The organism is Pseudomonas sp. TE3910 (assembly GCF_056279025.1).
Genome location: NZ_JBWBQN010000001.1, coordinates 1,145,315 through 1,259,526, shown reverse-complemented (window position 1 = coordinate 1,259,526; position 114,212 = coordinate 1,145,315). Strand labels below are relative to the sequence as shown.

General features: G+C 60.9%; 96 protein-coding genes and 5 pseudogenes (2 of these 101 running past the window's edge). 58 read left to right on the top strand and 43 right to left on the bottom strand.

Annotation, left to right across the window (positions count from 1 at the left end):
- The 4 genes from ACZ9H3_RS05520 to glgB all read left to right on the top strand — a co-directional run.
- On the top strand, positions 1 to 401 hold the 3' portion of the coding sequence (locus tag ACZ9H3_RS05520) for a YeeE/YedE family protein (protein WP_065757673.1). It extends 34 nt beyond the left edge of the window; 401 of the gene's 435 nt are visible here — the last part of the coding sequence; its start codon lies beyond the left edge, outside the window; its stop codon occupies positions 399 to 401.
- 2 nt (positions 402 to 403) lie between these two features.
- The gene (locus ACZ9H3_RS05515; protein WP_065757672.1) at positions 404 to 823 is read left to right on the top strand and encodes a DUF6691 family protein; all 420 of its coding nucleotides are present in this window, start codon (positions 404 to 406) and stop codon (positions 821 to 823) included.
- A 13-nt stretch (positions 824 to 836) separates the two neighbouring features.
- Positions 837 to 1,025, top strand: coding sequence for a YgaP family membrane protein (locus ACZ9H3_RS05510; RefSeq protein WP_065757671.1), 189 nt, complete (start codon positions 837 to 839; stop codon positions 1,023 to 1,025).
- Positions 1,026 to 1,182: 157 nt separating this feature from the next.
- On the top strand, positions 1,183 to 3,393 hold the full coding sequence (gene glgB, locus ACZ9H3_RS05505) for a 1,4-alpha-glucan branching protein GlgB (protein ID WP_102051557.1): 2,211 nt from the start codon (positions 1,183 to 1,185) through the stop codon (positions 3,391 to 3,393).
- Between the two features lie 75 nt (positions 3,394 to 3,468).
- Here the strand turns inward: glgB and ACZ9H3_RS05500 are convergent, their stop codons facing one another.
- From ACZ9H3_RS05500 to glgA, 5 genes are all read right to left on the bottom strand, one after another.
- A complete protein-coding gene (locus ACZ9H3_RS05500) occupies positions 3,469 to 4,536 on the bottom strand; it encodes an autotransporter domain-containing protein (RefSeq protein WP_476220039.1) in 1,068 nt (355 codons plus the stop codon).
- Between the two features lie 502 nt (positions 4,537 to 5,038).
- Entirely contained in the window at positions 5,039 to 7,192 is a 2,154-nt protein-coding gene (gene glgX / locus ACZ9H3_RS05495) for a glycogen debranching protein GlgX (protein WP_476220037.1), read from the bottom strand.
- 148 nt (positions 7,193 to 7,340) lie between these two features.
- Entirely contained in the window at positions 7,341 to 7,595 is a 255-nt protein-coding gene (locus tag ACZ9H3_RS05490; protein ID WP_099775082.1) for a DUF2934 domain-containing protein, read from the bottom strand.
- Between the two features lie 200 nt (positions 7,596 to 7,795).
- Positions 7,796 to 9,865 carry a 4-alpha-glucanotransferase gene (gene malQ / locus ACZ9H3_RS05485; RefSeq protein ID WP_476220035.1) on the bottom strand — a complete coding sequence of 690 codons (2,070 nt, stop codon included), beginning with the start codon at positions 9,863 to 9,865 and terminating at the stop codon, positions 7,796 to 7,798.
- A gap of 110 nt (positions 9,866 to 9,975) precedes the next feature.
- Positions 9,976 to 11,535 carry a glycogen synthase GlgA gene (gene glgA / locus ACZ9H3_RS05480; protein WP_102051561.1) on the bottom strand — a complete coding sequence of 520 codons (1,560 nt, stop codon included), beginning with the start codon at positions 11,533 to 11,535 and terminating at the stop codon, positions 9,976 to 9,978.
- Positions 11,536 to 11,984: 449 nt separating this feature from the next.
- Here glgA and ACZ9H3_RS05475 point away from each other — a divergent pair, with 449 nt between their 5' ends.
- The 5 genes and pseudogenes from ACZ9H3_RS05475 to zwf all read left to right on the top strand — a co-directional run bounded on the left by ACZ9H3_RS05475 (position 11,985) and on the right by zwf (position 19,134).
- Positions 11,985 to 14,546 carry a dermonecrotic toxin domain-containing protein gene (locus ACZ9H3_RS05475; RefSeq protein ID WP_476220033.1) on the top strand — a complete coding sequence of 854 codons (2,562 nt, stop codon included), beginning with the start codon at positions 11,985 to 11,987 and terminating at the stop codon, positions 14,544 to 14,546.
- 10 nt (positions 14,547 to 14,556) lie between these two features.
- The gene (locus ACZ9H3_RS05470) at positions 14,557 to 16,038 is read left to right on the top strand and encodes a hypothetical protein (protein ID WP_476220031.1); all 1,482 of its coding nucleotides are present in this window, start codon (positions 14,557 to 14,559) and stop codon (positions 16,036 to 16,038) included.
- Entirely contained in the window at positions 16,019 to 16,516 is a 498-nt protein-coding gene (locus ACZ9H3_RS05465; protein ID WP_476220029.1) for a hypothetical protein, read from the top strand. Before ACZ9H3_RS05470 ends, ACZ9H3_RS05465 begins: the two co-directional genes overlap by 20 nt.
- Before the next feature lie 140 nt (positions 16,517 to 16,656).
- Positions 16,657 to 17,637 carry a phosphogluconate dehydrogenase (NAD(+)-dependent, decarboxylating) gene (gene gnd / locus ACZ9H3_RS05460; RefSeq protein WP_330523302.1) on the top strand — a complete coding sequence of 327 codons (981 nt, stop codon included), beginning with the start codon at positions 16,657 to 16,659 and terminating at the stop codon, positions 17,635 to 17,637.
- Positions 17,634 to 19,134 (top strand): annotated as a pseudogene (gene zwf, locus ACZ9H3_RS05455) (glucose-6-phosphate dehydrogenase). Before gnd ends, zwf begins: the two are co-directional and overlap by 4 nt.
- A 78-nt stretch (positions 19,135 to 19,212) precedes the next feature.
- On the opposite strand, the gene nhaB reads toward zwf, so the two are convergent.
- Positions 19,213 to 20,715, bottom strand: a complete 1,503-nt coding sequence (gene nhaB, locus ACZ9H3_RS05450) for a sodium/proton antiporter NhaB (protein ID WP_099775076.1) — start codon at positions 20,713 to 20,715, stop codon at positions 19,213 to 19,215.
- Between the two features lie 164 nt (positions 20,716 to 20,879).
- Here nhaB and ACZ9H3_RS05445 point away from each other — a divergent pair, with 164 nt between their 5' ends.
- Together ACZ9H3_RS05445 and nudC are read left to right on the top strand one after the other, a co-directional pair.
- On the top strand, positions 20,880 to 21,692 hold the full coding sequence (locus ACZ9H3_RS05445) for a crotonase/enoyl-CoA hydratase family protein (protein WP_476220026.1): 813 nt from the start codon (positions 20,880 to 20,882) through the stop codon (positions 21,690 to 21,692).
- A gap of 37 nt (positions 21,693 to 21,729) precedes the next feature.
- A complete protein-coding gene (nudC, locus tag ACZ9H3_RS05440) occupies positions 21,730 to 22,560 on the top strand; it encodes an NAD(+) diphosphatase (RefSeq protein WP_330523307.1) in 831 nt (276 codons plus the stop codon).
- On the opposite strand, the gene ACZ9H3_RS05435 is transcribed toward nudC, so the two are convergent.
- The 5 genes from ACZ9H3_RS05435 to ACZ9H3_RS05415 form a co-directional block, all read right to left on the bottom strand.
- On the bottom strand, positions 22,528 to 23,307 hold the full coding sequence (locus tag ACZ9H3_RS05435; RefSeq protein WP_065757657.1) for a TSUP family transporter: 780 nt from the start codon (positions 23,305 to 23,307) through the stop codon (positions 22,528 to 22,530). The genes nudC and ACZ9H3_RS05435 overlap by 33 nt on opposite strands.
- Positions 23,308 to 23,429: 122 nt before the next feature.
- Positions 23,430 to 24,197, bottom strand: coding sequence for an SDR family oxidoreductase (locus ACZ9H3_RS05430; protein WP_065757656.1), 768 nt, complete (start codon positions 24,195 to 24,197; stop codon positions 23,430 to 23,432).
- Positions 24,198 to 24,223: 26 nt separating this feature from the next.
- On the bottom strand, positions 24,224 to 25,291 hold the full coding sequence (locus ACZ9H3_RS05425) for a phosphotransferase family protein (RefSeq protein WP_330523308.1): 1,068 nt from the start codon (positions 25,289 to 25,291) through the stop codon (positions 24,224 to 24,226).
- 192 nt (positions 25,292 to 25,483) lie between these two features.
- Positions 25,484 to 25,801, bottom strand: a complete 318-nt coding sequence (locus ACZ9H3_RS05420) for an SCP2 sterol-binding domain-containing protein (RefSeq protein WP_065757654.1) — start codon at positions 25,799 to 25,801, stop codon at positions 25,484 to 25,486.
- Positions 25,802 to 25,858: 57 nt separating this feature from the next.
- Complete coding sequence (locus ACZ9H3_RS05415; RefSeq protein WP_099775071.1) at positions 25,859 to 26,569, bottom strand: histidine phosphatase family protein; 711 nt, start codon at positions 26,567 to 26,569, stop codon at positions 25,859 to 25,861.
- 203 nt (positions 26,570 to 26,772) lie between these two features.
- On the opposite strand from ACZ9H3_RS05415, the gene sohB reads away from it, so the two are divergent.
- From sohB to ACZ9H3_RS05400, 3 genes are all read left to right on the top strand, one after another.
- Positions 26,773 to 27,789, top strand: a complete 1,017-nt coding sequence (sohB, locus tag ACZ9H3_RS05410; protein ID WP_099775067.1) for a protease SohB — start codon at positions 26,773 to 26,775, stop codon at positions 27,787 to 27,789.
- Between the two features lie 157 nt (positions 27,790 to 27,946).
- Positions 27,947 to 28,141, top strand: a complete 195-nt coding sequence (locus ACZ9H3_RS05405) for a hypothetical protein (RefSeq protein WP_065757651.1) — start codon at positions 27,947 to 27,949, stop codon at positions 28,139 to 28,141.
- Between the two features lie 182 nt (positions 28,142 to 28,323).
- On the top strand, positions 28,324 to 28,626 hold the full coding sequence (locus ACZ9H3_RS05400) for a hypothetical protein (protein WP_065757650.1): 303 nt from the start codon (positions 28,324 to 28,326) through the stop codon (positions 28,624 to 28,626).
- On the opposite strand, the gene ACZ9H3_RS05395 is transcribed toward ACZ9H3_RS05400, so the two are convergent.
- Both ACZ9H3_RS05395 and ACZ9H3_RS05390 read right to left on the bottom strand, forming a co-directional pair.
- Positions 28,623 to 29,045, bottom strand: coding sequence for a group II truncated hemoglobin (locus ACZ9H3_RS05395; protein WP_476220021.1), 423 nt, complete (start codon positions 29,043 to 29,045; stop codon positions 28,623 to 28,625). The genes ACZ9H3_RS05400 and ACZ9H3_RS05395 overlap by 4 nt on opposite strands.
- A gap of 107 nt (positions 29,046 to 29,152) precedes the next feature.
- Complete coding sequence (locus ACZ9H3_RS05390; RefSeq protein ID WP_476222710.1) at positions 29,153 to 29,482, bottom strand: hypothetical protein; 330 nt, start codon at positions 29,480 to 29,482, stop codon at positions 29,153 to 29,155.
- 370 nt (positions 29,483 to 29,852) lie between these two features.
- Here ACZ9H3_RS05390 and ACZ9H3_RS05385 point away from each other — a divergent pair, with 370 nt between their 5' ends.
- Positions 29,853 to 31,343 carry a DASS family sodium-coupled anion symporter gene (locus ACZ9H3_RS05385; RefSeq protein WP_099775063.1) on the top strand — a complete coding sequence of 497 codons (1,491 nt, stop codon included), beginning with the start codon at positions 29,853 to 29,855 and terminating at the stop codon, positions 31,341 to 31,343.
- Between the two features lie 132 nt (positions 31,344 to 31,475).
- Here ACZ9H3_RS05385 and ACZ9H3_RS05380 read toward each other — a convergent pair whose 3' ends face one another.
- The 3 genes from ACZ9H3_RS05380 to ACZ9H3_RS05370 form a co-directional block, all read right to left on the bottom strand.
- Positions 31,476 to 32,024, bottom strand: coding sequence for a cupin domain-containing protein (locus ACZ9H3_RS05380; RefSeq protein WP_065757648.1), 549 nt, complete (start codon positions 32,022 to 32,024; stop codon positions 31,476 to 31,478).
- Positions 32,025 to 32,091: 67 nt separating this feature from the next.
- Positions 32,092 to 32,613, bottom strand: a complete 522-nt coding sequence (locus ACZ9H3_RS05375) for a cytochrome b (protein WP_099775062.1) — start codon at positions 32,611 to 32,613, stop codon at positions 32,092 to 32,094.
- Positions 32,610 to 33,656 carry a catalase family peroxidase gene (locus tag ACZ9H3_RS05370; protein WP_476220019.1) on the bottom strand — a complete coding sequence of 349 codons (1,047 nt, stop codon included), beginning with the start codon at positions 33,654 to 33,656 and terminating at the stop codon, positions 32,610 to 32,612. Before ACZ9H3_RS05370 ends, ACZ9H3_RS05375 begins: the two co-directional genes overlap by 4 nt.
- A gap of 130 nt (positions 33,657 to 33,786) precedes the next feature.
- Between ACZ9H3_RS05370 and ACZ9H3_RS05365 the strand changes: the two genes are divergently transcribed.
- The 5 genes and pseudogenes from ACZ9H3_RS05365 to ACZ9H3_RS05345 all read left to right on the top strand — a co-directional run bounded on the left by ACZ9H3_RS05365 (position 33,787) and on the right by ACZ9H3_RS05345 (position 37,387).
- A complete protein-coding gene (locus ACZ9H3_RS05365; protein WP_102051570.1) occupies positions 33,787 to 34,296 on the top strand; it encodes a sigma-70 family RNA polymerase sigma factor in 510 nt (169 codons plus the stop codon).
- Positions 34,293 to 35,045, top strand: coding sequence for an anti-sigma factor family protein (locus ACZ9H3_RS05360; RefSeq protein WP_065757644.1), 753 nt, complete (start codon positions 34,293 to 34,295; stop codon positions 35,043 to 35,045). The genes ACZ9H3_RS05365 and ACZ9H3_RS05360 overlap by 4 nt, the downstream gene beginning before the upstream one ends.
- 132 nt (positions 35,046 to 35,177) lie before the next feature.
- Complete coding sequence (locus ACZ9H3_RS05355; protein WP_065757643.1) at positions 35,178 to 35,852, top strand: type 1 glutamine amidotransferase domain-containing protein; 675 nt, start codon at positions 35,178 to 35,180, stop codon at positions 35,850 to 35,852.
- Positions 35,853 to 35,931: 79 nt separating this feature from the next.
- Positions 35,932 to 37,033, top strand: a pseudogene (locus tag ACZ9H3_RS05350) (NADH:flavin oxidoreductase/NADH oxidase).
- A 45-nt stretch (positions 37,034 to 37,078) separates the two neighbouring features.
- On the top strand, positions 37,079 to 37,387 hold the full coding sequence (locus ACZ9H3_RS05345) for a putative quinol monooxygenase (protein ID WP_454241718.1): 309 nt from the start codon (positions 37,079 to 37,081) through the stop codon (positions 37,385 to 37,387).
- 66 nt (positions 37,388 to 37,453) lie between these two features.
- Here the strand turns inward: ACZ9H3_RS05345 and dmeF are convergent, their stop codons facing one another.
- Positions 37,454 to 38,401, bottom strand: coding sequence for a CDF family Co(II)/Ni(II) efflux transporter DmeF (gene dmeF / locus ACZ9H3_RS05340; RefSeq protein WP_476220014.1), 948 nt, complete (start codon positions 38,399 to 38,401; stop codon positions 37,454 to 37,456).
- A gap of 68 nt (positions 38,402 to 38,469) precedes the next feature.
- On the opposite strand from dmeF, the gene ACZ9H3_RS05335 reads away from it, so the two are divergent.
- Entirely contained in the window at positions 38,470 to 38,745 is a 276-nt protein-coding gene (locus tag ACZ9H3_RS05335; RefSeq protein WP_065757639.1) for a metal/formaldehyde-sensitive transcriptional repressor, read from the top strand.
- A 20-nt stretch (positions 38,746 to 38,765) separates the two neighbouring features.
- Here the strand turns inward: ACZ9H3_RS05335 and mnmH are convergent, their stop codons facing one another.
- Complete coding sequence (mnmH, locus tag ACZ9H3_RS05330) at positions 38,766 to 39,869, bottom strand: tRNA 2-selenouridine(34) synthase MnmH (RefSeq protein ID WP_476220012.1); 1,104 nt, start codon at positions 39,867 to 39,869, stop codon at positions 38,766 to 38,768.
- Positions 39,869 to 40,903, bottom strand: coding sequence for a selenide, water dikinase SelD (selD, locus tag ACZ9H3_RS05325; protein ID WP_476220010.1), 1,035 nt, complete (start codon positions 40,901 to 40,903; stop codon positions 39,869 to 39,871). Before selD ends, mnmH begins: the two co-directional genes overlap by 1 nt.
- Positions 40,904 to 41,021: 118 nt before the next feature.
- Between selD and ACZ9H3_RS05320 the strand changes: the two genes are divergently transcribed.
- From ACZ9H3_RS05320 to ACZ9H3_RS05300, 5 genes are all read left to right on the top strand, one after another.
- Positions 41,022 to 41,873, top strand: coding sequence for a putative selenate ABC transporter substrate-binding protein (locus ACZ9H3_RS05320; RefSeq protein WP_065757636.1), 852 nt, complete (start codon positions 41,022 to 41,024; stop codon positions 41,871 to 41,873).
- Positions 41,870 to 42,664, top strand: coding sequence for a phosphonate ABC transporter ATP-binding protein (locus ACZ9H3_RS05315; RefSeq protein ID WP_476220008.1), 795 nt, complete (start codon positions 41,870 to 41,872; stop codon positions 42,662 to 42,664). Before ACZ9H3_RS05320 ends, ACZ9H3_RS05315 begins: the two co-directional genes overlap by 4 nt.
- Complete coding sequence (locus ACZ9H3_RS05310; protein ID WP_099775053.1) at positions 42,658 to 43,485, top strand: PhnE/PtxC family ABC transporter permease; 828 nt, start codon at positions 42,658 to 42,660, stop codon at positions 43,483 to 43,485. Before ACZ9H3_RS05315 ends, ACZ9H3_RS05310 begins: the two co-directional genes overlap by 7 nt.
- Positions 43,482 to 44,249 (top strand): phosphonate ABC transporter, permease protein PhnE, encoded by a 768-nt coding sequence (gene phnE, locus ACZ9H3_RS05305; RefSeq protein WP_099775052.1) that lies wholly within the window; start codon positions 43,482 to 43,484, stop codon positions 44,247 to 44,249. Before ACZ9H3_RS05310 ends, phnE begins: the two co-directional genes overlap by 4 nt.
- 140 nt (positions 44,250 to 44,389) lie before the next feature.
- Positions 44,390 to 44,677: a hypothetical protein gene (locus tag ACZ9H3_RS05300; RefSeq protein WP_099775051.1), complete on the top strand. Its 288-nt coding sequence runs from the start codon at positions 44,390 to 44,392 to the stop codon at positions 44,675 to 44,677.
- A gap of 52 nt (positions 44,678 to 44,729) precedes the next feature.
- Here ACZ9H3_RS05300 and ACZ9H3_RS05295 read toward each other — a convergent pair whose 3' ends face one another.
- On the bottom strand, positions 44,730 to 45,908 hold the full coding sequence (locus ACZ9H3_RS05295) for an acetyltransferase domain-containing protein (RefSeq protein ID WP_476220004.1): 1,179 nt from the start codon (positions 45,906 to 45,908) through the stop codon (positions 44,730 to 44,732).
- Between the two features lie 258 nt (positions 45,909 to 46,166).
- Here ACZ9H3_RS05295 and ACZ9H3_RS05290 point away from each other — a divergent pair, with 258 nt between their 5' ends.
- The 3 genes from ACZ9H3_RS05290 (at position 46,167) to ACZ9H3_RS05280 (ending at position 49,170) form a co-directional block, all read left to right on the top strand.
- A complete protein-coding gene (locus ACZ9H3_RS05290; RefSeq protein WP_476220002.1) occupies positions 46,167 to 46,616 on the top strand; it encodes an MASE3 domain-containing protein in 450 nt (149 codons plus the stop codon).
- Positions 46,576 to 48,345 carry a putative bifunctional diguanylate cyclase/phosphodiesterase gene (locus ACZ9H3_RS05285; protein WP_476220001.1) on the top strand — a complete coding sequence of 590 codons (1,770 nt, stop codon included), beginning with the start codon at positions 46,576 to 46,578 and terminating at the stop codon, positions 48,343 to 48,345. The genes ACZ9H3_RS05290 and ACZ9H3_RS05285 overlap by 41 nt, the downstream gene beginning before the upstream one ends.
- A 138-nt stretch (positions 48,346 to 48,483) precedes the next feature.
- Complete coding sequence (locus tag ACZ9H3_RS05280; RefSeq protein WP_476219999.1) at positions 48,484 to 49,170, top strand: GNAT family N-acetyltransferase; 687 nt, start codon at positions 48,484 to 48,486, stop codon at positions 49,168 to 49,170.
- Positions 49,171 to 49,180: 10 nt separating this feature from the next.
- On the opposite strand, the gene ACZ9H3_RS05275 is transcribed toward ACZ9H3_RS05280, so the two are convergent.
- Positions 49,181 to 52,081 carry an HD domain-containing phosphohydrolase gene (locus tag ACZ9H3_RS05275; protein WP_476219997.1) on the bottom strand — a complete coding sequence of 967 codons (2,901 nt, stop codon included), beginning with the start codon at positions 52,079 to 52,081 and terminating at the stop codon, positions 49,181 to 49,183.
- A 188-nt stretch (positions 52,082 to 52,269) separates the two neighbouring features.
- On the opposite strand from ACZ9H3_RS05275, the gene ACZ9H3_RS05270 reads away from it, so the two are divergent.
- Positions 52,270 to 53,457 (top strand): NnrS family protein, encoded by a 1,188-nt coding sequence (locus ACZ9H3_RS05270; RefSeq protein WP_476219995.1) that lies wholly within the window; start codon positions 52,270 to 52,272, stop codon positions 53,455 to 53,457.
- A gap of 10 nt (positions 53,458 to 53,467) precedes the next feature.
- Complete coding sequence (locus ACZ9H3_RS05265) at positions 53,468 to 53,908, top strand: CopD family copper resistance protein (RefSeq protein WP_102051582.1); 441 nt, start codon at positions 53,468 to 53,470, stop codon at positions 53,906 to 53,908.
- A 32-nt stretch (positions 53,909 to 53,940) separates the two neighbouring features.
- Here ACZ9H3_RS05265 and ACZ9H3_RS05260 read toward each other — a convergent pair whose 3' ends face one another.
- From ACZ9H3_RS05260 to ACZ9H3_RS05240, 5 genes are all read right to left on the bottom strand, one after another.
- Entirely contained in the window at positions 53,941 to 55,077 is a 1,137-nt protein-coding gene (locus ACZ9H3_RS05260; protein ID WP_476219992.1) for a cytochrome-c peroxidase, read from the bottom strand.
- Positions 55,078 to 55,106: 29 nt separating this feature from the next.
- Positions 55,107 to 57,866, bottom strand: coding sequence for a TonB-dependent receptor plug domain-containing protein (locus ACZ9H3_RS05255; protein WP_476219990.1), 2,760 nt, complete (start codon positions 57,864 to 57,866; stop codon positions 55,107 to 55,109).
- Positions 57,867 to 58,114: 248 nt separating this feature from the next.
- Positions 58,115 to 59,158 carry a FecR family protein gene (locus ACZ9H3_RS05250; protein WP_256587485.1) on the bottom strand — a complete coding sequence of 348 codons (1,044 nt, stop codon included), beginning with the start codon at positions 59,156 to 59,158 and terminating at the stop codon, positions 58,115 to 58,117.
- Between the two features lie 23 nt (positions 59,159 to 59,181).
- The gene (locus ACZ9H3_RS05245; protein WP_176717381.1) at positions 59,182 to 59,688 is read right to left on the bottom strand and encodes a sigma-70 family RNA polymerase sigma factor; all 507 of its coding nucleotides are present in this window, start codon (positions 59,686 to 59,688) and stop codon (positions 59,182 to 59,184) included.
- Positions 59,689 to 59,938: 250 nt separating this feature from the next.
- Positions 59,939 to 60,223 carry a hypothetical protein gene (locus tag ACZ9H3_RS05240; RefSeq protein ID WP_102051583.1) on the bottom strand — a complete coding sequence of 95 codons (285 nt, stop codon included), beginning with the start codon at positions 60,221 to 60,223 and terminating at the stop codon, positions 59,939 to 59,941.
- A gap of 249 nt (positions 60,224 to 60,472) precedes the next feature.
- Between ACZ9H3_RS05240 and ACZ9H3_RS05235 the strand changes: the two genes are divergently transcribed.
- From ACZ9H3_RS05235 to ACZ9H3_RS05225, 3 genes are all read left to right on the top strand, one after another.
- Positions 60,473 to 60,685 (top strand): glycine zipper 2TM domain-containing protein, encoded by a 213-nt coding sequence (locus ACZ9H3_RS05235; RefSeq protein WP_102051584.1) that lies wholly within the window; start codon positions 60,473 to 60,475, stop codon positions 60,683 to 60,685.
- Positions 60,686 to 60,728: 43 nt separating this feature from the next.
- Entirely contained in the window at positions 60,729 to 61,178 is a 450-nt protein-coding gene (locus tag ACZ9H3_RS05230; protein WP_099775038.1) for a hypothetical protein, read from the top strand.
- Between the two features lie 128 nt (positions 61,179 to 61,306).
- A complete protein-coding gene (locus tag ACZ9H3_RS05225) occupies positions 61,307 to 61,756 on the top strand; it encodes a hypothetical protein (RefSeq protein WP_476219986.1) in 450 nt (149 codons plus the stop codon).
- 72 nt (positions 61,757 to 61,828) lie between these two features.
- On the opposite strand, the gene ACZ9H3_RS05220 is transcribed toward ACZ9H3_RS05225, so the two are convergent.
- From ACZ9H3_RS05220 to ACZ9H3_RS05210, 3 genes are all read right to left on the bottom strand, one after another.
- On the bottom strand, positions 61,829 to 62,806 hold the full coding sequence (locus ACZ9H3_RS05220; RefSeq protein ID WP_476219984.1) for a DMT family transporter: 978 nt from the start codon (positions 62,804 to 62,806) through the stop codon (positions 61,829 to 61,831).
- Complete coding sequence (locus ACZ9H3_RS05215; RefSeq protein ID WP_083199713.1) at positions 62,803 to 63,378, bottom strand: TetR/AcrR family transcriptional regulator; 576 nt, start codon at positions 63,376 to 63,378, stop codon at positions 62,803 to 62,805. The genes ACZ9H3_RS05220 and ACZ9H3_RS05215 overlap by 4 nt, the downstream gene beginning before the upstream one ends.
- A 419-nt stretch (positions 63,379 to 63,797) precedes the next feature.
- The gene (locus ACZ9H3_RS05210; RefSeq protein ID WP_476219982.1) at positions 63,798 to 65,150 is read right to left on the bottom strand and encodes a hypothetical protein; all 1,353 of its coding nucleotides are present in this window, start codon (positions 65,148 to 65,150) and stop codon (positions 63,798 to 63,800) included.
- Positions 65,151 to 65,509: 359 nt separating this feature from the next.
- On the opposite strand from ACZ9H3_RS05210, the gene ACZ9H3_RS05205 reads away from it, so the two are divergent.
- Entirely contained in the window at positions 65,510 to 65,791 is a 282-nt protein-coding gene (locus ACZ9H3_RS05205; protein ID WP_065757618.1) for a DUF3303 domain-containing protein, read from the top strand.
- A gap of 107 nt (positions 65,792 to 65,898) precedes the next feature.
- Here the strand turns inward: ACZ9H3_RS05205 and ACZ9H3_RS05200 are convergent, their stop codons facing one another.
- Genes ACZ9H3_RS05200 through galB form a run of 3 tightly spaced genes read right to left on the bottom strand, consistent with a single transcriptional unit; the run spans position 65,899 to position 68,425 of the window.
- Positions 65,899 to 66,975, bottom strand: coding sequence for a 4-oxalomesaconate tautomerase (locus ACZ9H3_RS05200; RefSeq protein WP_099775031.1), 1,077 nt, complete (start codon positions 66,973 to 66,975; stop codon positions 65,899 to 65,901).
- Positions 66,976 to 66,977: 2 nt separating this feature from the next.
- Positions 66,978 to 67,694, bottom strand: a complete 717-nt coding sequence (locus ACZ9H3_RS05195) for a 4-carboxy-4-hydroxy-2-oxoadipate aldolase/oxaloacetate decarboxylase (RefSeq protein WP_102051587.1) — start codon at positions 67,692 to 67,694, stop codon at positions 66,978 to 66,980.
- On the bottom strand, positions 67,691 to 68,425 hold the full coding sequence (gene galB, locus ACZ9H3_RS05190) for a 4-oxalmesaconate hydratase (protein WP_102051588.1): 735 nt from the start codon (positions 68,423 to 68,425) through the stop codon (positions 67,691 to 67,693). Before galB ends, ACZ9H3_RS05195 begins: the two co-directional genes overlap by 4 nt.
- Positions 68,426 to 68,582: 157 nt before the next feature.
- On the opposite strand from galB, the gene ACZ9H3_RS05185 reads away from it, so the two are divergent.
- Positions 68,583 to 69,791, top strand: a complete 1,209-nt coding sequence (locus ACZ9H3_RS05185) for a LysR family transcriptional regulator (protein ID WP_099775025.1) — start codon at positions 68,583 to 68,585, stop codon at positions 69,789 to 69,791.
- A gap of 39 nt (positions 69,792 to 69,830) precedes the next feature.
- Here the strand turns inward: ACZ9H3_RS05185 and ACZ9H3_RS05180 are convergent.
- The 3 genes and pseudogenes from ACZ9H3_RS05180 to ACZ9H3_RS05170 all read right to left on the bottom strand — a co-directional run bounded on the left by ACZ9H3_RS05180 (position 69,831) and on the right by ACZ9H3_RS05170 (position 73,864).
- A pseudogene (locus ACZ9H3_RS05180) lies at positions 69,831 to 71,079 on the bottom strand (OprD family porin).
- Positions 71,080 to 71,238: 159 nt separating this feature from the next.
- The gene (locus ACZ9H3_RS05175) at positions 71,239 to 72,501 is read right to left on the bottom strand and encodes a gallate dioxygenase (protein WP_099775021.1); all 1,263 of its coding nucleotides are present in this window, start codon (positions 72,499 to 72,501) and stop codon (positions 71,239 to 71,241) included.
- A 25-nt stretch (positions 72,502 to 72,526) separates the two neighbouring features.
- Positions 72,527 to 73,864: an MFS transporter gene (locus ACZ9H3_RS05170; RefSeq protein ID WP_099776685.1), complete on the bottom strand. Its 1,338-nt coding sequence runs from the start codon at positions 73,862 to 73,864 to the stop codon at positions 72,527 to 72,529.
- Positions 73,865 to 74,248: 384 nt separating this feature from the next.
- Here ACZ9H3_RS05170 and ACZ9H3_RS05165 point away from each other — a divergent pair, with 384 nt between their 5' ends.
- The 4 genes and pseudogenes from ACZ9H3_RS05165 (at position 74,249) to ACZ9H3_RS05150 (ending at position 78,200) form a co-directional block, all read left to right on the top strand.
- A complete protein-coding gene (locus ACZ9H3_RS05165) occupies positions 74,249 to 75,472 on the top strand; it encodes an SfnB family sulfur acquisition oxidoreductase (protein ID WP_102051590.1) in 1,224 nt (407 codons plus the stop codon).
- A gap of 26 nt (positions 75,473 to 75,498) precedes the next feature.
- The gene (locus tag ACZ9H3_RS05160; protein WP_163939719.1) at positions 75,499 to 76,164 is read left to right on the top strand and encodes a methionine ABC transporter permease; all 666 of its coding nucleotides are present in this window, start codon (positions 75,499 to 75,501) and stop codon (positions 76,162 to 76,164) included.
- A gap of 98 nt (positions 76,165 to 76,262) precedes the next feature.
- Complete coding sequence (locus ACZ9H3_RS05155) at positions 76,263 to 77,033, top strand: MetQ/NlpA family ABC transporter substrate-binding protein (protein ID WP_330523340.1); 771 nt, start codon at positions 76,263 to 76,265, stop codon at positions 77,031 to 77,033.
- 38 nt (positions 77,034 to 77,071) lie between these two features.
- Positions 77,072 to 78,200, top strand: a pseudogene (locus ACZ9H3_RS05150) (methionine ABC transporter ATP-binding protein).
- A gap of 81 nt (positions 78,201 to 78,281) precedes the next feature.
- On the opposite strand, the gene ACZ9H3_RS05145 reads toward ACZ9H3_RS05150, so the two are convergent.
- Complete coding sequence (locus ACZ9H3_RS05145; protein WP_476219976.1) at positions 78,282 to 79,379, bottom strand: sigma-54 interaction domain-containing protein; 1,098 nt, start codon at positions 79,377 to 79,379, stop codon at positions 78,282 to 78,284.
- A gap of 550 nt (positions 79,380 to 79,929) precedes the next feature.
- Between ACZ9H3_RS05145 and ssuD the strand changes: the two genes are divergently transcribed.
- The 9 genes from ssuD (at position 79,930) to pgm (ending at position 93,772) form a co-directional block, all read left to right on the top strand.
- Positions 79,930 to 81,084 carry an FMNH2-dependent alkanesulfonate monooxygenase gene (gene ssuD, locus ACZ9H3_RS05140; protein WP_102051594.1) on the top strand — a complete coding sequence of 385 codons (1,155 nt, stop codon included), beginning with the start codon at positions 79,930 to 79,932 and terminating at the stop codon, positions 81,082 to 81,084.
- Positions 81,085 to 81,204: 120 nt separating this feature from the next.
- Positions 81,205 to 82,395, top strand: a complete 1,191-nt coding sequence (locus tag ACZ9H3_RS05135) for an MFS transporter (RefSeq protein WP_476219974.1) — start codon at positions 81,205 to 81,207, stop codon at positions 82,393 to 82,395.
- 134 nt (positions 82,396 to 82,529) lie between these two features.
- A complete protein-coding gene (locus ACZ9H3_RS05130; RefSeq protein WP_476219973.1) occupies positions 82,530 to 83,000 on the top strand; it encodes a DUF2271 domain-containing protein in 471 nt (156 codons plus the stop codon).
- A gap of 20 nt (positions 83,001 to 83,020) precedes the next feature.
- Complete coding sequence (locus ACZ9H3_RS05125) at positions 83,021 to 85,240, top strand: PepSY domain-containing protein (protein WP_476219971.1); 2,220 nt, start codon at positions 83,021 to 83,023, stop codon at positions 85,238 to 85,240.
- A complete protein-coding gene (locus tag ACZ9H3_RS05120) occupies positions 85,230 to 86,180 on the top strand; it encodes an FAD:protein FMN transferase (RefSeq protein ID WP_476222708.1) in 951 nt (316 codons plus the stop codon). The genes ACZ9H3_RS05125 and ACZ9H3_RS05120 overlap by 11 nt, the downstream gene beginning before the upstream one ends.
- A 445-nt stretch (positions 86,181 to 86,625) precedes the next feature.
- Positions 86,626 to 88,056: a hypothetical protein gene (locus ACZ9H3_RS05115; protein ID WP_476219969.1), complete on the top strand. Its 1,431-nt coding sequence runs from the start codon at positions 86,626 to 86,628 to the stop codon at positions 88,054 to 88,056.
- A 72-nt stretch (positions 88,057 to 88,128) separates the two neighbouring features.
- Positions 88,129 to 89,781, top strand: a complete 1,653-nt coding sequence (locus tag ACZ9H3_RS05110) for a VRR-NUC domain-containing protein (RefSeq protein WP_476222706.1) — start codon at positions 88,129 to 88,131, stop codon at positions 89,779 to 89,781.
- Positions 89,778 to 92,039, top strand: a complete 2,262-nt coding sequence (locus ACZ9H3_RS05105; protein ID WP_476219967.1) for an ATP-dependent DNA helicase — start codon at positions 89,778 to 89,780, stop codon at positions 92,037 to 92,039. Before ACZ9H3_RS05110 ends, ACZ9H3_RS05105 begins: the two co-directional genes overlap by 4 nt.
- A gap of 95 nt (positions 92,040 to 92,134) precedes the next feature.
- On the top strand, positions 92,135 to 93,772 hold the full coding sequence (gene pgm / locus ACZ9H3_RS05100; RefSeq protein WP_065757608.1) for a phosphoglucomutase (alpha-D-glucose-1,6-bisphosphate-dependent): 1,638 nt from the start codon (positions 92,135 to 92,137) through the stop codon (positions 93,770 to 93,772).
- Between the two features lie 1,360 nt (positions 93,773 to 95,132).
- Here the strand turns inward: pgm and ACZ9H3_RS05095 are convergent.
- Positions 95,133 to 95,831 (bottom strand): pirin family protein, encoded by a 699-nt coding sequence (locus ACZ9H3_RS05095; RefSeq protein ID WP_102051600.1) that lies wholly within the window; start codon positions 95,829 to 95,831, stop codon positions 95,133 to 95,135.
- A gap of 186 nt (positions 95,832 to 96,017) precedes the next feature.
- On the opposite strand from ACZ9H3_RS05095, the gene ACZ9H3_RS05090 reads away from it, so the two are divergent.
- A complete protein-coding gene (locus tag ACZ9H3_RS05090) occupies positions 96,018 to 98,516 on the top strand; it encodes a UvrD-helicase domain-containing protein (protein ID WP_476219964.1) in 2,499 nt (832 codons plus the stop codon).
- 49 nt (positions 98,517 to 98,565) lie between these two features.
- Here the strand turns inward: ACZ9H3_RS05090 and mobA are convergent, their stop codons facing one another.
- The 3 genes and pseudogenes from mobA to ACZ9H3_RS05075 form a co-directional block, all read right to left on the bottom strand.
- Complete coding sequence (gene mobA, locus ACZ9H3_RS05085) at positions 98,566 to 99,141, bottom strand: molybdenum cofactor guanylyltransferase MobA (protein ID WP_099774992.1); 576 nt, start codon at positions 99,139 to 99,141, stop codon at positions 98,566 to 98,568.
- 59 nt (positions 99,142 to 99,200) lie between these two features.
- Positions 99,201 to 102,321 (bottom strand): annotated as a pseudogene (locus ACZ9H3_RS05080) (multidrug efflux RND transporter permease subunit).
- An 11-nt stretch (positions 102,322 to 102,332) separates the two neighbouring features.
- Entirely contained in the window at positions 102,333 to 103,511 is a 1,179-nt protein-coding gene (locus tag ACZ9H3_RS05075) for an efflux RND transporter periplasmic adaptor subunit (RefSeq protein WP_476219961.1), read from the bottom strand.
- 156 nt (positions 103,512 to 103,667) lie between these two features.
- On the opposite strand from ACZ9H3_RS05075, the gene ACZ9H3_RS05070 reads away from it, so the two are divergent.
- The 7 genes from ACZ9H3_RS05070 (at position 103,668) to ACZ9H3_RS05040 (ending at position 109,616) form a co-directional block, all read left to right on the top strand.
- Positions 103,668 to 104,369, top strand: coding sequence for a response regulator (locus ACZ9H3_RS05070; protein WP_065757602.1), 702 nt, complete (start codon positions 103,668 to 103,670; stop codon positions 104,367 to 104,369).
- 16 nt (positions 104,370 to 104,385) lie between these two features.
- Positions 104,386 to 105,684 carry an ATP-binding protein gene (locus ACZ9H3_RS05065; RefSeq protein ID WP_454241686.1) on the top strand — a complete coding sequence of 433 codons (1,299 nt, stop codon included), beginning with the start codon at positions 104,386 to 104,388 and terminating at the stop codon, positions 105,682 to 105,684.
- 128 nt (positions 105,685 to 105,812) lie between these two features.
- A complete protein-coding gene (locus tag ACZ9H3_RS05060) occupies positions 105,813 to 106,433 on the top strand; it encodes a LysE family translocator (protein WP_102051607.1) in 621 nt (206 codons plus the stop codon).
- Between the two features lie 131 nt (positions 106,434 to 106,564).
- Positions 106,565 to 107,458 carry an alpha/beta fold hydrolase gene (locus tag ACZ9H3_RS05055; protein ID WP_476219957.1) on the top strand — a complete coding sequence of 298 codons (894 nt, stop codon included), beginning with the start codon at positions 106,565 to 106,567 and terminating at the stop codon, positions 107,456 to 107,458.
- An 86-nt stretch (positions 107,459 to 107,544) separates the two neighbouring features.
- Positions 107,545 to 108,438 (top strand): pirin family protein, encoded by an 894-nt coding sequence (locus tag ACZ9H3_RS05050; protein ID WP_099774978.1) that lies wholly within the window; start codon positions 107,545 to 107,547, stop codon positions 108,436 to 108,438.
- A 57-nt stretch (positions 108,439 to 108,495) separates the two neighbouring features.
- Positions 108,496 to 109,122, top strand: a complete 627-nt coding sequence (gene ycaC / locus ACZ9H3_RS05045; protein ID WP_476219955.1) for an isochorismate family cysteine hydrolase YcaC — start codon at positions 108,496 to 108,498, stop codon at positions 109,120 to 109,122.
- Positions 109,123 to 109,346: 224 nt separating this feature from the next.
- Positions 109,347 to 109,616, top strand: coding sequence for a DUF1652 domain-containing protein (locus ACZ9H3_RS05040; RefSeq protein ID WP_102051610.1), 270 nt, complete (start codon positions 109,347 to 109,349; stop codon positions 109,614 to 109,616).
- Between the two features lie 173 nt (positions 109,617 to 109,789).
- Here ACZ9H3_RS05040 and ACZ9H3_RS05035 read toward each other — a convergent pair whose 3' ends face one another.
- From ACZ9H3_RS05035 to ACZ9H3_RS05025, 3 genes are all read right to left on the bottom strand, one after another.
- Positions 109,790 to 110,257 carry a chemotaxis protein gene (locus ACZ9H3_RS05035; RefSeq protein WP_476219953.1) on the bottom strand — a complete coding sequence of 156 codons (468 nt, stop codon included), beginning with the start codon at positions 110,255 to 110,257 and terminating at the stop codon, positions 109,790 to 109,792.
- A gap of 247 nt (positions 110,258 to 110,504) precedes the next feature.
- Entirely contained in the window at positions 110,505 to 111,695 is a 1,191-nt protein-coding gene (locus ACZ9H3_RS05030) for a hypothetical protein (protein WP_476219952.1), read from the bottom strand.
- Positions 111,696 to 111,821: 126 nt separating this feature from the next.
- On the bottom strand, positions 111,822 to 113,441 hold the full coding sequence (locus ACZ9H3_RS05025) for an NADP-dependent glyceraldehyde-3-phosphate dehydrogenase (RefSeq protein WP_476219950.1): 1,620 nt from the start codon (positions 113,439 to 113,441) through the stop codon (positions 111,822 to 111,824).
- Between the two features lie 195 nt (positions 113,442 to 113,636).
- Here ACZ9H3_RS05025 and ACZ9H3_RS05020 point away from each other — a divergent pair, with 195 nt between their 5' ends.
- Positions 113,637 to 114,212: the 5' end (the start) of a putative bifunctional diguanylate cyclase/phosphodiesterase gene (locus ACZ9H3_RS05020; RefSeq protein WP_476219948.1), read on the top strand. 1,611 nt of this gene lie beyond the right edge of the window; the window shows 576 of its 2,187 coding nt (coding positions 1-576); its start codon is at positions 113,637 to 113,639; its stop codon lies beyond the right edge, outside the window.

Here is a 114,212-nt window from a genome sequence, read left to right as displayed (position 1 = left end):
CATCCCTGGCCGGTGGCGCGCTGATTGGCCTGGCGGCCAGCCTGTTCGTGCTTGCCAACGGGCGGATTGCCGGTATCAGCGGCCTGCTGGGTAGCGTGTTGCAGCGCGACGGCGAGGGGCGTGGCGAAAAGGCGCTGTTCTTGTTGGGGCTGCTGGTCGCGCCATTGGTCTGGGGGCTTTTTGCTGCGCTGCCAAGCCTTGAGTTCCAGAACGGGGTGCTTGGTCTGGTCAGCGCCGGTTTGCTGGTTGGTATCGGTACACGTTATGGCGCCGGGTGCACCAGTGGCCATGGGGTGTGTGGCATCTCACGGTTGTCTGGGCGCTCGCTGGTGGCAACCTTGTGTTTCATGGCCAGTGGTTTTGCCACGGTGTTTGTCCTGCGTCATCTATGGGGAGGTTGAGCATGAACAAGCTGACAGCGTTTCTTGCAGGGCTGTTGTTCGGTATCGGGCTCCTGCTGGCGGGGATGGCCAACCCAGGCAAAGTACTGGCGTTTCTCGACCTGGGCGGTGCCTGGGACCCCTCGCTGGCACTGGTGATGGTGGGAGCGATAGCTGTGGCCTTTGTGCCTATGAGCGTGGCCCGCAAGCGCTCGACGTCGTTACTGGGCCTGCCCATGCAACTGCCGGTCAAGCGTGAGCTGGATCGTCGCTTGATCGTCGGTGGTCTGGTGTTCGGTATAGGCTGGGGAATTGCCGGTATCTGTCCGGGGCCGGCAGTTGCGGTGTTATTGACCGGGCATTGGCAAAGCATTGTCTTCGTGTTGGCCATGCTGGCCGGCATGTTGCTGTTCGCGGCGCTGGAGCGTCGGCGCACGCATTGATCGGGAGATCACCATGAACGCAAATGTTGGAACCATCGACGGTAGCCTGCGTGTTATCGCTGGCCTGATCCTCATCGGCCTGAGCCTGGCCGGGGTGATCGGCGTTTGGGGCTGGATCGGCGTAGTGCCGGTATTGACCGGTATTTTCCGCTTTTGCCCGGCGTACGCATTGTTGGGTATCAATACCTGCAAGCGCGGTTAACGCCAGTGCGCATATCAAGCGCGCACGCTGCGTTCAGTCGTCTATGCTGCTGCCAGGGTGTTGGCTGGTGCAGGGGCTCATGACGCCGACCGCCCAAGCGGTTGGCCGTGTCCTTGCATGGTCTGCATGGGCTTATCAGTACCTGGGAGAGCAGTAGATGAGCGTGCACAAGCGGGAGCAGGGGCGGCTTGACCAACGGGATATCGAGGCGCTGGTAAAGGCCGAGCATGCCGATCCGTTTGCAGTCCTGGGGCCGCACCTTGATGGTGCCGGCGCTCAGTGGGTCACGGTCTACCTGCCCAAGGCATTGACGGTACAGGTATTGGCCCGTGACCGTGATGAGGTGCTCGCCGACCTGGTGCAGGGTGACGTAGAGGGACTGTTTACCGGGCGTATCGGTACGGCACAGGCTTATCGCTTGAAGATCGGTTGGGAGGGTGACGAGCAAATCACCGAAGACCCCTACAGCTTTGGCCCGCTACTGGGTGATACGGACCTTTACCTGTTCGCCGAAGGCAATCACCGCGACCTGTCCTCGCGTTTCGGTGCGCAGCCGATGCAGGTGGACGGTGTTGATGGCGTGTGTTTCTCGGTGTGGGCGCCCAATGCCCGGCGGGTCTCTGTCGTGGGTGATTTCAACAACTGGGACGGACGTCGGCATCCGATGCGCTTGCGCCATTCCAGCGGGGTCTGGGAAGTGTTCGTGCCTCGGTTGTATCCCGGCGAGGCATACAAGTACGAAATTCTCGGCCATGAAGGGATCCTGCCGCTTAGGGCCGACCCCTTGGCCCGGGCCACGGAGCTGCCACCGAGCACGGCGTCGAAGGTGGCTGGGCACCTGCAGCATGACTGGCAGGATCACTACTGGATGCAGAATCGCAGTGCTCGCCAGGCCACCGATGCGCCATTGTCAATTTATGAACTGCATGCGGGTTCCTGGCAGTGCGAGCTGGACGATGAGGGTGAGGTTGCAAGGTTTTACAACTGGCGAGAGCTGGCCGAGCGCCTGATCCCCTACATCCAGAGCCTGGACTTTACCCATATTGAACTGATGCCGATCATGGAACATCCGTTCGGCGGCTCTTGGGGGTATCAGCCGTTGTCGCTGTTCGCGCCCACGGCACGCTACGGTTCGGCCGAGGATTTCGCTGCCTTTATCGACGCCTGCCATCAGGCCGACATCGGTGTGATTCTCGATTGGGTACCGGCACACTTCCCGACCGACACCCACGGCCTGGCACGTTTTGATGGCACGGCACTGTATGAGTATGACAACCCGCTGGAGGGCTTTCATCAGGACTGGGATACGCTGATCTACAACCTTGGCCGTACCGAAGTTCATGGGTTCATGCTGGCTTCGGCACTGCACTGGCTCAAGCACTTCCACATTGATGGGTTACGGGTCGATGCGGTGGCCTCGATGTTGTATCGCGATTATTCGCGTAACGAAGGTGAGTGGATACCCAACCGTCACGGTGGTCGTGAGAACCTTGAGGCCATCGACTTCCTGAAGCATTTGAACGCGGTGGTTGCCGAGGAAGTGCCGGGTGCGCTGATGATCGCTGAAGAGTCGACGGCCTGGCCCGGTGTCAGCCAGCCGACTCAGCAGGGCGGGCTGGGCTTTTCCTACAAGTGGAACATGGGCTGGATGCACGACACCCTGCACTATATCCAGAACGATCCGGTGCACCGCGTGCACCACCACAACGAGATGAGTTTCGGCCTGATCTATGCCTACTCCGAGCATTTCATCCTGCCGATTTCCCATGACGAAGTGGTGCATGGCAAGCACTCTCTGATTGACAAGATGCCGGGCGACCGTTGGCAGAAATTTGCCAATCTTCGTGCGTACCTGACCTTCATGTGGGCGCATCCTGGCAAGAAGCTGCTGTTCATGGGCTGCGAATTCGGTCAGTGGCGTGAGTGGAACCACGACAGTGAGCTGGACTGGTACCTGCTCAAGTACTCCGAGCATCTGGGCGTTCAGCGTCTGGTGGGGGACCTCAATCGGTTGTACCGCGAGGAGCGCGCGTTACATGAGCAGGACTGCCTGCCAGGCGGCTTTCAATGGCTGATCGGTGACGATGCACACAACAGTGTCTACGCTTGGCTGCGCTGGAGCGCGAAAGGTGAGCCGTTGTTGGTGGTCGCCAATTTCACCCCTGTGCCGCGTGAGGGCTACCGCATCGGTGTACCCTGCGGTGAGCACTGGCGTGAGGTGCTCAACAGCGATGCCGAATGCTATGCCGGGTCCAATTACGGCAATGGTGGCAGCGTGGCCAGTGAGCCGATTGCCAGCCATGGGCAAGCGCGGTCACTGGCACTGAACCTGCCACCGCTGGCGGTGTTGATCCTGCGTCCGGCATAGCCGCCTGCCGCCTGCTGGGGCTGGTATGCCGAGCCCCATGCAGGAACCGGCGTTGCCGACGATGGGGCCACGCCACTACCAGCGCACCCGTATACCCAGATTGCCAATCAAGCCATTCAGGGCGTTATCGTCGACAACGCTGCTGTAGTCGGCACTGACGAACAGGCTCACCTTGGGTGTCATCCGCGCGACCAGGCCCATCCCCAGTTCAATCGTGGCAGAGCTGCGGCTACTGCTGACTTTGTCTACCTTGTCGAGGCTAAGGGTGTCGGCGTTGGAGAAGTCATACCAGACGTTGGTGCGCACGTAGGGCTCGATCGGCATGCCGCGCACTTCATAGCGTCCAGACAAGCGCGCGCCGACGCGTCCGCTCCAGTTCGGCAGGCTGTCGTGGCTTTGCAGCATTTCGGCCTGGTTAGGGTTCCCGGGGTAGTACTGTTGGTTGATCAATTGTGCCTGTGGTTCGATCACCCAGTTGTCACCCAGACCAATGGGGTAGCCACCCTCTACCGAGAGGGTTAGCGCATGGCCTGTACCGTCCAGGCGAGTACCGCTTTCGTTGCGGCCGCTGGCATCGAAGCGGGTGCCCATGGCGACAGCATCCACATGCCAGCCTTGGTCATGGGTCATGCTCCAATAGACGCCCAGGCTTTCACCTTCCAGCTTGACCGCATTCTTCGGTTCGCTGCCGCGTGGGCGCATACCATCAAAGCGGCTTTGCAAGTTGCTGTGACCGACGAAGAAACCAGCGCGGTGAGTATTGCCATCACTGGTTTCACGGACGAACAGGTCGGGGCTGATCTGCAGGTTCTGGTTCGGAGCGTCAAGGTTGTACGGTGCAGTGCCTGCAGGCTTGCCAGGGGATGGAAGGAACTGCGCCCATTGGCTGGCAATGCTGTCCTGCGGAACCTGTATTGCGCGCTCAGCCTGGCGTCCAGAGAAGCCGTTCAGGCTGCTCAGGCTCAACCCCGCAACGCTGACCGGTTGCAGCGACACAACCGGCAGGTCCGCCGATTGTGCGTAGAACGAATCGTTATCCTCTAGGCTCACTGCATGGGTTTCCACAGGGGTTGCGATTAGCAGCGACGTGGAAACCGCGTAGAAAACATACTCAAAGCCCGAAGGACTCGATGTTTTTTTCATGGCGGATCTCCTCTGTTGTAACAGCCAATGGCCTGGCTGAATGTCACGGGCTGTACGACAAAATCAGAGGGCGACACGCGCCAGCAAACCGGCCCCAGGCTTGCGCGAAAAGACGCGAGCTAGAGGCCCGGAATGAGTATTTTTGTATGGTTTCACTCCCTGAAGCTAAGGAGAGGTCAAGGCATGCGTCAAGAAATTGTGAATGTGTCGTGAGCGGTGCGTTGGAGCATCTAATGTGCTGAAAATTATGATTTCTTCATTTTTAATAGCCCCGGAGGGTCTTTCAACGGGGCTGGCTATTTCGAATCATTTCTAAGGAGTGCTTGCGGGCAGTGCACTGCAACGGTGTTGCATCTTTCCTGGCGCGCTCGTTCCTTCTTGCGCACTTTTCGTGTCTTTCGGTATGAAAAATGATCAAGGCGCGCGAAAAAGCTTAACTATCTGATTTGTAAAAACCAAAAAAACGAGCCTACCGCCTCGACGAAGATCAGCACGCCCGAAATCACGCATCCTCGGCAGCGTGCAGTTCCAACAACACCAGAGAGCGGCCGCTGACCTTCAGTTTGCTGCCGAACGCCAGCCGTCTGGTCTTGCCCTCTGCAGGCCGGGCGGTATTGAGTAGGCAGCGCCAGTGGTTGCCATCCGGGACTGCCGGCAAGGTGAAGGTGCGTGGGTCGTGGTAGGCGTTGACGATCAACAGCAGGCTCGCGTCGTTCCCCGGGCGCAGGATGCCGCTGGCCTGTGCCCGCCCGTTCAGCAGCATGCCCAGGCAGCGCCCTTGGCGGTCATGCCAGTGCTCTGTGGTCATTTCGTTGCCGTCGGTTGCCAGCCAGGTGACATCCTTGACACCCAGGGCTTCATTGAATGTGCCCACCAGGAAGCGCGAACGGCGTAGCACCGGGTAGTGCCGGCGCAGTGCGGTCAGGCGTTTGACGAAGTCGAGCAGGGCTGTGCCTTCTTCATCCAGGTTCCAGTTGACCCAGCCGATCTCGCTGTCCTGACAATAGGCGTTGTTGTTGCCGTGCTGGGTACGGCTGAACTCGTCGCCCGCGACGATCATGGGGGTGCCTTGGGCCAGCAGCAGGGTTGCGAAGAAATTGCGCATTTGCTGCATGCGCAGGGCACGGATCTCGGGGTTGTCGGTAGGGCCTTCGACGCCATGGTTCCAGGACAGGTTGTGGTCGCTGCCGTCCTGGTTGTTTTCGTCGTTGTCCAGGTTGTGTTTCTGGTTATAGGACACCAGGTCGCGCAGGGTGAAACCGTCGTGGGCGGTGATGAAGTTCACTGAGGCGAAAGGCCGTCGGCCACGTCGGTTGAACAGCTCGCCGGAGGCGGTCATGCGCGAGGCGAAGTCCGTCAACTGGCCCTCGTCACCCTTCCAGAAGGCGCGCATGGTGTCGCGGAATCGGTCGTTCCACTCGGCCCAGCCGGGAGCGAAGTTGCCCACCTGATAGCCTCCGGGGCCACAGTCCCAGGGCTCGGCGATCAGTTTGAGCTGACGTAACAGTGGGTCCTGGCGACAGGCAACAAGAAAACTGTGACGTTCGTCATAGCCGCTATGGTAGCGACCAAGGATGGTCGCCAGGTCAAAGCGGAACCCGTCCACGTGCATGTCGCCAGCCCAATAGCGCAAGGAGTCGGTCACCAGTTGCAGCACGCACGGGTGGCTCAGGTCGAGGGTGTTGCCGGTGCCTGAGTCGTTGATATAGAGCCGCTTGTTATCGGGCATCAGGCGGTAGTAGGAGGCATTGTCGATACCGCGCATGGACAGGGTCGGGCCTTGCTCATTGCCTTCGGCGGTATGGTTGTAGACCACATCGAGTATGACCTCCAGCCCTGCATCGTGCAGGTGCGCGACCATCTCCTTGAATTCGGCGATTTTGCCGCTGGCCAGATAGCGCTGATGAGGGGCAAAAAACGCGATGCTGTTGTAGCCCCAGAAATTGTTCATGCCTTTTTTCAGCAAGTGCTGGTCGTTGACAAATGCATGAATGGGCAGCAGTTCAACGGAGGTAACCCCCAGCTGTTTGATATGGCTCAACAACGCCTCGCACATCAAACCGGCAAAGGTGCCGCGGTGGGTCTCCGGCACGGCCGGATGGCGCATGCTGATGCCGCGTACATGTGCCTCATACAGCAGGGTTCGATCCCAGGGGACGTTGACGCGCTGATCGCGCCCCCAGGTGTAGGCCGGGTCGATGACCTTGCACTTGGGTACGAAGGGCGCGCTGTCGCGGGTGTCAAAACTGAGGTCGCCGTCGGGGTGGCCGATGGTGTAGCCAAACAGCGCTTCGGACCACCGCACATCGCCGACCAACTGTTTGGCGTAGGGGTCGATCAGCAGTTTGTTGGGGTTGAAACGGTGGCCGTTTTCCGGCGCGTAGGGACCATGCACACGGTAGCCATAGAGCAACCCTGGATGCGCGTCGGGCAGGTAGCCGTGGTAGATCTCGTCGGTGTACTCAGGCAGTTCGATTCGCTCAAGTTCCACCTGACCGTCAGCGTCGAACAGGCACAGTTCAACTTTGGTTGCGTTGGCTGAGAACAGTGCAAAATTGACACCCAGGCCATCCCAGGTGGCACCCAGCGGATAGGGCAGGCCCTCACGCAATCGCGAAGGTTCATGGAGTGGCGCAGCGGGCTTGCGTGTCGTCATGGAGGTCCTTGCTTCATGGGGGCCGGTGGGTGGTGGCGGTCGCAGTTCCGGGCCATGTTGTGCCTGCAACGGACGCACTCACCGTTCATCTGTCGCTTGCTCGAACATACGTCGGCCTGTGCAGCGGCAGGCCGACGTTGCAGTGCGCTTACTGTGCAGCAGGCTTTCTGGTGGTGCGTGGTTTTTTCACCGACGCTGGCTTGTCAGCGTTTGGGGGGCTGGCACGCGAGGGGGCGCTGGCGGCAGCTTTGGGTTTGCGCGGTTTTGCCTTGGGTGCCAGTGCTTCGGCTTCAGCCAGTTTGCGTGCCATTTCCCAATGGCGATGCTCCTGGCCGTCGGGTTTACCTTCCGATTCCCAGATCAGGTAGGCGAATTCTTTAATGCGTTTTTCCTCGACACTCATCTTGATGCTCCTGTTTCAGGCGATAGGCTGGATAACGAGATTGACGGGAAATGTGTCAGCACGTCCCGAACAGCTGGCAGAGGACAAGACAAAGGGTAGAAGCACGGGTGTGTTGTCCCGGTTCTGTGCCGGGATCAAGCGGGGTGTTGCAGTGGCAGGCAAACCGCTGGGCAGCAGCGCCGAGATCGCCGGGGTTGAATTCATCTGTCACGCTCGAAGGCTTGTTCACGGGCTTGCGCCAGCAGCTCAAGGCGGCGAGCGGCGTCCGGGTCATCGAGCAAGGCATCGGCGTTCAGGGCGAAGCGTCGACGCCAGTTGGGATGGCCGCTGACCGTACCCGGAAGGTTGGGCTGTTCATCAATACCCAAGGCATCCTCCAGTGGCAGCAGCACCAGCGGCGCGCGGGTATGGCCGATAAAGCGTACGCAGGCATCGATGAGCGAATCACTGTCCGGGAGCGACTGGTGGTAGTTCTGTTCCAGAATGCTGCGCAGGCCTTTGCATTCCGCTACGCGGGTTTCGCGCCAGTGCCGCTCGGTGATGGCGTCGATCAACCCCAGGCGCTGGTTCCAATCTATGTCGCGGGCCTGCAGCCAGCCGGCCAGCGGTGGCAGGTCGTGGGTGCTGCTGGTGGCCAGCGCATCGTCTGGCCAATCAAGGATCGGCTTGAACTGGCCATGTCCATGCTGCTCAAACAACAGCACACGAAGGCCGAGTATGGCCCGTGCGGAGAGCTTGTCGCGCAAGCCTTCCGGTATGGTGCCGAGGTCTTCACCCAGCACAATGCCCTTGTGTCGCACTGATTCCAGGCTCAGCAGGCGCAACAGGTCGTCGAGCGGGTAGTGCAGGTAGGCGCCGTCACCTGCTTCGGCGTCCAAGGGGATCAGCCAGAGCCGCTGCAGGCCCAGTACATGGTCGATGCGCAAGCCCCCGGCATGCTGAAAGCTGGCCCTGAGCATCTCGATAAAGGCGCGAAAGCCATTGCGCCGCAGTCCTTCAGGCGAAAACGCACACAGCCCCCACTTCTGCCCGGCACGGTTGAGCAGGTCGGGCGGCGCGCCGATGCTGAAGTCGGCCAACAGTTCGTCCTGGCGACTCCAGGCCTGGCTGCCAACACCGTCAGCACCGATGGCCAGGTCGCTGATCAGGCCAACGCTCATGCCGTTGCTGCGGGCAGCGTCCTGTGCACGTTCAAGGCTGCGGGTAATCAGCCATTGGCAGAACGCGTGATAAGTAACCCGTTCGGCGTGCTGCTCGGCGAAGGCTGCGACCTCCGCGCTGTAGGGGTTGTGCCAGGTTTTCGGCCAATGTCGCCAGTCAGCGTCCATGCCGCGTTCAGCGGCGGCCTCCAGCATGGCTTCAAAGCGGCAGTGATGCTCCAGGGCTTGACCACCGGTGTCGCGAAAGCTCTGGAAGTCGTTGTACAGCGGGTGTTCCTGCTGGATGAAGTCTCGGTACAACGCCTCTAGCAGGCGCTGCTTGGCCTTCGCGGCACTGGGCCATTCGATCAGTGGAAGGTCTTCGAGGCGTTGCAGTTCCTCTTGCCCGATCTGTTCATTTGCCTGGCGTACGGCACGCTCGCCAAAAATGATCGCTGGGCTAGCGTACAGGCTGTTCAGAAACAGTCGGCTGGACGGTGAGTAGGGGCTGTAGCGTTCAGTGTCGCTGGCAAACATCGCATGCACCGGGCTGATAGCCAGGGCATCCGCACCGCGCTCGGCGGCACTGCGTGCCAGCGCCTCCAGTGCCAGGCAGTCACCGAAACCGCCATCACCCGGGCGACGCAGGCTATAGAGTTGAGCGCTCAGCCCCCAGCAGCGTGGATGATCGGTGCCCAAGGCATCCGCCAGGCTGTAGCAACGCAAAGGTGCAACGGCGAGGGTGAAGGTACGTCCGTCGATCGCCACCTGGTGGTAGCCGATTGGCAGCGTGCCGGGCAGCATGGCATTGGCGTCCAGTTGCAGCGACTGTTCATGCGTGTCTTCCAGCGTCACCTGGCAGGTGCTGCCTGCGGCAAAGTAGTGCGACAGGTCCAGAGGATGCCCCAGATTCACCGTCAACAGGGGAGGGAGATGCTTGGCGTCATGGGCCTTGAGCAGTGCGCTCAGGCTCTTCTCGATGGCTGCTGGGGTGTCGGCCGGGTGGCCCAACCCGGCCAGCATTTTACGCAGTACGGTGTCGGTGACCCGTTGTTGACGGCCGTTGGCGTCGGTCCAGTCCACTTGCAGGCCGGCACGGTGTGCCAGCAAGAGCAAGGCGTGGTCAGTCATGGGAAGGCTCCGGTGCCCGGAGCGCGAAACGGCTAGTTTCGTGCTCCAGCAGGTGATTACCGAGGGTTGGCAACTGGGCCGGGCTTTTGGGCATGCCCGTTACCTCGTGCTCATGAGTGACCTTGAGTGGCGCGTTCTACCAACGCTTCATACAAACGGGCGTAGGGCTCTACCGCCTGGCACCAGTTGAAGGGTTGGGTCATCGACAGGCAGCGCATGGCGTGCAGCAGGTCTTTTTTGGCATAGACATAAAAGGCCCGGCTCAAGGCTTCGCGGTAACTCTCCACCGTAGACTCGTTGAACAGAAACCCGGTGACGCCATTTTCGATGGTGTCGGCCAGGCCGCCGGTATTGCGGGCTACCGGCAGTGAACCGAAGCGCTGCGCATACATCTGGCTGAGGCCGCAGGGCTCATAGCGTGACGGCATCAGCAGGAAGTCGCTGCCGGCAAACATGCGCCGGGCGTCGGTTTCATTGAAACCGATGCGTACGCCGATCTGCCCTGGAAAACGTAGCGCCAGGTCACGCATGGCCTGTTCTTCTTCCGGCTCGCCACGGCCGATAATCGCGATCTGGCCGCCTTGTTGGACGATGTATTCGGCAACGCCCAAGGTCAGGTCCAGGCCTTTCTGATAGACCAGTCGTGACACGACTGCAAACAGTGGCCCCTCGCTGGGCTGCAAACCGAACAGTGTGCGTACCTGTTGGGTATTGCGCGCCTTGCCCTCCCAGTCGTTGAGGCTGAAGGGGTGGCTCAGGTGGGTGTCGGTAGCCGAATCCCAGCTCTCGTCGATGCCGTTGGGAATGCCACTCAACAGGCCCGACTGCGCCTTGCTCGAGAGAAAACCGTCGAGGCCGCAGCCAAACGCGGGTGTGGTGATTTCCTGCGCGTACGTGGCGCTGACGGTGGTGATGTGGCTGGAATAGGCAAGGCCGGCCTTGAGGAAGGACAGCTTGCCATAGAACTCCATGCCTTCCTGCTGCAGGGCGTGTTCTGGGATGGCCAGTTCCGGGCAGCACGCCCGGCTGACCACCCCCTGATAGGCGAGGTTGTGAATGGTGAACAGGGTTGGGGTATGCAGGCCGCGCCAGTGCATGTACGCCGGCGCCAGGCCAGCGGGCCAGTCATGGGCATGCACCAGGTCGGGCTTCCAGTGCACCATGCCCTCGCCAGCCGCGATCTCGGCGGCGGCCAGCCCCAAGCGGGCGAAGCGGATGTGGTTGTCAGGCCAGTCGCGGCCATTGTTTGCCCCGTAGGGCGTGCCTTCGCGCTGGTACAGCTCTGGGCAGATCAGGACATAGATCACCAGGCCGTCGGCCAGGTCCATGCGGCCGATCTTGCAGGGAGGGAGTGCGGCGTGCCCGCCCAGTTCCCCGACCAGATGAATCGGATTATCGCTTTCCAGCACCTGCGGATAGCCGGGGATCAGTACCCGCACGTCATGCAGGTGGCTCATGGCGCGCGGCAAGGCAGCCGAGACGTCGCCCAAGCCGCCGGTCTTGACCAGATCAGCGATCTCGGAGGTGACGAACAGGATCTTTTTCTTGTTCGGGTTTTGCTGTGGTACGGGCCTGGATGGCGTCGCTGCAGGTGCGAAAGGGGGACTGGCCGGCTCGATGACTTGAGCAGTGAAATGCGTTACATGAGGTTCGACAGCAGCATCAATCATACGTCTCTCCGTCCCTATGCAAACGGGTGTAATGGCACCCGAAATGGTCATTAGCGGTAAAGCGATTTCTCTGTTTTATACGTCGTGTTGAAGTGTTCGTTTTCTTGCATGCAAACGCCGCACCCATTGATGCTTTCCGCCGAAGGCGTGTTTCAGACGGAGGGTGGAAGGGACGCACCTGTTGTCAGGAACCCTGGCCTGGTTACTACTGGGTGGTTAGCCCGTTTTTCAGGCGTGACCGGTGCGACAGGGCAAGTTCCCCAAACGTTATCCGGGCAGCGTTATGAGTGTAGGAGAGCTTGAGTGAAATATGTGACCCACTGGTCACTTTAGCGAGGGTTTTGCGAAGGTTAAGCGGTTTTGTTGCAGGGCGGTATCAGGATACCGCGTGGCATTGGCAGCACTGCGTTCAAATCGGGCCTTCAGTTCTATACAAGAAGGCTTTTCAGATGACAGACCTACACTATGCCCAATGGCGCGAGCGCCATGTTTCACAGGCAATGACCTTGGCCGGGATCGTTGCCTCCCGACCCACCCTGGGCACGGTGGCCGAGCAACTACTGAGCCGAGAATGGGCAGCGCGGCAATTGCCCGTGACGCTGGACCCCCTGCATGTCACCGTGCGTGGGCCGGTCTCTGACCAGGCGAGTACCGCGCTGAGCCTGGCTCAAGCGGTAGTCCAGCAGTGCGCCAGCAAAATCACCTGCAACCTTACCCCCGGCCATGATTTCCTCACGCAAGAGCAGGGCGCCGAATTTCCTCAGGCCCTGACGCTTGATCTGCATACCGTGGAGTTGCTGATCAATGCCTGCGGCACTGCACTTCTCGATGCGTACAAACAGGCGCTGGTCGAATTCTGGAACCGCGCATTACCCACCGGGCAAACGCCGCTCAGTTGCACTGAGCACTGGCTGCGGCAGCATTTTGCAAGCGCAGTCCAGGTCGCGAAGGCGTCGGGTCGCCTTACCGCTACCCAGCAGTCACTGCTGACTGAACTGGCCCGCTACCCTGTCGAGACGGATCGTTCACGGGTTACCGAACTGGCCAAGGTAAAGCTGTACGTGCTGGGTGTACCGCCGGGCGAGCAGGGGGTCGCTGGCGAATTGATGAGCAGCCTGATCATCAGTGGGCTGGAGGGTGAGCACAATACCCAGGTGTACCTGTACGACCTGAGCGGCTATCTGCAACCCTTCGACTCACTCCAGGCGTTGCTGCAGTATGTTGAACAGTGGTTCGAACACGGTGCGGCCACCTGTACCGTTTCCCGTACCCTTGGCGATATGTTCGAGGCTCAGGCGCGTGTGCTGCTTGAGCAGCAGCTCCATTGGATTGACCTGATGGGCACGCGCGCGGACCTTGATGGCAGTACCTTCGCTGCAACGCTGGATGGCGTGATCTCGATGCAAGCCATCGGGCAACTGCAGGCCATTGATTATGCACGTGAGCTGTCCCGGCATCTCCCGGAGTGGTTGTTGAACGCACGCAAAAGCGACCAGGATCGCTATGTTCAGTGCCTCAAGGCAGTGGCACAGATACCGGAGGTCATGAGTGGCCGTTCTTATCTCGACGGTATTCCGACGATCGAGGTCTTTGCACAAAAGCGCCTGCAGCAACAAATGCTGCGTGATCACCCTGATGCCCAGGCCGTGGCGATCGAGCAGATCGAAGTCCTCAATCATGAGGTGATCGGTGCAGCGTTGGGTAGCGCTGGCAACCTGACGGTGCAGGGTACGATTAAAACCAGCGTCCGCAGCCTGACACAACTGGCACTCGACAACCTCGAGAGCTTGCGCCCCGGGGCACTTGAAGTTCGCACCCGAGGCGCGGCTGCCTTGCCGGAATGGTTCGACATTGACTATGTCAGGCACCTGGTCCGTAGCGTCGATGCAGGCGCGCAGTATCAGGCCTTGTTGGCAAACCAACTGCGTGATGATGCTGCGCAGGTTGAACTGCGCTATCCGTTGTTCAGGGCCCAATGGTATGGGCAACTGCCGTTGCTGGCACTTGAAAACACCATTCGCGGTGCATGTGGCTTTACCGAGGCGGGGTATGAGTTGGCGGTTGCACTGACGTCATCGCCAGCGGGGCCGTCGCCAACGGTGTCCGCACTGGCCTTTGTCGCTGAACCGGGCGCCTCGGCGGACAAGGTAGAGAACACCTACTTGATTGAGCCTTCCTCGCCGGGGCCTCTGCTGTTGTTTCGACCCCTGCACGCCACGCCGCTGTTGCAGTTTGCCTCGCGCAAGGCTCTGTTGGAGCAGATTGTGGCTGACCCAGGGTTGCAGGCGGACATCCTGTCCCGCTTGGCCGATCTGGTACGGCCGATCTACGACCATGGCGGTTTCAGCGAGCCGCACCTGCGAAGGGTTCTGCTGGAACCCGATTTCCAGGCCATCGAAACGCCGGCACCTGTAGTGTTGAGTAGCCTGGCACTGCCGGGTGAGGCCGCTCGGCATGTCTATGAAGGAACTGTTGCGCAACTGCTGCGCATTGCCGACCTGCAGTCCATCTCCAATGCCGAGGACCGTGCAAAGCATTGGCAAACGCTCAGTTGGCTGCTGTTCAATACGCTGTTGCCATTTGTGCGTGGTCCCTTGGCCGCTGTGGGTTGGGCGCTGGCGTTTGCCCATGGTGTACAGCAGCTCAATGGCCAGACCAGCCCGTCGCAACTTGTACCGGCCTTGCTCGATCTGTTGTTCTGCCTGATGTACGTCCTGGAGTTACTGCCGCTACCGGTACGGCCATCGGCTGCAGGGGCTACGCCGTTACCCCCGGCAACCGAGGCTCCGATATCGCTGCGTGTTGAAGAGGCGCCCGCGGTATTGAGTAACGGTACGGTGCTCAATCAGTTGGACTTTTCCTGGTCATCGGCTCAAGGCCGGTTGTCGAGCGCACAGGTTCGGGCGCTGGCACGTTTTCGCTCAACTAAATCAATCGACACACTCGGCTCGCCGGATGCGCAGGGCGTGTATTCCTTCCAGCACAAAAAACTGGGTTCAGATCGGCCATGACGTTTACCCGGTGCGAGTGGATGAAGAGGGGGTACGCATCGCCGACAGCCGCACACCGGATGAGCCGGGGCCCTGGCTGAAACGTCAGGCCGATGGCACCTGGGCGTTGGACCTGCGTTTACGCCTGCGCGGTGGCATGCACGGCAGTGCGCGTATACGTGCGGCCCAGGTGAGCAAGCAGGCGCGTATTGCAGCGTTACAGGGAGAGCTGACAACCCAGCGTGCGCAACTGGAGGCGCTGCGGGACGCACCCAGGCGCCCAGAGGAAATATCCGGGGCTGAACTGGCCAGCCTGATTGAACGGCTGCGTCAGCACGACGAATTGGTCGGGCAGGTGATCACCAACATGCAAACGCTGAACGACCTGTCGGCGGTAAGCGGCTATCGGCGCATTATGGCCGAAATGCTCAGGCAGCACATGCTGGTCAAGGGGCAACTGTCTTCAGAGCTGCGTTTGCAGCGCTTTAGCGTCAAGCAGTTGATCGACCGCTTGGTCGACAGTTTCGAGGGGCGAGGCGGGTTGCCTGCGTTGCTCAAGGGGCACGGTACGCCGGAACGTGCACTGTTGGAGAAGTATTGTGCCAAGCAACAGGCCCAAATCACTGAAATTGCCGAGACGACTTACGCCATGGAGTCGCTGGCGCCAGTATTGGAAAAAGCGCTTCCTGATGGCCCTCGTTACTTGACGGAAATTCAACTGCTTCAGGTCGGGTTGTCATCCTCCCTGGCCTGGCGGGGGACGCAGTTGTACACGATGGCCCTCGGGATCATCCTGAAGATCGAAGACAGCAGCACGGTGTTGCTGGAACAGGTCATTCCGCAAGCCAAACTGGCCTGTCGGTTGAGAATCGATGCGAAGGACCCTGCCTTGTCGGCGCAGGAGCAGGTGGAGGTGTTGGATAATGCGGTACGAAGTTACCAAAAATCACTCGACACGCTTGATAACTATCGTCAAAGCCTTGATGAAGCCGAACATCAGGCCTTGCTGGCGCCGCTGAGCGATCTGATTCAGAAACTCCTGGACCAGGCATTACAGGCGCTGGCAGAGCAGATCACTCGCCTTCCCAAAGCGCCAAAGCCCAAACCGGGGCCTTCCAGCCGGGGTAAAACGCTGATTCGTACCCGAGGGCAGCGACTGGTCGTCGGGCAGCGTCGTGCTGAGGGGCACGCCGGGCAACCGGCGATTGTCGATGTAATGGACCCGATCGAGAACACGGTCATTACCAGTTATGAGCAGACCCCCGGCGAGTCAGTATGGCGCGAGGTGCCAATGGCCCAACGGACACAGGCCGCCGCGCAACCGGGTGTTGCCCTGCGGACATTGCTGGGGCGTGCCGATGCGCTGTTGCGTCAAGCCGATCAGTCCATTGCGCGTGCTCAGGCCCAGTCACTGACGGCTCAGTTGCCTTCTGACATGGAGGACCTGCTGGTGTTGCAGGCCCGACCCTTGATTGACTTGTACACGCAGATCGATGCGCGTGCTCATTCGTGACAACGCGACCGATGAGGCGGTGACGGGGCAGTCTGCAGAATTGATAAACAAGGCCTTATGGGACAAGTCCGAGCAGATGCGCGAGGCTGGCAAGCGGATTCGTATCGAGATGATCAAACGCCAACTGCCAACTGCTGCACGGATTGCCTACCTGCACGAGCAGAAGGCGATCACCATCGCTCGTACTGTCAGGCGTAAACCGTTGAAGGACAAGCAGCAACGGCTGGTGGACTACCTGGATGAGTACGAAATACGTGACAAGGATGGCGAAGTGCTCTGGTATGCCCATTTTCATTACGCCAGTGCCGACGCAGCCGAGCGTGACTTCAGCGCTGCCCATTTGAAAACCCGCGAGCAACGACGACAAGGCTTGCAGTGGCAGAAAGCGCAGGCCAGCGACGGCCAGCAGGTGATTGCGATCTATCGCGCCAAACTGGACAAGAAAACCGCAGATGACGTGTTTCTCGGCCAACCCTGAGTGAACGACGGCGCTGCTGCAGGCGTTGGCCGGTCAGTCATCGCGCGTCGGTGCGCTTTATGACGGCCAATGCCTCTCTCTGGACTAATCTTGAGCCCAACAACGGGCTGAATTTTCCGACATCCAGTGGAGCCATCGTCATGCAATTGGGAATCGTGGGGCTGGGCCGCATGGGCGGCAACATCGCGAGAAGGTTGATGCGCCATGGCCATCTTCCAGTGGTTCACGACCGTAACGTGGAGGCAATCGATGCCCTGGTCGTTGAAGGCGCGCGCGGCGCGCAGAGCCTCGAGGACATGGTTGGTCTGCTGGACAAGCCGCGGGCCGTGTGGGTAATGCTGCCAGCTGGTGAGGCTACCGAGCAGACCATTGCCCGGTTGGCCGACCTGCTGGAAGCCGATGACGTGATTATTGATGGTGGTAACACCCACTACAAGGATGACATCCGTCGGGCCGACACCTTGGCCACACGTCAACTGCATTATGTCGATGTAGGAACCTCGGGCGGCGTCTGGGGCCTGGAGCGCGGCTATTGCATGATGATCGGTGGCGAGGCAGCCATCGTGGAACGGTTGGAATCGTTGTTCATCGCGCTGGCGCCGGGGGTTGGCAACGTTACCCGTACCGAGGGGCGCACGGGGCCGCTCGGGCGCGCTGAGCAGGGCTACATCCATGCCGGGCCTGCAGGTGCCGGTCATTATGTGAAGATGATCCACAATGGCATCGAGTATGGCCTGATGCAGGCTTATGCCGAGGGCTTCGACCTGCTCAAGAGCAAAGCCAGCGCAGCACTGCCCGCCGAGCAGCGTCTTGACCTCGACCTGGCCGAGATTGCCGAAGTCTGGCGCCGTGGCAGTGTCGTCACGTCCTGGCTGCTAGACCTGACCGCCAGCGCGCTGGTCGCCGATCCGCAACTCGACAGTTTCAGCAGCGCCGTTGCCGACAGTGGCGAGGGGCGCTGGACCATTGATGCGGCAGTCGAGCAGGCAGTGCCCGTGCCGGTGTTGTCGAGTGCCCTGTTTGCGCGCTTCCGCTCACGCCAGCAGCAAGGCACCTATGCCGACAAACTGCTTTCAGCGATGCGTTTTGGTTTTGGTGGGCACAGTGAGAAGTTCGAATGACGCTAGCCAAGGCTGAAACCGCTGCACCGTGCACGCTGTTTCTGTTTGGTGCCAATGGTGATCTGGTCAAACGTCTGTTGATGCCTGCCCTGTTCAACCTGCAGCGTGATGGCTTGCTTGACCCGCGCATGCGTATTGTCGGGGTCGATCACAATCCGTCCGCCGACCGTGAGTTTGCCGCGCGCCTGGAAGCCTTCATGCGTGAACGCGACCAGGGTAATGAGGGCACACGCTGTTTTGATGAAAAGCGATGGGGGCGCCTGGCCAGGCATATTCATTATCTGACTGGCGATTTCCTCGCCTCGACCACCTATCAAGCCATCGCACAACGGATCGACAAGAGCGGCACGGGCAATGCCATCTTCTATCTGGCTACCGCGCCGCGTTTTTTTCGCCGAGGTGGCCCGGCAACTGGGCGGTGCAGGGTTGCTCGACGAAGCCAACGGCTTTCGTCGGGTTGTGGTGGAAAAACCGTTCGGTTCCGACCTGGCCAGCGCTGAGGCGTTGAATGCGTCGTTGCTCGCGGTGATGAGCGAAAAGCAGATCTACCGCATCGACCACTACCTGGGCAAAGAGACGGTGCAGAACATCCTGGTCAGCCGCTTCTCCAACGGCTTGTTCGAGGCCTTCTGGAATAATCACTACATTGATCATGTGCAGATCACTGCAGCCGAAACCATCGGCGTGGAAAGCCGTGGTGGGTTTTACGACCACACGGGAGCATTGCGGGACATGGTGCCAAATCACTTGTTCCAGTTGCTGGCGATGGTTGCCATGGAGCCGCCAGCGGCGTTTGGCGCCGATGCCGTGCGCAGCGAAAAGGCCAAGGTGATCGGGGCTATCCGGCCTTGGTCGATGGCCATGGCTTTGAAAAATTCGGTGCGTGGGCAGTACACGGCAGGCAAACAAGGGCGCAAGAAACTGCCGGGGTATCGCGAAGAGCCCAGGGTTGGCCCGCATAGCCAGACCGAAACCTATGTTGCGTTGAAAGTCATGATCGACAACTGGCGCTGGGTCGGGGTGCCATTTTACCTGCGCACCGGCAAGCGGATGAGCGTGCGTGATACCGAAATCGCCATCTGCTTCAAGCCGGCACCTTATGCGCAGTTTCGTGACAGCGATGCCGAGCGGCCGAAGCCCAACTACCTGAAAATCCAGATCCAGCCCAATGAAGGGATGTGGTTTGACCTGCAAGCCAAACGCCCGGGGCCAACCCTTGCCATGGAGACGGTGGAGTTCGGCTTTGCCTACAAGGATTTTTTCAAGATGCAGCCATCAACGGGCTACGAAACGCTGATCTATGACTGCCTGACCGGCGACCAGACGTTGTTCCAGCGCGCCGACAACATCGAGAATGGCTGGCGTGCGGTACAGCCTTTTCTCGATGCGTGGCAGTGTGGCGGCGATGTACAGCCGTATGCGGCTGGCGAAGATGGCCCGGCTGCAGCGGATGAACTGCTGGCACGGGATCACCGCGCCTGGCATCCGATTGGCTGAAAATTGGCTGAAAAAAACAGGGCTTCGACCGGCGGTTGCCTGTCGAAGCCCTGTTCGGCGCTCAAGTGTGCTGTTGGCTTACAGCCAATAGGTCACGGCCCACCAGCCCAGCCCGCCCATGACGATGGTGTAGGGCAGGGCCATCCAGACCATCCGCCCGTAGGACAGGCGAATCAGCGGTGCGATGGCCGACGTCAGCAGGAACAGGAACGCCGCCTGGCCATTCGGGGTGGCCACACTCGGCAGGTTGGTGCCGGTGTTGATCGCCACCGCCAGGGTTTCGAAATGCTCGCGGCTCATGCTGCCCGCCAGGAACGCCTGCTTGACCTCGGTGATGTAGATCGTGGCGACGAAGACGTTATCGCTGATCGCCGACAACAGGCCGTTGGCAATGAACAGCATGCCGGGCTGCTGCTCGGCCGGCAGGGCCAGTACCGCTGCAATCAGCGGGCTGAACAGTTGTTGTTGGTGGATGACCGCGACCACGGCAAAGAACACCACCAACAACGAGGTGAATGGCATGGCGTCCTGGAAAGCGCGGCCCAGCCGATGTTCATCGGTAATCCCGGTGAAGCTGGTGATCAGCACGATGACCAGCAGGCCGATCAGGCCCACTTCGGCGATGTGCAGGCCAAGGCTGACAATCAGGATCAAGGCGGCCAGGCCCTGAATCAGCAGTGCGGCGCGTTGCTGGGAGGTCCGGGCAGCATCGTCTTCGGCGGCGTAGGCGGCGAGCACGCGGCGCACGTTGTCTGGCAGCAAGGTGCCATAGCCAAACCAGCGCAGTTTCTCCAGCAGCACGCAGGTCACCAGGCCGGCGGCCAGTACGGGCAAGGACACCGGTGCGACTTTGAGGAAGAAGTCGGCAAAGTGCCAGCCCATTTCATGACCGATCAGCAGGTTCTGCGGCTCACCCACCAGGGTGCAGACACCGCCCAGTGCCGTACCGACTGCGCCGTGCATCAGCAGGCTGCGCAGAAAGGCGCGGAACTGTTGCAGGTCTTCATGGTGCAGGTTGGCCAGGTGCTGATCATCATCGACCAGCGACTCTTCGCGTGGGTTGTTGCCTGATGCCACCCGGTGGTACACCGAGTAGAAGCCCACGGCGGCACTGATGATCACCGCGGTCACGGTGAGGGCATCAAGGAAGGCCGACAGAAACGCCGAGAGGAAACAGAACAGCAGCGACAACAGGGCCTTTGAGCGCACCCCGAGCAGGATGCGCGAGAACACGAACAGCAACAGCTCTTTCATGAAGTAGATGCCGGCCACCATGAACATCAGCAGCAGGATCACCGGGAAGTTGTGTTGCAGCTCTTCGTACAGTGTTTGTGGCGTGGTCATCCCCAGCAACAGGGCTTCGACCATCAGTAACCCGCCGGGCATCAATGGGTAGCACTTGAGCGCCATGCCCAAGGTGAAAATGAATTCGATTACCAGTACCCAGCCAGCCACCACCGGGCCGAGGGTAAACAGCAACAGTGGGTTGAGCAGCAGGAACAGGCAAATGGTGGCTTTATACCAACGTGGCGACTGCCCGAGAAAATTGTGGGCCAGGGCGCCGGCCAGGGAGCGGGACATGAAAAATGTATCCTTATGATTCAACAGCTGCGCAACTTGCCGGATGTGGGCGGCAAGATCAAGGCGGATGTAGTCCTTGTTTTGGCAAAACCACGGTCTGGGTGTCTGCCGTCACCTTGATATAGTCCTGCGACTAACCCTGCCTTAGCCCAAGGAGTGCCGTTGTGACCGACTATCAAGCGTTCAAGGTCGAACTGTCGAACAACATTGCCCATGTACAGATCAACCGTCCGGAAAAAATCAACGCGATGAACGCCGCGTTCTGGACGGAAATCATCGACATTTTCAAATGGATCGACGATACCGATGCTGTGCGGGTCGTGGTGATCAGCGGCGCGGGCAAGCATTTCTCGTCCGGCATCGATCTGATGCTGCTGGCCTCGGTGGCCAACCAGCTGGGCAAGGACGTTGGCCGCAATGCGCGCCTGCTGCGGCGCACCATTTTGCAGATGCAGGCGTCCTTCAATGCCGTCGACACCTGCCGCAAACCGGTCCTGGCGGCCATTCAGGGCTACTGCCTGGGGGGTGCCATCGACCTGATCACCGCCTGCGACATGCGCTATGCCGCCAGCGATGCACAGTTCTCGATCAAGGAAATCGACATGGGCATGGCGGCGGACGTCGGCACCTTGCAACGTTTGCCACGTATCATCGGCGATGGCCTGGTGCGAGAGCTGGCCTATACCGGCCGTACCATCGACGCAGAAGAGGCGCGGCAAATCGGCCTGGTCAACCGTACCTTCACCGATCAGGCCAGCCTGCTCGACGGGGTCTTTGCCATTGCCAAGGAAATTGCGGGAAAATCCCCCATTGCCGTGGCCGGCACCAAGGAGATGCTCAGCTACATGCGCGACCACCGCATCGACGATGGTCTGGAGTACATCGCCACCTGGAATGCTGCCATGCTGCAGTCCACCGATCTGCGGGTAGCCATGGCTGCCCACATGAGTAAACAGAAACCCGAGTTCGCCGACTGAAACCACCCAGCCGCGGGCTCGCACAAGGAACCGGAATATGTCAGTGCGTTGGACAACCGCGGTACTGGATACGAACATCAGCGGCGGCTTGGCGGTCGCCCGCTGTGCCCAGGGTTTTCTGGTCGACGATAATGGTGCCTTGTTTCCCCGCGATTGGCTCAAGCGCCAGGGCCTGGAGGTGTTGTGCGAACACGGCATCGGCTATTTTGATGGGCAACCGGTGTTTCTGTTGGAGCTCAAGGCCGAGCAGGACGTACCCGGCTGCAGCTGGCGTGGGCTGCGCCAGTTCATGCTCGAAGGTGACTTCGAGATTTACAAGGTGCTGGGGTACGCCGCGCAGATCGGTACCTGGGCCCGTGAACACCGCTTCTGCGGCAGTTGTGGTCAGCCGATGCAACAGATCCACTGGGAGCGCGCGATGTACTGCGCGCCGTGCGACCTGCGTTTCTACCCACGTATCTCGCCCAGCATGATTGTGCTGATCACCCGTGGCGATGAAATCCTGCTGGCCCGTTCACCACGCTTTGTCACCGGGGTGTACAGCACCCTTGCAGGCTTTGCCGAACCAGGTGAGTCCGCTGAAGACTGCCTGGTTCGTGAAGTGCGTGAGGAAGTGCAGGTCGAGGTGAAGAACATCCAGTACGTCGGCAGCCAGTGCTGGCCGTTCCCGCACTCCATGATGCTGGGGTTCCATGCTGAGTACGCCGGGGGCGAGATCGTCATGCAGCCTGACGAGATCGAGGATGCCCGGTGGTTCCGGGTCGATGCATTGCCGCCGTTGCCAGCAAGCCGCTCTATCGCCCGGTACCTGATTGACCTTTATGTAGCCCGTCGTTCAGGCCTGGCTGAACCAGTGTTGCCAAGCTAAGCGGACAGTCAGTCCGAGCACGACGGTGATGAACACCGGGCGGATAAACTTGGCGCCGCCGCTGATGGCGGTGCGTGCACCGAAAAACGCACCCACCATCAGCGCTGAACCCATGGACAGCCCGATCAGCCAGTCCACTTGCCCCGAAAAGATGAACACCGACAGTGCAGCTGCGTTGCTGACAAAGTTCATGCTGCGCGCCACACCGCTGGCCCGTACCAGGTCGATGGGGTACAGCAGCAGGCTGCTGACGGTCCAGAAGGCGCCCGTGCCAGGGCCGGCAACGCCGTCATAGAAACCCAGGGAAAAGCCTTGGGGAAACTGCCTGCCTTTCTTGATTGGCGCGTTGGCGTCCAGTGGTGCCTTGGGCGTGCCGCCGAACAACAGGTAGACGCCGCAGGCGAAGACGATCACCGGTAGCATCTTGTTCAACCACTCGGCGGGCAGGTAATGGGCGGTGACCGCGCCAATCAATGCACCAATCGCCGTACCGATCAGGCCTCGACGCCATTGAATGGGGTCGAACAGCTTGCGCCGGTAGAACGTGAAACCGGCGGTAGCCGAGCCAAAGGTCGAGCTGAGTTTGTTGGTACCCAATACCAGGTGCGGTGGCAGGCCGGCAGTCAGCAGGGCGGGTGTGGTAAGCAATCCGCCGCCACCGGCGATGGCATCGATAAAGCCGGCGACAAAAGCAACGGCGGCGAGGATGGCGAGGGTGGTCAGGTCAACGCTGAGTTCAAAAGGCATTTAATCGGCTTAATTCGGCAGGGCGCAGAAGGGCCGACATGGTACCGCCAGGTGCCTGCTGGAGCCAGCCTTGCTGGCGCCTGTAGCCGCAGGCAAGCCAACAAACCGCCTCGCCGCGCGGCTCAGGACAGGAAACCGCCATCGACGTTCAACGCCACCCCTGTGGTGTAGCTCGAGGCATCGCTGGCCAGATACAGCACCGCACCCGCCATTTCCTTGGGATCGGCCACGCGCTTGAGCGGAATCTGTTGCAGGGCCGTGTTGAGGATGGCCTCGTTCTTGACCAGCGCGGAGGCGAACTTGGTATCGGTCAGGCCGGGCAGCAGGGCATTGCAGCGGATACCGAACGGGGCGCACTCCTTGGCGAACACCTTGGTCATGTTGATGACGGCGGCTTTCGTTACCGAGTAGATGCCCTGAAACAGCCCCGGCGAAACCCCATTGATTGAGGCAACGTTGATAATACTGCCGCCGCCGTGCTCGCGCATGAGCTTGCCGGCTTCCACCGACATGAAGAAGTAGCCGCGGATATTCACATCAACGGTCTTCTGGAAGGCACTCAGGTCGGTGTCCAGCACGTTGCAGAACTGCGGGTTGGTGGCGGCATTGTTTACCAGAATGTCCAGGCGCCCGAATTGCCCGCGAATAACGGCAAAGGTCTCGCGGATCTGTTCCATTTCGCCGATGTGACATGCCACGGCGGTCGCCTTGCCGCCTGCCGCGATAATGGCATCGGCGACGTGCTGGCAGCCTTCGAGCTTGCGGCTGGAGACGATGACATGGGCGCCCTGCTGGGCCAACAGGTGCGCAATGGCTTCGCCGATGCCACGGCTGGCCCCCGAGACAAAGGCGATCTTGCCGTCGAGGTCGAACAGTTGGGTCTTGGACATGGGCAATTCCTTTCTTCTTGTTGGTGTCAAAGGCTGGATTTTTCGATGACCTGCAGGCTCATATGCTCCAGCAGTCTGTTCATGTGGATGAACGGGGCGAAACGCTTGTCCTGGGTTTGCCCGTGATAAAAGCGGTAGTAGATCTGCTGGATGATACCGGCCAGGCGGAACAGACCGTAGGTGTAGTAAAAATCAATATTATCGATCGTGATGCCCGCCCGTTCGGCGTAGTAATCAACGAATTGGCGACGGGTCAGCATTCCGGGGGCGTTACTCGGCTGGCGGCGCATCAGTTGTACGGGGGCAGGGTCTGTTGCTTCGATCCAATACGCCAGGGTGTTACCCAGGTCCATCAGCGGGTCGCCGAGGGTGGTCATTTCCCAGTCCAGTACGCCAATGATCCGCATTGGGTTGGCGGCATCAAGGATCACGTTATCGAAGCGGTAGTCGTTGTGAATGATGCCGGGGCGCGCGTGGTCTGCCGGCATCTTCTCGCGCAGCCAGGCGACCACGGCTTCCCAGCGCGGCGCGTCAGGGGTCAATGCCTTCTCGTAGCGACTGCTCCAGCCTTCGATCTGGCGCTGCACGTAACCTTCAGGCTTGCCGAGGTCGGTCAGGTTGCAGGCGCTATAGTCGACCTGATGCAGCTCGACCAGGCGATCGATGAAGCTCTTGCACAAGGCTTCGGTGCGCTCGGCGTTCAGGTTCAGCTCGGCGGGCAGGTCGGCGCGCAGGATGATGCCCTTGACCCGTTCCATTACGTAGAACTCGCTGCCGATCAACGAGGCGTCGGTGCAATGTACATAGGCCTTGGGGCAATAGGGGAAGCCACGGTTGAGCTGGTTGAGGATACGGAACTCACGGCCCATGTCGTGGGCCGATTTGGCCTTGTGCCCGAAAGGCGGGCGGCGCAGTACCAGTTCCTGTTCCGGGTACTGCAGCAGGTAGGTCAGGTTCGAGGCCCCGCCGGGGAACTGACTGATGCGCGGCGTGCCGTCCAGGCCGGGAATCTGTGCTTTCAGATAAGGGTCGATGAGGGCGACGTCGAGTTCTTCGCCGGGACGGACCTGGGTGGACTGGTCGTTGAGCGTCATGCTTATCCCTTATGATTGAGGCCTGAGATTATTGGCTAATCTAATTCTGGCCCTCGGGCCGAACAAGTGCCGCAGGGCTTTATTGGCGGCCGTGTTGCCGGTCGATCAGCGGTCCTGATGGGCCAGCAAAATGCAGGCGAAAAAAAACCGAAGCAGGCAACACTTCGGTTTCAATTGCATCCGGCAGACGGCTTAAACCGGGAACAGCTCGCTGAGCTTCATCGACAGCATCATGTCGCCCTCAACGCGCAGCTTGCCGCCCATGAAGGCCTGCATGCCGTCGGTTTCGCCGCTGACGATACCCTTGAGGGTTTCGCTGTCCATGACCAGGGTGACGTTGGCGTCTGGGTTTTCGCCTTCCTGCAGGTCACAGGTGCCATCCTTGATGATCAGCGCATAGTGCTTGTCTTCGTCGGTCACGTTGAAACCGAAAACCAGGTCCAGGCCAGCAGCGGCAGCTGGGTTGAACTTGGATTTCATGGCTTGAACGGCATCAGCTACAGAGGTCATGGTGCATTCCTTATTAAGTGATTTCGGCGACCGGCAAAGGTCACCATGGGCCGGTACTCAACGATAGGTCATGAGTTCCGGCGCCTTCAACAGCTGCACATGGGCTTGGCTGTTGAAGGAAGCCAGGGCCACCTCGCTGCCGCGAAACTTCAATTGGCTGAGCGAGGTGTTGATGATCTGCCAGTTCAGTGCGAAGGCCTGGTCTGGTGTCATTCGGGTAATCAGGTGGAGCAGGGCAGTAATGGTGCCGCCCGAAGTAAAGATCGCGATATTGTCGCCATGCTCGGCCTGTTGCAGCACGCGTTGCAACCCGGCATTTACCCGGGCGACGAAACCCTGCCAGCTTTCCACCTCGGGGTGCTGGTAGTCACCCGTGTGCCAGCGGCGAACAATCAGGGCGAAAATACGCTGAAACTCACTGCGGTGTTGTGCCGCGTTGCGCAAGACATCCAGTGCGTGGGGCTCGTCTGGCAGCAGGCTCGGCAGCAGGGCGCGGATCAGCGTATCAGCATCGAACTCGTTGAAGGCGCTGTCGGTTTCCAGCCTCGGCACCGTGGCGCCGGCCTCCTGCATGCGCGCCAGTGCCAGGCGCCCGGTATCCTGCTGGCGACGCAGATCGCCGGCCAGGCAACGGTCCAGGCGCAGGCCCAGTTCGGCCAGGTGTTCGCCAAGCACGGTGCTCTGGCGAACACCGACGGGCGAGAGGACGTCGTAGTCGTCTGCACCAAAGGAGGCCTGGCCATGTCGAATCAGGTAAATGCTGCCCACGTTGCGACCGTCTGCCGGAATTAAGGGTTTCGGCGAGGTTAGGTTGCCGCTGTCAGGCTGTCAATGAAAAAACATACAAGCGTTTGAAAAGGTTGTTTGAACTGTAATGCCGGTGTTTTCAGGCGCTGGCAGGGGCGGGGTAGCGTCGGTATGCTTGAGCTCTGGTTCGCGCCGTATGGGCGCAGGCATGTTAAGGAGTTACTGTGGAGTTTCTTGCTGAGTACGCAAGCTTTCTCGCCAAGACCGCGACCCTGGTGATCGCGATACTGGTTGTTCTGTCGGCCCTCGCCGGCCTGCGTGGCAAGGGTCGGCGCAAGGCCGGTGGGCAATTGCAGGTTACCAAGCTCAACGACTTCTATAAGGAACTACGTGAGCGGCTGGAGACCAACCTGCTCGACAAGGCCCAGCTCAAGGCCTTGCGCAAGCAGCAGGGCAAGGCCGAGAAGTTGCAGAAAAAAACACCTGACGATAAAAGCCGGGTCTTCGTGCTGGACTTCGACGGTGACATCAAGGCGTCTGCCACCGACAGCCTGCGGCATGAAATTACGGCGCTGCTGACGCTCGCGACGCCGCGTGACGAGGTTGTGCTGCGCCTGGAGAGCGGCGGCGGCATGGTCCACAGCTACGGCCTGGCCGCTTCGCAGTTGGCGCGCATTCGCCAGGCGGGTGTACCACTGACCGTGTGCATCGACAAGGTCGCGGCCAGCGGCGGCTACATGATGGCCTGTATCGGCGAGAAAATCGTCAGTGCACCGTTTGCCGTGCTGGGCTCCATCGGCGTGGTGGCGCAGTTGCCCAACGTCAATCGCTTGCTGAAAAAGCATGACATCGACTTTGAAGTGCTGACCGCAGGTGAGTACAAGCGCACCCTGACCGTCTTCGGCGAGAACACCGAGAAGGGGCGGGAGAAGTTTCAGGAAGACCTGGACGTCACTCACCAGCTGTTCAAGGATTTCGTGTCGCGCTATCGCCCTCAGTTGCACATCGATGAGGTCGCCACCGGCGAAGTCTGGTTGGGTGTTGCCGCGCTGAACAAGCATCTGGTTGATGAGCTGAAAACCAGCGATGAGTACCTCAGTGACCGTGCCCGAGAGGCGAACCTCTATCACCTGCATTTTGCCGAGCGCAAAAGCCTGCAGGAGCGGGTTGGCTTGGCTGCCAGCAGTTCGATCGAGAATACGCTGGTGGGCCTGTGGAGCCGTTTGAGCCGCTGGCGCTGAGTCAACGGTATCCTCGGTGAGGCAGCTGGTCGGGCTTTTTGTATTTCGGACTTTAAGTCTGCAAATGACCAGCTAGTCTCAGTTTCTGTTGATGGCCGGTATTTTCAGGTAATCGATGGGTTACCGGTAGCGGTCTATCGCAGGAGGGGGCGCAAGGATGAGTGATCCTTACATTGAAGACGATGGGGACGAATTTCCAATCAATAGCCGGGTCCGCTGTGGCCAGGCGGCAGTCAGGCTCGGTTTCGCCAACATGACTGCCGACGATGCGTCAGGCCTGAACCCGCCTGTCAGCCAGCAGCGGCGTCGCCTGGCCAAGTTCGTGCCCAGGGTTGTGGTACCGAAGCGTTAACGAACACGTCAAGAATAGCCCCGTCTGCATGAGGGGCTTTTTAATGCCTTTTGTCGGTAACAGCCTGTTGAGCAAGGTATTTTTTCTGATTGATTGATCTCGCTCAAACGCCTGAGCAGTTGGTCTCGCGGCTGTAACACTTGTGTGTCTTACTAGGTGCGATTCAATCGAGGAGGACCTCAATGCGTATCAGGGAAGCGACTTATTGGCGCTGGGCAGACCGGCAATTGAGCTGCCGTAGCCATGATGAAAAACTCAGCGACGGCATCAGTATTGATGTGAAAACCCGCCTTTCACGTACTGGCGCTACACAGTTGTTCGTGGGTATCTATGCCCGCAACGGCAAGGCGTTGGTCGAGGAGTACTACGCGAACCGGCCTTGCGAAAGCATGACCCGGGCGTTGGTGTGGGGGGTCGATCGGGCCCGGGCCTTGGCCACGGGCGCAATAGCGATTGAAACCCAAACGTTACGGCGCCAGGCCTAGGGCGTGCCGTGGCGATTGTGGCTGGCCTGGACAATGCGTTGGGCTGGCACGCGTAACTGCGTTAGCAGGTATTCGGCAAAGTCCACGTCGTAGGGTTGCAAGGCAATGGCCTGTGCCATGCACTCAAGCCACAGGGCGCTATGGGTTTCATCGATCGGCCACTGGGCATGGAATGCCGGGATCGAGATGGGCCCATAACGCTCACTGAACAGCCGTGGGCCACCCAGCCAACCGCTGAGAAAACAGGCCAGTTTGTCCCGGGCCATGCTCAGATCTTGCGGGTGCATGCGTCGAATGAGTGCAGCTTCCGGGCGTTCGTCCATCAATCGATAGAAATCGTCGACCAGTCGGCGCAGGCCATCAATGCCGCCAGCGGCTTGGTAGGATGCATCGCCAGTACCGAATGCAGGTTTGTTCATCCGCAGGACTCATGAGCTCAAAGGGTCATTGTAGCCAGAGCTGGCGCCGCCTTGAACGAAAAAAGCCCGACCTTTTCAGGCCGGGCTTTCTCACGGCAACGGCGTGATCAGCTGTAACGGTCGATCAAGCGTACGCCAGGCTGGTTTTGTACGGCGGCCCATTCATGTTGCAGGGTCTGCAGTACGTTACCGATGAAGTGGGTATCGGCAGCGGCCTTCTTGCCGACGTAGCCATGGCCACGGCGGTACATCTTGAAGCGGGCACGCATGTTCGGGTTGCGTTGCTCGAACTCTTTTTCGCCAGCCAGCGGCGAGACCTTGTCGATGCGAACTTCGCCCGAGTCGCAGACCCAGAGAATGTGGCTGTCGAGACTGTCCTTGCGTGCTGCGAACAGCCGGGCCAATTCGTCGATAGTAGGTTGATTGTTCAAGTTCATCATTAAAGCCCCCTTAACCACCATTAATTGTTGAGTTATTGCTTGGCGCCAATCATGTAGCGTTGACAGAAAGCTGCTACAGCAGCGTCACAACAGGGGGCTTCTACTTTCTGCCTTTTGGGCAGTACCCATCCAGCGACAGCTCTTGGATCCGTTGAGCCGTCTGGAACACCCTTGCCAGCGCTCCCGATCGGGGAGACGTCTGCATCATGCAAGCGGCGATGAACGGCGTCAATAGGGTTTGTAGTGTTTTTTTATCTTCACTACATATTGTCCGACAATACCGGGCCTGGGCTTATTGATCCGCATCAGCGCAGGTGTCATCGGGATGGCGGATCATGGCCGGCACATGCCTTTCAGGGAGATCCTCATGCATTCACCGGCCTCCACGCCTTCCTCAGAAACCGCCAAGGCTTCGCTGCCGTTGGGCCTTATGGTCGGTATTGCGGCCTTGATTGCGGTGCTGTTGCTGCCATTGCCGGCTGACTTGCCTGTGGCGGGGCAGCGGGTTTTGGCGATCCTCGCATTTGCCGTGGTCATCTGGATCACTGAAGCGGTGTCGTACGAAGCCAGCGCCATCATGATCACCTCGCTGATGGCGTTCTTGCTTGGCACGGCACCGACCCTGGCCGATCCCTCGGTGACGTACGGTTCGTCCGCCGGGATCACCATGGCCTTGACCGGGTTCTCCAACGCAGCGCTGGCGCTGGTGGTTGGCGCCTTGTTCATTGCGGCGGCCATGACTCACACCGGGCTGGACCGGCGTATCGCTCTGGTGACCTTGTCCAGTGTCGGTGTCAGCACCCGGCGCATCCTCTTGGGCGCCGTCGCAGTCACGGTATTGCTTAGCCTGGTAGTGCCCAGCGCGACGGCGCGCAGTGCCTGTGTGGTGCCGATCATGATGGGGGTGATTGCAGCCTTTGGCGTCGACAAGCGCTCAAACATCGCCGCCGGGATCATGATTATCGTTGCGCAGGGCACCAGTATCTGGAACATCGGTATCCAGACCGCAGCGGCACAGAACCTGCTGACAGTGGGCTTCATGGACAAGATGCTCGGCGGGCGAGTGTCTTGGATTGACTGGCTGATCGCCGGTGCGCCCTGGGCGGTGCTCATGTCGTTGGTGCTGATCGTCGTGGTACTGAAAATGCTGCCGCCAGAGAGCGACAGCATTCCCGGTGGCAAGGCGGCGGTGGCGGATCAGTTGGCCGCATTGGGGCCGATGACGTCTGCGCAGAAACGCTTGTTAGGCGTTTCGGTCCTCTTGCTGCTGGCCTGGGCCACCGAAGGCAAGTTGCATCGCTTTGACACGACCTCGACCACCTACGCCGGGCTGGTCTTGCTGTTGCTGCCGCGCTTTGGCGTGATGACCTGGAAAGATGTGCAGTCGCGCATTCCGTGGGGCACGGTGATTGTCTTCGGTGTCGGGATCAGCCTGGGCACTACCTTGCTCACGACGCAGGCCGGGCAGTGGCTGGGGCAGCAGGTCGTGGCCCATACCGGCCTGGACCAACTCGGTACATTGGGGGTGTTCTCGATTCTTGCGGCGTTCCTGATCCTTATCCACCTCGGTTTCGCCAGTGCCACCGCACTGACCTCGGCGCTGCTGCCCATTCTGATTGCCGTGCTGCAGACGTTGCCGGGCGACTTCAGTCGCCTGGGGATGACCATGGCGTTGGGGTTTGTCGTCAGTTATGGCTTCATCTTGCCAATCAACGCGCCGCAGAACATGGTCTGCCTGGGTACCGAAACCTTCAATGCCAGGCAGTTTGCGCGGGTCGGTGTGGTGATTACCCTGATCGGCTACCTGCTGATGCTGGTGTTCGCGGCGACCTGGTGGCACTGGCTGGGCTGGATGTGAAAACAGGGTGAGACTTCGCGGTGGCGTCGCCACCGTGTGGGAACTGGCGTGCCAGTGATGCACACACCGCGAACTCACTGACACCCAGTCAACACCTTTGCAGGCAGGCTCACGCTCGCAGGCGCTTGCCCGTCAGAAGTTCGCCGGGGTGTTGGCGCTGATGATTTCGGCTTCATCCGGGCCGATGTTCTTGAAGCTGTGGGGCAGGGTGGTGGGGAAGTAGTAACCGTCACCGGAATTGAGCACGCTGACCTGGCCATCGACGCGCAATTCGATGGTGCCACGGGTAACCAGGCCGCATTCCTCGCCCTCGGTATGCACGATCGGCTCTTCACCGGAGTCTGCGCCGGGTGCATACAGTTCGCGCAGCATACGCATTTGCCGACCTTCCACGCTGGCGCCGACCAGCAACAGGCGCAGGCCGCTATTGCCCAGGTCGGGTTGTTCGTTGGAGCGGAACACGAAGCGTTCCTGGCGCGGCGGTTCATCGAAGCTGAAAAACTCTGCCAGCGACATCGGGATGCCTTCGAGCAGTTTCTTCAGGGAACTGACCGACGGGCTGACGCGGTTTTGCTCGATCTGCGAGATCGTCGAGTTGGTCAAGCCGCTGCGTCTGGCCAGTTCCCGTTGCGAGAGCTTGTTGCGTTCACGCACCAGTCTGAGTCGTGTCCCCGTATCCATAGCTGCCTTAGTGTCAAAAATAAATGGCGACGCATTAAAGCACACTCGGGCCCTCAGTAGCGCACGCTCAATTGACACGTCCCGACCACATGCTGCGTAACACGCCGTCGCGGCGGATCAAGCCGTGAACCAACGCCGCCGCCAAGTGCAACAATACGGTCGCGAAGAGCAGGTAGGCGAGCCAGCCATGCGCCTGGCGAAGGACGGCGTAGACGCGGATATCCTGAGGCAGCAGTGCGGGTAACTGCAGGGGTAATGGATAACCTCCCGCCGAAAGCATGCCCCAGCCGAGCAGCGGCATGGCCAGCATCATCCCGTAGAGCACCAGGTGCGATGCCTTGGCTGCCCAGCGTTGCGCCGGTGGCAGGTCGCTCGGCAACGCGGGGCTGCCAACGCACACGCGCACGCCGATACGGATCAGTACCAAGACCAGAAGGGCCAGCCCCACCAGCTTGTGTACGCTGACCAACAGGGTGTGCCGGGGTGACAGGTCACTGATCATGCCTACACCGATGAACAGCATGCTCAGGATCAGCAGAGCCATCAGCCAGTGCAGCCCGCGCAGCAGGGGATGGAAGGAGGGGTTCATGGTTGTACTCCTGAATGGGCCGCTTCGCGGCTGCGGCGGTTGAAGGATTCCGAGTAGGCGGCCGAGCGGGCGGCAAGAATCGGATCAGCAGACGGTTCAATGCCGGTTGGCAGAATCAGCGGGTCGAAGTTCAGGTCACGGCAGGCGCCTTGCTCGGCCGCATCGACTTGCTCAATGACCACGGTGCCCGCGTTGACTTGCCGCCGTTGCTCAGGCCAGGGTTGAGCGGGATCGTCGACTGCATCGCCCGGCTCGGCCAGGGTCAACAGCAGGTTCCAGCGCAAGGGGCCTTCGGTCAGGCGTTTGCGCAGGTCATTCTGCAGGTAATTCGGGTCTTCCACCTGGGCCGGTAATGCACTGAACGGGGTCAGTGGCTGTAGTTTCCAGCGCACGTAATGCGGGGTGCCCTTGGTGTCGATCAGGCGAAAGGCGTTGATGCTGTGGTAAGCCGAACTGGCAAAGCTGTCGGAGGGCTTATAGTCCTTGACCCACTGGCGAAAGGCCGCGCTTTCCGGGTGTGCGGCAAAGAAGGCCTGCAACCTTGCCGGGTCGGGTTTACCGGTGGCGGGTACCGGGGTCATTGCCAGCACCTGTTCGTAGAAACCCTCGATGGTGTTCACTGCCAGTACCGGCGGGGTATTCATGCCACTGCGCCAGCGTTGCCCATCATCGCTGGTGAATTCCACGGCCAGGCTGCGAGTGGCGACGCTGGCATCGGCGCTATGCGGGTTGGCGCCGCCGATGGCGAAGCGGCCAATAACCGGTACCCTTGGCTGGGCAAACACCCGAGCGCTTGAGAGTTCGGCGGCCTGGCCGCTGCTTTCAAAGTAGCCGCTGACGCACAGGCCTTTGGCGTGGTTTTTCCGGTAGCCAGGGTAGTGTCCGGCCTGAGCTTCGAAGGTGTCGACGATACGTTTCGGTGTCAACCGGTCCGAGCCGATCCAGCCGGCGGTAAAGGCAAAGCCTGCGCCCATTGCAGCGACGCCAAGGCCGATGGCAGTCAGGCGCAGCGTACGGGCGCGACCGTTTAGCGGAGTGCTCATGGTGCTATCCAGGTCAGTAAATGAGCGGGTAGGACGCACCCGCTGAAGTTTTATTCCATTGGCCTGGAATAAAATTCGCGGTCGGCCGTCTGCCTCGTACACTGACTGCACGACGATCACGGATCACTCGATGAACGAACTGGATGACGACCAACTACGCGAGATGCTTCAGCGGCTGCGCCGTTTCGCCTTGTGGTTGACCCGCGAGGGCACGAGCGCCGACGACCTGGTGCAGGCAACGGTGGAGCGAGCATTGAGCCGGGGCGCGCAGCAGCGTGATCCTGCGAGCTTGCGTGCCTGGCTGTTCTCGATCCTTTACCGGCAGTTTCTCGACAGCAAGCGTCGAGAGCGCCGCCATATGCGCTGGCTGAGCTGGTTCGGGCGGGCCGAAGAGGCCGGGAACAATACCGAGGACATTGTCGAGGCTCAGTCTGGCCTGGCTGCCTTTGCCAGGCTTTCGGCGGAGCAGCGCGCCTTGTTGATGATGGTGAGTGTTGAAGGCATGAGCTACAAGGAGGCCGCGCAGGCCCTGGATGTACCGATTGGCACGGTGATGTCGCGTTTGTCGCGGGCCCGTGCAGCACTGCGAGAACTGACCGAGGGCACGCCGTTGCCCCCTGGGTTGCGGAGGTTGAAATGAGTCGGTTGATCCCATCCGAAGAGGAATTACAGGCTTACGTCGATGATCGGTTGCTGCCCGAACGCCGACGTGAGGTAGACAGGTACCTGGCGGCACATCCGCAGCGGGCCGCCGAGCTTGATGCCTGGCGTGCCGATGCCCGGCGTTTGCGTGCTGCCCTGGCGGGGCAAATCGAACAAGCGCCTAACCCGCGTCTCGACCCGGCCTGGGTTCGCCGCGACCTGCGTCAGCGTCGCCAGCGCCGCTGGGCCAGTGCTGCGATGCTGCTGGTCGCGTTGGGCGTAGGGGGGCTGGGTGGCTGGCAGGCGCGGGAGGTCAACCTGATGGCTGGCAACCCGCCGATGGCCGACGCCGTGCAGGCGCACCGGCTGTTCGCCTATGCATCCTCACTGGACTTGTCGGTAAACACCCCAGAGCAACTGCAGGCCTGGTTGGGCCAGCACTTCAGGCATGCCGGCAATCTGCCGGACCTCTCGGCCTATGGGTTTACTCCGGTAGGGGCACGGTTGCTGAGCAATGAGCAGGGCCCGGCCGCGCTGCTGCTGTTCCAGGACCGAAACGGTGAGCGTGTCAGCCTGTTCCTGCGTTCTCCCAGTGAGCGTTATGTGCGGATGCCCAGTGGTGAGCGCACCGAGGGCGAACTGCAGGCGCGCTACTGGTCTCGCGGTGACTATAACTATGCATTGATCAGTGACGTTGCCGATGCGCGTGGCGCGCAGTTGCGCCAGGTACTGGGCACCGCCCTGTAGCCCGGGTGCTACCTGCTATTCATTAATCGAATACCGTAAATCACTGCGTTCGATTTATCGAATCCCGAGTCCCGCTCTAAGATCCTCGGCACTGACTCATCACTGGCCCCGCGGCCATAGCAGGAGAACCCGATGAACATTTTGATGGTGCTCACGTCCCACGACACCCTGGGTAATACAGGCCACAAGACCGGCTTCTGGCTGGAAGAGTTCGCAGCCCCTTACTACGCATTTCTCGATGCAGGGGCGCAGGTCACCCTGGCCTCGCCCAAGGGCGGCCAGCCGCCGATCGACCCCAAGAGCGACGATCCCGGCGCGCAGACTGCCGCCACTGAACGCTTCCAGGCCGATGAGGCTGCACGCAAGGCCCTGGCCAGCACCCTGACTTTGGCTCAGGTCAACGCTGATGATTTCGATGCACTGTTCTACCCCGGTGGTCATGGTCCGCTCTGGGACCTTGCTGAAGACCCGCGCTCGATCGCTTTGATTGAGCGTTTCCAGGCACTGGGCAAGCCCGTTGGTGCGGTCTGCCACGCTCCGGCGGTGCTGCGCCACACTGTGGACGCCAACGGCGCGCCTTTGGTCAAGGGCAAGCAGGTGACGGGTTTCAGTAACACCGAAGAAGCGGCTGTCAACTTGACGGACGTGGTGCCTTTTCTGGTTGAAGACATGCTCAAAGGCCATGGTGGGGTGTACAGCCGTGCCGAGGACTGGCACAGCCATGTGGTCGTCGACGGCCTGCTTGTAACCGGGCAGAACCCAGCGTCCTCCGATGCCACCGCCCACGCCTTGCTCAAGCTGCTCTAAGGCTGGCCACCCGCTGCCCCTGAGGCAGGCGCTGTTCAGCCTGCCTTCTCTTCGTTTCAGCATCAGACGAGTTGATTACATGTCCGCACTCTTTACCCCGTTCCAGCTCAAGGGCGTGACCTTGCGCAACCGCATTGCCGTCCCGCCGATGTGCCAATACACCGCCACTGACGGCGTGATCAATGACTGGCACCTGGCGCACTACACCAGCCTTGCGCGTGGTGGTGCCGGCCTGGTCATTGTCGAGGCCACCGCTGTTTCACCGGAAGGGCGCATTACCCCGGGTTGTGCCGGCATCTGGAACGATGCCCAGGCCGACGCTTTGGCTGAGGTCGCCTCTGCGATCAAGCGCGCCGGTGCCGTACCGGGTATTCAGATCGCTCATGCCGGTCGCAAGGCCAGTGCCAACCGTCCGTGGGAAGGCGACGATCACATTGGCGCAGAGGATGCCCGTGGTTGGGACACCCTGGCACCCTCGGCGATTCCTTTCGGTGCTCATCTGCCGAAAACCCCAAAGGCCATGACCCTAGAAGACATTGCCCGTGTTCGCGCTGACTTCGTGGCGGCGGCACGCCGTGCCCTGGCGGCCGGTTTTGAGTGGCTGGAGCTGCATTTTGCTCATGGTTACCTGGGCCAGAGCTTCTTTTCCAGCCATAGCAACCAGCGCGATGATGGCCTACGGTGGCAGCTTTGAAAACCGTAGCCGCTTCCTGCTTGAAACCCTGGCGCAGGTTCGAGAAGTCTGGCCGGAGCACCTGCCGCTGACCGCGCGTTTCGGTGTCATTGAATATGACGGTCGCGACGAGGCGACGCTGGAAGAGTCCATCGAGCTGGCCAAGGCATTTCGCCGGGGTGGGCTGGACCTGCTCAGTGTCAGCGTGGGTTTCACTGTGCCGGACGTCTCTATTCCATGGGGGCCAGCGTTCCTTGCGCCGATTGCCGAGCGCGTGCGTCGTGAAGCGGAACTGCCGGTGGCTGCTGCGTGGGGCATCGACAATCCGACAATCGCGCAAGCTACCCTGGCCGAGGGGCAGATGGATCTGGTGATGGTGGGTCGCGCTCACCTGGCCAACCCCAATTGGCCTTACCAGGCGGCACTGCAACTGCAGGTAGAACGCCCTTCCTGGGTGCTGCCCACGCCCTACGCCCACTGGCTGGAACGCTATCAGGTCAGCCAGTAGACTGGCCGACCTTCAGCACTGAATATCGCAGAGAGGACTGTATTGATGATTCACGTCATTGCCCGTGTAGTCGCGTTGCCGGAGCACCAGGCACAGGTTGAGGCGGAGCTGCGCACGATGGTCGCCGCTACCCGCCAAGAGCCGGGTAACCTGTGCTATGACCTGTTTGCGGACCTTGACGGTGGCGCCGGGTTCTCGTTGTTCGAGACCTATGCCGACCAGGCAGCACTGGAGGCTCACCGTGACAGCGCGCATTTTCAGGCCTACCGCAGTCGCATCAGCGGCTGGCTGGCGACACCCCCGCAAGTGCAGGTGCTACGCGCCCTGGATCAGGCGCAGAAGCCCCGCGCCTGAAGCCCGTCCTGATGCCCGACACCGCTAGCGGGTGATACGCAGGGCTGTCGTTGTCGTAGAGGTGGATCACGCCGCGCGGGGCTGATTCACCTCTACCGTAATGTGTACCAGTTCTTCGTGAATACTCAACCGCCGGCGCACGGCATCGGCGTTGAATGAGCCGTGGCTGACGAGGGAAAGGATACAGGCGTACTTTCCTTTACCAACACGCCAGACATGCAGGTCGGCGATTTCCGCCTGGATGGGGAACTGCTCGATCACCTCGCGGATTTCTTCGACGACTGGCGCGTCCATCTCGGCATCCAGCAGCACGCGCCCGGTTTCGCGCAGCAAGCCTACGGCCCAGATCGCAACCATTGCAGCGCCGACAATTCCGATCAATGGGTCCAGCCATACCGCGCCCCAGAGTTTGCCGCCGATCAGGGCGATGATTGCCAGCACCGAAGTCGCCGCATCGGCAATGACGTGCAGGTAGGCTGAGCGCAGGTTCAGGTCGTGATGGTGGTGGTCATGCCCATGCCCTTCATGAGCGTGCCCGTGGTGGTGATCGTGATGATGCGAGTGATCGTCCTTGAGCAGCCAGGCGCAGGCCAGGTTCACCGCCAACCCGACAATGGCAATCGCGATGGCTTCGTCATAATGGATCGGGCTGGGGCTGAACAGTCGCTCCACGGACTGGAACAGCATCAAGCCCGCGATACCCAGTAGCACGATGGCGCTCGAGTAGCCACCCAGTATCTCGATTTTCCAGGTACCAAAGGCGAAGCGCCCGTCGTTGGCCAACTGCCGGGCTGCGCGATAGGCAAACACCGACAAGCCCAGCGCCAGAGCGTGTGAACTCATGTGCCAGCCGTCGGCAAGCAGCGCCATCGAGTTGGACAACCAGCCGCCGCAGATCTCTGCGACCATCATCACCAGGGTCAAACCCAGGGCCCAGCGGGTCTTTTTTTCCGCCAGCGGATTCCCTTCGTCGAAGACATGGGAATGCCGGTACTCGGAGGCCAGTGAATTCATGGGTATCATGCTCGGGATATCAGGGGGTTCGCATACTATACCCCAGTATACTAATTGGCGAGAAAGCAATGGCACACACAACCAAAGGCAAGAAGCAACTGCTGACCCGGGTTCGCCGGATCAAAGGGCAGGCAACGGCACTGGAAACGGCACTGGAGCAGGACACTGACTGCATCGCGATCCTGCAGCAGATCGCGGCCATTCGCGGCGCCGTCAATGGCTTGATGACCGAGGTGATGGAGGGTCACATTCGTGAGCACCTAGGAGCAGAGGATTTGACTGCGCAGCAGCGGCAAGCCGAAGTCGACCAGATTGCCGCTCTGCTCAGGTCTTATCTGAAGTAGGGCAGGGCGATTGATAGCGCTTAGTGGTGTGCCATTCGCTGTTGCAGGTACTCGATGACGGCCTGTTGTTCGCCAACGAATTCAACCCGTTCGCCCTTGCTGGCGCGCTGGAAGGCGTACATCGGGTCGTAATACTCGTTCAGCAGGCCTGCGATCCAGCCGCGGTGCAAGTCAACCTGAGCACTGCGTTGCTGCTCATCGAGCGCGTCCTGCAGCAGGGTCGAGAAACGCTTGTAGCGCTCGCCACCCAGGCGTTTCTGGATGTTCGCCATGCTGTTTTGCAAGCGCTGGGCATACTGTGCGAACCCCGTCTCCTCGCCGTGGACAGCGATGAACTCGGCACACAGGCCCGTGACGTAGTCCTGAAGGATGCGTTCGATACGGTGTTCCAGGCTGTCTTCGAGCCAGACCATGGGGTACTGCTGCATGCCCTGGTAGAGCTCCAGGGGCAGGTTGCAGCTGCCGACCAGGCGGCTCTCGTCCTCGAGTACGAACTGTTCGATACCGGCATCACGCTTTTTCAGCAGGTCGATTGCCAGGCGGTTTTCAAAGTCAATCTGTGCCGGCTGGCCGGTAGCGCGCTTGCCGAAGCTGGAACCACGGTGGTTGGCCAGCCCCTCCAGGTCGATGGCGTTGCGCAAGGCATGGATCACCTCGGTCTTGCCGGTGCCGGTGAGGCCGCCGACCAGCACGAAATCGCACTGCGCCACGGCCTGCTGGGTGGTCTCAAGGAGGAAGGTGCGCATTGCCTTGTAGCCACCGACTACACGCGGGTAGTCGATACCGGCCTCGTCCTTGAGCCACTTCTGGGTGATCTGTGAGCGCAGCCCGCCGCGAAAGCAGTACAGGTATCCGTTTGGATTGGCCCGGGCAAAGGCAGCCCAGGCGGCAATGCGCTCGTCCTTGGTAGCACCGCAGACGAGTTGGTGGCCCAGTTCAATGGCCGCCTGCTGGCCGCGTTGCTTGTAGCAGGTGCCGACTCGCTGACGTTCCTGATCATTCATCAACGGCAGGTTGACTACACCGGGAAAGGCACCTTTGTTGAATTCAACGGGGGCGCGAACGTCCATCAGTGGCACATCATCGATAAACAGTGAGCGGTAGTCGTGGGTGTTGTCAGCCATTACACCACCTCTACCGCGTGCCGCTGTCGCTCGACCAGTTCACCGATCGGAGCCAGTGTCAGGCCCAGTTCGGTGGCTACAGACAGAAATTCGGCTTCACCCTCGGGGCTTACCGCAACCAACAGGCCGCCGCTGGTCTGCGGATCGCAGAGCAGGTTTTTCTGTTCATCACTCAGGGCTGCGATCTTCTCGCCGTAACTGTCGAAGTTGCGTTGAGTGCCGCCAGGCACGCAGCCTTCGGCCAGGTAGTAATCGACGCCGGGCAGGCGCGGTACGGCGCTGTAGGTGATGCGTGCGGTCAGGTTGCTGCCGTCGGCCATTTCCACAAGGTGGCCGAGCAGGCCGAAACCGGTAACGTCGGTCATTGCCTGAACACCTGGCAACTTGCCGAAACGGCTGCCGGGTGTGTTCAGTGTGCACATCCAGTCTCGGGCCAGGTGTTTGTCTTCCTCGCGCAACCGGGCTTTCTTTTCTGCCGTGGTGAGAATGCCAATCCCCAGCGGCTTTGTCAGGTAGAGGCGGCAGCCCTGTGTGGCGGTGTCGTTGCGTTTCATGTGGCGCTTTTCGACCACGCCGGTGACGGCCAGGCCGAAAATCGGCTCGGGTGCATCAATGGAGTGGCCACCGGCCAAGGGAATGCCTGCGGCATCGCATACGGCGCGGCCACCACGAATCACTTCGCGGGCCACTTCTGCGGGTAGCAGGTTCACTGGCCAGCCGAGAATCGCGATGGCCATGAGTGGGTCGCCACCCATCGCGTAGATATCGCTGATGGCGTTGGTGGCGGCAATGCGGCCGAAATCGTAGGGGTCATCGACAATCGGCATAAAGAAATCGGTGGTCGAGACCACGCCGCGCTCGTCATCGAGTGCGTAGACGGCGGCGTCATCGCGTGAGGCATTGCCGACCCAGAGTTTCGGGTCCAGATGCTGGGCGCCGCTACCGGCCAGGATCACGTCCAGCACCTTGGGGGAAATCTTGCAACCGCAGCCGGCACCGTGGCTGTACTGGGTCAGGCGAATGGGTTCGCTCATGTCACACCTCAAGGAGTTATAGCGCCGGATTCTAGCAAAGCTGGTCTTTGTGCTGCTAACTCCTATAATTCGGCACCTGTAAGCCCTACCTATTGCGCTGTCGAACCGGAGAACTCCCATGCTCAAAAACACCCTGGCACTGCTTGCCGGCCTGGTACTGAGTGGTTCCGCTTTTCTGGCTCAGGCCACTGAAACCTTGCGCGTCAGCGCGATTCCCGATGAAGCCCCAACCGAGCTGCTGCGCAAGTTCAAGCCGCTGGGCGCTTATCTTGAGCAGCAATTGGGCATGAAGGTGGAGTTTGTGCCGGTGGCCGACTACCCGGCGGTCGTCGAGGCTTTGGCCAGTGACCGTCTGGACCTCGCCTGGCTTGGCGGTTTCACCTTCGTCCAGGTTCACCTGAAAAGCCCTGGTGCCACGCCGCTGGTACAGCGCGAGCAGGATGCCCGGTTCACCAGCAAATTCATCACGGCGGACCCGCAGGTCAAACAGTTGTCTGACCTCAAGGGCAAGACCTTTGCCTTTGGCTCGGTATCGTCCACCTCCGGTAGCCTGATGCCGCGTTACTTCATGCTCAAGGACGGTATCAAGCCAGAAACCTTCTTCAGTCGCGTAGCGTATTCCGGTGCCCATGACGCCACGGCTGCCTGGGTGCAGGCGGGCAAGGTCGACGGCGGTGTGCTCAACGCCAGTGTGTGGGACAAACTGGTGGCCGCTGGCAAGGTCGATACCAGCAAGGTACACGTGTTCGCCACGACGCCTACGTACTTCGACTACAACTGGACCGTGCGTGGCAGCCTTGACCCGGCGCTGGCGCAGAAGATCAAGGCGGCGTTCCTGGCCCTTGATCCGGCCAACCCCGAGCACAAGGCCATTCTTGATTTGCAGGCGGCTACCCGTTTCATCGAAACGCGCCCGGAGAACTATGCGGGTATTGAAGAGGCCGCTCGGGCTGCTGAACTGCTGAAATGACGATCCGACTGACCGGGGCCTGCCTCAACCATGGTGCGCTGCAAGCGCTGCGTGACCTGAACCTGACCATCGAGGCCGGTGAGCAGGTGGCGATTATTGGCCCCTCGGGTGCTGGCAAGTCGAGCTTGCTGCACCTGATCGCCACCGCTATCAAGCCAGGCAGCGGCGAGCTGGAGGTGCTCGGCCAGCAACCCTGGCGTCTCTCGGCGCGGCTGAGGCAAAAGCTGCGTACACGCCTGGGGCTGATTCATCAGGTGCCACCCTTGCCGCCGCGTCAGCGGGTGGTCACGACCGTACTGGCCGGCCGGCTGGGGCAGTGGGGGACGCTGCGTGGGTTGCTCAGCCTGTTGCGGCCCGTCGATGTGGCCGGCGCGCGCGCCGTGCTGTCGAGCCTGGACCTGGCGGACAAACTGTTCGTGCAGTGCCAACAACTCTCCGGCGGGCAATTGCAGCGAGTTGGCATCGCCCGGGTGCTGTACCAGCAGCCAGACCTGCTGCTGGCCGATGAACCGGTTTCGGCGATGGACCCGGTGCTCGCTGCGCATAGCCTGGCGACCCTGTGCAGCTACGCCAGCGTACGGGGTATTACCTTGGTCGCCAGCCTGCATGCGGTAGACCTGGCATTGGCCCACTTTGCGCGAGTGATCGGTATTCGTGAAGGCCGTCTGGTGTTCGACAAGCCGGCGACTGAAGTGACCGAGGACTTGCTTGATGCCTTGTACGCCAATGAGCAACTGACCTCGCCGATTCAGCCCGTTGCGCCGCTGACCCTGCAGATTCCCCGATGCTGAGTCGTGACCTGCGCGACCCGGCAACCGCGCCACGGCTGTTGCTGACCCTGCTGGCGCTGGCACTGCTCTGGCCGGGGCTGCACCTGAGCGAACTCGACCTCGGTGTGTTGTTTCAGGCCGACAGCCGCCGTCAGATCGGCAGCTTCGTCAGCGCTTTCTGGCCGCCGGCTCATGACCAGGCGTTCCTTGAGTTGCTATGGGGCGCCACGCTGCAAACCCTCGCCGTTGCCACGGCGGGCATGACGCTGGCCTTGCTCCTGGCGGTCCCGGCCAGCCTGCTGGCCAGCCGCGCGTTGTCGTTGTCCGCAGCCTCGCGGGGCGGGCGCCCCAGTGCGTTGGCTGTGGCACTGCGCTGGCCGGTACGTGCGCTGATGGTGTTCCTGCGCAGTGTGCCGGAAATCGTCTGGGCGTTGCTGTTCGTAAGGGCCGTGGGCCTGGGGCCGACCGCGGGTGTGCTGGCCATCGCCATTACCTACAGCGGCATGTTGGGCAAAGTCTATGCGGAGATTTTCGAGTCGGTCGATCAGCGACCTGCCCATGCGTTGCTGCAAGCTGGCAGCACGCGTCTTGGGGCTTTTTTCTACGGTATTTTGCCCTGTGCGGGTACAGAGCTGGTGTCGTACACCATCTACCGCTGGGAATGCGCGATTCGGGCTTCGGTGGTGATGGGGTTTGTCGGTGCTGGTGGGCTGGGCCAGCAGATCGATTTGTCGATGCGCATGTTTGCTGGCGCGGAAGTGGCTAGCATGTTGCTGACGTTCCTGGTGCTGGTCTGGCTGGCCGATCAACTCAGTGGCTTGCTGCGCAGGAGGCTGGCATGAGGCGCCTGATCAACCTGCTGGTGCTGTTTGCGGTATTGGCCGCGATCGTTTCATCGTTTGCTTACTTGAGCCTGGATCTGTGGGCGCTGGTGGGTGAGGGCGGGGCGGGCAAGATGGGGGAGTACGCGGCGCGTTTCCTCGCTCCTGATACCAGTCGCGAGCACCTGCAGGCCGTTGCGCGAGGTGCGCTGGAAACACTGGCCATTTCGGGTGTAGGCACGTTGTTGGCGGCGGCACTGGGCCTGCTTCTGGCACTGCCTGCGGCCGGATTGTTCGGCGGGGCCCTGCGTGGGCTCGCACGGCTGCTGCTCAATGCCTTGCGGGCGATACCCGAACTGGTCTGGGCAGTGTTGATGGTATTGGCCGCAGGGCTTGGGCCAAATGCCGGTACCTTGGCGCTGGCCTTGCACACGGCGGGTGTGCTGGGCCGGCTGTATGCTGAAGCCTTCGAGAACACACCCACTGCAGCGGCCCAGGCCATTCGCTTGCAGGGCGGCAGCCAGGTTTCGGCGTTCTGCTACGGCATGCTGCCCAACCTTTGGCCGCAACTGTTGGCCTACACCCTGTACCGCTGGGAAAACAACATCCGCATGGCTGCGGTACTGGGTTTCGTTGGTGCCGGAGGGCTGGGCCAGATGCTCTACATGACGCTCAGCCTGTTCCAGGAGTCGCGGGCCAGTACCGTGATCATCGCCATGCTGGCGCTGGTGTTGATCGTCGACGCGGTGAGTGACCGCATTCGCCAGCGCTGGGTGCTCAACTGATGTAGGGTGTTCTCCGTCGCCTTGGCCGTGTCGCTGGTAAATGTTTTCGCGTAGGCGCTTCAGCTAATGCCGTCACTGGCTTACCCTAGTGTCTTTTTGGCGCGGCACTGTGCCGAATGCCCTGCCGATGGAGTTCAAGCATGTACCAAGACACAGCCACCGTGACCGTCAGCGCTGAGCAAAGCGCGGGAGAGGTCGAGGCGGTCGACAATGAAAACGTAGCCATTGGCCTGGAAGCGGTGACGGACAACCTGAAGAAGGTGCATTTCACCGGCCAGTTGGCGGCGCCGGATGCACCGACGCATGTGTGCATTACCCTTAAGAACGGGCTGTCCTACTACGGCCCGATCGTTAACGGCCATGCCGAACCGAATGGCGGCTGGCTGGCCTTTGAGTGTGACATGATCGATCCGCAATTGCTGGGTTAATCCCGCCTCGGCATCGCCGTGGGCCGACCATGGCGATGCTGTGTAATGGCCGCTAGAAATACTTGAGCCAGGCAATATCACGGCGTTGAGCCTTCAAAGTCGCGAACCTGCGTACTGCAGGGTATAGCGCCACCGCCAGCACCCCGGCAGTCAACCAGATGGCCCAGATGCCATCGAATCCGAAATAGTCGCCCTGGTTCAGCCCAAACAGCGCCACGGCGAGCACATACAGCCCTTTCAGTGCGTACAGATGCAGCAGGTAGAAGAACATTGGCGCAGACCCGAGCACGCTCAAAGGGCCGATGGCCTTGTGTTTCTGGAGGCGCTCGAACATTAGCAGCAGCAACAGGCCAAGGCTCAGGGTCAGGGCAAGGAAGAGCAGGGATGGCGGGTACTTGGTGATGTTGAAGAAGCTCATCAACGTATGCAACGGAGCCTCGCCGGCCGTCCAGGGGCGTTCGCCGTAGCCATTGAGCAGGCGCAAGACAACAAAGCCAATTAAACCGAGGCTTGCCCAGCCTAGCAGTTTGCGTTGGCGTGCAGCCGGCGTTGCACTGCGTGCGAACCAGGGGCCGATGGCATAGCCCAGGCCGATGACGCCAATCCACGGCAGCACGGGATAAGAGGTGCGCAACCGCAGGGTATCCGACAGCTCGATCCAGCCGCGATCATGCAAAATCGCCCACGGCACGTGCAGCGCCGTCCCATCCGGGAAGTGCAGCGGGTCGAGCAGGTTGTGGCCGACAATGATCAGCAGGCTCAAACCCAGCAGTATCTGCCGCGGCAGCCAGACCAGGGCTGACAAGGCGATCATGCTCAGGCCAATCGCCCAGATGACCTGCAGGTAGATAACCGTGGGTGGCAACTGGAACGTCCAGGCGAAGTTGACCAGGGTGAACTCCAGTACCAGCAGAAACAGCCCACGCTTGAACAGAAAACCGCTCACATCGCCTTTGCCGGCGTACTTTTCACCGAACAGGTAAGCCGACAGCCCGGTCAGCAGGACAAATACAGGCGCACACAGGTGGGCCAGGGTCCTGCTGACGAACAGCGCAGGCTCTGTCACCGTTATGTCCATCGGGTCGGACACTTGTCGATGGAGCAGGAAGGTCTCCCGGACGTGGTCCAGCAACATGAAGAGCATGACCAGCCCCCTCAAGGCATCAATCGAGAGCAATCGGTTGGCAGTGGCTGTGGCAGTGGTCGTGGTGTGAGCAAGAGCAGGGGTCATGGGTCGTTCGCAATGCGGGGTTGTTAGGCATTCATATAGTTACTCTATAACATTGCCTGTGAGAATAAAAATCTTTACCCCGCCGGGTTTTCGCACTATTGGGACGTACGTGCCTTGATTTACGCGGCTTCATGGCCTTGAAGGGCGCCAGTAAACCCATTTTAAATATGGTTTTAGCTCAGGCCGCCTTATACAATGGCGACCGCCCGCAGCTGACGGTATCCATGCTGCTATCGGAAACACAGCCTGATTGTGCCTATGACCTATCCGAGCAGTTCTTCTCCGACTTTCACTGCTACAGACCGTCAGCCTCGCGACAGTAACCACCTGATCATGGTCGTTGTTCTCGGGTTGGTGCTGTTTGCCGTATGGCTTGCGCCGGCTGCGGTTCAAGTCAGTGCCGGCTGGTTCCCGGTTGCGTTGCATTCGATTTGTGAAATCTTTGCCATTACCGTTGCGGTGCTGGTATTCGCGGTGACCTGGCACAGCTATCGGCCAGGGCAGCCCAGTAACCTGTTGTTGCTCGGCTGTGCGTTCCTCTCCATTGCGCTGCTTGATCTGGCACATGTGCTGTCCTATAGGGGCATGCCAGTGTTCGTTACGCTTTCATCTCCCGAAAAAAGCGATCAATTTCTGGCTGGTATCGCGCGTACTGACCGCAGGCACGTTGTTGCTGATCTCCATCCGTTCCTGGCGCCCGCTGACTAGTAGCACGCCGCGCTTGCCCATGCTGCTCGCGGCATTGGTGATGGTGGCGGTGATTTACGTGCTCGGCCTGTTTTTCCCCGATGTCTGGCCGCACACCTTCGTTGAGGGCACGGGCCTGACGTCCTTCAAGATCGCAATGGAGTGGGCCATCATTGGCGTGCTGGCCATCGCTTCCGTGTGTTTCTGGCGCGCTCGGCGCAGCCTTGCCTATGACGCCAATGGCCTGTTGGCTGCTGCACTGATTTCCATTCTTGCGGAGCTTTGCTTCACCGCCTATCACAACGTCAACGAGCTCTACAGCCTGATGGGGCACCTCTACAAGGTCCTCTCGTACTGCCTGATCTACCGCATTGTGTTTGTTTCAAGCGTGCGCGAACCCTACGAGCGTCTTGCTGTAGAAATCGCCGACCGCCAGGCAGCGGAGAAGCGCATCGAGGTCATGTCGTTCTACGATACGCTGACCGGCCTGCCTAATCTGGCACTGCTGCAAGACCGGACGCTGCAGGCGCTGGTCAGTATGCGGGGTGACGACCACCCGGTCGTCTTGCTCTTTCTGGATGTCGATGCATTCAAGCTGGTCAACGATTCCCTGGGCCATGCCCACGGCGACGACCTGCTGCGGGCGATAGGTGAGCGCCTGCGTGAGGGGTTGCCTGCGACGGCTACCGTGTGTCGCTATGGTGGTGATGAGTTTGCTGTACTGCTGACTGGCCCGGTGAATGCCGATGACATTGCCAAGGTACCGCAAACCATTCTCGACCTGCTGGCTGCGCCCTTCCGGATTGCCGGGCAGGCAATCTCAACCTCAGTGTCTATCGGCGTCGCCCTGGCCCCTCACGATGGCGAAGCACCGGCTGAATTGCTGCGTAATGCTGAAACAGCCATGTACAAGGCCAAGCAGGCCGGCCGCAAGACCTGGCGCTTCTACAGCGCTGCCATGAACCTGGAGGTCAGTGAGCGCCTGCAACTGCTCAACAGCCTGCGCCAGGCCATCGACCAGCATGAGCTGACGCTGCATTACCAGTTGCAGTTCGAGCTCGGCAGCGGTCGTATTGTCGGTGCCGAAGCGCTGGTACGCTGGGAGCATCCAACGCAAGGGCTGATTTCGCCAGACCGTTTCATTACTGCGGCTGAAGAAAGCGGGTTGATCGTGCCAATGGGCGACTGGATTATCCAGCAGGCCTGTCGGCAGGCCGCACAATGGAGGGCCAGTGGGCTGGATATTCCAAGGGTCGCGGTCAACCTGTCGCCCGTGCAACTGCACCACCATTCGCTGGAAGCGGTAATCAAGCAGGCGCTGAGCGATGCCGGCTTGCCAGCGTCGGCACTGGAGCTGGAGCTGACAGAGTCGAGCCTGATCGAAGACACCGAGCAGGTGCTGGCGACGCTGATCAGCCTTAAATCCTATGGCATCAAGCTGTCTATCGACGATTTCGGCACCGGCTATTCCTCGCTGGCCTACTTGCGTCGGCTGCCGGTAGACACGCTCAAGATCGACCAGTCCTTTGTGCGCGGGATGACCAGCGCCGCCGATGGTCACGCCATCGTCGAAGCGATCATCCAGATGGCGCGCTCGCTGGGGCTGGAAACCCTGGCCGAAGGCATCGAAGATCAATGCACCGCCGACGAACTGCTGCGGCTGGGCTGCGAGCTGGGCCAGGGGTACCTGTTGGCACGCCCGGTGCCAGCGACAGTGATACCGGCACTGGCAGGGCGCCTGCGCGGTTGAGCGCGGGTTTGCTCTGGTTCCCCTCATCATCGGTGAGCCGTGCAGCAGGTCAGCGGCGTAAAGACGGGTTATCATGTCGGCGCCCAGCGCCAACGTCTCAGGCCGTGGGCATGCCTTAGTCCCGGAGTTCGAAACGCAATGTTCACTGTCACCCGCCTTGAAAGCCCACCCCCCGAGGCGATCAGAAGCCAGATCATGCAGATGGTCGTCGATTACGTCACGGACATCAGCGCGGTGGCCATTGCGCCGAGCAACCCGCTCTATCGGCTTTACCAATACGGTGTTGGCTACGAGGTTCATCTTTATCTAGAGGCGATGGACGGTTCCAGGGGAATGCCTGTCGAGCTGATCGTGGCCCTGGATGCCGACGACCCGGCAACGGTTGTCGGCTTTCTGCTGTACCTGCCCGCGACGGGTGATCCCGAGGCGTGCTCGGTCGCCTATATGGCCGTGCCGCTCAGCCACCGGCGTCAGGGCGTTGCCCGGGCGATGGTGCAGGCCATGCTGAGTCGCTACCCACATGCCGAGCTGGCGTGCTTTACCGGTAAAGTGCCGTGCTTCGAGTCGATGGGGTTTCAGGTCATCGGCGTGCGTGGCCCGCAAGTACTGATGAACACCCGTGACCACAGCACCCACGGGCATGTGGCAGTGCTGGATGTAGCGCCCATCTACCGTTCAGTGGAGGTACGCCAGATACACACCTATCTGCTTCAGCAACAGGGCAAGAAAGCGATGGTGGAAGCGGAAAAGCAGCGTGACCGGCACCTCGATCAACTGACCCGCCAGGCGCGTGCCTTTGTGCAGCAGGCCGGGATATCCGTATAAACGCAAGCGGCTACAGGTAGGCGGCAATATCCACCTCGTCGATCAGCGCCGGGGGCATGTAGCGTTCGGCGTATTGACGATAGATACCCGAGCGCAGGAACAGCGCGAACAGCTCCGCGTCGATGTGCTGATCCTTGCGCATGAAGCCCATGATCCTGATCGCCTCGGACAGGGTCTTGCCCTGTTTGTAGGGGCGGTCGACGGCGGTGAGCGCCTCAAAGATATCGGCAATCGCCATCATCCTGGCAGGCACACTCATCTGCTCGCGTGTCAGGCCCTTGGGGTAGCCGGTACCGTCCATTTTCTCGTGATGGCCACCGGCGATCTCCGGCACGCGCCGCAGGTGCCGTGGGAACGGCAGCTTTTCCAGCATGATCAGGGTCTGGATGATGTGTTCGTTGATCTTGTAGCGTTCTTCCTCGACAAGGGTGCCTCGGCCAATGCTGAGGTTGTAGAGCTCGCCACGGTTGTACAGGTGTTGGGGCACCTTGACCTTGAAGCCCCAGGGATTGTCTGCAGGCATCTGTTCGCGCGGCCCGCGAGGGAAAATGTGTTCGGGTTTGTCGGCCAGTAGTGGCTCGTCGACGGGCAGTGCCGGCTCCGGGCTGAGGTTCTTGCGCGCTTTCTCCTCATGGGAAATGCCAAGGCGATCGGAGAGGGTACGCCGCCAGGTGCGCGCGGCGATGCGCTGTAGCCGCTCGACCCGTTCCGGGGCCATGAACTCGCCGCCTTCATTGCACTGGGCAACGAAGGCGAATTCCTCGTCCAGTTCATGCAACTGCTCAGCCAGTGCGGCCTGCAGCAAGTCGCTATCGCCACCCGCCGCGATTGCCTGCCAGCAGGTCAGTTCTGCGTCGCGCTTGAGCACTTCAAAGCGCATGCGTATTTCATGGATACGATCGTGCAGGGTTTCCAGTTTGGTTGCCTTGTCCACCACGTACTCCGGCGTCGTGACTTTGCCGCAGTCGTGCAGCCAGGCGGCAATGTGCAGTTCCTCCCACTGTTCTTCAGTCAGGTTGAAGCTAGCGAAAGGCCCGCTGCGTTCGGCACAGGCGGCGCGTGCGAGCATCTTGGTCAGCTCAGGCACACGTTGGCAGTGCCCGCCGGTGTAGGGGCTCTTGGCATCAATGGCCCCGGCGATCAACTGAATGAAGGCTTCCAGCAGAACCTTCTGCTCATCGATCAGGCGCTGGGTGTTCAGCGCCACCGCCGAGGTTGTGGACAGTGCCTCGACAAAGGCCATCAGTTCCGGGCTCAGCGGGTGATGCTGCTCGTCGACCAGCAGCGCCAGCGCGCCAAGCAGATCGCCTGCCCGGCTCTTCAGCGGCAGTACCCACAATGACAAGGGCTGATCGATGTTGCTGAACGGCGGAAAGTTGCGCTGCAACTCATCAGCCGACACTGCGCAGGGTGTGGCCGCGCGCATGGCCCGTACCACGGGATGATCATGGGCCACGGCAAGCTCGATATCGCTGCCAGGCGCTGCGTCGAACGGGCCGTTTCGGCAGTGAACACGGGCCAGTTGCAGACGAGTGGCATCAGCATCTGCCAGGTAGATCAGGCTGACCTCGGCGCTGGTGATCTCCTGCATTTCACGTACCAGATGGGCCAGCAGCCGCTGGAAGTTGGTCTCGCTGGAGAGGGCAATCGATAACTCAAGGAAGCGGTGAATGGTGTTTTTCATGCTGCCCATGGCGCGAGACAGGTCGACCACCTCGGCAATCTGCGACTCTACCTCGATGGGCTCGTCGAAGTTGAAGTGCTCGATTTTTTCTGCTTCGGCGGTCAAGGCTTGCAGGGGTTTGGACGCCAGGCGCGCCATGGCCAGGGCCATCAGTACGCCAAGGACCAGCAAGGCCAAGGCAATCAGCATGCCGCGGTTGCGCAGTGCGATGGCGTCTGCCAGCAGCTCACGGTAGGGCGCCGCCATCAACAGTGTCAGGGTCTGTCCGCCGACCGTGGGCAGGGCAATGCGGATACCTTGCCAGTCGTCGCCAGCAGCCTGAAAGCTCAGGCCGTCCTCTGTGCGCTCGTTCAGTGTGCTGACCAGGCGTTGCAGTATCGGCGCCTGCAACTCATCCAGGCGGGGTAAACGCAGCTTGCCAGCGCCGTCATCAAGCATCTGCGGTGCACCTTTTTGCCAGCTGAGCACTTCGCCCATGGCGTTGAGCAGGGCGATGCGGCTGTCCGGGGTGGCTTTAAGCTCCAGCATCAGTGCGTTCAGCGAGCTTAGGGTGATGTCTGCCCCCGCAACGCCGCTGCCATTCTCGGTGGGATGGGCAAAGGACACGCCGGGCTGTCCAGTGGAGAAAAACACGTACGGATCGGTGACGTAGAGATCACCGTGCTGTTTAGCGGCGATAAACCACTGACGGCCGCGCGGGTCGTAGCGGTAGTCCGGCCGTGCTCGTCGCTCTATCACCTGAAAGTCCGGACCGATGAACAGATGCTCACCCAATGGCTGACCGTCGATCACCTGAATACTCTGCACGATCCAACGTGTTCCGGCGGGAGGGTTGAACAGTGGAACCAATGCGGCTTCATTGCGCCACGGACGGATCATGAAAAAATCACCGGTGTCGTAGCCCATGTACAGCGAAGTCAATGCGGGCTGACTATCCAGGGCGGCGGCCAGAAACTGCAGGCTATCCAAGCGTGCCTCGAGCGTCTGCGCACGCATCAGGCGCTGATGGGCCAGTAATGACACCGTACTCACCGTGGGTCGGTAGAGGGCGTCCAGTTCGGAAATGGCGAGCTGACGAACCAGTTCAAAGTGTTTTTTCGCGCCACTGACCATCTGTTCGCGGTTCTGCAGAAACTGATAGCCGTTGCTGAAAATGGCGAAGGTCAGCAGCAGGCCAACGAACAGGTAGGCAATATGGACATAAAGTGGAATTCGACGCGATGGCATCGCACGCTTCCCTGTCAGCGATAGGAGATTGGACTATAGGCGCTGATGATCAAGGTTGCCGCCACGTCGCATAGAACAAGGTGAGCAGGTGGCGAAATCTGTGGCCCAATGCTTGATGTCTGTCATGGCGACATGGGCATAGAGCTGCGAGACTGAGGTGGATGAACGGCCTGCCTCCCGGAGAAACCATGCAGATTCTCGATAAACGCCAGGCCATGAGCACGTGGCCATTATTGCGCCTGGGTTTTCGGCCCTTTTTTCTGCTTGGCAGTACCTTGGCCGCCCTGGCCGTGCCCCTCTGGGTGTTCGCCTTGCTGGGGGATGGCATTACAGCGCAGCCCCTGGGCGGTTGGCTGGCCTGGCATCGACATGAACTGGTCTTCGGTTTTGCCGGAGCGATCATTGCCGGCTTTCTGCTGACTGCGGTACAGACCTGGACGGGGCGCCCCGGCCTGTCTGGCAAGCCCCTGGGCGTGCTGGTGGTGATCTGGTTGGCGGCTCGGCTGGCATGGTGGACGGGTTCACCGCCGTTGCTGATGACGGCCAACCTGATGTTCTTTGCCTGTGTGGCCCTGGTCATGGCGCATCACTTGTGGGCGGTACGGCAAACCCGTAACTATCCGATTGTGGCGGTCCTGGTGTTGCTGTTGGGGGCCGACCTGTTGACGCAGCTCGGGCTGCAGCAGGCAAACGACGGTTGGCAGCGCCAAGGCGTCTGGGCGGCAGTGTGGCTGGTCGCCGCCATGATGGGGTTGATCGGCGGGCGGGTGATTCCATTCTTCACCCAACGGGGGCTCGGGCGTGCGGCTGCCGTTCAGCCTTGGGCCTGGCTGGACTGGGCGTTGCTGATTGTCACTGTTTCGCTGGCGATCCTGTATGCGTCGGGGCTTGCGCTGCAGGTGCACGCCTGGCTGGGGCTGGTCTTTATTGCCTTGGCTGCGGGGCATGGTATTCGTCTGTTGCGCTGGTTTGATCGTGGCCTGCTGAAGGAGCCGTTGTTGTGGTCACTGCATGTGGCGTATGCCTGGTTGGCAATGGCCTGCTTTGGCATGGCGCTCTGGCATTTCGGCCTGCTCGGCAGTGTAAGCCTGGCGTTGCATGCGTTCACGGTCGGCGCCTTGGGCGGGCTGATCCTGGCCATGTTGGCGCGTGTCTCGCTGGGGCATACCGGGCGTCCTCTGGTGCTGCCACAGGGGTTTGCCTGGGCATTCGTATTGCTCAACCTGGGCAGCCTGCTTCGCGTATTGGCGGTCAGTTTCTGGCACCAGCCGGCACTTTGGCTGGCGGCTGCCTGCTGGGCGGGGGCGTTTGCCCAGTACCTTTTCTGCTATGCGCCCATGCTCTGGCGCACCCGCGCTGATGGTCATCCAGGCTGATGGAGACGCTATGAGTTACCTGTTGTTGAAGTTTATCCACCTGACGGCGGCAGCCTTTTTCATTGGCGGTGTTTTTTTTGAGGTGATGATCCTCAGTCGGGTGACCCGACAACTGGAGCAGGCCCCGCGCGAGCAGTTGTCCAAAGCCTTGGGCCTGCGTGCGCGCAGTGTCATGCGCTGGGTGATACCGGTGCTTTACGGTGCAGGCCTGGGGTTGGCCTGGCAGTATCGCGCGGTGCTGCACAATCCCTTGGGCAGCAGCCTCGGGACCATGATGGCGCTGAAAATCGGCCTGGCCCTGAGTATCCTCGTGCAGTTCATCGGCGTGGTGTACCTGATGCGCACCGGCCGCATGACCGCATCACGATCACGGCGGCTCCATCTCAGTGTGCTGTTGCACATGCTCGGCATCCTGTTTCTGGCCAAGGCCATGTTCCTGCTGAACGTGTGATGCCTGGCCTCAGATCTGCTCAAACGCTGGTTTTACAGCGTTTCGAGAAAACGTATCAGTGCCCGGCGTTCATCCATGTCCAGCCCCAGCGGCTTCAGGCGATCACTGGTCTTGGGAAACAGCGGATCGTTTTTCTGTTGCTCGGCCGGTCGTGGTCGAGGCATGCCGCTGTTGTACAGGGCGATGGTGCCCTCCAGGTTGACGAACAGACCATTGTGCATCCACGGTGCGGTCTTGCTGAGCAGGCGCAGTGACGGTGTGCGGAAGGCACCGACATCGTCCACGTTGCCAGTCACTTCGTAGCGTCCGAGGTCCTGATACTTGCGGCCGTAATAGGTCAGCCCCAGGTTGTGGAACTGATCGTCGCTCAGGCTCGGGCCGAAGTGGCAGTTCATGCAGCGAGCCTGGGTACGGAACAGGTGCAGGCCATGCAGTTGCTCGTCGCTCATGCGTTGTGGTCGACCGCGCAGGAGTTGCTCGAACGCGGTGTTGCGGGTAGCGGTCACCAGTGTGCGCTGGTAGGTGGCGAGTGCCTGCGCAATGCGTTCAGCCGTGACCGTGCCTTTACTGGCGAAGGCCTGATCAAAGAGGCCGGGGTACTCGGCGTCAGCGTTCAGGCGTGAGAGCAGTTCGTCGGTGGTGAACGCCATCTCGACGTGGTCGTTGATGGGGCGTAGTGCCTGGGCCTCAAGGCTGCTGCTGCGACCGTCCCAGAACAAGTGCCGGGTAAAGCCGCTCATCACCACGCTGGGGGCGTTGCGCCGACCGCTTTGACGGTCGTGGCCGAAGGAAACCCGGCGTCCGTCTGCAAACGCCTCGTCGGGTTCGTGGCAGGAGGCGCAGGCGATCTGGCCGGAGCGGGACAGTTTCGGGTCGTTGAACAGACGCTCACCCAAGGCCGCTTTGGCTTGCGTGTAGGGGTTCTCGGGCGGAGAGGGGGCCAGCTCAGGCAAGGGGCCCATTTCTTCCCAGGACACGTCCGGGTCAATCTGCGGCGCGGGCCATTGCGCGACAGGTTGACGGTACAGCTGGCCGATACAGGCTTGATAGGCGCGCAGTATTCCTGCTACGGCTTCGCAGGGTTCGGCGGCATCGGCTGGGTCGGCAGCCAGCGGCAAGGCCATGAGCCAGGCCGCAGTCAGGAAGGTGCGCCTGAGCGGTCGCTTCATGTCAAACGGGCGTCCATCTGCAGGTGCGTTCAAAACCGGTACCCCACTTCAACCATGAACTGGCGGCCCACCTCGTAAGTGGCAATGTCGTCACTGTCTGTGTTGCTGACAATGGCTTTATCCAGCAGGTTGCTCACGTCCAGATTGACGAACAGTGCCTGATCCTTGGCAGTAGGCAGTTCCCAGGCCAGTCGGGTGTCCCAGGTCAGTGCGGCGGCATAATCGGTTTCTTCCCAGACGCGTACCTGCTGGCCGTTGTAAGCGACCGTTTCACCGGTGCCGGCAATGCGCCGGTAGCCATCGCGGTAACGCAGGAAGTTGCCCCATTTCAGGTTAAGTTGGGGGATCTCAGTGAGGGTAGTCAGGCGTACGGTCCAGGGCCGGTTGTAGTTCTCGGCAGGGCGGTCCGAATAGTTCATGAAGGTGCCCTGGTACTGAATGATGGGATCGTCGACATACAGCAGGCCAATGCTGGTGGTGTAATCGGACAACCCTGAGCTTTGCACTTCGGTCCAGTCGAGCGCCAGCTGGCCACTGCTGCGTGTGCCCCACAAGGCGAAGTCGCGCAGCGGGGTGATGGTCAGGGTGTAGATATCGGACTCGCTCTCACCGCCGTTGTAATAGGTGAAGTAGTTGCTGGCCAGTACCTGGGTATCGGTACTGGGTTGACCAATCTGGGCGCCCCAGGCCCGTGAAATCTGATCATGGCCTTTGCGGTTGACGTACTTCAGCGCGAACTCGGTGTTCCACTGGATGTGTGTCAGGCCCAGGGTCAGCTCATCGTCGTAGGGTACATCCAGTTCGTTGAATTTGGCGCCGTTGGCCACGCGGGACGTGTAGACCCAGTCCGACGTCTGGCTGGCACGTGTGTAGTTGCTCTGCAGGGCCGCAACGCCGTCGCGCAGTCTATAGGCGGAGAGGTTGCGCCCGTAATAACGGTTGGCACCACCGGTGAGTCGGGTCTGGCCGTCGCCAAATACGTCCAGCTCCACCGCCAGGCGAGGGGCAACCGTGGTCGCATTCATGTAGTCATCGGCGTCGACACGTACGCCAGGCCTGACTTTCAAGCGCCCCCAGCGCATGTCGTCCTGAAGGAAGACTGCCCAGGCGCGGGTATCGAAGTCAATTTTGCCTTGGGTGACGGTTTTGGTTTTTGCGTACTGCCCATCCCAGCCGTTGACGGTCTTGCCGATCGAGCACAGCGGGTCGTCGCCAACACAGGTCGAGGTCTTGGTCATCCCTGAAACGGCGTAGCTGGTATAGGGCGAAGAGCGGTCATAGGCTGTTGAACTGTGTGACAGCTCCAGGCCGGTTTGCAGCGTGTGTTCAAGGCTAAAGGTGCGGAAGCTGTTCCAGTCGGCCTTGAGCTTGTAGCTCAGGTTTTTCTGTTCCTGCTCGATGTCACCCAGGCCACCTTCACTGGCTGTGGTCGAGTTGCTCCAGTTCTTGGTGGTCGAAGAGCGCCAGGCGATGAGGTAGTCAGACTCGGACGAGCGGGAGTTTTCCAGTTGGCTCCAGCTCAGGTTCTGCTCGACCCTGGCCAGAGGGGCGTTCCATACCAAGCGTGCTGCGATGCTTTCGCCGCCTGCCGTGGTGTCCCTGGCCGAATACAAGGCATTGTTGCCATAGGTATGCGCTGTTTCCGGCGCGTGGGTCAGGCTGACGTCCAGGCCCCAGTCATCGTTGATCTGCCAGACCGACTTCAAGAAGTAGTTGTCGATGCGGCGCGTCTGCTCTTGCTCCTCACTGGCTTGAGCCGAGTTGTGGCTCAAGGCAAAGGTGCGGGTCGGGATGGTGGAGTCCTTGCGCGAAAAACTGCCCATCAAGCCAAACGTGTCGGTCAGGTGACCTTCCAGCGTGGCGCGGGTGATGACTTTGTCGAACTCCGGCTGATTGCCTGTGCCATATCCTGCCTCGAACTCATCCAGGTCCGGGTCGTCCTTGTCCAGGTGATAACGGGTCCAGGACGAGCGGGTCATTTGAGTCGACACTTTGCCGTGCAGTTCCTTGCTGGGGTTACGGGTATTGGCCTCAATCACCCCGCCATTGAAACCGCCATAGGCGGCCGGCACGTTGCTGTCATAAACCTTGATCTCATCCAGCAGATCAGTGTCCAGTGCCAGCCCCTGGCTGCGGCCTTCAACCTGGTCATAACTGTTGGTTGTCGAACCAGGGTCGATATCGTTGTTTATGCTCATGCCATCGACCACAAACAGGTTCTGCCAGTAACGGGCGCCGTTGATACTGACGTTGGCCGGGCTGATCTCTCCGGGGCTTTTGCCCGAGAGCTGGCCGTCGTCGAACTGCACGCTGGGATTGGTTCGTAGCAGGCTGGTGATGTCGCCGTTACCGCTGGGCAGTGATTCGATGGTTCGTCGGTCGATGGTCCTGTCCGCCTGATACTCAGCGGCCTGGCCATTGACGCGGGTGCTGTCCAACTGCAGCACATCGACCGCATCGCGCCTATGGATCGAGACGGCGTTGTCTGCGCTGTGTTGCCAGGCAAGGTTACTGTCGGTGAGCAGTTGCGCCAGTGCCTGTTCGAGGCTGATTTGGCCCTTGACTCTCCCTGAGGATAGCCCTTGCAGCAATGCGCTTTCGACGCTGACCTGCACGCCCGATTGTTGGGCAAACAGCATCAGCGCGTTGCCCAGTGAGCCGGCAGGTATGTCGAACGAATAGGTGCGGTATGCCGAGGGTGCCAGCAGCTCCGTGGTGGCCGCTGTGGGCGCGCTGTGCGCCAGGTATGGCAGCGCCATCAGCAGGGCGAGCACACTGGATTTGGGCAAGAAAGACTGCGGCGTAGAGGAGACAGAGCGCTTCGAGCGGGACATTCGTGTACCTGTGACGTGAAATTCAGGTTCGCTAATGCGAATAGTTTTCAGTAGCCTTCAGGTTAATGACGCTCGACCTTTCGTAATTTCCAGAAATAAATAAAAAAATCGCCGATTCGATGAAACGGCGATTGTCAGGCTCAGGCTCAGGCTCAGGCTCAGGCTCAGGCTCAGGCTTGGCGCAGCGAGGGGAGTGCACCGACTCAGTCGGCGCCGGACACCATCAGTACGTAGGGGCTCAACGTTGTCACATGGCCGCCCAAGGGGGCGATGGCTGCCTGCAACGCTTGCCGTGGCGAGCGCAGGTCGAGCGCGGCGGTGATCCGGCGTTTGCCCAGCGCCTCGTCGTTGAGGACGATCAGCCCAGGTTGGTAAGGACGCAAGCGTGCAACGACGTCGCTCACTGGCTGATCGATCACCAACATCTGCCAGTGGCGCCAGGCCGCAATCTGCTCCACGGGGATGGAGGCGCGTTGAATACTCTGGTCCTGACGCAAGAAGCTGATGCGCTGGCCTGGCTTGAGCGGTTCCAGTGTGGCGCCATGACCACGTTGGTCTTCGACATTGACCGAGCCGTTTGCCACGCTCACATCAATAGTGTCGGGCGACACCTCGACGGCAAAGGCGGTGCCGGTGACGGTGACGGTTATCGCCTCGGCGGATACCTGGAACACGCGCTGAGGCTGGGACTTGACGGAAAAGAACGCTTGCCCGCGCAGTAAGGTTACCTGGCGTTTATCGGCGCTGAACTGGACATCGATAGCGCTGCCGCTGTCCAGTTCCACCACGCTGCCATCGCTCAGGATGACCTGGCGGTGCTCGCCGACAGGACTGCTGTAGTCGGCAGTGTTGCCTTGCCAGTCGGGGAGCACCAACAGCATCGCACAGGCGGCCACGGCGCCACTGACGACCATGCGGCGCAGCCAGCGACGTCGTGCGCCTGGTGGGGTGATCGGCGCAGGCAAAGGGCAATCGAGCAGGGGGCTGCTCATCAATTGCCCGCTTATCCGCCAGACTTTCTCGGCTTTGCGATAGGCTCGCAAATGCGCAGGGGACGCCTCAAGCCAGGCCTGCAGCTCATCGTGCAAGGCTTGGTCTGCAGGGTTTTCCTGCACGCGCAGGAACCAGTCCAGCGCCGTTTCCCAGACTGGATCCCCAGGACGACTGTTCACCGCCGCGGGTGTTTCGGCGCGAGGCTCAAGCACGGGCGTTGCAGGTCGTGTGGGCAACACCTGCTGCAATGGCATGCAGGCGTACCGCTGGCGTGTTGTCAGTCATCGCTCAATTGCTCCGCGCAGTAGGTGAGGGCGTCCCGAACGAGTTGATGGGCCAGGCTCAAGGAAATGCCCAGGCGTTGTGCGATGTCCTTGAAGGTCATGCCGTGCAAGCGGTGCATGACAAACGCTTGGCGAGATCGCTCAGGTAATTGGGCCAAGGCATTTTGAAGCTGCTGCAACTCATCGCTGTAGAGGGCTTCGCATTCTGGCGAAGGATTTTCAGAAGGCAACCCTTCGAGCTCGTCCTCGCTGGCCGGGTGACGGTTTTCCCGGGAGAGGCGCCGATTCAGGTCAAGGGCGAGGTTACGCACAATACGGTAGAGGTAACCCACGGGCTGAGCCAAGGGTGTTCGATCGGCGTTGATGTCATTGAAGCGCAGCCAGGCCTCTTGAACCACGTCTTCAGCCTTGGACCGACAGCCCACGATTGGCGACGCATACTCCACCAGCGCCTTGCGGTGTGAGAGGTAAAGTTCAAGTTTTTGACGGTGTTCTGACACAACGACCACGCTTGTTAAACACAATGACTGCCCGATCAGGCGTGGCGATAGTAGTCGTGTTGATAATCATTATCAAATATGATTTTGACGGATGATGTCTACAGGCTTCGCGGTCGAGCGTACGGGGCAGCGAGTGCCTGAGCCTTGCTGCCACCGTTGTTGCAGGAACGTCACAGTCTGGCTCGACACCCGTGTGAGCCGGATACCCTGACGAAACGAGGCATCCGGCCAACGGTTGCCACCTGCATTGCTAGGCGAATGATTGACCGTGGAAGCCCCTTGGAAGTCGCTGACGACCGGGCATCGCCGCGAGTTTTGCCCGCCAATCCGCGCGCCAGTCATTGATGGCGTGAGCCCCCTTTGCGTGTCGTGTGGAACGGCGCGTGGCGTTACGCAGGTCTCTGCGGGCTGCCTTGAAGGCATCGGTGTTACGGCAACTGCGGCATTTCACCTTTGAAAGCTCAAGTGTGGCGCTGAGGTTGTCGCCGTGATGGCCGCAGGCGAGATGCCCGGCGACCTTGAAATGAATGACCATGGTGTACGTCCTTTGTCGTGAGTGCAGGGCAGCGCAGGGCGTTTGCTCGCGCTACGCCTCGGAGCCAATCGGAACGCGGTGTCGAACCGGCACCGTGTCGTTCCGTTTCCTGAGTCTGAGGGATTGGCGACACAGGGTCTGTTCGCTGAAACACATAGGCCTACGTGTACTAGCGCACAGACGCTGGCGGACGGGCACGCGCATGCTGGGTCATAGGTAGATCCCTGCCAGTACTCCTCGGAGAACAGTATGAGCACCTTGCACAGATTCACGTATAGCGCCTTGATGGTGGCTTTGCTCGCCAGCCTGAGTGGCTGTCCGAGCATGTCGACACAGGGGCGTAACACGGCCATTGGCGCGGGCGTTGGCGCTGTCGGTGGTGCCGTTTTGACCGGGGGCAGCACCATGGGCACTGTCGGCGGCGCCGCGATTGGCGGAATCATCGGCCACGAAGCCAAGTAGTTGTCACCCCTATGCGCGCTAGCGCATCAAGGAGCACGTCATCATGATATTCACTCATAAACTGACACGTTCAAGGCTTGCCTTGGCGCTGCTGCTCGGGCTGTCTTCAGCGATGCTGTACGCGACGACTGAAGAAACAGTCGATAGCTCGGCGGTACAACTGGAACCTCAGGAGCAGAACGGAATCCGCTACCTCAGCGGAGGCATTGGCCTGGACGAGTCGACGGCCCTTCAGCAGACGAAGGGCTATAACCTGCACCTGACCTTTTCAACGGGGCCCGCTAACCAGTACGTCAGCAATGTCGATCTGGTGATTCAGACTGAAAGTGGCAAGCCTGTACTGTCGCTGAGTCAAGTAGGGCCGCTGGTGTATGTACAGTTGCCGGCAGACAAATACCTTGTGATTGCCCGCACTGATGGCCGTGAACAGCGGCGCAGCATTGCGCTCGCCGGCACGTCAACCGGCACGGTTAACTTCCACTGGAGTGAGTAGCGCAGGGTCAGCTATCGCGAAGCGTCCGAGCTGTGCGCTTGAGACCGTAGGTCCAGCCGTAGGGGTATGGTCGAGCTGTCGCGCTAGACTTCAATCCTAAGACCACGCTAAATGACAGTGGAGCCCTTATGAGAACCGCCCTCGTTCCCTGTGTAGCAACGCTCCTCTCGCTGTTTTGCCTTGGCGCCACGGCCGAGACCGTCACACCGCTCAAGGGCCAGTCCCCGGAGACTTTCCAGCAGGACATCAGCGCCTGTCAGGCGCAGGCTGGCAGCGCCAGCAGCACCAACACTACGCAATCGGGTGGTCGTGCCCGTGGTGCCGCTACCGGCGCGGTCGCGGGGGCGGCGGTTGCCGGGGCGCGTATGCGTCAGCATGACGAGGTGTATGACCGGGTCGACGATGATGTAAAGCAAGACTACCGGCAGAACCAGGCCAAGAATGCCGCGGTGGCCGGGATGGCGGTCGGTGGATCGCGGCAGCGCCAGGACCGGCGCAATGCGGACCAGAACAGCGCCAGTACATCCTCTGCCTACAGCACGTGCATGCAGCAGCGCGGCTATCAAGTGACACCGTAAGCCTGAAGCGTCAGTGCCCCGCCAAATCAAACCAAAGTGGACACATGCAATGCCCATATCGGCACGGTCGCATTAGTTTTGGCCAAGATCAGTTATCCCGCCATGCGTCGCGAGGCGTGTTTGCCTGCGATAAAAGGCGTGAATAGCCCACACCACCCCTACGAATAACAATCCTGTCCCAACTGCTTCCATAGGAGAGGGCCATCGTTGGTCAATGAGAAGGCCCATCGTAGTTGCATAAATGGTTCCGCTGGCGATCAATTGCCCGCTTAGAGCTAGAGGTAGGCGCCGCGTTGCGATTGACCACGCCCAGGCACCTGCAAGGGTGGCACCTACTCCCTGAATTAACCCACATACGATTAGCGCCTGAGTACCTGCTAACCCGTTCGGATGGCTAGCGAAGTGGGAGAGTTTCAAGTACAGCCCAACTGGGATGAAGGCCAGCATTTCGACGCTGCACATGAAGATCAGCATGGCTGACCACAACATGGGCGACATGCGTGGGCGTTGAGCCAAAGCACTTTCATTCAGCAGGCCAAAACCTGTCCAAAATCCAATGGCCATTAACGATGCGAGCAGCCCGAGCAGTATCGAATTGGTCGGGAGCGCCACCTTTGCGGCGTTGAAATCAAACACGCTCAAGTTGACCAAACTGATGCCCAAAGCCGCGACCAGCAGCGGCCCGGCAATGGCGCGCCAGGGCACGCTGGAACTTCGCATGTTGCCGGCAATCGCGAGCACGATCGGTACTGACCCCATCATTACCGGAGGGATCACCGGCCCAGCTGCCAAGACCGCAGTGGTGATCAGAAAGAAGTAGCCGATGTAGCCCAAGAAGCCCAGCAATGCGGCAATGGCCCAGTCGCTCAGTTGCAATTGCCGCACTTCGCTACGGTAAACAAACAGCACGAGCAGGCTACCTAAACCGGCAAAGGCATAGCTCACCACGGCCAGATCAAAAAGGCTGTAATCGCCGACCAAACTCGGAAAGATATAGAGCAGCGACCATGAAAAAGTAGCGGCAATGGCTGCTAACAAGCCTAGGATCATACGCTCTGCTCCTGCTGGCCCTGCTGCTTCCGGATCCAGCAATGAGCTACGTGCCGGGCAGTGTCGAATACCCGCACGTCCTGGCCCATGGCGCCGCTGACAAAACTGCCCTCCAGCAAGACAAACAGCCCCTCAGCAACTACGTCAGGGTCGCTTATACCGGCGCTCATGGCCAAGGCAGTAAGATTTTCGCGTATCCCTTGCTTGTGTCTACTCACTGCCAAATGCACAGGGTGGCTAAACTGCGGGAATTCAGCCGCACTGTTGACGAACAGGCACCCACGCTCGCTATCTTGCAAAAGAAAGCGTTGATACAAATCGAAAAACGCGAGCATGCCACTGACCGGCTCAGGATGCCCTGCCAAGGTGCGCGCTACCTCTTCGCGCCAGCGTCGGTCACGTTCTTCAAGGCAAGCCACTATCAGCGCATCCTTGGAAGGGAAATGGCTGTAGAGCGTCATCTTGGTAACACCCGCCATCGCGGCAATGGCCATCACCCCCGTCATGTATATACCTTGTGACAGAAACAGCTTCATCGCCGCGTCAATCAAGCGCTCACGGGTATTGTCCAATTTAAGGTGCTCCGGCATAGGGATGGCGTTGACTATACTGACCGGTAAGATCGAGGCGCATCCAAATACGACCTGAATCACGGCCGTTACGACACTGGCCGCAGCATGCCTGCGCAGCGGTAAATCGCAGGATTGGCCAATCAGAAAATTCGCTACGCGAGTTCCTTGCTTTGCAACCAGCAAAATCGTCGCACTCTAGCTTGGCGCTCCACTGACCAAGGAAGTTGCGGGAATGTTCGTCCGCGCTTCTCGGACTGAAGTCGTAAACCACTGCCGTGATCGTTGAATATGGCGTAGTGCATCGACTGAGGGTTGGACTTGCACGCCGGTTTGGCCGACCCAATGCCCTGGGCTGACCGCTTGGTACTTTGCTGTCCCGCCGTATTTATCAGCGTATGAGCTGCAGGACTGCCTATGCGTCAACCCGCTGTTTGTGGGCCTGGATACACAGGAGCAAATCCGCCGCCCAATGTACGGAAGTTGGTTGTCTGGCCTTGGTATAGCCGTGCGGCCACTGACAGTACCTCGCCAGCATAGGCGTAGTTACGAACGTCGAACTTCAGCACTGAGACTGTCGTTTCGGCTGATAGGGTTCTTTGGCCTGGCAGGATCAAGGCTTGGGCTACATAACTACCTGCAATAATCTCCTGCCAGACCCGCTGGGTGAGCTTGTCACCACGGTAGGTTGCCCGGCTGCCAAATCCGGTGCAAGGTTTGAAGAACAGCCCCCGGCGCTCCTGCCAAAGGCGCTCAGCATTTTCTGCCGTAATGACTTCGGTATGCGGAATGCTGGTCAGTAATAGATCTTGGGTCGCTTGTGGAACCTTCCATGCGTTCAATCGTTGGGCATCACAGAGTAAGGCCAAATTGCGTTTGTCTGCGTATAAGGCATGGGCTTGCGGGTGTGGTGTGAGTAGCGTGGCTCGTTCAAGGTAGGCTTGGCGCAGTGTGGCATTGCCAACGGCCTCGAGGGAAAAGTCGGTTAAACGGTTGTAGACCATGTCGATGGCCAACTGTTCATGCCAAAGCTGTCCATCCCTCAGGCTCAGTTCGGAGGGGTCGACGATCACTGCTTCTATACCGTTGCGTTGGAACAACTGCTGGAACAGCAGGAACTCTGGGTACAGGTATTGTTGCTTGGGCGTCTCATCGACAATGGCAATACTGCGCAACGGTTTGTCCCGCCCATACTGTGACCACTCCTGACGAAACATTGCACTAATGCTGCTCTCAATTACCTCAGCTCTTCTTGATGGTGGCAGCAACTGCTCTATAGCCGGGCAGCAGGCGTGCTGCGCTCTTGATAACACTGCATTGAGCATCGCCCCACCCGCATTGGTGTTGATCTCGATCAGGCCGAAATTGTTCTGGGTGACATGGAAGTCATACCCAAAGAACACTCCCTTGGCCCCACCTGGGTCATGTCGTGCGATAGCAGGAGAGTGAGCCAGCACTTCCTCTCGGTAAGCCGGGAGTGCAACGACTGATTCGACCGCGCGCACGACCTGCGCCATTCGATCCAAGTGGGCTGGTGCGATAAAGACCGGATGGGCGGCAAATAGGTGGGGGCAGCGTTGTTGCACAAGCTCAAACAAGCCAGGCTGACCGAGAGTCGACTCCAGGGTCTCGCGCAGGGCGTCTTTATCCAGGCTGATGCAAAAACACTGACTGTTTAGGGTTTCGATAGGCACTCCTGCAAGAGCCGCCGCAGCGGCGGCCGTCGAAAGAAACGCTGCGTCATTGTCGGGCAAGGGTATAACTAACTTAGGCATCGCTGTTTCCCCCAGGGCTGGTCAATGACACTCCCCACCTGTCGCGCTGATTGCAACCTTGGTATCCCAATACTTGGCGTCAGAGTGTACTCGCAAGCCATGCGCTGTGCGCTCCACAAGCATTCAGCGCTCGGGTGGCAGAAGTAAAGCACACTGGAGCTGCCAGCGCTGCGGCGTGGAAAGAGGATCAGTGGTCGTACGGTCAATGCTCGCGGCTGCTATGCCTTCACAAGGGAGCAGTGTTTCAGTTCACTCAGGAGCAATGTACAAACGGTACTAACCGCAGCGTATCTGGGTTGTTATGCAGGCTCGGTGCGCGAACCGAAAAACAGGTGCCAATCCCTGGCAGGAGGTGGCCGATGTTGTTCATTGTCAGTTGGTCAATTTCGTCGGAACGTCGTAACGCGGCAATCGAGCGGTTTCTCAAGACGGGAGGCGCTCCACCCGCAGGTGTGACCCTGCTGGGGCGCTGGCATGCCATCGGGCGCATGACCGGTGTCGGTATCGCAGAAGCCAGCGATGCCGCGCTGATGCAAAAGTGGGCACTTGAATGGACGGATCTCATGAGCATGGAGATTCACCCTGCACTGACCGATGAGCAGGCGGCGCCGTTACTCGCCGCAGTGATCGCCAACAAATAGCCCGTGACGGGCACGATGCCGCTGGCAAAGGTACCGTCGGGTCGCTGAAGCCCAGCGCTCCCTTTGCTGGCTGGCATGCAACCACAGTGCGACCCCATCGTTCATGCTCACTGCTGCGACAGCGATTCCGGTACACAGACCCTTCCTTCGAACAACAGCCTGGCGGTACGGATCAGGCCGCAGCCGGCGATCTGGCCGTTGTGCAGGCGGATCTCGACGCTGAACTCGCCGGTTGGATGCTCCACCGATATACGCTTTACCTCACCGCCCGGTAGGTGCGCGATGGCGTGTGCGACAGAACCTTCGATCAGGCAGGCGGTGGCCGCACTCACGGCCCCGAACACGCCGATAGCGGTATGGCAGCGGTGGGGGATGAACGAGCGGGTGCTGATGGCACCCCCCGACTGCGCCGGCGCGACCAGGCACATTTTCGGCACATTGCGCGCGCTGACGTCACCCAGGTTCATGCGCGGTCCTGCCTGCAGGCGGATCGACTCAAGGCGGGCCTTCAGCAGTGTGTTTGCGTCTAGTTGTTCGGGGCTTTCCTCACCACTGCAGCCCAGGTCTGCAGCGCGCACCAGCACGACCGGCATGCCGTTGTCGATGCAGGTCACTTCGACGCCGTCGAAGACATCCCGCGCATTGCCGGTTGGCAGCAGCGCGCCGCAACTGGAACCGGCGACATCCGCGAACTCGATGAGTATGGGCGCGGCCTGACCGGGTACGCCGTCGATCCGGGTTTCCCCGGCGTAGCAGATGGCACCGTTCGGTGTCGGTACCTGCGCGACCGCGACTTGTCCGGTGTTTTCCATGAAGATCCGTACCGGGGTGATGGCTGCGTGAATCGCGACCAGCCCCTTTTCGATGGCGAACGGACCGACACCCGCAAGAATGTTGCCGCAGTTCTGGCCGTAATCCACCCGTGGTTCATCCACCAGTACCTGAGCGAACAGGTAGTCAACGTCGGCATCGGGTCGGTCAGACGGCTTGATGATCGCGACCTTGCTGGTGAGCGGGTCGCTGCCTCCGATGCCATCGATCTGGCGTTTGTCCGGTGAGCCCATGACCGCGAGCAACAGGCGGTCGCGCTGTGTCGGTTGGCTGGGCAGGTCGCTGGCCAGGAAGTAGGCGCCCTTGGAGGTGCCACCGCGCATCAGCAGGCAAGGTATACGTACCTGGCTCATGCTCAGCCCTCCAGTTCATCCAGGCTATCGACGTAGCGCAGGCCCTTTTCGGCCAGGCGCTGGCGCATGTTGTAGAGGTCCAGACCGAGTTCGCCATTGGCCAGGCGTACACGCTTTTGTTCCTCCAGGTCGGCGCGTTTGCGCGTGGCCTCTACGACCTGATGCACCTCGTTGTGGCGTACGACCACGACGCCATCGTCGTCGCCCACCAGAACATCCCCGGGGTTGATCAATTGGCCGGCGCAGACCAGCGGCAGGTTGACCGAGCCCAGCACTTCTTTCACCGTGCCCTGGGCGTTGATGGCGCTGGACCAGACCGGGAAGCCCATCTGACGCAGTGTGTGGCTATCACGGATGCCGGCGTCGATTACCAGTGCGCGTACACCGCGTGCCTTGAGCGAGGTGGCGAGCAAGTCGCCGAAATAGCCGTCGGTGCAGGGTGAACTGGGTGCCACGACCAGGACATCGCCTGGCCGGCACTGTTCGACGGCGACATGAAACATCCAGTTGTCGCCCGGCGCCACCAGTACCGTGACGGCTGAGCCGCTGATCGACACCCCTTGCTGGATGGGCCGCAGCGACGCGCCGAGCAGCCCCTTGCGCCCTTGTGCTTCATGCACTGTGGCTACGCCGAAGCGCCCCAGTTCGTCGATCAGCGCGGCGTCGGCACGGGGGGCGTTGCGTACGACAATCCCGGTTTTTCCGATCAGTGCGCTCATGCCAGGTGCTCCGTAACCCGTGGAAAGAGGCTCTGGTAACCCTCGGCGTAGACAATGTTGCGACTAGAGGTGATGCCGACATTGCGTTTGGCCTGTACGCCCCGCTGCAGTGCCACGCGGGTGTAGTACTCCCAGAGGTGTTCCTGACCGGCCATGCACTGGATCGCAGCGTACTTCTTGTCCCAGACCTCCGTGATGTCGAGGAACACATCCGGGCGCCACTCGCACTGCTCTGGTTGGTGCGGCTCGAAGCTGTAGACCGGCGGTGCCCCGAGGATTTTCTCGCCGGGGTTGTAGCCTTCGGCCTGGGCGATGATGCGCGCCTCCTGGGTCAGGTTCATGGCCAAGGGGTGGTCATAGTTGTAGGGGTCCTTCAGCGAGTGGCTGAGGACAAAGGCCGGTTGCACGCGACGGAACACATCGGCCAGGCGAAACAGGGTGTCTGTATCGGCACGCATCGGGTAATCGCCGATGTCGAAAAACTCGACGCTGGCCCCCAACACCTCTGCTGCTGCCAGGGCTTCGTCACGGCGCACGGCCTTGACCCGCTCCTCGCTCATGTCGCCCTTGCGCCACAGCTTGGCGGACTCACCGCGTTCACCCATCGACAGGCAGACGATATGTACGGCATAGCCTTGTGCGGCATGCAGGGCGATGGCGCCGCCTGCGCGCCAGACGAAATCGGCGGAATGTGCGCTGACGACCAGTGCGGTTTTCTGTACATCGATCATGGCGAGGTGTCCTCCTGCTTTTTGAAAAGCATGTCACTCAGCGCCACTGGCGAATAATGCGTTCAGTTGTTCGAGGTATGCGTTTTTCTTATTGATGTCCTCAAGACGCAGGGGCATAGTTCCGCCAGCATGAGACTTCCAGAAGGTATGAGCACGAATGTTGGCTGATGAGCTTCCAAACCTGATGCAGGTGCGAGCGTTCGTTCGGGTGGCTGAACTGGGCAGCGTGTCGAAGGCCTCCGAGGCTGTTTACCGGGCACAGTCGGTGGTCACGCGGGCAATCGCCGAGCTGGAGGCGCGCCTGGAGGTGCCGCTGTTTGAGCGGCATGTCAACGGCATGCGCCTGACCGACTATGGCGCCCGGGTGCTGCCCCGAGCACGGCGTGTCCTGGCGGAGCTGGAGACGGTGCCACGGCTGCTGGAGGGGGCAGCGGGCAAAGCGGTCGAGCCGCTCTACCTGTTCCAGGCCCGGCGCTTGCAGGTGTTCGTCAAACTCTGCGAGACCTGCCACATGCAGACGGTGGCGCGCCATTTTGGCTTGAGCCAACCTGCCGTCAGTGCGGCGCTGAAGGTGCTGGAGGGTGGTTGTGGGCAATCGCTGTTCGAGCGAACACCACGGGGCTTGCAACCGACGCGGGCCAGCCACGAGATTGTCTTTCCGATCCGTCGTGCGCTGAACGAACTGCGGCATATTCAGGCCGATATCACCGCAATGCGCGGCACATTGCAGGGCGTGGTGCATGTCGGCGCACTGCCGCTGGGGCGTACCCGCATACTGCCGGACGCCATCGTTCGGCTCACGGCCGCGCACCCCGGCATTCGCGTGATCACCAACGAGAGCCCGTTCGACCTGCTGGCCACCGAACTGCGGGCCGGCGATGTCGATTTCATTTTGGGGGCCTTGCGTTCGGCCGACTATGCCTCGGACCTGGTCGGCGAGGCCTTGCTGACGGAGGAAATGGTCATACTGGCGCGCCGTGACCACCCGCTGTGCAGCGTGCCGGTTGGACGCGAAGCGCTCAGTGAGGCGCACTGGGTGTTGCCACGGGCCGGCTCGCCGGCGCGGCAATTGTTGGACGCGTGGTTCACCGACTCGGGCCTGGCCGTGCCCTGGCCGGTGGTCGAAAGTGGCGACTTGGCGATCATTCGCGGGCTGTTGCTGCGCTCGGACATGCTGGCCATTGTGTCCGCCCACCAACTGGAGCAGGACATTGCCTCGGGGGCGCTGTGCATCCTGCCGGTGCAGCTGAAGCAGACCACCCGTGCCATTGGCCTGACTTACCGCAGTGGTTGCCTGCATTCGCCCGCCGCGCAGGTCATGATGACGATCATTCGCCAGGCGATTCGCGAGCAGGTGGATGGCTAACAGGCCGGCCGAACGTTCGGCCAGCCTGTTGCGGGTGGATCAGAGCAGGCTGAGCGGATAACTGATGATCAGACGGTTCTCGTCGAAGCTGTTGGTGCTGCCCCAGTCACGGCGGATGCTGGAGTTGCGCCATTTGACGTTGAGGGCCTTGAAGCTGCCACTTTGCACGGTGTAGGTCAGTTCGCTCTCGCGGCCCCATTCGGTGCCATCCGTGGTGCTGCTGTTATGCACGTCGGTGCCGTGAATGTAGCGGGTCATGAAGGTCAGGCCCGGTACGCCGAAACCGGCGAAATCGTGGTCGTAGCGCAGTTGCCAGGAGCGCTCCCTGGCGTTTTCGTAGCTGGAGTTGAAGCTGTCGTTGGCCAGCACGCCGCCACTGGTGCCGTTGACGCGGAACCACTCGTCTTTACCCATGACTTTCTGCAGCCCGACATAGAAGGTGCTGGCGCCGTACTTGGCGGAGAACAACCCGGAAGCGGTGCGGTTGTCCAGTTCGCCAGCCCGCGCGCTGCCGTCTTCCTTGCCCCAGAAATAGCCGAGGTTGGCGCCCAATACCCAGCGCCCCAGCGGTTGTGAGTGCTGCAGTTGCAGGTATTGTTGCTGGTAGATGTCCTTGAGTTCGGCGTTCCACAGGCCAATCAACGTGCGGTCCTGATTCAGCCGGTATTCGCCGCCTGCAAAGTTGAACCGGTCAGTGGTGTACGCGGTACGGGTGAACAGCGACAGGTCTTCCCATGCTGGCGTCGTTGCGCGGGCTGTTGCCGCGGATTTGCCCGCCATAGAGGGTCAGGTGGTCGATTTCCCGCGAGCTGATCTGGGCGCCCTGGAAGGTCTGCGGCAGTGACCGTGCATCATCGGCGCGCAGGATCGGCAGCACAGGCATCCACTCGCCGACTTTCAGTTCGGTTTTCGATACGCGGGCCTTCGCCGCAAGGGCCAGGCGTCCATAGTCGTCTGCAGGCCGGCCGTCGTCATGCACCGGCAGTAGCTGGGTATTGGTGGTGCCTTTGCCGCCATCGAGCTTGAGGCTGTACAGGCCGAGCACGTCCAGGCCAAAGCCGACGGTGCCTTGGGTGAATCCAGACTTGGCGTCGAGAATGAAACTTTGCGTCCATTCTTCGGCCTTGCCCTGTCTGGTCTGATCGACAAAGTTTCGATTCAGATAGAAATTTCGAAGAGTCAGTGTCGCACTGGCGTCATCGCTGAAACCCTCTGCGAACCCCTCCAGTGGCAGTGCAGATGCAATCGCCAGGGTGCAGAGCAAGCGAGGGGTGACGGTTGTTTTCATTGTTGTTGTTCTCCGTTTTTTGAGCAAAGCGTGGCCCGCCGCCCCGTTGCAGGGCAGGTCGAATGGGGCTGTTGCAGGGTTGGCCTGGGCGGGCGCTGGTGCAGCGGGTGGGGGTAGGGGGCAGGGCCTTGGCCTTTTCGCGCAGGCCCCGCCCATGGATCAGCGTGCGGTTTTACCTGCGACCGAGTACAGCACTTGCTGGTTGCGGGTTTTCATGAAGTCTTCCAGGCTTTGCCCGCGCATGGCTGCATAGACGTGCAGGTTGGGGATGCCGAGGACGGCGGCGAGCTTCTCCAGGACAAAGAAGATTGCGCCGTAGTGAATCAATCCCCGCCAATCACGTCGGCGCAGCAGGTCGCGTTCTTCTTCGCTCAGCCCGGCTTCCTCGAACAGGGTTTCGGGTGCGTCCAGAAAGCGCTGGCGCCAGTTCGGTTCGATCATGCGGTGCAGGAACTTGTTCAGGCGATAACCCTTGGCACTGCGTTCCAGTGTGAACGGGTAGGTGCCTTCCAGCTTCTCGATACCGGCCAGTTGACGGCCCATGTGTTGCAGATGACGTGCGTTCAGTTCGGCCGGCACTGGGCGCGCCTGGTTTTCCAGCAGCAGCGTGGCGATGCCGGTCATGGAGGGCAGGTAGTAGTCGTAGTGCAGTTGCTTCACCGTCGATGACAGCGCGCCGCGCATGATCAACCAGGTGATCACTTCTGCACCCTCCATGCCACCGAGCGTGGCGTATTCGGCCAGGGTCATTTCACTCAGGCGCACCGGGTCGTTGACGAACAGGTCAATGAACTGGGCATCCCACTGCGGGTTATTGAAGCCGCAGCGCTCGCCGTGCACCTGATGCGACACACCGCCGGTTGCCACGATCGCAACCTTGAGGTCTTGCGGGTAGCTCTCGATGGCGCGGCGCAGGGCCTGGCCCAGTTTGTAGCAACGCGCTGCGCTGGGAACCGGGAACTGCAGGACGCCGACCTGAAGGGGGACGATTTCCACTGGCCAGTCGGGTTCACAGGGTAGCAGGGCCGACATGGGCGAGAAGAAACCGTGATCCAGCGGTTTGTCGCGGAAAAAGCCCATGTCGAACTCATCGCTCATCAGGCTTTCGCCGATGTGCCGTGACAGTGCCGCATGGCCCCTGATGGGCGGCAGCGCACGTGGGTTGCCACCTTCATCAGCCACGTCGTAGCGCTCGTCGACACCCAGGGTGAAGGCGCCGTAATGGTCAAAGAAGAACGATGTGACATGGTCGTTGAAGATGTAGAACAGCACATCGGGTTGCTGTTCCTTCAGCCAGGCCTTGATCGGCTCGAAGCCTTGGAAAATCGGCGCCCAGGCTGCCTCGTCCTGTTTATCGTGATCGACTGCGAAGCCGATGGTTGGAGTGTGCGAGACCGCAAGACCACCAATAATACGTGCCATGTGAGTTTCCTTTAAACGAAGCGGATCATTGCGCGATCAACGTCTGGTTGGCGCGGCGCCTTGCCTGACCGTTGGCCAGAATCGCCAGGGCCGCGATGAAGGCCGGCAAGCCAAGGAGGGTGAACAGGGTGGGCAGGCCCAGCCCCAAGCTTAGAATCACGCCACCGATCAGCGAGCCGAAAATCGCCCCGAAGCGACCGATGCCGAGCATCCAGCTGACGCCAGTGGCGCGAAAATCCGTTGGGTAGTAGTTGGGCGCAAAGGCATTCAGGCCGGTTTGCGCACCGCTCATGAAGAAGCCTGCGGCAATCACGCCCACGGCCAGCAAGTTCGACTCCAGGCTCAAGGCCCCAAGCAAGAGGATGAAGGTGCCTCCCAGGGCATAGGATGTGGCGATGACGCCGTTCGGGTTGCGGCGGTCCATGATCCAGCCGACGACGATGGCGCCGACGGTGCCGCCGATCTGGAACAGGCCGGTCAGGGTGGCTGCCCGCTCGATGCTCAGGCCGCTGTCACGCAGCAGTGTTGGCAGCCAGCCCATGGTCAGGTAGATCACCAGCAGGCCCATGAAGTAGGTCATCCAGAGTGCCAAGGTACCGAGGCGATAGCGCTCACTGAACAGCATGCGTACAGGTGCTTTATGCTGGGCCTTGGGTTCGGCAACGGTAAAGCAGGTGTTCGCATCGAAGGTGCCGCCCAGCCGGTTCAAGACCTTGGCGATCTGGCTCGCGGGTGCATTGCGCGCCGCCAGGAAACGCGCCGACTCAGGCAGCAGGAACCAAAGAGCGGGCAGGAGCAGCAAGGGCAGAATACCGCCGGCCATCAGTACCGATTGCCAGCCATGCAGAGGGATCAGCCAGGCGGCCAGCAGCCCACCGGCACCCGAGCCCAGGTTGAACCCGGTGAACATGAGGGTGATCAGCAGTGAACGATTGCGCTCGGGGAGGTATTCCGAGAGCAGGGTCGTGGTGTTTGGCAATGCCGCGCCCAGCGCGATACCGATCAGCAGGCGCAAGGCCGCCAGCTCATAAGGGTTGCGGGCAAATGCACAGCCCAGGCTGAGGAGGCTGAAGCCGGTCACGGCGAAAACCAGTACCCGCTTGCGCCCGAAGCGGTCGGCGTAGGGGCCGGCGGTCAGGGCACCTATTGCCAGGCCCACCATGCCGGCACTCATCACTGGGCCGAAGGCCGCACGGGACAACCCCCATTCCTGCATCAGCGAAGGGGCGATGAAGCCCATGACCGCGACGTCGAAGCCGTCGAACAGGACAATGAGGAAGCACAAACCGAGAATAAGCCACTGGTAGCCTGTCATGGGCCGGTTGTCGATCCACGCTTTCACATCGACAGTTTGATTGAGCATGCGCATTCACCTTTTGTTTTTGTAGTGGTGAAAATTCCGCCGGGCATTCGAAAACACTGATGACCGGCAGGAATCACCTGACCGCATCGCGGAGTGGGGTGAGTCTACGGCTGCAGGCCGTGGGACGGCCTCTTGGAAATCTTTAAGCGGGTATCGCTTTTGTTTATCGCGGGGGTTTTCTGCGTAGCAGGACGCTGATTCCTGGCGAACTGTTCGCCAGGCAACAGGCACCCAACACTTTGTTGCTTTTTACACTGCGTGGATTTCAGCGCTAACCATAAGTTACTGAAATATAAGGATAAAAATACTGGCATGGCTCCTGCACTGCCTCATCAAAAGGCCGCCGAAGGTGGTGGCCGACGATGAGTAAGCCGTGAGGAACCTATGCCGAACACCCTGACCAGCGCGCACTACCCACTTTCTGAACCGGATGCGCATGTCATCCGCAGCGATGCCGAAGCCATTGCCGTTGCGCACAAGGTTGCAGCTTTCCTGCTGGAGGGCGACGCTGAGCGTGATCGCCAGCGCCAGGTGCCCGCCGAGGTGGTGGATGTGTTCTCCAACAGCGGCCTGTGGGGTATTACCGTGCCCAAGGCCTTCGGTGGCGCTGAGGTGTCCTACGCCACCCTGGCCGAAGTGATTGCCATTATTTCCGCGGCCGATGCGTCGCTGGGGCAGATTCCACAAAACCACTATTGCTTGCTCGAAGACATCCGCCTGCAGGGCAGTGAGGCGCAAAAGCGCTTTTTCTTCGGCCTGGCGCTCAAGGGCAATCGTTTCGCCAACGCACTGTCCGAGACGGGCGGCAAGACGGTACAGGACATCCAGACGCGCTTTACCCACGATGGCGAGTCCATCGTCATCAATGGGCGCAAGGGTTACTGCACCGGTTCGCTCTACGCTCACTGGCTGGGCGTTTTGGCGCTGGATGCCGAGGGCAGGGCGCACCTGGCGTTTGTGCCACGCCACACCGATGGGCTGACCGTGGTCGATGATTGGGCCAGTATCGGGCAGCGCAATACCGCCAGCGGTACGGTACTGGCGCAGAACCTGCGGGTACCGGCGTTCAATGTGTTCCAGACCTATCGCTCTTACGAGAACCCGACCCTGGCCGGGCCGTTTGCACAGATCACCACCGCCGCCATCGATGCCGGTATTGCCCAGGCCGCGCTGCGCGACACCGTGCGCTTTGTGCGTGAGCATGCGCGGCCCTGGATCGACGCCGGGCTGGCCAAGGCCAGTGAAGACCCGCTGACTATCGTCCAGGTCGGCAACCTGAGCATCCGCCTGGAGGCTGCAGAAGCATTGCTGGAGCGCGCCGGCAAGGTCATGGACAGCGTGCGGGCGGCGCCGGACGAAGACGGGGTGGCACGGGCTTCGGTGGCCGTCGCCAAGGCCAAGGTGCTGACCACGGAAATCGCCCTGGAAGCCAGTAACCGCCTGTTCGAACTGGGCGGCACGCGTTCCTCGCTGGCCCTGCACAACCATGACCGGCATTGGCGCAACGCCCGCGTGCATACCCTGCACGACCCGGTGCGCTGGAAGTACCACGTGGTGGGCAACTGGTTGCTCAATGGGGTTAAACCGCCACGCCATGACTGGTCGTAGGGCGTACTGCACTGAGGAGTGAAGGGATGAACGAACTGTTCGCCAATCTCAATGGAGGGGAAATCGCTCAGGCCTGCCTCGATACCCTGACCATGCTCGGCGCGGCGCTGAGCTTTACCGTGCTGTTGGGCTTGCCGTTGGGGGTGTGGCTGTACCTCACCGGTAAACAGCAGTTGCACGAAACCCCGGGTGTGTACCGCAGCCTGTCGGTGCTGGTGAACACCCTGCGTTCGTTGCCGTTCATTATTCTGCTGATTGTTCTGGTACCGGTAACCACACTGTTGACCGGTACTTCGCTGGGTGTGGCGGGCGCCATTCCGCCGCTGGTGGTGGGCTGCACGCCGTTCTTCGCCCGGCTGGTGGAAACCGCCCTGCGCGAGGTCGACCGAGGCCTGGTCGAGGCAACCCAATCCATGGGCGGCAGCACCTGGCAGATCATCTGGCACACCTTGCTGCCTGAAGCACGCACCGGGCTGATCGCTGCCGTGACCGTCACCGCCATTGTCCTGGTGGATTACACCGCAATGGCCGGGGTGATCGGTGGCGGTGGCCTGGGCGATCTGGCCATTCGCTTTGGTTATCAGCGTTTCCAGACCGATGTGATGGTGGTCACCGTGCTCTTGCTGATTGTCCTGGTGCAGGCCCTGCAGGTCAGCGGTGACCGGTTGGTGGTGCGTTACAGCCGACGCTGAAAAATATCCTCCCGAGTGGCAGCCGGGTAGTGCTGCCAACTGTGGCCCCACGTCCACCCCACGACGGCCAATCTTCTATTGTTCAAGGAGTCACTGTAATGAAAAAGGCTATTGCCATTCTGGCTGCCGTGGTCGCGTTCAGCGTGCAGGCGGGTGAAAAACTGGTCGTGGGTGCTACCCCGGTTCCCCATGCGGAAATTCTCGAATTCGTGAAACCGGCACTGGCCAAGGAGGGCGTCGATCTGGACATCAAGGTGTTCTCCGACTTCATCCAGCCCAACCTGCAACTGGCAGAAAAGAACCTCGACGCCAACTACTACCAGTACCGGCCGTTCCTCGACGAGTTCAACAAGACCCGCCACACCAACCTAGTGCCGGTGGTCGGCGTGCATATCGAGCCCTTTGGCGCCTATTCAACCAAGATCAAGGACTTGTCGGAACTCAAGGACGGCGCCTCGGTGGCGATACCCAACGACCCGGTCAACACAGGCCGGGCATTGGTACTGCTGCATGAAGCTGGCCTGATCAAACTGAAAGACCCAAGCAACACCTTGGCGACCCAGCGCGATATCGCCGAGAACCCGAAGAAACTGAAGATTCGTGAGCTGGAAGGCGCACTGTTGGCGCGCTCGGTAAGCCAGGTCGACCTGGCCTTCGTGTTTGCCAACTACGCCCTTGAAGCCGGTATCGACACCAGCAGTGCGCTGATTGTCGAGAAGGGCAAGGACCTCTACGTCGAGTACCTGGTCGCCCGTCCGGACAACCTGCAGAGCCCGGCCGTGCAGAAACTGGCCAAAGCGCTGAACTCGCCACAGGTGCGTGAATTCATCCTTGCCCGTTACAAAGGCCAGATTGCCCCAGGGTTCTAAGCCCTGTCGGCATCGTGGCTGTCAGGAAGCCCATTCAGATGACCCAGTACACTGCACTCAAGGTTGCACCTGATGATCTGGCGCCGGCGCCCTCCGCCCGTCGCGAGGCACAGGTGAGCACCCTGCATGAACCGGCGCATATCCGCCTGCAAGGGGTAGGCAAGCACTACCCGGGCAATCCCCAGCCAGCGTTGAGCAACCTGAACCTGGCAATTCGTCACGGTGAGGTATTTGGCATCATTGGCCGTAGCGGTGCTGGCAAGTCATCGCTGATTCGCACCCTCAATCGCCTCGAGCAGCCGAGCAGCGGTCGGGTGCTGATCGACGATCAGGATATCGGCCTGTACAACGCCGCGCAGCTGGTGCAGTTGCGGCGGCGAGTGGGCATGATTTTTCAGCACTTCAACCTGATGTCGGCGAAAACCGTCTGGGACAACGTGGCACTGCCCTTGCGCATGGCCGGGGTGGACAAGACGCAGATTGCCAGCAAGGTCAGCGAACTGCTGGCTCTGGTGGGGTTGCAAGACAAGCATCAGGCCTACCCGGCGCAACTGTCCGGAGGGCAGAAGCAGCGCGTCGGCATTGCCCGTGCCCTGGTGCACCAGCCGCAGATCCTGCTTTGTGACGAGGCTACCTCAGCCCTTGACCCGGAAAGTACTCAGGCAATCCTGGCCCTGCTGCGCGATATCAACCGCCGTCTGGGCCTGACCATTGTATTGATCACTCACGAAATGGAAGTCATCCGGGCGATCTGCGACCGGGTGGTCGTGCTGGAGCGCGGAGAGGTGGTGGAGCAGGGCGAGGTCTGGCAACTGTTCGGTGACCCACAGCATGAGGTCACCCGCACCCTGCTGGGCCATCAGCTCAGTGACGTACCTGCCGATCTGCAACAGCGGTTGCACGCCGGGCCGGGGGCCGTGACGGATGAACGGTTGTTGAGCCTGCAGTTCAGCGGCCACCGGCACGAAGTGGACCTGCTGGCGATTGCCCGGGGCTCTGGGGCCCCAGAGCCGTTTGCTGCACGGTGGTGTCGAGCGTATTCAGGGGCGCGCCCAAGGGCGCTTGCTGGTCGGCGTGCCGGTTCAGGGCGATGCCGAGGCGCTGATCGCAAAAGCGGCGACGCTGGCCGACCGGGTGCAGTTGCTGGGGTACCTCGCGCCACGCTGAAGGGGCTTGCGCTGTTGAAGCTGAAAAGCCCGGGGCTATCGATGGGATAGCCCCGGGCTTCTTTGTATTGATCACGGGTGTTCAGATTGAAAGGTTGAATGCCCTGGCACCGGTCTCGCGTGGTGCGGGTTGGCGTTTATTGACCACCAGCTCGCCGCTTTTGATCAGCATTGCCCGGGTGATGTTGCGGCTCAGGCCGAGCAGGTTGGCGGTGTGCACCTGGTTGTAGTGGGAGAAACGGTAGGCGGCGCGCAGCAGCAGTGCCTCGACCCGTTCATGCAAGGCACCGCTTTCCTCTTCGAACAATTTCTGGAAGGCCTGTTCCAGCAAGGCTTCGGCGCTGTCGTTGTGGTTGCTGCTCTCCTGGCGCTCTATGCGCAAATTGGACAGGTGCAGGTCATGTGCGCGTATCAGGTTGTCACGGCAGATCAACAACGTGTGGTGAATGACGTTTTCCAGCTCGCGAATGTTGCCCGGCCAGGAATAGTTCACCAGTTTCTGCTGAGCCTCGGCATCCAGCACAATCTCGCCGTAGCCCAGGCGTCGGCTGTACTCGGCAATGAAGTGGCGAATCAGCGGCAGGATATCGCCTGGTCGCTCACGCAGAGGGTTGAGCTCCAGGCTGACGACGTTCAGGCGGTAGTAGAGGTCCTCGCGGAAATGCCCGGCATTGATCGCCTTTTCCAGTTGCACGTTGGTGGCGGCCAGCACCCGCACATTGATCGGGATGCTCTTGCGTGAGCCCAGGCGCACCACTTCCCGCTCCTGCAGCACGCGCAACAGTTTGACCTGGATGGGCATTGGCAAGTCGCCGATCTCGTCAAGGAACAGCGTGCCGCCGTTGGCTTCTTCAAACCAGCCGGCCTTGGCGCTCAGGGCGCCGGTGAAGGCGCCTTTCTCGTGGCCGAACAACTCGGCCTCCACCAGCGTTTCAGAGAAGGCGCCGCAGTTCACCGCGATAAACGGCTTGTTGCGCCGGGCACTGAGGTTGTGCAGGTGACGCGCCACCAACTCCTTGCCGGTACCGGTTTCACCAATGATCAACACGCTGGCGTCACTGGGAGCGATCTGTTGCAGGTGCGCCAGCAGCGCTTGCGATTTAGGGTCTTCGAAAACCTGCGCAGTGGCGCGGATCGACGTGGCCAGTGCGGGTGAGGGCGGCAGCGTGAGTAGTTGCATGGTCGGGCCTATGAGTAAAAAGACGGTGTTTGTAGCGCCCCGTTTGGCGCCCAGCCGTCCAGTCGTAGACGGGCTGTTGGGCTGGCAACACTGCTGAGCTGCGTAAGGCACAACAGTATCGGTGTGTGCGCTGTTGAATGTAATTGATCTAACAACCTTTAAATAAAGACATTTTAGTTATTAGCTTAAGGCGTTGCCGTGACGTGCCGGGGGGCTCTGGATCGCGGCCTGTGGATTTTTCTGCGGGTTCCCGGTGCAGGTGTTTTCCTGGCAACAGCCAATCAACAGTGTTGTTGGCTGGGCAATAGTTACCACGCCGTCAGCGGGCTATGAGTGCTGGTCGCTCGGCCGGTTTTCTCCGGCCCGAGAGGCTTTTAGCCGGGCCCGTCGGCAGCTGGTACAGCTCTTGCTCACCGCTGTCCCATACAGCCACGTTGCTGCTCAGCGCGCCGCAGAGCGCGCGCAACATACCGACGGCACGGATGCCGCGCGCCTTGCGCCAGAACGGGTTGCCCTGTCAGCCGCGCATTTATTATTGAGGCCTGTACCTATGAGCTTGGAGATTTTCTGGTTTCTACCCACCTCTGGTGACACCCGCTACCTGGGCAAGTCGTCGTCCGGTCGCCCGGCGACCAACGCCTACATGCGCCAGATTGCAGTGACCGCTGAAAGCCTGGGCTACGACGGTTTGTTGATTCCAACCGGCAGCAGTTGCCTGGACCCGTGGGTCACCGCTGCGAGCCTGGTGCCGGTGACCCAGCGGATCAAGTTGCTGGTAGCGTTGCGCACTTCGGTGAGCGGCCCGACGGTGGCGGCGCGGCAAGCCGCCACCCTCGACCAGGCGCTGAACGGCCGCCTGCTGCTCAATGTCGTACCCGGTGGCGATGCCACTGAGCTGGCGGCAGAGGGCGTTTACCTCGATCACGACCAGCGCTACGAAGCAGCAGACGAATTCCTCACCGTGTGGCGCCAACTGCTGGCTGGCAAGACCCTGGATTTCCAAGGCAAACACGTCAACGTCAAACAGGCTTCGAACGTTTTCCCGCCAGTGCAGACACCCTATCCACCGCTGTACTTCGGTGGCTCCTCGGCAGCCGCCCATGAGCTGGCGGCCAAGCACGTGGATGCTTACCTGACCTGGGGCGAACCGCCGGCCGCGGTGGCCGAAAAAATTGCCGATGTGCGTGAACGTGCGGCGAAATACGGGCGTACAGTGCGTTTTGGCGTGCGTCTGCATGTGATCGTGCGCGAGACCACCGAGCAAGCCTGGGCTGCCGCCGAACGGCTGATCAGCCACCTCGATGACGACACCATTGCCAGCGCCCAAGCCAACTACGCCCGCATGGACTCCGAAGGCCAACGACGCATGGCCGCCTTGCACGGCGGGCGGCGCGACCAACTGGAAGTCAGTCCGAACCTCTGGGCCGGGGTCGGTCTGGTGCGTGGCGGCGCGGGCACGGCATTGGTCGGCGACCCACAAACGGTTGCGGCGCGCTTGCAGGAGTACGCCGAACTGGGTGTCGACAGTTTCGTACTGTCGGGTTACCCGCATTTGGAGGAGTCGATTCGCTTTGCCGAACTGGTATTCCCGCTGTTGCCCGGGAAAAAACCGGTGACGCTAGCAGACCAAGTACTGACGGGTGGCGCTTTCGACGCCCGTGCGACGGTAAAACCTGCGGTGAACGAGCCAGAGGTCCTGGCGTAATCCCAAACATGACGATGGCCAAGGCGCAGGAGGCGGGCAGGGCGATCGACTATGCTCTGGTTGCATCAGCGGCGGGTGTGTAGTTCCCGCCGGCCAAGGTCATCGTCAGGGGGCTACTCGATGAACAGGGGGGCCGATCGTTCGCTTCCACGTATCCCGCGAACGGTCTGGACGCTGGGTTTTGTCAGCCTGTTCATGGACCTGTCGTCCGAGCTGGTGCATAGCCTGTTACCACTGTATCTGGTGGGTGAGCTCGGCATCAGCATCCTGGCGGTAGGTATCATCGAAGGGGTGGCAGAAGCCACCGCCCTGATCGTGAAAGTGTTTTCCGGGGCGTTCAGCGACTTCATCGGGCGGCGCAAGGAATTGTTGTTGCTTGGCTATGGGCTTGCGGCCCTGACCAAGCCACTGTTCCCGCTGGCCAGTTCGGCAGGTGTGGTATTTACCGCACGTATTCTGGACCGGATCGGCAAAGGTATACGCGGGGCGCCACGCGACGCACTGGTCGCCGATGTGGCGCCCGCCGCCATTCGCGGTGCCTGCTTTGGCTTGCGCCAGGCGATGGACACCGTGGGTGCCTTTCTCGGGCCGCTGCTGGCCATTCTGCTGATGACCGTCTTTGCCGGGGCGATTTCGTCGGTTCTGTGGTTTGCCGTGATTCCAGCAGCACTGGCCGTTGGGTTGTTACTGGTGGGGATCCGCGAGCCTGTCCATGAGGCGGGCGAGCGGCACTTCCGTGCGCCGTTGCGAATGGCCTCGTTGAAGCAGTTTTCCGCTGAGTACTGGTGGGTCGTAGCCATCGGTGCGGCGTTTTCACTGGCACGTTTCAGTGAGGCGTTTCTGATCCTGCGTGCGCAGCAGGCAGGTTTCGCGGCCACCTGGGTGCCTGTGGTCATGGTGGTGATGGCGGGTTTCTACATGGTGTCGGCATACCCGGTCGGTAAGTGGTCGGACCGAATGAGCCGCACGTCGCTGTTGTCCATGAGCCTGGTGTTGCTGATACTGGCTGACGTTGTTCTGGCGTACGCCCAAAGCGCCTGGGCGATGATGGCCGGGGTTGCGCTGTGGGGGCTGCACATGGGCTTTAGCCAGGGCACGCTGGCCACACTGGTTGCCGATACCACGCCCGCCGCTCTGAAAGGCACGGCATTCGGGGTGTTCAACCTGGTCAGTGGGCTGGCCTTGCTGCTGGCGAGTGTGATTGCCGGCTGGCTTTGGCAAGCCTATGGTGCGGCGATGGCGTTCTACGCCGGTGCCGTATTTTCGGCGCTGTCATTGCTCCTGCTACTGGGCAAAACGCGCGCTGACTGACCGGGCCCGTACCCACGCCGTTGCTGCACAAGCACCTTAAGGAACCCTTAAGTACCGCTGAAAGCCTGTTCAGCTTCCATTAAGTAATGGCCGTTATCGTGAAGCCATCTTTTCCTCTGCCTGAGGGCTTCTCGATGAAAAAGGCTGTCTTTTCCCTTGCACTCGCAGGTGTCGCCGCTGCCCCAGCATTTGCTCACGCTCGGGAAGTCACCCTCACCAGCACCTTGCAATCCTATCGGGGCAACGGTGCCTATGTTGTCATTTACCTGACCGATGCTCAGGGCAAGTACGAACGTACCCTGTGGGTGGCCGGCAAGAAGGCCAAGTACTACAAGCACCTGCGTGACTGGGCCCGTGGCAGCGGCCTGAATGCTGCCGAATTCGACGGCGTCAGTGGCGCCAGCGTCGGCAGTGGTGAAACGCTGAAAGTGTCGGTGGACATTGCTGATGCATTGATCGACGCCGGCTATCAAATCCGCATCGATACCGCGGTGGAAGACAAGCGCGAAAACAGCGCCGAAGTCCAGGTGCCGCTGACCCGCGAAGGCTCAGGCAAGGCCACGTCGGGCAACGGTTACGTCGATAGCTTCCGTTACGATCTCTGATACCGGTGAGGTACAGGCTAATGCTGCGCAAACTTCATTCATGGCCAGGTGTGGCGCTGAGTGTGCTGGTCATGGTCGTCGCCCTGAGTGGTGTGACCCTGGCACTGCAACCGACACTCACGCGTCTGGATGTCGGCAGCCCGCTGCAGGGTGTCAGCGCCGCCGTCGTCGCCTCGCGGATTACCCAACAGGTTGCCGGTGTCGAACTGATCGAGCGCGCACCGTCAGGCGAAGTTCGGGTGACCGTCGACTCGAAGCACGGCGGTGACACCTTGCGTGTCGATCCGCGCACAGGAGCAGCGCTTGGCTCCTATGAGCCGGGTGCCTTCATGGCCTGGATGCGGGACTTGCACCGTTCGTTTTTCTCGGGCGATGTGGGGCGCGGCGTCAGTGGTGTCGTCGCCCTGGCGATGGCGCTGCTGTCACTGTCTGGTGTGGTGCTGTTGGCCCGAAAAATGGGCGGATGGCGCATGCTGCTGTCCCGATCAACGGGCGACCGTTCTCAGCGCTGGCACTCGGCCGCTGGCCGCCTGAGCCTGCCGGGGCTGATACTGCTGTCGGTGACAGGCCTTTACATGTCTGGCGTCACCTTTGGCCTGATCGACGATGGCATGGCGCTTGAGCCGGCCTATCCCAGCCAGGTTGCACAAGGCCCGCATGCGGCCGTTGCTGACCTCAAGGCACTCAAGGCGGTTGATATCGCTGACCTGCGTGAGCTGGAGTTTCCCAAGCCCAATGACAGCAACGGAGTCATCACCCTGAGAACTGCATCTGGCGATGGCTACGTCGACCCGGCATCAGGCGAACTGCTGAATTATCAGGTCCACACGCTGACGCGTCAGGTGTATGAGACGGTCTATCAATTGCACACCGGCGAAGGCTACTGGTGGTTGAGCCTGCTGTGTGGTCTGTGTGTGTCGGCAGTGCCGTTGTTGGCCATTACCGGCACCCTGATCTGGTGGCAACGGCGCAAGCTGACGCCGACACTGCGTGCCAACGTCGGCGCGCAACAGGCGGATACCGTGGTGTTGGTCGGCAGTCAGTCGGCGACCACCTGGGCATTTGCCAGTGCCGTGCATGATGCGCTGACGAACGCTGGTCATGCCGTGCATACCGCCACCATGAACAGCTTGCAACCGCGCTATCGCCAGGCCAAGCGCCTGCTGGTGCTGACCTCGACCTACGGCGACGGCCACGCCCCGGACTCCGCCAGTGCGTTCATGGCGCGTCTGCAACAGGCACAGTTGGGCCCGGACCTGAGCGTTGCGGTGCTGGGCTTTGGTGACTCGCGTTTCAAACAGTTCTGCGCCTATGCCCACCAGGTACAGGATGCCTTGCAGGGCGCGGGTTGCTCGATGTTGCTGCCCTTGGCAACGGTTGACCGTGGCGATGCCGAGTCCTTCAGCCAGTGGGGCAGTGCCCTTGCCGAACAATTGGGGGTCGAATTGCTGCTGAAGCCGGCACGTGTCTCGGTGCCGACACGCAGCCTCGAATTGATCGAGCGGGTGGTCTATGGCGAAACCGAAGCAACCAGTACCGCCGTCTTGCGTTTTGCACCGGTAACCGGCAGCGGTCGTAACCTGCTGTCCCGATTGCTGGGCAAGGACCGCTTGCCAGCGTTCGAGCCCGGTGACTTGCTGGGTGTGGTACCGAACCGCGGGGAAGAGGCGAGGTTCTACTCGATTGCCACCAGCCGCAGCGATGGGGTGGTGGAGATCTGTGTGCGTCGACATGCGCAGGGGCTGTGCTCGGGATACCTGCATACGCTGCCGCTTGGCGGTCGCATCGAAGCGTTTGTTCAGCAACACCCGCATTTCCGCCCCAGTGCCGGGCAGGCTCCGGTCATTCTGGTGGGTGCGGGTACCGGGATCGGGCCTTTGGTAGGGTTTATCCGCAAGAACCACCGGGCGCGCCCGATCAACCTGTACTGGGGTGGGCGGTCGGCCACAACGGAGTTCCTCTATGAGGATGAACTGGGTACCTACCTGGAGGATGGACGGCTCCACCACTTGAGCACGGCGTTTTCTCGCGGTGCGGAGCGCGCTTATGTTCAAGACCGTATTCGCGCCGATGCGCTGAAGTTGCAGGCGCTTATCCAGAGCGGTGCGCAGGTGCTGGTCTGCGGCGGGCGTGAAATGGCAGAAAGCGTCAGGCAGGTGTTTGATGGGCTGTTGGCACCGATTTGCCTGAACGTCGAAACCCTCAATGTACAGGGGCGATACCGTGAAGATGTGTTCTGAAGCGGCGGCGCTTGAGCGCTACAGCCTGAATGGCGAAACCATGGGAACCCGCTACAGCGCCGTCTTCTATGCGCCAGAGGGCCAGGACTTGGCGGTATTGGGTGCGCAGTTGTTTCAGGCGGTCGATGCCGTGGACCAGCAGATGTCCACCTGGAAGCCCGACTCCGCGTTGATGCAGTTCAACGCCTTGCCAGTGGGGGCGTGGAGGGTGATTCCCGACGCCTTGCTGTGGGTCTTGTCGACTGCGCTGCGTATCGAGCATGAGTCACAGGGGGCCTTCGATATCGGCGTGGGCGACCTGGTCAACGCCTGGGGGTTTGGTGCGGGCGGCCAATCCGCCGAACTGCCGCTGGTGGAGGGTGGCCAGAGGCGAAACCGCGCCTCTGCGGCCCTTGAACTCGACTTCAGCGCTCAGCGTGTACGTAAACGCTTGCCCATTACCCTGGACTTGAATGGCATCGCCAAAGGCTTTGCTGTCGACCAACTGGCTCACTGCCTGGAACAGGCGGGCATCAGGCATTACCTGGTCGGCATCGATGGCGAGATGCGTGCCGCCGGGCACAAGCCCTCGGGCGAACCCTGGAACATCGCGATTGAAAAGCCGCTGCGTGGCCGGCGAGAGGTGATGGGGGTCATGGAACTCAGCGATGCCTCCATCGCCACCTCCGGAGACTACCGGCATTGGGTCGAGCGCGACGGCGTGGTGTATTCACACACGATGGACCCGGCCCGTGGCCGCGCACTCAGCTCGCCGCTGGCGGCGGTTTCGGTGGTTGCCACCAGCTGCATGTACGCGGATGCCTGGGCCACCGCGTTGATGGTGCTGGGCCCGGATAAAGGCGTTGCCTTGGCGCAGCAGCGGGGTATGGATGCGGTGTTTTTGCTGCGTGACGGCGATGGATTCAAGCAGATCGCTGTATTGGATGGCCAACTGCAATAGTTGGCACCTTGGTATTTACCCCCGCCAATACCGTCGTAGGCAAGTCACTTCACAGGGGGCTTGCCTGCGATATCCCGCGCCAAGACGCCCGCGCTTGGCGCTCTGAGTGAGCTTCAGAAATTTCCTACTCGGTTTGCTGAAACGGATGAGCGCGTATTGGCTTACTGTTGAATGAATAGGAAAAAGTACTGCGGCCTGTCCGACACGTTAACTGGATACCCCACTCACTGTCCTCTCACGGAGCGAGAAATGATTGTTCGACTGATTACAGGCGACCTCTGCGGATTCACGACAAAGCCTGGGACAGGCGTTGCGCCTGCGCGTTTGTCCTCTAAACGTCCTATGGCTCTGTAGGAAACATCTATGGCCACCTTCATTCTTCTTCCCGACCTGCTCTCGCGGTCGAACACGGTCGTCAGCTTTTCCGGTACAGCAGGTAAGCACTATGAGTAGCGTTCATGACCAGGCCATGCAGTATGTCTATCGACAAGTCCTTCAGCGGCTGATGGAGCGCTTTTCCCCGGCTCAGCGCGCTTCATTGCAACTGTTGATCCAGCGCGTGATCGTCGCCGCGGGCGGCTATGAGCGGGTCGGTAGCTTCAAAGTGATGTATGCCCATGGGGGTGGCAAAGACAGTGTTCATGCCCTGGCATTTCTGCGGGCTGCGCAATTGAGCATTGCGGCTCGCGCTCAGGCGACCTTCAACCTGCGAATTGCCACCGCCCGGCATGCGGGCATAACCGCTGACGTCATTGCGAACATCGAGCGTGGTTACTCGGCACTGTTTGTCCAGGATGATCCGCGTGTTGAAGTGCTGGTGCTCGATGATGGTGTCATGCAGCCGTTCGACAGTGCTCAGCTCTCGTCGCCGAACCAGCGTCAGGCAGACCGCAACGATCTGTTGTTGGCCGGGCATCTGGCGGGCGGGGTGGCTTGCCCCCCATTCTGTGGGTGCTGTTACGCGGGCCTGGCCGACCTGTACCGGCATGCAATGGCATGGGACGGCGGTGTTGATGCGGTCATCAGCGCCGACCCCTTGCCTGAGCGCAAGCGCTACCTGGCCTGGGGGCGGCGCAAGCTGAGGCGAGCGGGTGTTGGCCTCAGTGCCCAGGTTGCGACATTTCCCCGGGCGATGATCGACGCGCTGAGCGCGGTGCGGCGTCAACACCTGCAACGGTTGCTGGGCCTGCCGCTGCAAACCCAGTACTTCTCCGGCAATCAACGTCCTTTGCGGTTCATTGCGATCGATGATCTGGTTCACCAGCCGTTTGACGCGGAGTGTGAGGTGTTAAGCGCGTTTCTTGGTTTCCAGTGCAGTGAGCATTCGTGCGTGCTCAGCGAGTCGGATTGCGTCACGCCACTGCTGAGCGCGCACCTGTGGGGCCTTCGGCGCGAACATGTGCACGGGCAGTGCTACGCGGACGGCGTGAGCGATTACCTCAAGCGAGCCGGTATTCGGATGCAGCGCAAGCAGATGTCGCCGCTCCTGCAGCGCGAGGTCCTGGCTGCGTGGCAGGGCGCCGATCAGTTGGCACAGCGTCGCCAGCAGGCCGCTGATCTTGCCACTCAGGCCTATGGCTTGAGTGAGGCTCAGTTGATCTGTCTGCTGTTTGCGCCCTTTATCGAAGGCGGCAAGCGGCTGGAGGCGTTTTTGCGCCAGTGTCACCCGGGTATGCTGGTTGCGTTGCCCTACATGCACAAGGCGCTGCGTGAGCAGCGGGCACCTGAGCCGGTTGTTCAGTGGCTGGTGAATATCAGTGGCTTGCCGCTGTCGACCTTGCAGACGTTGTACTGGCTTGAAGCCGAGACGTTGAGTAAAACGCTCTGTCACCCGGTAAGCGATCTGTCGCCTGGCAGGGCCATGGCAAGCCGCTGATCACGGGAAGTTGCCAAGAGCGCTGGTCTGTATGTATAACCAGTGCCTGGACATTCTGGTTGCCTGCCTGCTGTGATCGCTCACCCTGTTTCTGATCCGTTTTACTACCTCCACAACTTCCAGCAGGTACTGGACTGGTTGCTGCTGCGTTATGCCGATCTGCTCTCGGAGCAGGAGCATGATTTCATTCACCAGTTCGGCCAACAACCGCAGGCCGCCCGGGCGATGCTGGTGCGCATGGTGATGCGCAAGGGGCAGTTGTTCCGCGAAAGCAAGTTGGAATACGCCGAAATCGGCCCGTCAGCCGAGGCCCTGGCGCCGTTGGTGGCCCTGGCGTGGGTCGACGATGATGCCGTGCTGAGCTTGGAACAGCTGTTCCAGATGCTGCGCAAGGATGAAATCGTTGACTGTTTCGCCACGGCATTGACGCGCCCGCGTGCGGCCAAACCCGAGCTTTTTGAACAACTGGCACCTCTGTACCCAGAGCCACGTCGTTTGTCCGAGTGGTATCCGGGGTTTGCCGAGGTTGTCTACGCGTGGCGCTTGCAAGCCCTGTGCGACCGCTTGCGCCTGCTGTTCTTTGGCAATCTGCACCAGGACTGGTCCGAATTCGTATTGGCTGACCTTGGCGTACTGCGCTACGAGCAAGTGGCGTTCAGTGCCGATTCCCGGGCGATGCGTGAGCGCAACGATGTCGAGGTCGCCTTGGCCCTGCATGAGTGTGCCGAGCAACTGGCTGCGGGGGTTGCTGTCGAGCAGGTACTGGCGCGTGCCGAGTGCCTGCACAGCCTTAACCCCTGGCTGGAACGCCGTCGCGCTCGTTTGCTGTTCCACCTGGGCCAGCAGTGTGAGCGCGAGGGTAACTGGGCGCTGGCCCAGCAGATCTATCCGCTCAGTGCGCACCCGCAGGCGCCATTGCGCCACATACGGGTGTTGGAGCGCGACGAACAGTGGGCGGCCGCGCTGAATCTGGCCGAGGCGGTCAGTGAGCAGCCGCTCAATGCACTGCAAGCGCAGGCGTTGGACCGCGTACTGCCGCGCCTGCGGCGCAAGTTGGGTGGGCCCGCGCAGCCGAGGCGCAGCGCACCTGACGTACACCGGGTCGACCTCTGCCTGCCTCGCGAGCATTCGACGCTGGGTGTCGAGCGGGCAGTCCAGCAGCACCTGGAGGAAGAGGGCGGTCAGGTGTTCTACGTCGAGAACTGCCTGTTCAATGGCCTGTTCGGCCTGCTTTGCTGGGACGCGATTTTCGCGCCGCTGCCGGGTGCGTTCTTCCACCCTTTCCAACGTGGCCCTCAGGACCTTCATGATCCCGGTTTCCACGCACGTCGTGAGGCGCTGTTTGGCGATTGCCTGGCGCAGTTGGAAGACGGTCGCTATCACCAGACGATTCGCGCCAACCATGCGGCGAAGCGCGGCTTGCAGTCGCCTTTCGTGGTGTGGGAGGTGCTTGACGAAACGCTGTTGGAGCAGGCCTTGGCGTGCCTTCCCGCTGAGCATCTGTCCGCGTGTTTCCGGCGCTTGCTGGAAGATATCAAACATAACCGCGCCGGCATGCCAGACCTGATTCAACTGTGGCCCGAGGCGCGGCGTTACCGAATGATCGAGGTCAAGGGGCCTGGCGACCGTCTGCAGGACAACCAGCTGCGCTGGATAGCGTTCTGCAGTGAGCATGGCCTGCCGGTCGAGGTCTGCCATGTGCAATGGGCGCCGCAGGCGTCATGAGCTACGTAGTCGCGGTGCGTGCCCTCTGCGAATTCACCGCAAAACAGGGCGATCTTGACCTGCGCTTCACCCCGTCGCCCACGGCGCAGGAAGGAATGGCCGGGCATCGCCGGGTGGTTGCTCGGCGCGGGCCCGACTATGAAGCAGAAGTCACCCTGGAGGGCTGTTACGAGCAACTGCGCGTGCGCGGCCGCGCCGACGGTTACGCGCCATCAGCCAACCGCCTGGAGGAAATCAAGACCTACCGAGGCGACCTTGCCAGCCAACCGCATAACCACCGCGAGCTGCATTCGGCGCAGGCGCGCATTTATGGCTGGCTGCTGTGCAGCGCGCGGCAACTGACCGACATTCACCTGGCGCTGGTCTACCTTGATGTCGACAGTGACCGCGAGACGCGTATCGAGCAGCACTACCAGGCCGAGGCATTGGAGCAGTACTTCAAGCAGCAATGTGCGGTGTTTCTGGGTTGGGCGATCCCGCAGATGCAGCGCCTGAGCGAGCGTAACAGCGGGTTGCAGGCATTGAGCTTTCCCTATGCGCAGATGCGCAGCGGCCAGCGCGATCTGGCCGAAACGGTGTACAAGGCGGTCAGCACCGGCCGTTGTCTGATGGCCCAGGCCACAACGGGTATCGGCAAGACCCTGGGCACGTTGTTCCCGATGCTCAAGGCTGTCGTGCCGCAACAGCTGGACAAAGTGCTGTTCCTGACCGCCAAGACGCCGGGCCGGGCTTTGGCGCTGGAGGCGGTGCGCCAGGTCATGACCAGTGCCCCGACGTTGGCGCTGCGCAGCCTTGAGCTGGTGGCCAGGGACAAGGCCTGCGAGTATCCGCAGAGCGCCTGCCATGGCGAATCCTGCCCGTTGGCGAAGGGCTTTTATGACCGATTGCCGGCGGCTCGCCAGGCGGCCCGGGAAGTCGCCTTGCTGGATAAAGCCGCGTTGCGCGAGGTGGCGCTGACGCATCAGGTCTGTCCCTACTACTTGAGCCAGGAGATGGCGCGCTGGGTCGATGTGGTGGTCGCCGACTACAACTATTACTTTGATCAAAGCGCCTTGTTGTACGGCCTGGCCCAGGTCAACCAATGGCGGCTGGCGGTGTTGGTGGACGAGGCACACAACCTGGTCGAGCGCGCCCGTCAGATGTACAGCGCGAGCCTCGATCAGTGGTTATTGCAGAGCCTGCGTCGCAGCAAGCCTGTCGGCATGAGCAGTGCCCTGCAGCAACTCAATCGTCAATGGAATGCCCTGCACAATGACCAGGTTGCGCCCTACAGGGCCAGTGCCGAGTTGCCGACGGCCTTTCTCAAGGCCTTGCAGCGCTGCCTGACGCTGATTCAGGAACAGATGAATCAGGCCCCGTCGGGGCTGGACCCTGCACTGATGGACTTCTATTTCCGTGCGCTGCAGTTCATCCGCTTGAGCGAGGTCTTTGATGAGAACTTCCTGTTCGACATCAGTAAGCGCGAGGGGCAGGGGCGGCGCAGCCTGTCCACCCTGTGCCTGCGCAACGTGCTGCCCGCGGCATTGATCGCGCCGAAAATGGCGGCGGCGCGCAGCGTTGTGCTGTTTTCCGCCACCCTCGGCCCCCGGCAGTTCTATGCCGACCTGCTGGGGATGCCAGGCGACACTGCCTGGCTGGAAGTGGCATCGCCCTTTGTCGCAGAGCAGCTGCAGGTGCGCGTGGTGAGCAATGTGTCGACGCGCTACCAGCACCGTCAGGCATCTATTGCGCCTATCAGCGAGCTGATTGCCGAGCAGTACGTCCGGCAACCAGGCAACTACCTGGCGTTTTTCAGCAGCTTCGAGTACCTGCAGCAGGTGGCTGAAATGCTGGCAACGCGGTACCCGGCCATTCCCCAATGGCGTCAGTCGCAAGGGATGGCGGAGGAGGCACGCCAGGCGTTTCTCGAACGCTTTGTCGAAGGTGGGCAAGGGGTTGGTTTCGCGGTGTTGGGCGGGGCGTTCGCCGAAGGGGTCGATCTACCGGGAACCCGCCTGATCGGCGCATTCGTCGCCACCTTGGGCCTGCCACAAGTCAACCCGGTCAACGAGCAGATCAAGCAGCGCATGGTCGAGCGGTTTGGCGCGGGCTTCGATTACACCTACCTGTACCCGGGCGTGCGCAAGGTTATCCAGGCCGCAGGGCGCGTCATTCGTGGCCCGCAGGACCGTGGGGTGGTCATGCTGATTGATGATCGATTCGCCGAGCAGAAGGTACAGCAGATGTTTCCAGGCTGGTGGGCACCGCAAAAAAAATAGTCGTCAGGGCAGGGAGCTTCCTCGTCGCCTTAAGGTCAAACTGCCAGTAAACTGTGTCCTTTCATTACCCTGAACACCCATTCTTGAGGTTTTGCATGAAGCTCAGTCCCCTGGCGGGCAAACCGGCACCTGCGTCGATCCTGGTCGATATCCCTCGACTGCTGACCGCCTATTACTCTGGCCGGCCGGACGCCGGCATCGCCACCCAACGCGTGGCGTTTGGTACCTCCGGGCATCGCGGCAGTTCGCTGGAGTTGAGTTTCAACGAAGACCACGTACTGGCTATCAGCCAGGCCATCTGCCTGTATCGCAAGGTCAAAGGCATCGATGGTCCGCTGTTCGTCGGCATCGATACCCATGCACTGTCCACCCCGGCAGCGGCTACCGCACTGCAGGTGCTGGCGGCCAATGGCGTCGAAGTGATGCTGGCCAAGGACGATGAGTACACGCCAACGCCAGCAGTGTCTCACGCGATTCTCTGTTACAACCGTGGTCGCAGCCGCGGGCTGGCTGATGGTGTGGTCATCACGCCGTCGCACAACCCACCACAGAGCGGCGGTTTCAAGTACAACCCGCCCAATGGCGGCCCGGCTGACAGCGACGTCACCAAGTGGATCGAGGCCAAGGCCAACGAACTGCTGGCCGATGGCCTGAAAGACGTGAAACGCATGGACTACGAGCAGGCGCTCAAGGCCAGCACGACCCATCGCCATGACTACCTGGGCAACTACGTCAGCGATCTGATCAATGTGATTGATTTCGATGCTATTCGTGGTGCCAACCTGCGCCTGGGCGTTGACCCGCTGGGCGGTGCCGGTGTGCGCTACTGGTCGGCCATTGCCGATCACTATCGCCTGAACCTGGAGGTGGTCAACACCGAGGTCGACCCGACCTTCCGTTTCATGAGCGTTGACTGGGACGGCCAGATCCGCATGGACCCGTCCTCGCCTTATGCCATGCAGGGCCTGATCGGCCTGCGTGAGCGTTTTGACGTTGCCTTTGCCTGCGACCCCGACCATGACCGCCACGGAATCGTCACGCCGAACGGCCTGCTGGCACCGAACAACTACCTGGCGGTTGCCATTGACTACCTGTTCCAGAACCGTCCGCAGTGGCGCGCCGATGCAGCCGTCGGCAAGACGGTGGTCAGCAGCGGCCTGATTGACCGGGTGACGGCACGTTTGGGGCGTCGCCTCTACGAAGTACCGGTGGGTTTCAAGTTCTTCGCCGAAGGGTTGTTCGACGGTTCACTCGGTTTTGGTGGCGAAGAGAGTGCAGGCGCTTCGTTCCTGCGCAAGGATGGCAGTGTCTGGGCCACCGACAAGGACGGCCTGATCCCAGCGTTGCTGGCGGCGGAAATCACTGCACGCACCGGGCGTAACCCGAGCCAGGCCTATGCGGCACTGACTGCCGAGCTGGGTGAGCCATTCGCAACGCGTGTCGAGGCCAAGGCCAACCCGCAACAGAAAGCCTTGTTGAGCAAACTGGCGCCGGAGCAGGTGAAGTCCACTGAGCTGGCCGGTGAGCCGATTCAGCAGATCCTCAGCCATGCCCCAGGCAATGGCCAGGCCATTGGCGGTTTGAAAGTGATGACCGCCAACGGCTGGTTTGCGGCGCGTCCGTCGGGTACCGAGGACATCTACAAGATCTACGCCGAAAGCTTTATCGATGATGCGCATTTGCAGCGCCTGGTAAGCGAAGCCCAGGAATTGGTCGATAACGCCATTTCTTGATCATCGGTCGCGCACAAGCCCCGCGCCTACAGCTTGCGCGGGCTCTGTTGGAGCTGGCTTGCCTGCGATGGCGTCGGTGGGGTGTCCGTGAGTACGCGGCGTTTGTATCGCGGGCAAGCCCGGCTCCTACAGCTTGCGCGGGCTCTGTTGGAGCTGGCTTGCCTGCGATGGCGTCGGTGGGGTGCCTGTGAGTACGCAGCGACTGTATCGCGGGCAAGCCCGGCTCCTACGGGCTGCGCGGGCTCTGTTGGAGCTCTGCGATGACGTCGATGGGGTATCCGTGAGTTCGCGGCGTTTGCATCGCGGGCAAGACCGGCTCCTACAGCTTGCGCGGGCTCTGTTGGAGCTGGCTTGCCTGCGATGGCGTCGGTGGGGTGCCTGTGAGTACGCAGCGTTTGCATCGCGGGCAAGCCCCGCTCCTACAGGCTGGCGCGGGCTTTGTTGGAGCTGGCTTGCCTGCGATGGCGTCGGTGGGGTGCCTGTGAGTACGCAGCGACTGTATCGCGGGCAAGACCCGCTCCCACAGGCTGGCGCGGGCTTTGTTGGAGCTGGCTTGCCTGCGATAGCGTCGGTGGGGTGTCCGTGAGTTCGCAGCGTTTGCATCGCGGGCAAGCCCGGCTCCTACAGGCTTGCGCGGGCTTTGTTGGAGCTGGCTTGCCTGCGATGGCGTCGGTGGGGTGTCCGTGAGTGCGCGGCGTTTGTATCGCGGGCAAGCCCGGCTCCTACAGCTTGCGCGGGCTCTGTTGGAGCTGGCTTGCCTGCGATGGCGTCGGTGGGGTATCCATGAGTACGCGGCGTCTGCATCGCGGGCAAGCCCGGCTCCTACAGGTTACGCGGGCTTTGTTGGAGCTGGCTTGCCTGCGATGACGTCGGTGGGGTGCCCGCGAGTTCGCGGCGTTTGCATCGCGGGCAAGACCCGCTCCCACAGGCTTGCGCGGGCTTTGTTGGAGCAGGCTTGCCTGCGATGGCCTCGGCGGGGTGTCCGTGAGTTCGCGGCGTCTGCATCGCGGGCAAGCCCGGCTCCCACAGCTAGCGCGGGCCCTGTTGGAGCAGGCTTGCCTGCGATAGCGTCGGTGGGGTATCCGTGAGTTCGCGGCGTCTGTATCGCGGGCAAGCCCGGCTCCTACAGGCTGCGCGGGCTTTGTTGGAGCTGGCTTGCCTGCGATAGCGTCGGTGGCGTATCCGCGAGTTCGCGGCGTCTGCATCGCGGGCAAGCCCGGCTCCTACAGGCTGGCGCGGGCCCTGTTGGAGCTGGCTTGCCTGCGATGACGTCGGTGGGGTATCCGTGAGTTCGCGGCGTTTGCATCGCGGGCAAGCCCGGCTCCTACAGGTTCTATGGGAGCAGGCTTGGCGGGGGCGGTCAGGCGACATCCACCAGAACGATTTCGCTGTCCTCCAGCGCAGTCACCCGCAACAACGATTCATCTTCAATCGCCAGGCCGTCACGGGCAGCGGCGCGCACACCGTTGACCTCGACCAGCCCTTTGGCCGGCACCAGATAGCCGCGACGTCCGCTGTCCAGCACGTACTCGGCGCTTTCTCCGGCTTTCAGGGTAGCCGCGACCAGCCGTGCGTCAGCCCGAATGCGCAAGCTCTGCTCATCACCGTCACGGCCACTGGCCAAGGTCACGAAGCCTTCACCGCGCTCACCCTTGGGAAACGGACGGGTGCCCCACGAGGGTGCTTCGCCGCTGCGCTCTGGAATGATCCAGATCTGGAAGATGCGTGTATCAACCTTCTCCAGGTTGTACTCACTGTGGACGATCCCGGTCCCAGCGCTCATCACTTGCACATCGCCCGCTTCCGTACGGCCTTTGTTGCCCAGGTTGTCCTGGTGGCTGATAGCGCCTTCGCGGACATAGGTGATGATTTCCATGTCGCGGTGTGGGTGCGGTGGGAAACCGCTGCCTGCGGCGATCAGGTCATCGTTCCAGACCCGCAGGGTGCCCCAGTGCATGCGCTCGGGATCGTAGTATTCGGCGAATGAAAAGTGATGATGGGCATCCAGCCAGCCGTGGTTGGCATGGCCCAGTGTGGCGAACGGGCGAAGTTGCAGCATGATTCATCTCCTCGGCAAGGTTTATGTGAACGATGATCGCCCAATTAATGATCGAAATTAAGCGTAAATAATGGCTGATTCTGATCGGTTTATTAGATGCTTAAGGTGCAGTGATTGATTCACTTCATCGCCTAATTGACTGATCTGTAAGCATTCGGCTGGTGCTTTGCGGTCAATGGAGCGAACATGGCGGCAGAGCCCTTTTCAGTTGGAGTCGGTGTGTCACACGAGCGCCCCAAGCACCCCCCGGAATTAACCCCGCCGGCCCAGTTGCCCTGGGTCAGACGGCTGCTGGCCCGTGTACTGGGTCGATGCCTTAGCCGGCTGCAGGCTCAGCACCGCGACTCGTGGTTTCACGGGCATGCTAGCGGTCAACGTACCGGCCATGCCGAGGGCCTGCGCGAGGGTTATGAGGAGGGCCGTGTCGATGGCTTCGAGGCTGGCCGCCAGGTTCTGGTGATCCGTGATACTCGCCCCGATGCCCACGCAGTGCCGGGGCAGGACGACAGCCTGTTCGACGATTGGCGCCTGCCGCTCACCACGGAACTTAAAAAACGCTTCAAGGCCGACGTTGCGCAGCGCCTGCCAGCCCAGGCGCAGCCAAGTACTGCGCAATGGAAAATGATCTTCAGTGAGACGCCTTCGACCTGCGTGATTGCCGGTGCCGGTGCCGGCAAGTCGACGTCCCTGGTGCTGCGTATTCTGCTGTTGCGTCACTACCTGGGCTATGAACTGGACGCCATGACCGTGGTCACGTTCACGCGCGAGTCGCGCAAGGACTTCATCGCACGACTGACCCAGGTGTTTGCCCTGTGGGGCATCAACCTGAGCCCGGTAGAGGCCCGCGAGTTGGTGCGCACCTTCCATTCGCGGATTCTGCCACTGGTGCGCAGCCTGCCGGGCTTCAGCCAGCTGCGGGCCTTTGAGACGCTGGGCAGTGAGTTACCGGGTGGCAGCGAGTCGAATGCCGAGACCAACCCGTTCGACCTGCGTATCAATGATGCCCAGCGCCAGCAACTGAACCTGTGCTACCGCGACCTGATGCAGGGCAGCTCACGCTTTGCCGAGTTGATCACGTCCCTGCGGCGCCAGGCCTTGCAGCTCAAGGCACTGGACCGTGATCATCCCGACGTGCAGAAGCGTGTGGCCGTGACGCAACTGTCCGCCGAACGCGACGAGGAGTTGTGCGACACGATTGAAGACCTCTGGTTCAGGGCGGGTGCGTGGCCGATCAAGGGCATTGAGCCACGCCGGGAAACCGTGGAGATCAATGGCAGCCGTTTTCACGTCCATGGCTATATTGCCGAACTCGATGCCTGGGTGGTACTGGGCTTCGATCCCGGGGAAAACAAGGACTACAAGCGTCCGAACGCCAAGTTACCGGTGTGGGCCGAATGGGTTATCAAACGCACACTGTTTCAAGCTTTCTGCGATAAACCATTGATATGGCTAGAAAACTATTCGGTGGCCAAGCGCTTGACCGCCTCCCTTGCAACGGATGCCGTGGCCGGGCCGGGCTTTGACTACAAGGTCAAGGGCGAGCTCTCGTCGGTGCCACTCCTGGATGCTTTCGTCAGTGCTGCCGGGTTCATCGAGAACCTCGGGCTGGACGTGGGCGCGGCAGTCGCAAGCATGAGTTTTCCGGCAGGTGACAGCGATGCACTGTTCTTTGAGGCGTTGAGCCTGTACTGGCGGGCGCTGGAGAACCACCTGTTGGCGCAGTCGCCGCCGATCATGAGCTATAACCGGATGTTCGCCCTGTTCTCGGAGAACAACCCCGAGAACCTGCGCTTGTTGCCCGATGCCTTGCTCAGGCCTTTGGCGCACTTGATGATCGACGAGTTCCAGGATGTCTCGCCGCAGATCGTTTCCTGGCTAAGGGCCAGCCTGCGTGAAATCCGTCGGCGCGGGCCGTCATTGCATGTGGGGCGCACCGCCCAGCATTCGTCGCTGCTGTGTGTGGGCGATGACTGGCAATCGATCTACGGCTGGCGCGGTAGCTCACCCAAGTACTTCATGGAGTTCGCCAAGGAATTCGTCTCGCCGGCCAATACGCGGGTGATGCTCAGCGACAATTACCGCAGCCACCAGCACATCATCGATGCGGCCGAGCACATCGTTAAGCCGGCGCCGGCGATCAACGGCAAGAAAGCCAAGGCCTGCGGCCTGGCGGCCGAGGATGCGGTGCCGGTCACGGTACAGCCGCGTGACGAGGCTGCGCTTGCCCAGCAGTTGATGGCGCATTACCGGCAGGGCGATTCGGTGATGATGTTGTATCGAAAAAGCAGTGATAAGTCATTGATTTCAGAGCATTTGCAGCCACTGATCAATCATGAGAAAAGCCTTGCGCCGGGGCAGCGCCGGTTCCGTCAATTGACCTACCACAGCGCCAAGGGGCTGCAGGCGGATGCGGTGTTCATGCTTGGCGACTGCCAGCACGTGACCCGTTCACCGTACAAGAACCAGGTCTATCGCCAGGCGGGGCTTGGCCGTAGCGGTGACCCTGAAGCCTACGACAACGCGCAGAAGGACGAAGTCCTGCGCCTGGCCTATGTCGCGGTTACCCGCGCCGTCAGGCATTGTTACTGGCATGTCGAGACGCCGACCGGGGAGGCGCAGAATCTGCCCCGGGCATCGTCCCAGGTTGATGGCAGTAAAGCGTTCTTCGACGACCTCAGGCCTTGAGTGCGGTCGCTATATCGCGTTTCCTTGTCTGGTTCGCGCTTGCTGACAGTCATGGCGTCAGGTGCTCTGGCGAGTTGAAGTTGCTCAGGCGTGGATCGTCCAGCGGATACTCCAGCGCCTGCAGTGGCTGTGCCAGCAGGGCTCGCAGCAGGCTGCGCTCACCCTGGCTCCAGCGCTGGCGAAGGTCGTCGAGCAGGCTGCTCGGCAGCAGGCAGAACATCGGTTGCCAGTGGCCATCCTGACGGATCATCGCCGGTCGCCCCTGATCGTTCGCCTGGCTCAGCAGGTCAAGAACCAGTGTGCGGTCGATCAGCGGTGCATCGCACGCGAGCACCAGTAGCCACGGGTGACGCGCCTGGGCCAACCCGCTGAGCACACCGGCCAACGGGCCTGGATAGTCGCCTGATTCGTCACTGACCAGATGATCGGCATAGGGCCGGTACTGCTCGGCGTGGCGGTTACAGGAAATGATCAGGTCATCGGTCAGTGGACGCACCACGGCCTGGGCGTGGGCAATCAGGGGCTGCCCGTGCCAGGGAATCAGGCCCTTGTCGCGTCCGCCCATACGCTGGCCACGACCGCCCGCCAAGAGGAGGATGGAGCAGGGCGACGGAAGCTGAATCATGAATGTTTACCTGTAGCGCCAAAGCCGCTCACGATCCCATGACCGGCTTTGGCTGTCCATCAGCTTTCCAGGCTGACCGTACCCTCAGGCTGGCGTCGTCGCGTGCCCGCCAGGCGCATGACCACCACGAAAAACACCGGTACGAATACCACGGCCAGCGTTGCGCTGAGCATGCCGCCAATTACCCCGGTGCCGATCGCCTGCTGGCTGGCCGAACTGGCACCAGTGGCTATGGCCAGCGGCACGACGCCAAGGATGAACGCCAGTGAGGTCATGACTATAGGGCGCAGGCGCAGGCGCGCGGCCTGTACCGTCGCGTCTATCAGGTCGTGGCCTTCGTCCACCAGATGCTTGGCGAATTCGATGATCAGGATCGCGTTCTTCGCCGACAGGCCGATCAAGGTGATCAGGCCGACCTTGAAGAACACGTCGTTGGGCATGCCTCGCAGGGTCACTGCGAGCACCGCGCCCAGCACGCCCAGCGGCACCACCAACAGCACTGCGGTCGGGATCGACCAGCTTTCATAGAGCGCCGCCAGGCACAGGAACACCACCAGCAGCGAGAGCGCCATCAGCATGGGCGCCTGGCTGCCGGACAGCCGCTCCTGCAGCGACAGGCCGGTCCACTCCAGGCCCATGCCCAGTGGTAACTGGCTGACCAGGCGCTCGATCTCTGCCATGGCCTCGCCCGAGCTGTAGCCGGGCGCTGGTTCACCGGACACCGCGATCGCCGGATAACCGTTGTAGCGCGTCAACTGCACCGGCCCGGAGACCCAATGGGCGCGGGTGAACGCCGACAGTGGCACCATCTTGCCGCTGCTGTTGCGGACATGGATTTTCATCAGGTCTTCGACCTGGCTGCGTCTGTCGCCCTCGGCCTGTACCACCACCCGCTGCATCCGGCCCTGGTTGGGGAAGTCGTTGACGTAGGTCGAACCGATGGCGGTGTTGAGCACGGTGCCGATGTCGGCAAAGGAAACGCCCAGGGCGTTGGCCTGCTTGCGGTCTACCTCCAGTTGCACCTGGGGGCTTTCGGCCAGGGCGCTTTCACGTACGTTGATCAGCACCGGGCTTTTCTCGGCAGCGGCCAGTAGCTGATCGCGTGCGGCCATCAGGTTGGTGTGGCCGAGACCGCCACGGTCTTGCAGGCGGAACTCAAAGCCGCTGGACGTGCCAAGCCCGTCGACCGGCGGTGGCAGCACCGAGTAGGCAATTGCGTTCTTGAACTGGCTGAAAGCGGCGGTGGCGCGCTCGGCGATGGCCGCTGCACTGTCCTCGGCGCTTCGCTCGGACCAGTCCTTGAGTGTGGTGAAGACCAGCGCCGCATTCTGCCCGGTGCCGGAAAAGCTGAAGCCCATGATCACCGTGGTGTTGCCGATACCGGGTTCTTCAGCGTTGTGCGCTTCGATCTGCGCCGCAACCTGCTCGGTACGTGGCTTGCTGGCACCGGGCGGGAGCTGGACGTCAGTGATGGTGTAGCCCTGGTCTTCGGTCGGCAGGAACGAGGAGGGTAGTTGGCTGAACAGGTAGCCCAGGCCGGCCAGCAGCAGGCCGTACACCAGCAGGTAGCGTCCGCTGCGCTTGAGGGCATGGGTCACCCAGGATTGGTAGCCGTCGGTGAGGCGCTCGAAGCGCCGGTTGAACGCGCCAAAGAAACCGCGCTTTTGCGCATGACCGCTTTCGATGGGCTTGAGCAAGGTGGCGCACAGGGCGGGTGTCAGGCTCAAGGCGAGGAAGGCCGAGAACAGGATCGACACCGCCATCGCCAGCGAGAACTGCTGATAGATCACTCCCACTGAGCCTGGCATGAAGGCCATCGGCAGGAACACCGCGACCAGCACCAGGGTAATCCCGACGATGGCCCCACTGATCTGGCCCATGGCCTTTGCGGGTGGCCTCTCTGGGCGGCAGGCCTTCCTCGGCCATGATCCGTTCGACGTTTTCCACCACCACGATGGCGTCATCGACCAGGATGCCGATGGCCAGCACCATCCCGAACAGGGTCAGTACGTTGATCGAGAACCCCATGCCGAGCATTACTGCAAAGGTCCCCATCAGCGCCACAGGCACCACCAGGGTCGGGATCAGGGTGTAGCGGATATTCTGCAGGAACAGAAACATCACCGCGAACACCAGCAGCATCGCTTCGAGCAGGGTGTTGATGACCTGTTCGATGGAGACTTTCACGAACGGCGAGGTGTCATAGGGGATGTCGTAGCGGGCGCCTGCCGGAAAGTAGCGCGACAACTCGTCCATCTTGGCGCGGACCAGGGTCGCGGTTTGCATGGCGTTGGCACCCGGTGACAGTTGCACGCTGAAGGCGGTCGACGGCTTGCCGTTCAAGCGCGTGCCGAACTGGTACTCCTGGCTGCCAATCTCTACCCGTGCGACGTCGCCGAGGGTTACTCGCGAGCCGTCCGGGTTGGCCCGCAAAACGATGTCGGCGAACGCCTCCGGTGTCGACAGTTGGCCTTTGACTACCACGTTGGCGGTTATTTCCTGGGTCGCCCGGCCTGGCAGGTCACCGATACTGCCGGGGGCTACCTGGGTGTTTTGTGCGGCAATGGCCAGGTTGACGTCTTCGGGGGTCAGGTTGAAGCCGATCAGTTTCTGCGGGTCGATCCAGATGCGCATGGCGCGCTCGGCGCCGTACAGCTGCGCCTTGCCGACACCGTTGAGGCGGCGGATCTCGTTCATGACGTTTCGCGCTAGGAAGTCGCTGAGGGCGACTTCGTCCAGAGACTCGTTTTCAGCCGTCAGGGTCACCAGCATCAGGAACCCGGTGGAAACTTTCTCCACTTGCAGGCCTTGCTGGGTGACCGCGCGCGGCAAACGCGACTCGACGATCTTCAGGCGGTTCTGCACATCCACCTGAGCCAGTTCAGGGTTGGTGCCCGGCTCGAAGGTGGCGGTGATGGTGGCGCTGCCCAGGCTGCTTTGCGACTGGAAGTACAGCAGATGGTCGGCACCGTTGAGCTCCTGCTCGATCAGGCTGACGACGCTCTCATCGATTGTCTGTGCCGATGCACCCGGGTAGACGGCATAGATCTCTACCTGTGGCGGGGCTACGTTAGGGTATTGGGCCACCGGCAGTTGCGGGATGGCCAGCGCGCCGGCCAGCAGAATGAACAGCGCGACCACCCAGGCGAACACCGGGCGGTCAATGAAAAATTGCGGCATTGATCAGGCCCTCATTGGCCAGTGGTCTGTACGACAGAAGCGGCATCCTTGGCGGCAGGGGTGACGTGCACCTGATCACCTACGCGCACATGTTGCAGGCCTTCGATGACTACGCGCTCGCCCGGAACCAGGCCTTCGCTGACGATCCAGCGGTCCTGTTGCGCGCTGCCCAGCACGATCGGGCGCTCGCTGATGCGTTGCTCGGCATCCACCAGCAGCACTCGCGGTTGGCCGGCGCTGTCACGCAGGATGGCGCGCTGCGGCACGCTGATTGCCTGTTGCTTGATGGCCTGTTCCAGGCGAACGCGGATAAAACTGCCCGGCAGCAGGTCAAGATCAGGGTTGGGGAACTCGCTGCGCAAGGTAATCTGCCCGGTGCTCGGGTCGACACTGATGTCCGAAAACAGCAACTTGCCGGGCAACGGGTAAGCCGTGCCGTCGTCCTGGATCAACGTGGCACGTGCCTGGTCCTGGCCGACCTGTTGCAGCTCGCCGGCGCGCAGTGCCCGGCGCAGCGCGTTCAGCTCCCGGGTGGACTGGGTCAGGTCGGCGTGGATCGGGTCCAGTTGCTGGATCGTCGCCAGAGGCGTCGACTCGTTCTGCCCGACCAGTGCGCCCTCGGTGACCAAGGCGCGGCCAATACGCCCGGAAATCGGCGCGGTGACGGTGGCATACCCCAGGTTCAAGCGCGCACGCTCAAGTGCCGCCTTGGCAGCAGCGACGTCCGCATTGGCCTGGAGGGCGGCGGCGCGGGCGTTGTCGTAGTCCTGGCGGCTGATCGCATTGATGGCGATCAACTCGCTGTAGCGCTGGTCCTGCAGGCGCGCCTGGAACTGGTTGGCCTCGGCTTTGGCCAGGGCGGCACGGGCGCTGTCGTAGTCGGCTTGAAACGGTGCCGGGTCGATGCGGAACAAGACCTCGCCCTGTTTGACGTCGCTGCCTTCGCGGTACACCCGCTTGAGCACCACGCCGGCGACTCGCGCGCGTACCTCTGCGGTGCGCGGGGCCAGAATGCGCCCGGACAACTCGCTGCTGATGGCCAAGGGTTCGACACGCACGGTTTCCACCGAAACAGGGCGTGGCGGTGCTTTTTCTTCGACCGGGGCTTGCTTGTCGCAGGCCGCCAGCGTGAGGCCGAGCAGGACAAGGGCGGGCAGGGTGCGTAGACGGGAGGGGCTTGGGCTGGACATGCGGATCTTCCGAAAATGACCCGGCCATGCTAAGGCAGGCACCCCCGACGCAACTGTTAAGCTCTGTAGGCGGTCTGTGAAAAAGTGTGAAGATTACCGCCTCGCGTGTGCGAGGTTCGATATCCTGCCGGACTCATTTGCGCTTACGCACTTTCCATGACAAATATTCTTTTGGTCGAAGACGACAGCGCGCTGTCCGAACTGATCGCCAGCTACCTGCAACGCAACGGTTTTTTCGTCCGGGTGATCGCTCGCGGCGACCACGTGCTTGAGGAAGCACGCCGTAACAAGCCCGACCTGGTCATCCTCGACCTGATGCTGCCGGGCTTGGACGGTTTGCAGGTGTGTCGCCTGCTGCGTGCCGAGTCGGCCGTGTTGCCCATCCTGATGCTCACCGCGCGTGATGACAGTCATGACCAGGTGCTGGGCCTTGAGATGGGGGCCGACGATTATGTCAGCAAACCCTGTGAGCCTCGGGTGCTGCTGGCGCGGGTACGCACGTTGCTACGGCGCAGTAGTGTCAATGAACCTCAAGTGGCTTCGGACCTGATCCAGATCGGTGGCCTGCAGATCGACCTCACCGAGCGCAGTGTGCACTGGGACGCGCAACCGGTGGAGTTGTCCAGCGGCGAGTTCAACCTGTTGGTGGTGCTGGCGCGTAATGCCGGCACGGTACTCAGCCGGGATTGCATCCTGCAGCACCTGCGCGGTATCGAGTTCAACGGCACTGACCGCTCGGTGGATGTCGCTATCTCCAAGTTGCGCCGCAAGTTTGACGACAATGCGGGCGAAGCACGCAAGATCAAGACGGTGTGGGGCAAGGGTTACTTGTTCAGCCGAGTCGAATGGGAATGCTGAAGGCGCTGCCCGAACCATGCTGAAAATCCTTGTCCGCCTGTACCTGATCACCATCGTCAGCTACGCCGGGGCCATCTTCCTGATTCCCGAGCTGATCCTGAGCGTGTTCCACGAGCGCTACGAAGCCTACAACCTGCAGCAGGCCCAAGGTGTGCAGCGCTTGATGCTCAAGCAGTTCCAGCACGTGCCCTCGACCCAGTGGCCTGAAGTGGCGCAAGCGTTGGCGGCTGACTTTGCACCGCTGGAAGTCGAATTGCGCCGCCAGGACGAGACCGAACTGAGCCCTGCCGAGCGCGCGAGGCTGGGCGCCGGGCAGTTTGTCGTCCGGGTGGGCGAATGGGGCTACTACAGCACCGCCATTGCCCCCTTGGACGACCAGTGGCTGGTTGAGTTGCGCAACCCGCCGGACCCACTGGAGATCAACCTGTTGTCCTGGGGGATTACCGTATTGATCGGCGCGGCCTTGCTCAGTTGCCTGTTGCTCTGGGTCTGGCCGCACTGGCGAGACCTGAAACGGCTGCAGGCGACGGCCCAGCGTCTGGGCCAAGGGCAGTTGTCGGAGCGTACGCACATTTCGCCGCGCTCGGATATCGGCGACCTGGCCACGGTCTTCGACACCATGGCCCAGGATATTGAGCGCTTGTTGACCCAACAGCGTGAATTGCTTAATGCCGTCTCCCATGAACTGCGCACTCCACTGACCCGGCTCGACTTCGGGCTGGTGTTGCTGTTCGACGAAGTGCCGCCGGCCAGTCGCAAGCGCCTGCTGGAACTGGTTGGCCATGTGCGGGAACTGGATGAGCTGGTCCTGGAACTGCTGTCCTACAGCCGCTTGCAGACGCCAGGGCAGTTGGCTGAACGCGTCGAGGTGTCGTTGACCGAGTATGTCGACAGTATCCTCGGCAGTTTCGCCGAGGAACTGGATGGCCGTGGCATTGAGTGGGAGGTGCGGGCCGAAGCCGGCTTGCCGCGTTTCGTGCTCGACCCGAGGCTCACGGCGCGGGCGGTTCAGAATCTGATACGAAACGCCATGCGCTACTGTCACCGCAGTTTGCTGTTGCGCGTGGACATGGACGAGCAGGGTGCCTGCCTGTTGACGGTGGAAGACGACGGCATTGGCATTCCACCTGAGGAGCGTCAGCGGATTTTCCAGCCGTTCTACCGCCTGGACCGCAGCCGCGATCGCACCACCGGTGGTTTTGGGCTTGGCCTGGCGATCAGCCGACGGGCGATCGAGAGCCAGGGTGGAAGCCTGACGGCGGAGCAGTCGGCGCTGGGCGGTGCGCAGTTCCGGATTCGCTTGCCCCGTGGGTAGTCGGCAGGCGTCATCACGCAGGTGCGGCACAGGTAGGTGTAGTGCACTATTTTCCGGTAACTGTATGGCTGTTGCCGCTGCGGGTTCCGTTAGTGTCGTGACACAACGACTCCAAGGATGCCGCCGCCATGTTTGCCTCCCTCGATCTGCTTCTAGCCTTTGTGCTCTTTGCCTTTGTGTCCTCGATTACGCCGGGGCCGAACAACACCATGCTGCTGGCCTCCGGGGTGAATTTTGGCGTGCGTCGTTCGATTCCTCACGCAGTCGGCATCAGTGTCGGATTCATGGTCATGGTGCTGGCGGTAGGCTTTGGACTGGGTGAAGTATTCAAGACGTTTCCTCCCCTCTACACCCTGTTGCGTTACGTGGGTGCCGCATACCTGTTGTACCTGGCCTGGAAGATCGCAACGTCCGGCCCGCTGTCGGCGACCCGCTCGGAAACGCCCAGGCCACTAGGGTTCTGGGGCGCGGCGGCGTTTCAATGGGTTAATCCGAAGGCCTGGGTGATGGCGGTTGGTGCGATTACCACCTACACCCCGGCGCAGGGTTACCTGACCAATGTCATGGTCATTGCCACACTGTTTGCATTGGTCAACCTGCCCAGTGTCTGTGTCTGGGTCATGTTTGGCAGTGCGTTGCGCCAGGTGTTGCAGAACCCGCGCTGGTTGATGGCATTCAATTGGCTGATGGCGGCATTGCTGGTGATTTCGCTGTACCCATTGTTGTTTGCCTCACACAGTTTTCAGTAAGCGTGCCAGGCGTGGAACCGGCGATTTCAGACAAACACGCCGACTAAATTGCACGGTGCTTGAACTTGCCAGGGGGCGACGTTGTAATCAGCCTCCCTGGCTATTGTGCCGCCCTTTGTTCAGTGACTTGCATGCACCTCGTTCCGTGGTCTTTTCCGTCTTCAGCCGGTTTCACCTTGCGTGGCTGGCGTTCGCCGCCCAGTGGCAAGCCGTTGTTGCATTTTCTGCACGGCACCGGCTTCTGCTGTCTGGCCTACCGGCCCATGCTGGAGGTGCTCAGTGAGTCCTTCGATCTGTGGCTGAGCGATGTCCAGGGCCATGGCGACAGCGACCACGGCGGGGCGTTTCTTGGTTGGAACCGTACCGCCGAGTTGGCTGTCGAGGCCTTTGAGGCTGGGCGTGGCGCCTATGCTGACGTGCCCTGTTTTGCGCTGGGGCACAGCTTCGGTGGGGTATTGACCAGTTTGATCCTGGCCCATGAACCGACGCTGTTTCAGCGGGCGGTGTTGCTTGATCCGGTGCTGTTCAGCCGCTCGATGATCGCCGTGTTGGGCGTGGCGTCGATGGTGGGCATGCACCGTCGGCATACCTTGGCGCGCAAGGCGGCCACGCGCCGTAGCCACTGGCCGGACCGTGCCGCTGCCCATGTAGGGCTTCAGGGGCGGGGAACCTTCAAGGGCTGGAGCGATGCGGCGTTGCAGGCTTATGTGGAGCATGCCTTGACGGATTGTGGCGAAGGGGTGGCGTTGAAGTGTCGGCCCAGCCGCGAGATGGAATTGTTCAGTTCCTTTCCACGGCGGTTATGGGCATCCTTGGCCAAGGTCAGGACGCCAACGCTGGTTTTGCACGGCGAGCAGACCTACCCCTTCGTACCGCCCTCGGTCGCGCGCTGGGTAAGCATCAACCGTAGCGTCACCTCGGCAGTGGTGCCCGGTGGGCATTGCTTCATGCAGGAGCATCCTGCTGACAGTGCCAAGCGCGTCGAGGATTTTCTCTTGCACGGTCCTGCCCCGACTGTTCTGTAGATGGAACGCTGAGGGCGTTTTTGCGGGTCTACCGCCACTGTCGTTGCATACGTATTGTTATAGCCATGCACGAGAGGAGGTATCTCATGAAAACGATCCAAGGCATCTACCGCAGCCCCCAGCCCCATTGGGTGGGTGACGGCTTTCCGGTTCGCAGCCTGTTCACCTACGACAACCTGGCGCGGCACATCAGCCCGTTTTTGTTGCTGGACTACGCCGGCCCATACACCTTTACCCCGACCGCTGCCCGGCGTGGGGTCGGGCAGCACCCCCACCGGGGGTTCGAAACAGTGACCATTGTGTATCAGGGCGAGTTGGAGCACCGCGATTCAACGGGGGCAGGCGGCATGATCGGCCCGGGCGATGTGCAGTGGATGACCGCGGCCAAAGGCATTCTCCACGAAGAATTTCACGCTGCGACGTTTGCGGCCACCGGCGGTACCCTGGAAATGGTGCAGTTGTGGGTCAACCTTCCGGCACGCGACAAGCTCGCAGCGCCGGGCTACCAGACCCTGCTCAATGGCGATATCCCGCGTGTGCCATTGGCCAACGATGGGGGAAGCCTGCGGGTGATCGCCGGTGAGTACCTTAGCCATAAAGGCCCGGCCCGGACCTTCACGCCCATGAACGTCTGGGACATCCACCTGAACGCCGGGGCGTCATTGTCGCTGCCGCTCGAGGTGGGCCATAGCGCGGCGTTGGTAGTGTTGCGCGGCGAGGTGAGGGTCAACGGCGAGCAGGGCGCTGGTGCGGCACAACTGGTGCTGTTTGAGCGTGACGGCGATGAGGTGCTGCTGGAGGCAACTCAGGATGCCAGTGTGCTGCTGCTCAGTGGCGAGCCGATTGACGAGCCGATCGTCGGTTACGGCCCGTTCGTGATGAACAGCGAGGCCGAGATTGCCGAGGCGTTTGACGACTTTCATGCCGGTCGCTTCGGCCAGATGACCAAAGGCAAGGCCGGCGACCACAACGCCGACTAGTCTGGTGTATCCGTATTGCGATCCGCACGCCGTACCTCAACGACAAGGAGCAAGACCATGAGCGTCCCTTACACCCGTCTGGACAAGCACAATGCAGCGGTTTTGTTGGTTGACCATCAGGCTGGGCTGCTGTCGTTGGTACGTGACATCGAACCGGACAAGTTCAAGAACAATGTGCTGGCGCTGGGTGATCTGGCAAAGTATTTCAACCTCCCGACCATCCTCACCACCAGTTTTGAAAGTGGCCCCAACGGCCCTTTGGTGCCGGAACTCAAGGCTCAGTTTCCCGAGGCGCCGTACATCGCCCGGCCAGGACAGATCAATGCCTGGGACAACTTAGACTTCGTCAAGGCGGTCAAGGCCACCGGCAAGAAGCAACTGATCATTGCCGGTGTCGTGACCGAGGTGTGTGTGGCGTTCCCGGCCCTGTCGGCGATTGCCGAAGGCTTCGAGGTGTTCGTGGTGACTGATGCGTCCGGCACCTTCAATGAGATCACCCGGCAGTCGGCCTGGGACCGTATGTCGGCTGCCGGTGCGCAACTGATGACCTGGTTCGGTGTCGCCTGTGAACTGCACCGAGACTGGCGCAACGATATCGAAGGGCTGGGCACCCTGTTCTCCAACCATATTCCGGATTACCGCAACCTGATCACCAGTTACACCACCTTGACCGCAGGCAAGTGAGTTTGACGCTGGGCGACCCTTTGGGGGCGCCCGGCCATTGGCCTTTTCGCGGCGCTGTGTCGGGGCTGTACAGGGTTGTACAAAACAGTGAGTCAATGCTGTTGTTGTACAAGAATAATGGCGGTGCATGACGCTCCTGCCAGGCATCGTATTTATCAATTTGAAATGCGCGGAAAACAGGGGGATTACTGCGTTTTCAACCACCTTGTACGCAGGAGTTGATCATGTCATTACACGGCATTTGCAGCCTGGAATTACGTCAGGTCATCGAACAGGCTTTTTTGCCTTCTCACTGCGTGGTGTCCTGCCTTGATGACGGCTCGCTGACCATCCAGTTGGAGCAGGATGCGCACGGTCGTGCATTGACCGTCGCCGGTATTCGCGCCGATGAATTGTCCAGCAGTCGGGCCTTGGCCGAACTGGTCGCTCATGTACAGGCAGAGCGGCAGCATTCGGCTCAACCGGTTGAAGCCGTACCGAAGATACACCCGTAGCGTACATCTGGGTGCGGTTGCTCCCGGGAAGGCACCACAGTGCCCGAACAAGTGTCCGCTGCGCGTGTTGCTGCGGGTAGCTGAGGGCTCATAAGGTCAGGAAGCTGTCAGGAACTGAGGCTCACATGCAGCAATGGGCTATCCCTTGTGCACACCTGATGAGGAGTGCCGGGTTATCGATAGGGGTTGGCCAGTGCCTTGGACAGGCTTTTTTCAGCTGTTGACAGTTTCATCTCGTTTTCTGTCCGGCGTAACAGCTGGGTGGCCTTGTTCAGGTCGCTGGTCAGGCAGGCTAATACTGTTTGCAAACCATTGATTTTCGCCTCACGCAATTTTATCGGCAGCATGTGATCATTCATCACGGCTTTGAGCTCATCCATCGTCTTGTTGATCCGCTCCTGGATTTCCCGAACCGACTTCAACACCTTCTTCACGTTATCGGGCAGGTTGCTGGCGTCGATATCAGCGTTCTTGCCATTCGCTTGTGCCGACTTGTTCGTGCCCGCTTCTGACAGGTTGACCTGCACACTTTCCAGCGTTGCGGGCGTTGCCGGGCTGGCAGCCAATCCGGCACGTACCGGTTGTGGAGTGATTTTCCCGTGGGCGATGGGGGGCAAGACGGCGGCGTTGATGGAAGCCATGTTCTCTCCTGTGATCAGTTGGCAGCATGAGTGCTGGTCGGTGCAGGAGGAAAGCATACCCTCGTGATTGGGCACATTCGGTCACGTCAGGCGGATTGGGAAAAATCCTACGCAGATTGAGGAATGCGTTACCGTTCGCTGGTGGCGGGGGCTGTGTGAGTGTCCCATGCATGTTGCAGCAGCACCCAAGGCTGCTGGGCGTCGTAAAAAGATGGCGATCAGCCAATCACCGGCTCATGGCTACGCCTCAATCGCGTTCGCGCATGAAAAAGCCCGCCACGTACTTGCGGAAGGTGTCCAGGCTCTTGAAGTCGGCGTAACGCTTGAAGTGTTCGACCTCCGGTTCCGGGCCCAGGGGTTGTTCGGTGAGTGATACGGACAACACGCGGTCCTGGTCGGAGCTGAGCACCAGCTCATCCATGACCTCGGCGCCGATGACCGGTCGGCGCATGATGACCTTGACCCCCTTGCTGGCCATCCAGTCGATCAGCGACTGCAGCATCTTCAATGGCTCGCGCTCTTCGTCGCGGTAGATCGGAAACAACTGCCCGCGCGAGAGTACGGGTACGCTGGCGACATGGATCAGTTCGTAAAAGTGGCTGCCTGCACGGATCGGGGAATAGATCGCCAGCGCCAACAACGGCCCCGGGGTCTTGCTGCCACCCCAGAGCAGGTGATGCCCCTGGAAGTCGAAGCCGTCTTCGCTACGGTCGTTGAATACCTTGCGTGCCTTGATCTGGTTGACGCAATCGAGGATCAAACCATAGCGCCGGTGGTTGCCAAAGGCCGATGATTCTCGCAGGCGTGCCTTGAGCATCATCATGTGCTTCATGTCCAGGCGGGTTTCCAGGTAGTTGCTCGCCGGTACCCGCTCGACCAACGGGTAGCGGCTGGCGACTCCGCGCAGCTCGGCGAACTGTCCGCTCAGGTCTTTCTTCAGGTGTGTGGCATAGACGTTCAGGCCGCTGGCTTCGATCAGGGTCAGCAGCAGGGACAGCAGCTTTTGCTGTTCGCGTTTTTCGCCCGTGCCGCTTGCAGTGCTGGTGTCCTCGTCGCGAGGAAAGTCCCCGATCAAGCGCAGTGGCGTATCAGGGGGCAGCCATGCCGCTGGAAACTGAGTGTGTTCGCTACGTATGCTTTCACCCTCGCGTGCTGCCTTGCCGAATGGACAGTCGACAGCATGTTCGGGGGTGCCTGGGTTGTTCTTCAGAAACAGCGTGCCGGTGTTGCTATTGAGGGTGACATTGAGTATTGGCATCACCTGTTGCTGGCATTCGCATGCCAACCAATGGCCAGCGGCGCGCACCTTCATCAGGAACTGGTTGGCCTGTAACAGGCGATGACCTTCCAGGCTGCCGTCGACAAAGCGACAAACCAGGTCGTGCTCGGCGGCGGTAAGGGTGCGCACCAGCGTAGTGTTTTTCTCGATGATTCTCATGCACGGTCCTGGCCAGAAATCCTTTGTCGGCAAGGTAAGCGAAATGCACCGCAACGTCACCTGTCACCCACACAAGGCAGTGATTCTTGCGCTGGGAAACGGGAATGTCAGCGGTGCTGCTGTCGTTCAGAAAATATAGTCGGTAGTGAGGAAGCTCGACTCGCGGTTACGGATAATGTCGCTGATCAGTTGCTTGTTGCTTTCCTGGAATCGGGTTGCAACCAGTGTACGGATCGAGAACACGCGTAGCGCGTCATGGACCGACAAGGTGCCTTCGGCAGAGTTTTTTCGGCCATTGAACGGGTAGGTGTCCGGGCCGCGCTGGCACTGGGCATTGAGATTGATACGGCCCACCTGGTTGGCAAAGGTATCGACCAGGCTGCCAATCTGCGCAGAATTATTGCCGAACAGGCTCAGTTGTTGGCCGAAGTCCGAGTCCAGTACATAGTCGATCACGGTCTGTAGATCACGGTAGGGCACAACCGGCACTACCGGGCCGAATTGTTCCTCGTGGTACACGCGCATGTCGGCGTTCACCGGGTAGAGCAGGGCCGGGTAGAAGAACGAACCGCGGCTGTCCCCACCATTGGGGTTGATCACCTCGGCGCCTTTGGCGAGGGCATCGGCAACCAGGCCATCGAGGTATTCGATTTTTCCCGGCTCAGGCAGTGGCGTCAGGCTGACACCGGCCTCCCAGGGCATGCCGGGCTTGAGCGCTGCCAGCTTCTGCTGGAATTTATCGAGGAACTGCTCGACCACCTGTTCGTGCACAAAGAGGATCTTCAGTGCAGTGCACCGCTGGCCGTTGAATGACAGCGCACCAGTCACTGCTTCGCTGACTGCGTTGTCCAGATCGACGTCCGGCAGCACGATCCCCGGGTTTTTCGCATCCAGCCCCAGGGCTGCGCGCAGGCGGTGTGGGCGCGGGTGGAGCTTTTTCAGGTCGCTGGCGGCCTTGTTGGTGCCGATGAACGCGAAGACATCAATCTTGCCACTGGCCATCAGCGCGCTGACGGTATCGCGGCCACGGCCATAGATGACGTTGATGACCCCGGCAGGGAAGCTGTCGCGGAACGCCTCAAGCAATGGGCGGATCAACAGCACACCGAACTTGGCCGGTTTGAACACCACGGTGTTGCCCATGATCAGCGCTGGAATCAGGGTGGTGAAGGTTTCGTTCAAGGGGTAGTTGTAAGGCCCCATGCACAGCGCAACGCCCAAGGGCGCACGGCGTATCTGCCCGAGGGTGTCCTGCTCCAGTTCAAAGCGGCTGGAGCGGCGGTCCAGTTCCTTGAGTGCGTTGATGGTGTCGACGATGTAGTCGCAGGTGCGATCGAACTCTTTCTCCGAGTCCTTCAGGTTCTTGCCGATTTCCCACATCAGCAGTTTGACCACGGCAGAACGCTGTTCGCGCATGCGTGCCAGGAACGCCTCGACGTGCTGGATACGTTCAGCTACACGCAGCGTGGGCCAGGCGCCGCGACCCTTGTCGTAGGCACGTACGGCGGCATCCAGCGCAGTCAGCGCGGTCTCGGCATCCAGTAGTGGCGCGCTGCCCAGAATCACCTGCTGTTCGCCGTCAGGGCCTTTCAGCCAGATTGGGCTGCGCACGGTCGCCAGCGGGCCATGCCATTGTTGCAGTTGGCCGTCGACCAGGTAATCGCGCTGCTCCAGCGGTTCACTCAAACGCCAGGCTTCAGGCACTTCGGTGGCGTTGGGGAACAGTGAATCAAGCAGATGGTTCATGCGTAGCACCTCTTGTTGGAATGTGGGTGAAACGATTCAGTTGCAGCATAGCGCCAGCCTGTAAAAAAAAGCCAGCACCGCTCAATGTTGTTCGAAAAAGGTCGATAAACTGTCGCCCCGTCAGTGAAAAGCAGGCGTATGACAACCAGAACCGTAACGTTTGCTCGTATCTGGAATTGGCCCCGCAGCATGCGCATGCCTTTGTTCAGGCTATTACCGATCGGTTTCGCGGTGGTGGGCATCGGTTTGTCGGTGACATTGGGCCATCTGGATGTGCAGCGCCAGGAAAGCGAGTTGATGGGCAATGCCAGTGCGCGGCTTTCAGGCTTGCGTGCCGGCCTTGAGGCTCAACTACGTTCTGCGTTCGGCGAAACCGAAGGGATTGCTCAGCTCATCAGCGCTGATGGCACTATCACGCCTGAACATTTCCACGACATGGCTCGTCAGGCCATCGCTTCAGTGCCCTATATACGGCACATCGCGGTGGCGCCTGCGGATGTTGTCGCGGATGTCTTCCCACTGGAGGGCAATCAACGTGTGCTCGGGCTGGACTATCGGACATTGCCGACGCAATACCCGATGCTACAGCGCGCGCGGGACAGTCATCATGCGGTGCTGGCCGGGCCCGTTGACCTTTATCAAGGCGGGCGAGGGCTGATCTATCGGCGTCCCGTGTTTGTCGGTGGTCCGTCGGGCAATACCTATTGGGGCAACCTCTCGATCGTTGCCGATACCGACCGCCTGCTCAAGGCCGCGGGCCTGGATCAAGAC

Coding starts and splice junctions, on each gene's coding strand:
- ACZ9H3_RS05405 (WP_065757651.1), top strand. CDS start 27,947: ATGAGTGATCCTTACATTGAAGACGATGGGGACGAATTTCCAATCAAT.
- mnmH (WP_476220012.1), bottom strand. CDS start 39,869: ATGGCTGACAACACCCACGACTACCGCTCACTGTTTATCGATGATGTG.
- ACZ9H3_RS05210 (WP_476219982.1), bottom strand. CDS start 65,150: ATGCCTAAGTTAGTTATACCCTTGCCCGACAATGACGCAGCGTTTCTT.
- ACZ9H3_RS05235 (WP_102051584.1), top strand. CDS start 60,473: ATGAGCACCTTGCACAGATTCACGTATAGCGCCTTGATGGTGGCTTTG.
- ACZ9H3_RS05095 (WP_102051600.1), bottom strand. CDS start 95,831: ATGCTGCAACTTCGCCCGTTCGCCACACTGGGCCATGCCAACCACGGC.
- ACZ9H3_RS05420 (WP_065757654.1), bottom strand. CDS start 25,801: ATGACCTCTGTAGCTGATGCCGTTCAAGCCATGAAATCCAAGTTCAAC.
- ACZ9H3_RS05115 (WP_476219969.1), top strand. CDS start 86,626: ATGAGTAGCGTTCATGACCAGGCCATGCAGTATGTCTATCGACAAGTC.
- ssuD (WP_102051594.1), top strand. CDS start 79,930: ATGAGCTTGGAGATTTTCTGGTTTCTACCCACCTCTGGTGACACCCGC.
- ACZ9H3_RS05155 (WP_330523340.1), top strand. CDS start 76,263: ATGAAAAAGGCTATTGCCATTCTGGCTGCCGTGGTCGCGTTCAGCGTG.
- galB (WP_102051588.1), bottom strand. CDS start 68,425: ATGATCGATGTACAGAAAACCGCACTGGTCGTCAGCGCACATTCCGCC.
- ACZ9H3_RS05335 (WP_065757639.1), top strand. CDS start 38,470: ATGGCACACACAACCAAAGGCAAGAAGCAACTGCTGACCCGGGTTCGC.
- phnE (WP_099775052.1), top strand. CDS start 43,482: ATGAGGCGCCTGATCAACCTGCTGGTGCTGTTTGCGGTATTGGCCGCG.
- ycaC (WP_476219955.1), top strand. CDS start 108,496: ATGAGCGTCCCTTACACCCGTCTGGACAAGCACAATGCAGCGGTTTTG.
- ACZ9H3_RS05035 (WP_476219953.1), bottom strand. CDS start 110,257: ATGGCTTCCATCAACGCCGCCGTCTTGCCCCCCATCGCCCACGGGAAA.
- ACZ9H3_RS05465 (WP_476220029.1), top strand. CDS start 16,019: ATGCGCGTGCTCATTCGTGACAACGCGACCGATGAGGCGGTGACGGGG.
- ACZ9H3_RS05380 (WP_065757648.1), bottom strand. CDS start 32,024: ATGGATACGGGGACACGACTCAGACTGGTGCGTGAACGCAACAAGCTC.
- ACZ9H3_RS05320 (WP_065757636.1), top strand. CDS start 41,022: ATGCTCAAAAACACCCTGGCACTGCTTGCCGGCCTGGTACTGAGTGGT.
- ACZ9H3_RS05425 (WP_330523308.1), bottom strand. CDS start 25,291: ATGACGCTCAACGACCAGTCCACCCAGGTCCGTCCCGGCGAAGAACTC.
- ACZ9H3_RS05030 (WP_476219952.1), bottom strand. CDS start 111,695: ATGAGAATCATCGAGAAAAACACTACGCTGGTGCGCACCCTTACCGCC.
- ACZ9H3_RS05515 (WP_065757672.1), top strand. CDS start 404: ATGAACAAGCTGACAGCGTTTCTTGCAGGGCTGTTGTTCGGTATCGGG.
- ACZ9H3_RS05090 (WP_476219964.1), top strand. CDS start 96,018: ATGGCGGCAGAGCCCTTTTCAGTTGGAGTCGGTGTGTCACACGAGCGC.
- ACZ9H3_RS05250 (WP_256587485.1), bottom strand. CDS start 59,158: ATGCCATTGCAGCAGGTGTTGCCCACACGACCTGCAACGCCCGTGCTT.
- selD (WP_476220010.1), bottom strand. CDS start 40,903: ATGAGCGAACCCATTCGCCTGACCCAGTACAGCCACGGTGCCGGCTGC.
- ACZ9H3_RS05170 (WP_099776685.1), bottom strand. CDS start 73,864: ATGCTCAATCAAACTGTCGATGTGAAAGCGTGGATCGACAACCGGCCC.
- pgm (WP_065757608.1), top strand. CDS start 92,135: ATGAAGCTCAGTCCCCTGGCGGGCAAACCGGCACCTGCGTCGATCCTG.
- mobA (WP_099774992.1), bottom strand. CDS start 99,141: ATGATTCAGCTTCCGTCGCCCTGCTCCATCCTCCTCTTGGCGGGCGGT.
- ACZ9H3_RS05120 (WP_476222708.1), top strand. CDS start 85,230: ATGTGTTCTGAAGCGGCGGCGCTTGAGCGCTACAGCCTGAATGGCGAA.
- ACZ9H3_RS05135 (WP_476219974.1), top strand. CDS start 81,205: ATGAACAGGGGGGCCGATCGTTCGCTTCCACGTATCCCGCGAACGGTC.
- ACZ9H3_RS05300 (WP_099775051.1), top strand. CDS start 44,390: ATGTACCAAGACACAGCCACCGTGACCGTCAGCGCTGAGCAAAGCGCG.
- ACZ9H3_RS05225 (WP_476219986.1), top strand. CDS start 61,307: ATGAGAACCGCCCTCGTTCCCTGTGTAGCAACGCTCCTCTCGCTGTTT.
- ACZ9H3_RS05025 (WP_476219950.1), bottom strand. CDS start 113,441: ATGAACCATCTGCTTGATTCACTGTTCCCCAACGCCACCGAAGTGCCT.
- ACZ9H3_RS05075 (WP_476219961.1), bottom strand. CDS start 103,511: ATGTCCAGCCCAAGCCCCTCCCGTCTACGCACCCTGCCCGCCCTTGTC.
- ACZ9H3_RS05500 (WP_476220039.1), bottom strand. CDS start 4,536: ATGAAAAAAACATCGAGTCCTTCGGGCTTTGAGTATGTTTTCTACGCG.
- glgB (WP_102051557.1), top strand. CDS start 1,183: ATGAGCGTGCACAAGCGGGAGCAGGGGCGGCTTGACCAACGGGATATC.
- ACZ9H3_RS05265 (WP_102051582.1), top strand. CDS start 53,468: ATGAGTTACCTGTTGTTGAAGTTTATCCACCTGACGGCGGCAGCCTTT.
- nhaB (WP_099775076.1), bottom strand. CDS start 20,715: ATGTCCCGCTCCCTGGCCGGCGCCCTGGCCCACAATTTTCTCGGGCAG.
- dmeF (WP_476220014.1), bottom strand. CDS start 38,401: ATGAATTCACTGGCCTCCGAGTACCGGCATTCCCATGTCTTCGACGAA.
- ACZ9H3_RS05475 (WP_476220033.1), top strand. CDS start 11,985: ATGACAGACCTACACTATGCCCAATGGCGCGAGCGCCATGTTTCACAG.
- ACZ9H3_RS05260 (WP_476219992.1), bottom strand. CDS start 55,077: ATGAAGCGACCGCTCAGGCGCACCTTCCTGACTGCGGCCTGGCTCATG.
- ACZ9H3_RS05290 (WP_476220002.1), top strand. CDS start 46,167: ATGACCTATCCGAGCAGTTCTTCTCCGACTTTCACTGCTACAGACCGT.
- ACZ9H3_RS05400 (WP_065757650.1), top strand. CDS start 28,324: ATGCGTATCAGGGAAGCGACTTATTGGCGCTGGGCAGACCGGCAATTG.
- ACZ9H3_RS05295 (WP_476220004.1), bottom strand. CDS start 45,908: ATGACCCCTGCTCTTGCTCACACCACGACCACTGCCACAGCCACTGCC.
- ACZ9H3_RS05205 (WP_065757618.1), top strand. CDS start 65,510: ATGTTGTTCATTGTCAGTTGGTCAATTTCGTCGGAACGTCGTAACGCG.
- ACZ9H3_RS05105 (WP_476219967.1), top strand. CDS start 89,778: ATGAGCTACGTAGTCGCGGTGCGTGCCCTCTGCGAATTCACCGCAAAA.
- ACZ9H3_RS05070 (WP_065757602.1), top strand. CDS start 103,668: ATGACAAATATTCTTTTGGTCGAAGACGACAGCGCGCTGTCCGAACTG.
- ACZ9H3_RS05275 (WP_476219997.1), bottom strand. CDS start 52,081: ATGCCATCGCGTCGAATTCCACTTTATGTCCATATTGCCTACCTGTTC.
- ACZ9H3_RS05230 (WP_099775038.1), top strand. CDS start 60,729: ATGATATTCACTCATAAACTGACACGTTCAAGGCTTGCCTTGGCGCTG.
- ACZ9H3_RS05375 (WP_099775062.1), bottom strand. CDS start 32,613: ATGAACCCCTCCTTCCATCCCCTGCTGCGCGGGCTGCACTGGCTGATG.
- ACZ9H3_RS05055 (WP_476219957.1), top strand. CDS start 106,565: ATGCACCTCGTTCCGTGGTCTTTTCCGTCTTCAGCCGGTTTCACCTTG.
- ACZ9H3_RS05435 (WP_065757657.1), bottom strand. CDS start 23,307: ATGCCTTTTGAACTCAGCGTTGACCTGACCACCCTCGCCATCCTCGCC.
- ACZ9H3_RS05510 (WP_065757671.1), top strand. CDS start 837: ATGAACGCAAATGTTGGAACCATCGACGGTAGCCTGCGTGTTATCGCT.
- ACZ9H3_RS05065 (WP_454241686.1), top strand. CDS start 104,386: ATGCTGAAAATCCTTGTCCGCCTGTACCTGATCACCATCGTCAGCTAC.
- ACZ9H3_RS05130 (WP_476219973.1), top strand. CDS start 82,530: ATGAAAAAGGCTGTCTTTTCCCTTGCACTCGCAGGTGTCGCCGCTGCC.
- ACZ9H3_RS05165 (WP_102051590.1), top strand. CDS start 74,249: ATGCCGAACACCCTGACCAGCGCGCACTACCCACTTTCTGAACCGGAT.
- ACZ9H3_RS05345 (WP_454241718.1), top strand. CDS start 37,079: ATGATTCACGTCATTGCCCGTGTAGTCGCGTTGCCGGAGCACCAGGCA.
- ACZ9H3_RS05195 (WP_102051587.1), bottom strand. CDS start 67,694: ATGAGCGCACTGATCGGAAAAACCGGGATTGTCGTACGCAACGCCCCC.
- ACZ9H3_RS05365 (WP_102051570.1), top strand. CDS start 33,787: ATGAACGAACTGGATGACGACCAACTACGCGAGATGCTTCAGCGGCTG.
- glgA (WP_102051561.1), bottom strand. CDS start 11,535: ATGATTGATGCTGCTGTCGAACCTCATGTAACGCATTTCACTGCTCAA.
- ACZ9H3_RS05280 (WP_476219999.1), top strand. CDS start 48,484: ATGTTCACTGTCACCCGCCTTGAAAGCCCACCCCCCGAGGCGATCAGA.
- ACZ9H3_RS05040 (WP_102051610.1), top strand. CDS start 109,347: ATGTCATTACACGGCATTTGCAGCCTGGAATTACGTCAGGTCATCGAA.
- ACZ9H3_RS05310 (WP_099775053.1), top strand. CDS start 42,658: ATGCTGAGTCGTGACCTGCGCGACCCGGCAACCGCGCCACGGCTGTTG.
- ACZ9H3_RS05060 (WP_102051607.1), top strand. CDS start 105,813: ATGTTTGCCTCCCTCGATCTGCTTCTAGCCTTTGTGCTCTTTGCCTTT.
- glgX (WP_476220037.1), bottom strand. CDS start 7,192: ATGACGACACGCAAGCCCGCTGCGCCACTCCATGAACCTTCGCGATTG.
- ACZ9H3_RS05240 (WP_102051583.1), bottom strand. CDS start 60,223: ATGGTCATTCATTTCAAGGTCGCCGGGCATCTCGCCTGCGGCCATCAC.
- ACZ9H3_RS05050 (WP_099774978.1), top strand. CDS start 107,545: ATGAAAACGATCCAAGGCATCTACCGCAGCCCCCAGCCCCATTGGGTG.
- gnd (WP_330523302.1), top strand. CDS start 16,657: ATGCAATTGGGAATCGTGGGGCTGGGCCGCATGGGCGGCAACATCGCG.
- ACZ9H3_RS05390 (WP_476222710.1), bottom strand. CDS start 29,482: ATGAACTTGAACAATCAACCTACTATCGACGAATTGGCCCGGCTGTTC.
- ACZ9H3_RS05270 (WP_476219995.1), top strand. CDS start 52,270: ATGCAGATTCTCGATAAACGCCAGGCCATGAGCACGTGGCCATTATTG.
- ACZ9H3_RS05430 (WP_065757656.1), bottom strand. CDS start 24,197: ATGTCCAAGACCCAACTGTTCGACCTCGACGGCAAGATCGCCTTTGTC.
- ACZ9H3_RS05175 (WP_099775021.1), bottom strand. CDS start 72,501: ATGGCACGTATTATTGGTGGTCTTGCGGTCTCGCACACTCCAACCATC.
- ACZ9H3_RS05370 (WP_476220019.1), bottom strand. CDS start 33,656: ATGAGCACTCCGCTAAACGGTCGCGCCCGTACGCTGCGCCTGACTGCC.
- ACZ9H3_RS05125 (WP_476219971.1), top strand. CDS start 83,021: ATGCTGCGCAAACTTCATTCATGGCCAGGTGTGGCGCTGAGTGTGCTG.
- ACZ9H3_RS05315 (WP_476220008.1), top strand. CDS start 41,870: ATGACGATCCGACTGACCGGGGCCTGCCTCAACCATGGTGCGCTGCAA.
- nudC (WP_330523307.1), top strand. CDS start 21,730: ATGTCAGTGCGTTGGACAACCGCGGTACTGGATACGAACATCAGCGGC.
- ACZ9H3_RS05395 (WP_476220021.1), bottom strand. CDS start 29,045: ATGAACAAACCTGCATTCGGTACTGGCGATGCATCCTACCAAGCCGCT.
- ACZ9H3_RS05200 (WP_099775031.1), bottom strand. CDS start 66,975: ATGAGCCAGGTACGTATACCTTGCCTGCTGATGCGCGGTGGCACCTCC.
- malQ (WP_476220035.1), bottom strand. CDS start 9,865: ATGACTGACCACGCCTTGCTCTTGCTGGCACACCGTGCCGGCCTGCAA.
- ACZ9H3_RS05145 (WP_476219976.1), bottom strand. CDS start 79,379: ATGCAACTACTCACGCTGCCGCCCTCACCCGCACTGGCCACGTCGATC.
- ACZ9H3_RS05220 (WP_476219984.1), bottom strand. CDS start 62,806: ATGATCCTAGGCTTGTTAGCAGCCATTGCCGCTACTTTTTCATGGTCG.
- ACZ9H3_RS05360 (WP_065757644.1), top strand. CDS start 34,293: ATGAGTCGGTTGATCCCATCCGAAGAGGAATTACAGGCTTACGTCGAT.
- ACZ9H3_RS05490 (WP_099775082.1), bottom strand. CDS start 7,595: ATGAGTGTCGAGGAAAAACGCATTAAAGAATTCGCCTACCTGATCTGG.
- ACZ9H3_RS05185 (WP_099775025.1), top strand. CDS start 68,583: ATGTTGGCTGATGAGCTTCCAAACCTGATGCAGGTGCGAGCGTTCGTT.
- ACZ9H3_RS05160 (WP_163939719.1), top strand. CDS start 75,499: ATGAACGAACTGTTCGCCAATCTCAATGGAGGGGAAATCGCTCAGGCC.
- ACZ9H3_RS05385 (WP_099775063.1), top strand. CDS start 29,853: ATGCATTCACCGGCCTCCACGCCTTCCTCAGAAACCGCCAAGGCTTCG.
- ACZ9H3_RS05355 (WP_065757643.1), top strand. CDS start 35,178: ATGAACATTTTGATGGTGCTCACGTCCCACGACACCCTGGGTAATACA.